This window comes from Fulvimarina pelagi HTCC2506, from assembly GCF_000153705.1.
GTDB lineage: Bacteria > Pseudomonadota > Alphaproteobacteria > Rhizobiales > Rhizobiaceae > Fulvimarina > Fulvimarina pelagi.
Map to the genome: position 1 here is coordinate 3,231,798 of NZ_DS022272.1, position 115,343 is coordinate 3,347,140.

Here is a 115,343-nt window from a genome sequence, read left to right on the forward strand (position 1 = left end):
GCTGGACTAGACGGTTCCTGTCATTTGAAGTTGATGTCGCCTGACCGCGCATCGTCCGGATCCGTTTCGAGAAGCTGGTCTTTCGCCGGTTGGTCTAGACAACCAGCCGGCATGACGCACCGCTGCAGGAGGCTTTGGTCTTTAGTTCCTTCGGGGGCTGGATCAGGGTCAATCATGCGGTGCGATCTCAAGAAGAATGATCTGATCGACCATGATCTCTCTCAACTGTTTCCTTCGAGCTCCATTCGGCCGTTCTGACGAGCGGGCGGATATTGGCGTCGATGGTGGGTGTTCCTTTGCAAAAGGGGGAACGGACACCAGAGCCCGAACGGGCGACGGCCGGTCAGGCCGCCCCCGCGGAGCCGATCGCGCAAGCGATCTGGCGTGAGCGATAAGGAACAACGGTCCAAAACCCTTTAAGGGTTTTGAACCGATGATCATGGGCGATGGGAACGATCAAGTGTCTGAAGGGCATTTGGTGGATGCCTTGGCATGCACAGGCGATGAAGGACGTGATACGCTGCGATAAGCGTCGGGGAGCTGCGAATAAGCTTTGATCCGGCGATTTCCGAATGGGGCAACCCACTTTCGACTACCGTTAAGTTCTAACCGTTGAGCCGTTGATGGCCCGAGAGGGTGATCTGCGGTCTTTGATGTTGGCGCACTTGCCGTGATGGCGAGTGTGGCAGCCACAAAGGCCGACCGGCCGTCGGGCCTTATGGCCCGCCCTCGCGGAGCCGATCGCGTAGCGATCTGGCGTGAGCGGCTAGGATTAACGGTAGTCAGTGAAAGTATCTTTGGTCTGAATCCATAGGGTCAAAGAAGCGAACCCGGGGAACTGAAACATCTCAGTACCTGGAGGAAAGGACATCAACCGAGACTCTGTTAGTAGCGGCGAGCGAACGCGGACCAGGCCAGTGGTTTTGATTGAACAAGCTGAAGACGTTGGAAAGCGTTGCGAGATTGGGTGACAGCCCCGTAGGCGTAATTTTGATCAAGATCCTTGAGTAGGGCGGGACACGTGAAATCCTGTTCGAACATGGGGGGACCACCCTCCAAGCCTAAGTACTCGTGCATGACCGATAGCGAACCAGTACCGTGAGGGAAAGGTGAAAAGCACCCCGACGAGGGGAGTGAAAGAGAACCTGAAACCGAATGCCTACAAACAGTCGAAGCCCGGTCTTCAAATTCTTCGAATTTGAAGCCGGTTTCCTTTTATTGCTTGGCCTCAAGCGCCGGCGGTCGCATCCGCGACCTTGGCTAACGCGCCATCAGGCGCGACGGCCGGTCGGCCTTTGGCTGTCCTTGCCATGTGCGACCCTTTCGGGGTCGCGGGCGCGGACGGTGGCTGACGAGGGCGTCTTCGGGCGTCTTGCGGGCAAGCTTGAGTGTGGCAGGTCCGAGCGCGTCGCCGATAGGCGACACATCGCGCGGACAGCCCCGCTTTGAACGAAGCGGCGTCCCGAACGGGACGAAAGCCGAGCGGCCGGATGGCCGCGCTGGCGACTGAAGCCAAAGCAATAACAAGGGAGCACGGTCAACAAATGCGAAGCATTTGATGACCGGGTGACGGCGTACCTTTTGTATAATGGGTCAGCGACTTAGTCTGGCGAGCAAGCTTAAGCCGATAGGTGTAGGCGCAGCGAAAGCGAGTCTGAACAGGGCGTTCAGTTCGTCGGATTAGACCCGAAACCGAGTGATCTAGCCATGCGCAGGCTGAAGGTGCGGTAACACGCACTGAAGGGCCGAACCCATATCTGTTGCAATAGATCGGGATGACGTGTGGCTAGGGGTGAAAGGCCAATCAAACTCGGAAATAGCTGGTTCTCCGCGAAATCTATTTAGGTAGAGCGTCGGATGAAGACCCTCGGGGGTAGAGCACTGGATGGGCTATGGGGACTCACCGTCTTACTGATCCTAACCAAACTCCGAATACCGAGGAGTCCTATCCGGCAGACAGACGGCGGGTGCTAACGTCCGTCGTCGAGAGGGCAACAACCCTGACCTCCAGCTAAGGTCCCCAAGTCATGGCTAAGTGGGAAAGGATGTGAAGATCCCAAAACAACCAGGATGTTGGCTTAGAAGCAGCCATCATTTAAAGAAAGCGTAACAGCTCACTGGTCTAAACAAGGGTCTTTGCGCCGAAAATGTACCGGGGCTGAAGCCATGCACCGAAGCTGAGGACTTGTCTTATGGCAAGTGGTAGCGGAGCGTTCCATAAGCCTGTGAAGCGGTATCCGTGAGGAGCCGTGGAGGTATTGGAAGTGCGAATGCTGACATGAGTAACGATAAAGGGAGTGAGAGACTCCCTCGCCGAAAATCCAAGGGTTCCTGCTTAAAGTTAATCTGAGCAGGGTTAGCCGGCCCCTAAGCCGAGGCCGAAAGGCGTAGGCGATGGGAACCACGTTTAATATTCGTGGGCCTGATGGAAAGTGACGGATCGCGTGTATCGTAATCTCTTATTGGATTGAGGTTGCGGTGAAGCGGTTCCAGGAAAGAGCTCCATCTTATAGACCGTACCCGAAACCGACACAGGTGGATTGGTAGAGAATACCCAGGCGCTTGAGAGAACTGTGCTGAAGGAACTCGGCAAATTGCACGCGTAACTTCGGAAGAAGCGTGACCTCCATTTACGCAAGTAGGTGGGGGTGGCACAGACCAGGGGGTAGCGACTGTTTATCAAAAACACAGGGCTCTGCGAAGTCGCATAAGACGACGTATAGGGTCTGACGCCTGCCCGGTGCTGGAAGGTTAAGAGGAGAGGTTCACGCCTTGAATCGAAGCCCCAGTAAACGGCGGCCGTAACTATAACGGTCCTAAGGTAGCGAAATTCCTTGTCGGGTAAGTTCCGACCTGCACGAATGGCGTAACGACTTCCCCGCTGTCTCCAGCACAGACTCAGTGAAATTGAATTCCCCGTGAAGATGCGGGGTTCCTGCGGTCAGACGGAAGACCCCGTGCACCTTTACTATAGCTTTACACTGGCATTCGTGTCGGCACGTGTAGGATAGGTGGTAGGCTTTGAAGCGTGGACGCCAGTTTGCGTGGAGCCATCCTTGAAATACCACCCTTGCCGTCATGGATGTCTAACCGCGGTCCGTCATCCGGATCCGGGACAGTGTATGGTGGGTAGTTTGACTGGGGCGGTCGCCTCCTAAAGCGTAACGGAGGCGCGCGATGGTGGGCTCAGAGCGGTCGGAAATCGCTCGTCGAGTGCAATGGCATAAGCCCGCCTGACTGCGAGACAGACAAGTCGAGCAGAGACGAAAGTCGGTCATAGTGATCCGGTGGTCCCCGAGTGGAAGGGCCATCGCTCAACGGATAAAAGGTACGCCGGGGATAACAGGCTGATGACCCCCAAGAGTCCATATCGACGGGGTTGTTTGGCACCTCGATGTCGGCTCATCGCATCCTGGGGCTGGAGCAGGTCCCAAGGGTTTGGCTGTTCGCCAATTAAAGCGGTACGTGAGCTGGGTTCAGAACGTCGTGAGACAGTTCGGTCCCTATCTGCCGTGGGTGTCGGAGCATTGACAGGATCTGTCCCTAGTACGAGAGGACCGGGATGGACGGATCTCTGGTGGACCTGTTGTGGCGCCAGCCGCATTGCAGGGTAGCTATATCCGGTCGGGATAACCGCTGAAGGCATCTAAGCGGGAAACCCACCTGAAAACGAGTGCTCCCTATCAGGGCCGTGGTAGACCACCACGTCGATAGGCCGGGTGTGGAAGCAGGGCAACCTGTGAAGCTTACCGGTACTAATCGCCCGAACGAACTTGATCGTTCCCATTCGCCCATGATCATCATGTTGATCGCCAAAGGCGATCAACATTCTTCTTGAGTTGCGTCCTCACGCGCGAAGCGCTCCGGACGGGGCGGCGCAAAAGCGCCGACGGGCAGTCGCCCGACGCCAGCCTTCGGAGAAATCCTTCGCGGAGATCTCCACGGGACTTCACCGCGATCTCGCGCGAGCCACCACCACCGCTCGAACGAGCGCCGGCCGGTCAGGCCGCGCACGCGCAGGCGGCTTGCGATAGCAAGCCTGCCGTGAGCGACAACAAACTCCCAGCTTCTCGCCCTGCTTGGTATTTGCCGACCTGGTGGTCATAGCGGTGCGCCCCCACCCGATCCCATTCCGAACTCGGCCGTGAAACGCACCAGCGCCCATGATACTTCGTCTCAAGACGCGGGAAAGTCGGTCGCCGCCAGGTCCGCAAATCCCAAGCAAAACAAAACCCTTCTTCTCAGAAAAACACACACACACAGCACACCCAAAAACCCCGCTCCAACACCGGGGCTTTCGGCGTGGGCGTGTTCGGGGAAAGGAAAAGCAGACCCCTTGCGCCACCATGGTCATTCGACCTCCGGCGGTGCTTTCTCACCACAGCACCGTTCCACTGGCGCGAAAGAAAACGGGTGGTTGGACGAGCACCGGCTCGGTTATCTCCTCTAGAAAGGAGATTCATGCCATGCTGGACGTCATGACACCGACCAGAGACATCCGTGCCCAAGCGATAGAGACTGACCTCGATCGCTTGGGGGCGGGTAACCCGGACGAGGGGTCGGTCACCACGGATCGCACTGACTACGATCTCGTCAAGCGCGCCATCGAACGGGTCTCGCTCGATTTCCGTGAGCAACCAAGTCTGTCTGAACTCGCCCGTCGCCTGGATGTCGACGAGACGCGCCTCTCCTCGACCTTTCGGCGGTGGTGCGGGCTTTCGCCGAAGGCGTTTCTCCAGGCGGTTACCCTCGATCATGCGCGACGGCTCCTCGGCGAAGGTTTGCCGCTGCTCGATGCAGCCTACGAGGTCGGCCTATCGGGGCCCTCGCGGCTCCATGACCTTTTCGTCAAGCACGAGGCTCAATCCCCGGGCGCCTACAAGGCGAAGGGCGAGGGTCTCACGCTCTTTTACGGCTACCACCCGACGCCTTTCGGCATTTCGATAGTTGTGGCGACGGAGCGCGGGCTCGCCGGAATAGGATTCTCTGACGACACGACGGCGGGTCGGGCCTATGCACTCGCTGACATGCAGCGGCGCTGGCCAAAAGCCGCTTTCGTCGAGAACCGGGATGCGACGCGGCCACTTGCAGACCGTGTGTTCGATCCTCTCAACTGGCGGTCCGACCATCCGTTGCGGATCGTTCTCATTGGGACGGACTTCGAAGTGCGTGTCTGGGAGGCGTTGACCAAAATACCGTTCGGGCAAGCGACGACTTACTCTGCCATCGCAGGTCGGATCGGCGCGCCGAAGGCGGCCCGGGCGGTGGGAGCGGCTGTGGGCAGAAACCCTATCTCCTTCGTGGTGCCGTGCCACCGGGTCGTCGGCAAGGGCGGCGCACTGACCGGCTATCACTGGGGCATCACCCGCAAGCGGGCGATGCTCGGCTGGGAAAGCGGTATGCTCGCACGCGAATAGCCGGTAGCGCTCCACCGGTTTTCTCAACGGCTTATCCGCGACCGCGATAAGGCGGAACACCCTGATCTGGAAGGAATATGCCTTCCGGTGCCGAGCCGGTCTGCCAGAAGACATCGATCGGGATGCCACCACGCGGATACCAGTAACCGCCGATCCGCAGCCAACGCGGCTGGGTGGCCTCGACGATGCGCTTCGCCACCATCATCGTACAGCTTTCGTGGAAAGACCCATGATTGCGGAAACTCGTCAGGAAGAGTTTCAGCGATTTCGATTCGACGAGGCGTTTCTCGGGCACGTAGTCGATCACGAGATGAGCGAAATCCGGCTGGCCGGTGACTGGGCAGAGAGAAGTAAATTCCGGGCATGTGAACCGTACGACGGGCGGCATTTCATCGCCAGTCTCGAACGGCACCGTCTCCAGGGTCGCTTCTTCCGGCGACTGCGGCGTATCGGTGTGACGGCCTAGTTGGGAGAGATATCTGGTGTCGGTCATGGCGTGCGGTCGTATTTCTGAGTTTCTATAGTTGTTTTGGTCGCGTTTCCAACGGTGCGGCCTGGCTTGCAAGCGACGACGGCCTCAAGCTTCGCGGACGAGAGGGATGCCGGCAGATTCGATGCCTTTTTCGCGAGACGGGACCCGTGCGCTGCACCTTGCTTTCGCCGCGTACGAGCTTTTATTGCAGCTCGACCGCCTTTGCGTACAACGACCTGGAGACGAACTGATGCGCGCTGCCATATGTCTCATCGCCGCTCTTCTACTCTCAAGCTGCGCCATGCCATCGCCCGAAGTGCGAAACGCGGACTGGGAAAATAACGCCTATCTGCTCAACGAGCCCGCCACCAATTACTGAGCATAGCCCGATACCGTTCAGTTTTGATACGCAGGCACGAAGGCGGCGATTTCTGGCCAACAGTCTTCAGTGGGCAGCATCGGCGGTCTTGCCGGTGATCGAGCGGTAGAGCGGTGCAATCACCTTTCCGACAATAGGGATCAGCGCGAGCCCCGCGCCAAGCCCGATGAGACCCGAGCCGGTGGCCGTCACGAGCCAGTGGAGAAAGCCCTCCAACGTCCCGATGCCATGGGCGATGCGCTCGGCGATACCTTCAATGAAGTGCTCGGGTCCGGCTCGGCCATACTCTGCGAGACCATGGACCAGAATACCGCCGCCGACCCAAATCATCGCGGCGGTTCCGACGATACCGAGAAGTTTCAGGAAGTACGGCATCGCGACGACGATGCCACGTCCGACCGACTGCAAGAGGGCGCCAGCTTTGGATTTTGCCATCGCAAGCCCGATATCGTCCATCTTTACGATGATCGCCACTGTCCCATACACACCGACCGTTACGGCGATCGCGACGATCGCGAGGACCGCGGCGCGGGTAAGCAGGCTGCCGTCATCGGGCAAACCCGCGAGTGTGATAGCCATGATTTCCGCCGATAGGATGAAGTCGGTCGAAATCGCGCCCTTCACCTTCTGGTCTTCGAGCGCCTGCGGATCCTCCGGTTTTGCGCCGGTCTTCTTCTCGTGGCTGTGCGCCTTGTGAGGGAAGAACCATTCGAAAACCTTCTCGGCACCTTCGTAACAGAGGTAAAATCCGCCGAGCATGAGCAATGGAGTGATTGCCCAGGGCGCGAATTCGGAGAGAAGCAAGGCGACCGGCAGCAGGAAGAGCAGCTTGTTCTTGAGCGAGCCAAGCGTAATCCGCCAGATAATCGGCAGTTCGCGCTCGGGTTTGAAGCCTGTCACATATCTCGGCGTTACTGCGGCATCGTCAATGACGACCCCGGCGGCCTTGGAGCCAGCTTTTGCCGCCTGCGCTCCGACGTCGTCGAGCGAAGAGACCGCGACTTTGGCGATGGCCGATATGTCGTCGAGAAGTGCGATGAGTCCGACACTCAAGAGGCGTCTCCGTTCGTGCTTTCAGTTGCTTGAGCCCGGAATGATTTCGGCACCAAGCGATCTCGTGGGAATGTTTATAGGAACGATGGCCCATTCGGCGAAGGATGGCAGTTCATCGAAGGAGTGTTCCGCATTCTTTCCTTGGGGAAGAGAAATCCTGAAGGTAAAGTCTTTTTAAAACAAAACAGGAACAAATTCGATGCATGGTGGATGACATGACCAGTCATCGAATTCGAGCTTGAAGTTCTTGGCTGGACGCGATTGATACGGGCGTAAGCCTGCCGAGGAGGAAGCCCCATGCGTGAGATCGTTTTCGATACCGAAACGACAGGGCTCGACAACACGATCGACAGGGTCATCGAGATCGGCGGTGTCGAACTCTGGAACCACATTCCGACAGGCAAGACCTATCATCAGTATATCCGCCCTGCCGGTCGCAAGGTCGATCCGGCAGCGTTCGACGTGCATGGCATCTCCGACGAATTTCTCCTCGACAAGCCGCTCTTCGAGGAAATCGCGGACGAGTTCGTTGCCTTCTTTTCTGATGCCAAGCTGATCGCGCATAATGCAAATTTCGATATCGGCTTTCTGAACGCCGAACTGCAACGTCTCCGCCATCCGCCGATCGAGCCGTCGCTTGTCATAGACACCCTGGCTATGGCCCGGCGCAAGTTCCCGATGGCGCCGGCAAGTCTCGATGCGCTCTGCTCCCGTTTCGCCGTGGATACGTCAAAGCGGGAGAAGCACGGGGCATTGCTGGACTCCGAACTGCTGGCAGACGTCTATATCGAGCTCATCGGCGGAAGGCAGTCATCGCTCGGGCTGATCGTAGAGGCAGACGAGACCTATGCCAGTGGCGAAGCAGGCGGCCCGGTCGCGGTTTCAGCGCGTGAAGCGCCACTGGCGCCCCGATTGAGTGAAGACGAGGCCTCGCGCCATCTCGCGTTTGTCGAGAGCCTCGGAGATGAAGCGCTCTGGTGGCGGTATCTGCCGCGACAAGTTAAGGAGAGCGTCGCGGCAGAATAGAGCTGGTCTGCACCGCCGAAGTCGCCGTTGCCGGGCCGTGAAAACCGGACACGAAAAAAGCCGGCGCGAAGCGACCGCACCGGCTTTTAATTTCAGGAGATTGTGCTTCCGCGCTCAGCTCGGCTGCGAGGTCTGCTGAACCTGTTGACGGGCGCGCTCTTCGGCGACCCGCTGCTGGAAGAGCTGTGCAAAGTCGATCGGATCTATCATGAGTGGTGGGAAGCCGCCATTTCGCGTGACATCTGAGATGATCTGACGCGCGAACGGGAAGAGAAGACGTGGGCACTCGATGAAGAGTACCGGTACCCGATGCTCCTCTTTGAAATTCTGCAGGCGAAACACGCCACCGTATTCGAGCTCGGCGTGGAACAGGGTCTGATCGCCTTCGCCTGCCTTTGCATCAAGCTTCAGGCGCACGTCGAAATCGGTCTGAGAGCCATCAACCTGATTGGCGGTGACGTTGACGCCGATGTTGATGCCCGGAGCCTGCTGGCGATTGCGCAAGGCGCCCGGTGCCTGGGGGCTCTCGAAGGAGAGGTCGCGCACATACTGCGTGAGGATGTTCAGTTGCGGTTGCGCCTCGCCGGTCTGCGCGCCGTTTCCGTTGGCGTTCGGCGCCTGGCCGGTGGTGTCGGACATGGTTTCTCCAAAGTATCATCTCGACCGCGCGAGCGCCTGAGGCCGAAGGGACCGCTTCCGGTCATGTTAATTGATCGTTTGCCTGCGGCATTTCGGATTTCGAGTGCCCGGCATTCTTGCGAGCGAGCTAACACGCACGCCCGGAACGGACAAGACTGCCGTTCGATTGATTGACCTATAGGAATATCGCATAGGCGAGCGTGCGAAAAGCGGGGTGCGGCGCTGATCGCTCAATGGATCGTTGGTTTGCCGTCGTCCTTCCCCGCATTCCACGGCGAAGTCGGATCTCGGCGGCGCTTGAACTCATCGCCCGAGAGGTCGACGACATCGGGGCGGCTAGAAGGCCGGCGCAATTCGCCATCGTCGATCGGGCCCCTCTGTTCGCGGGCGTAAGGATCGCGATCTCCAAACCGACCGGTAGCCCGAGAGCCAACGACCACGACGCGGTTCTTTAGAAAGGACCAGACACTGTCACGCAACTTTGGCACGAAGAGCAGGAAGCCGAGCGCGTCGGTGATGAAACCAGGCGTCAGGAGCAGCACGCCGGCGATCGCTATCATGACACCGGAGACCAGTTCCTTGCCTGGCACCCTTTTCGCATCGATTTCGGAGCGGATGCGATTGAGCGTCGAGATCCCCTGGCTTCGCAGCAGGATAGAGCCTATCACCGCCGTCAAGATGATGAAGCCTATTGTCGGCCACAGGCCGATCAGCTGGCCGACCGAGATGAACACCGCGATCTCGACGATCGGCACCACGAGCAGCAGAAAGGGGATCAGGGCAAAAGGCATCGGTTTCGTCACTTCTTCGAAGCTGGAACATACGTCGCGGCGGCGTATAATGCGTCGCGATCCTTCGCGCGCCAAGCTGCCGCAGAACGCGGTCGTCCTGAAGATAGGAAGCCGAAGCGGCGATTTGAATGCGGGACCCGTTCCTCTTATATGGACGCGATCCGGTAGCGACGAAAATCACGACGACCAGAAGACCAAGGGTTTGCCGAATTATGAGTTTTGGGACGATTTTCATTATCGTGTTGGCGGCGATCGTCCTCTTCCAGCTCTATAACGTTCTTGGCCGGCGAACCGGCAACGAGCGTCCGCCGTTCGACCCATATACCCGCAATCGGTCGCGAGACCGATCGGGCGAAAGCGAGGATGCGGCCGGCGACAATGTCGTGACGCTACCGAACAGGCGTGCGAACGACCGAAACGAAGACGTGCCGGCCGGCGTGCGTTATGCCGAAATCGACCGAGTTTCCGAGACCGGAACGCCGCTCAACAAGGAGCTGCGCAAGATCAAGGATGCTGATCCGAACTTCGACCCCAAAGAGTTCCTCGAAGGGGCGAAGATCGCCTACGAAATGGTTGTCGATGCTTTTGCGCAGGGCGATCGGAACACATTGCGAAACCTGCTTTCGCCGGACGTCTACGAAGGTTTCGAAGCGGCGATCGCAACGCGTGAAGAGAGCGGCGAAACCATGCGCTCCTCGTTCATCGGGATCGACGACGCTAAAATCGTCTCTGCGGAACTACGAGGACGCGAGGCGCTCGTGACGATCCGTATTGTTTCGGAAATGATCTCAGCGACACTCAATTCCAATGGCGACGTGCTCGACGGGGACATGGAGACTGTCGTCGAGGTCCGCGACATCTGGACCTTCGGCCGCGACACGAAGTCCCGTGATCCGAACTGGAAGCTCGTCGGAACCGAATCCGAAGAATAAGTTCGGCCGCCCGCCCGATGCGGCCGTTCTCCATGCTCGGCGATGGTATTCTGGCCGACGACTCTCTCGGCCATACCGAGGCTTTTTCGGCTTTCCGAAGGAGCGCAGCGGAGCTGCTCGAAGGCCGTTACAAACCGGGCTCGTTGGGCCTCGATCCCATCGCCTATCGTGCTGCGGCGATGGCTGCGCTTGCATCGCCGAACGATATTACCAACGCTGACGCCACGGCGTTCTTCCGCACCCACTTCACCGTGTTGAATTTGCGACCCGAATCGGAATCGCCTCGAAAACGCGGTTTCGTCACCGGTTATTATGAACCGGAGGTCGAGGCCGCCGCCGCTCCGACGAACGAATATCGAACGCCGCTTTACAGGAAACCGGCCGACCTGGTGAAGGTCGACTCGGTCAATCGCCCGCCGGGTATGGACGAGAGCTTCCGTTTTGCACGGCGTCTGCCTTCAGGGCTTCTGGAAGAGTATGCCGACCGCCCGGCGATCGAACGTGGAGCGCTGCGCGGACATGGTCTCGAGATTGCCTGGCTGAAGAGCCCGGTTGACGCCTTCTTCATACATGTCCAAGGGTCGGCACGACTCCGTATGACCGACGGCACCGTCAAGCGCGTCGGCTATGCGGCCAAGACCGGCCACCCTTTCACTGCGATCGGCAAAGTGCTGGTGGACAGCGGCGAACTGAGTCTTGCCGAGGCCGATATGGCTGGCATCCGCGGCTGGCTGGAGCGCCATCCAGACCGGCTGCGCTGGCTCTTCGATCACAACAGGTCCTTCATCTTCTTTGCCGAGCACTCGTTGATCGATGAAAGGCTCGGTCCGGTCGGCGCAGCCAAGGTACCTCTGACGCCGCTCGCATCGATCGCGGTCGACCGCGAGCGTGCGACCTACGGCGTGCCGTATCTCATCGATGCGCCCGATCTGGCGATCGATGGGACGCCCTATCGGCGGATTGCGGTTGCGCAAGACACGGGCTCTGCGATCATCGGCAATGCCCGTGCCGATATCTTTCTCGGCTCGGGCGATGCTGCCGGCGATATCGCGGGACGGGTGCGCCATGCTGCCGACTTTGCGGTTCTGGTGCCACGCTCGCTGGCCGCGAAACTTATTCAATGAAGCGCCCGAAGTCCCTTTCTCCGGAAGACAGGCGGCTCTGGGCGAGCGTAGCGCGCACCGCCGTCCCCCTGAAGAACAAAGCCGTTCCGGAAGTATCGTCGGAGGAGATGCCGCGACCGAAGAACGAGGCCCATCCGCCCCTCCACGAGCCCCGGCCGGCACTCGCGCCGCTACCAGCGAAACGGACACAGCCGAAGCCGTTGCAGGTACAGCCAACGATCGAGCGGCCAACCCGCCGGAAGATTTCGAAGGGCCGGATAGCGATCGAGGCGCGGATCGATCTACACGAGATGACACAAGACCGCGCCCATGCGGCGCTTTCGAACTTCCTGCGCCAGGCTCAAGCGCTCGGCTTGCGCCATGTGCTCGTCATCACCGGGCGTGGCAAGCCAGGTGGCTCGCGCGGTATCCTGCGCCGCATGGTGCCACTCTGGTTTGCCAGCACGGAGTTCCGCGCGCTGGTTTCGGCGTTCGAGAGCGCCGAGCGCCATCACGGCGGAGAAGGCGCGCTCTATGTGAGGGTGCGCAGGCGAGGATGAGGCGAATTTCATGACCCCCTTTGGCGAACATCTGCGAGCGCTTCGGCGCGAGCGTGGTATGACCCAAGGCGAGATGGCCAAGGCGATCGGCGTCTCGAACGCTTATCTGTCTGCGCTCGAACACGGCAGGCGTGGCAAGCCGACTTTCGATCTCGTCCATCGGATCATCGGTTGTCTCGGCGTGATCTGGGATGAGGCAGAAGAACTGCAGCGCCTCGCAGAAAAGTCGCACCCTCGGGTGACCATCGACACCGGCGGCCTGTCCCCGGATGCCACCCATCTCGCAAATCGCCTCGCCGAGACCATGGGTGTTCTCAATGCGGAGGATCGGCGCGACATTTTGAAGATCGTCGAAAAGGCGGAAATGCGAACCCGGGGGCCACGATCGGCCCCGAACCATCAGGCAGAACGCCGCAGCGACAGGATGTGATTGTCGAAGTGGTAGATTGTCCGGCTCGCCTTGCGCGCCTTCAGTCCGATTGCGTCGAGGACGCCTTCGCCGCTGGTCGCGATGAAGCCTTGGCTGGAAGGTGCAAGCCCGCACCCATCCGCCATCTTTCGTTCGGCAATGATTTCGGCGTTCCCAGCATCGAGGATGAGAAAGGTGCCGCCCACGGGCGATGAAAGCGCGATACGACTGCCGTCCCGGTTTGTGGCGACGGATCCGACGTAGTTGGAGAGCTGCACCAACCGGTCGAGCGGTAATTCGGCGAGTTGCATGCCGTTCTCTGCGGAGGCGAAACCTACAAGTTGGGGCGCGTCTACGCTCGCACCCTCGTACTGGCAGCCGAACCAGACGCGCGACCTGGAATCGATAGCCAGATGGCGGATCGAGAGCTGGTGGAGTTCGCGCGGCAGTCGATGCTGACTGATCAGATCGCCGGTCCGTCGGTCGATGAAAACGAGCGATGGGTCCATCGTCGGAATGTTGAGTTTCTGCCGCCCGTAATCCGGATGGGTTTCGATCCCGCCATTGGCGACGACGAGGGTCTCCCCGTCGGGCATCAGCAGCGCTTCATGGGTATCCATCCCGTGAGTCGTGAACTCGCCGATCCGGGCGAAGTCTCGCGCCACCTCGTAAACGCCGATGAGGCCACGCGCATCTGCGAAATCGTTCTCCGTCGCATAGAGCAGCTTGCCGTCCGGCGAGAAGAAGCCGTGGCCGAAGAAATGCCGCCCCTCGGGCGACAACAGCGTACGCTCAATCGTTCCAGAAAGCGGATCAAACACGACCGCGAAGGTGCGCGGCCTGCGGGCGAATGCGACGGCCCGGCGGCTGATGGGATCGAAGGCAATGTCATGGCCGCGATCGGGCAGCGGCACGTCGCAGACGATGCGCCCGTCTTCGGCGAAAACGGCGCACCCGAAACTGCCATCCTTCCGCCGCACTGCCGAGGCGTACAGCGCGTCAGCTTGCTCGAACGCTTCCGCCTGACGGGGCCGAAGGCCGGCGGCGAACATAGAGCCGGCTCCGGCAAGGAAACTGCGGCGTGAGACGAGCGGAGACGCGAAGAGGTCGGGCACGGCTGATCAGTCGCCGTCGAGAGAGGAGAAGCCGGTCGACAACCCGAGCGAAGCGGCGAGTTGGTTCTCGAATTGAGACCTCAGGCTTCCGGCAACGATCATTGCGTAATCGAGCTTGCCGCGAACGTCTTCGTCGGCAACCGTATCGGAAAGTGGTCCTTCGGCATCGTCCAGCGTCGCTCTCGCCTCCTGAAACTCGAACGAGATCGAGTTCTGAAGAAAGGCTTCGTCTTTGGGCAGGACCTCCGTGAAACTGGCTGCCTCGAACATCGTCGATAGTCCGGCAAAATCGGCCTGAAGCGCAGCAAGCGCGTTACCCGATCGATTGAACAGAAAGAGATAGGCTTTCGGCGGCGTACCCTCTTCGCCCAGCGCTGGACGGATGCGTTGGTCGCGGATGATCTTCAGTCCTTCGGTGAAGACGGATATGATCTCGCCGATCGAGTCCGAAGCGTTGCGATAGGCTGGATCGTCGGCTTTCGGTGCGGTGAGGCGCTTGTAGATGCCGTCATCCTCGGCCCAGGCTTCGGTAATCTCACCTGCTATACTCGCCACATTCTGCGCGATCGCCTCGCCATAGCTGCACCGATAGGCAGCGTCGGCTGTAGCAAGCGTGTCTGAGCCTTCGCCGAACAAAACGAATTCGAGAGCGGGCAGACCCTGCACGGCGACGGATTTCTGCGCGAGGCTTTCAGCCGTCGATGCACTCTCGTCCTCTTCCGCAAGAAGCTCTTCCACCTGCCGGCGCGTTACACCGCGCGGATCGGGAAAGAACACGAGCCGTTCGAGCCGGTTGTCTTCGCGGATTGGGCCGAAGCGGACGAATTCGATACCCGCATAGGCTGAAACCTGCTCCTCGAAGCCGTCCCGCGCTTCCAGAAGCTTATCCTCTCCAGGGGTGGCGCAAAGCGCTTCGACGCTCGCGACTTGTTTCCGTGCTGCTTCCTCGAGGGCCGCATAACCCGGACGAATCGCGCCCTCGATCGCATTTGCGACGACCGCCAGCGCCTTACTTTCGTTCAACGCACGGGCGCTCGATCCATCACCCTCGGCATCCTGAGCAAAACTGGCACCCGGCGCGATCAGAAGCCCTGCCATAACAGCGGCGGCAATACGAGACATTCGGCGCATCAGAGCGACTCCAGGAATGTGATCAGGGCCTTTCGCGTCGCTGAGTCCATGGCAGCGTAGGCGTCACGCGAGCCTTGCGCCTCGCCGCCATGCCAGAGGATCGCCTCTTCGAGCGTGCGCGCTCGGCCGTCGTGGAGGTAGAACGTATTGCCGTTGACCTCGCCCGTCAGGCCGATACCCCAAAGTGGCTGGGTGCGCCATTCGGTTCCCGAGGCATCGCCGACCGGGCGGTGATCCGCGAGACCCTCGCCCATGTCATGCAGGAGGAAGTCCGAATACGGCCAGATCAGTTGGAAGCGCTGGGCTTCGTCGGCCGCCTTGCGGGACGTCACAAATTTCGGCTGGTGGCAGGATGTACAGCCGGCTTCGTAGAAGGCCTGCTTGCCGTCGAGGACCGTTCCGTCGCCAACGTCGCGCCGGGCCGGCACTGCGAGGTTGCGCGAGTAGAAGCTGACGAGTTCGAGCACCGGGTCCGGCGCTTCCACCTCGCCGAGCCGTTCCTGCACGCCCGACGGTGCATCGCGGCACTTCATCTGGGTGATCGAGCACTCGCCGAACGCATCGGTGACGAGCGGCGTCGAGATTCCGATATCGCCCGAAAACGCCTCCGCGCTCTGCACCCGGATCGAAGGCGTCGTCGCCTTCCAACCGAAGCGTCCGAGAACGATCTCGCCGGTCTCGGGATCGCGCGCTTCTGAGATCTTGCCCGATATGCCATCTCCGTCGCGGTCATGCGGGTCGGCGAGGGCGCGGATGTCCGCCTCCTCGATCGTTTCGATGAAGCCAAGCCCGATCATCGGATTGGCGACGCGCGGCGAGATCATCACTTCGTCCGCCATCGGGCCCCAGTTGAGGTCCGTGAAGCCATAGGTCGGCTTGCGGAGCGACACCGTCGTCCCGTCTTTGAGCGTAACCGGCATCTCCTCGTAATCGATCGTCATCTGGCCTTCGGGATCGAAGCCCTGAATGGCGAAATTCTGGAGCTGGCCTCCGTAGGTCGGCTCCGGAATGCGCGTCAGTTCCCTCGTCGCGAGCTGTAGGCGCTCCGCGTCCGTTCGCGGGGGAACGGAAAGCCGCAGGAACATCGAGACGGCGGTCTCGCCTTCGGCCGGCGGGCGGCCCCGCCCATCCTTCAGATGGCAGCTCTGACAGGCGCGCGCGTTGAAGAGCGGGCCCAGTCCGTCGGAAGCTTCGGTGGAGGAGGGGGAGGAAACCCAGAACTTTCGGAAGAGGGCATTGCCGACCTTGAAGCGATCCTCACCCTCGAAGCTTTGATTGGCCGAGACGTGGCTGAAGGCGTCCTGGTTAATCGCCTTTGTCGACGTCGCCGCGCCCAGTTGCATGGCCTCGAAGTCTTCTGGCTTGGAGAAGTCGGTGGTCGGTGCCGTGACCTTGCGCACCCGTTCGAGATCCTCGGCCGTCAAATCCTGCCGCACCTGAGGACGTTCCCCCATCGCAGCCGCGAGCGGCAGTGCGAGCAAGGCAGTCAGAGACGCAGCTGAGAAGACGGCGATACGGCGCGTGGGCATCGGCTTTGTCTTTGCTTTCCTTTTGCTACGATGCGGTCTGGAGCGTGTCTGACGGTTTCGAAATGCTTCGGACGTGTGCTGCCGGATCGTTCCTTTGTCGTTCTCGAGCCGGCGCCAAAGGAGAACGATCGCGCGGGGTGGGCACCCCTTTCACTGAGCTGAGAAGCCCCTCGAATACGAGAGGCTTTCGCCAGCGAAAACCGCGACATATCCGCCGCGGCCGCTGTCCATCCTCCGCTTACTGGAACACCGCCTCGGTGTTGTCGAGGCTGTCGGAGCCTTCGATTGAAACCTCGCCGATATCGAGCGCGGCGATGACGCGTTCGATGGTTCGGGTCTGGGCGATCAAGGCGTCGACCGCTGCCTGCACGCGCTCGTTGCCTTCGCTATTGCCCTCAGCGATCTGCTGGTCGTAGGCCTCGCCGCTCTCGGCGGCATCCGAGATCGCACGCATGGCCTCGAGGGTCGCCGTGAGGTCGGCCTTCATCTCTTCTTCGAGTTCGGCGTTTTCGGCTGCGACGAGATCTGCGAGTGCCGGACCCTCGACCGTCGAGCCGTCAACCTTCTCGTAGCGACCGAGATAGACGTTCTCGATGCCGACCACGTCGTACAGGTGAGAGACATGCGTGTTGTCGGAGAAGCAGTCGTGCTCCTCCTCCGGATCGTGCAGCAGAAGGCCGAGCTTCATGCGCTCGCCGGCCATCTCGCCATAGGATAGCGAGCCCATGCCGGTCAGCATCATGTTGAGGCCTTGGTTCTCGTCTTCCATGAGCGCCGCGCGGGCCTCGCCGCCGTCTTCCCAGTTCGCGACCATCTCTTCGAGATCGGAGACGAGAAGGTCGGTCGCAGCATCGAGATATTCGCCGCGCTTGTCGCAGCTGCCATTGGTGCACTCGTCACCGGATGCAAAATCGGTCGCGGGGCGCTCGCCTGCGCCAGCCTCGGTGCCGTTGAGGTCCTGGCCCCAGAGCAGAAATTCGACGGCGTGATAGCCGGTCGCCACATTGGCCTCGACCCCGCCCGCTTCCTGCAGCTGATCCTGGATCAGGGCGGGCGTGATCGTCGAGACGTCTACCGTCTCGCCGCCGATCGTCACCTCGTCGGCAGCGATGACATTGGCAGTGTAGAGCTGGTTGGAGTCGGACCCGGTGCCGTAGCTCGAATCCACATAGTCGATCAGCCCTTCGTCGAGCGGCCAGGCGTTCACGCGTCCCTCCCAGGCGTCGACGATCGGATTGCCAAAGCGGTAGACCTCGGTCTGCTGATAGCTCGGCCGGGACTCTTTCCAGGCTTTACGGGCCGCGGTGAGTGTTTCTTCACTGGGCTTGGCGATCAGTTCATCTGTTGCGGCGTCGAGCGTCTTGGCGGTCTCAAGCGCGTCCGTGTAGGCCGCAAGGGCGATATCGGCATAGTTCTTGAGGATTGCTTCCTTGGAGACGTCCTGTGCCAGAGCGGGTGTCGAGAAAGCCAGGATCGAAGTGGAAAGCGCGAGAGCACGGGGTGCTGAAAAGGTCATGGAACGGGTCAATCTCCTGCCGGGGTCAAAGTCCGATGAAGGTCGCGGAATAGTTTGATCTGGCAAAATTAATTGCCACGCATCCTTTCGGCTATGCGGCGAGATCGACGTTGTCAAATAAAAATCCGTTCTTTAGAACGGTTATACTTTGGAGTTAGAATAATTCTATTTTTTTCGATTGTATGTTTGGCGGCAATCTGTTGTTCCTGTGAACGATCACTTCTTAGCTTCATGGCAGACGGCCAACGCGCTCTGTTAGGAACGCAAAGAATGCATCGGCGTCGCCGGAACGCATCCAGACTACATTCTTTGGTCGATCGGTAACTCCCCAATAATCGACGACTGTCATGCCGCGGCAGAGTTCGGAGCCAGTCTCGATCATGGCGTTCACCGCGCGGCCCTCGAAGATATCCGGTCTCAGGACGAAAGCTGTGACGCAGGGATCGTGCAGCGGCGCGCCTTCCCAATTGTACTTTTCCACGTCGAACCGCTCGGAGAAAGAAAGCATAGCCGCCACCGCATCACCCGAGCGGTTACCGATCGCCCGAAAGGCCTCGATCCGCTCCTTTGTCGAACGCATGCGATGGGTAACGTCGAGCGGCAGCACCGTGAGCGCTGCGCCCGAACGAAAGACCGCGCTTGCCGCTTCCGGATCGACGTAGATGTTGAATTCGGCCGTCGGCGTGATGTTGCCGACCTCGAAATAGCCGCCGCCCATCATGACGATATCTTTCAGCCGCCCGGGGATGTCCGGCGCCTTTGCGAAGGCTAACGCAACATTGGTAAGCGGCCCGAGGCAAAGAAGGCGGATCGTGCCGGGCTCGTGTGCGCGTACGGTGTCGATAAGGAAATCGACGCCATGCTGGCTTTGGGCGACGATCTTCGGCTCCGGCAGGTCCGGCCCGTCGAGCCCGGTCTTGCCATGGACATGTTCGGCGGTGACAAGCGTGCGGCCGAACGGCTTGGAACACCCAGGATGAACCGGAATTTCGTTTCGGCCGCCAAGCTCCAGCAGCTTCAGCGCATTTTTCGTCGTCAGATCGAGCGGAATGTTGCCGGCGACGGTGACGATGCCGAGCACGTCGATCTCGTCCGGTGAGGCGAGAGCCGTAAGGATTGCCACCGCATCGTCCTGGCCGGGATCGGTATCGAAGATCACCTTCTGGGCCATGCCACCTGTCCTCGGCTGCCTATCGTCGGGTGCAGGCATATCCTATCGGCGATGGAATAAAAGGTTTCGGTTTCACTCGCTCATTTACACTGGCGATGAGGCGCGTCCTTGGCGCGCTCCGTCTTGCGCGATAGGCTTGCCGATCAGTAACGAGGCCGACGGGCCTTCGAGTCTCTCACCACGCTCCGTCATGCTCGGCCAAAGTGCCGAGCATCCAGTCCCCGCGCGCCTGAGCTCGACGTAAGCTCCTAGCGTAGGATCAGCGTCTTGGCGACCCATCGGCAACGCCTGGATCCCAGGGACGGAGCTCTGGAATGACGAACCGACAGAGCGGAGCCAAAACGCGAAACGGCCGCCCCGGAGGACGGCCGCCCAAATCACCTCACTGCGCGCTTTATTCCGCCGCGACGCCCGCGCCCACCGGACAACTCACGCCCGTGCCGCCAACGCCGCAATAGCCGCGGGGGTTCTTCGCGAGATATTGCTGGTGGTAGTCCTCAGCATAATAGAACTCTTCCGCCGGCTTGATCTCCGTCGAGATCGTGCCGGTGTGCCCCGCTTCCTTGAGCGCCCCCTGATAGGCCGCCTTCGTCTCCTCGGCGAGCTCTCTCTGCTCGTCGTCGAAGGTGTAGATGCCGGAACGGTACTGGGTGCCCATGTCGTTGCCCTGGCGCATGCCCTGGGTTGGGTCGTGGCCTTCCCAAAAGGTCTTGAGAAGTTCGCGGTAGGTGATCTTCTCCGGGTCGTAGACGACGAGCACCACCTCGTTGTGTCCGGTCTGCCCGGTGCAGACCTCCTGATAGGTGGGGTTCGGCGTATAGCCGCCGAGGTAGCCGACCGCCGTCGAATAGACGCCGTCGAGCTGCCAGAACTTGCGCTCGATGCCCCAGAAGCAGCCCATGCCGAAGACGGCTTGTTTCAGACCATCCGGAAATGGGCCCTTCAGCGGCGCGCCGTTGACGAAATGTGTCTCGGGGACCGGCATTGCGGTCGAGCGGCCCTTCAGGGCCTCGGCCGGGTCGACCATCTTCGTTTTCTTGGCGAACATGTCGAGAATGTACATCGTTCTGCTCCTTTAAACAGGAATGTGCCTTCTTTCGTCGGCATTGAATGGTCCGACTGGGGCCTTCGCTGCGGTTTACTCCTACGCTTCGTGTCAGGTACGCCCGACCCTGCGAGGCTTGCGACCGAGAAGCGTCAGGACCGCGCCGATGACAGCGAAACTGATTGCGAAGGGCCAAGTCCCAATCATCGCCACTGTCGGCGTGGCGCCGTCGGTAAACACTTCCGCTCCAATGCCGGTCATGCGGGAGATATCGGCGATAGTCGCCAACCGCACCACATCGTCCGCAACATATTGCGCAATGTCGCCGATGGCGAAAACAGTGGCAATCGCCAGCGCCAGCGTTCCAAGCATTCGTAGGAAAAAGCGCATCGAAGGGAACGACTCCAGTCTCGCGGCTAGGTTGTTGTCACTCTGCCCGACCACGAAAGCAGATCGCCAGGCGCATTCATGTCTTACGAACCGCGCCGCCATTCTGGAAGCCGATTGTTGCTGTACGACCAATGCTTCGGACCGGAGCAAGACCGCAAGATGGGGATTTCCGAGGCTCCTGGCAACGCTTTGATCCGCAACCTGCCATTCAAAGAGAAACGGGCTAGCCCTCGCCCTGGAGTGGTCTGTGCGAGGAGCGCGCTCATCTTTGTTTTGCAGAAAGATTGGTCTTCCGCGGTCAAGGGCGGACAAAATGCTTGAACCCATCCGATTTCTGGCTTAGGTCCCGCGCCGTTCACCGCCTTCACAAGAGGGTCGCCGTTTAACGACGCGGCCACCGGCGCGGCGAACATCGGTGAGGTGGCCGAGCGGTCGAAGGCGCACGCCTGGAACGCGTGTATACGGGAAACCGTATCGAGGGTTCGAATCCCTCTCTCACCGCCATTAATTCTTGTAAAGTCATCGTTCTAAATGGTGGTTTTTCGCATTCGGACCTCTTCTACCCTAACGTTCACCCTAACGTCGGACTGGGATGTCGGTGGACACGAGGGTACACTGCTATTCTCTCGCATTAGTTTTTCGTACTAGCTCTGCTTGGGTGACGCCGGCAATTCATCGCCGTTGCGCAACCACAGCGGCTACACCACTCAGTTCGATACGTAATTTCAACCAAGCGTAGCGGGCAACGATTTTTTGGAGCGAAAAGGAACTGTTACATCAAAATTTTTGTCAAACGGCAGCAACGCGCCCATCACAGACGTACGAACGGCACCGTCGGCATACTCCGAAGCAGACATTGCCACCGTCTCTGATTAATCGTGAATGGCGCAGTCGGAGGCGGCATTGGCAAGGCTGCATGAAGTTATTTCGTCGCATGCCAGCCGTGGACCATAAAGGTCTAACAAAAGCGTATCGGCACGGCGAATCCAGCCTCCTTCCACAAGGCCTCGGTTTCAGATGGCGACAGAACGCAAAGCTTCTGGCGCAAGGTCTCCGGTAGCGCCTCAAGCGAATCCGACGATGCTCCCATCAGGGCCTGGATCCGTCTTCAATTTTCGAGCATCGCGGGAAAGGCCGGTGAATCGAGATCGAATGCGATCTCGGTGCTGACGAAAAAGCCGCCTTGCTTGAGGCGATCGTATGCGGCCCTGTAGAAGCCTGTCCTCTCTTCTCTTTCGATGAAGTGAGCCACTATGATACTGAGCACGGCGTAGAATTCGAAGTCGGTCGCCACGTCATAGATTTAGCCACAGACCAAGTCACAGCGGTCGGATACGCCGGCATCGTTTAAGCTGGCACCGCATATTTTGAGCATTTCAGCCGAGGGATCGACGCCGACGAAAGACCATGTCGGATAGGCACGAGCGAGCGAGAGGATTTCGGCGCCTGTTCCCGCTCCGACGCAGAGAATGCGGGCTTGAAGCGGCAGGTCCGCCAGAACGAGACGCACAAGGAAATGCAGACAGTCCGACAGCGGGGCGAGCGGACTGTTTCGCTTATCGTAACCAGCCGCGAGATCCGCATCGAAGATCTCCGCCCAATTTGGCTTATTGGCGTTCTTCACTCGTAGGTCGTTCTCCAGTTCGCCCACCTACAGTCGCCGGGTGGTCTTCCTTTTCTTCAGTTCTGCTTTCGAAGCGTGCCTGCGTCGGAAATTCAGTCGCGCCGTGGCCTCTTGGTCACCGTCCGCTTCGGTCCCGCCCGGTCCAGCGCCAAAGCCTATCCTCGTAGAAAGGGAACATCAGAAAGAACATCTCGGCGATGCCGAGGAGAACGAGGGCTGCGAGGAGTCCCGCCAAGGTCGACACCAACTGGTCCGGATGGTTGAGACTGCGGATGATCAGAACGACGAGCGTTCCGACGAGGATGTTGATGGTCACCGGAAGAGCCGGGCTGATCCGATCCCTTCGAAAGTAGCTTGCGAGATAATGAAGACGCTGCGGCAGCATGTGAATGGCCGCGCAGGGCGCGCCGAGAAACAGGTTGAGCTCTGCGAGCGAACGCAGGCCCCAGAGAACCAGAAAGGTGAACAAGACGGTCTGGTTGGCGCTCCCGGTCAAGCCGATCGCGAGGACGGCGGCCGTTAGAACGAGCCCGATCTGTCGGTTCCCGATCGTCTCGAAAGCCTCGCGGCACGTCGGCCTTCGACCGGGATCGGCAGGCCATGTCCGCGGCCCGACGACCCAGCCCGTCAGAAAGGCGATCTCATGCGCTCCCCAGAGCATGAGAGCCGCGAAGAACCCCAGCCATGCGCCAGTAGCCGTCGGCATGTTTTCGCTCATGAGCGCGGCGATCAGACCGGTCGTGCTCACGCCCGCGGCGACGAGCCTAATCACGGTTCCGTCCGGCGAGAACCGGCGGGTCGCCATCAGGATCAGGCCGGTCGAAAGCCACCAGGCAGCAATGACACCTCCGAAGCAGAGAATGATGGTCATGTCGGATGCCGCTCACCATTATCGTCCAACTCGACGAGTTCAATGACAAGCAGCAGACGGGACGGTCCGATCGTTGCTGGCGGCGAGCGGTGGAGGAGGCGCATGTGAGCAGCTCCGGCCCAGTTCGTCCCGCGGACGATGCCGACCTCGCCGCATGCCATGCGGAAGATCTCCGGCGTTTCGACCCCCGACGAAACATCATGGAACTCTGTCCCGGGACCGCGAAGGGTGCAAAGAAGACGAGCCGTGACAGCATCGCGATGCCAGCGTGGGCAGGTCTGGCCTCGATTGACGTCGAGACGAACCGCGATGCGATCGCTCTTCAGAACGTCCGAGAACCGGCTGGCAAGGCTCGCAATATCGAGGAGCAGACAGGTACGATCGAGGCCGTCCGGCGTGCCGCTCTCCTCACAGGCCTCGTCGACGGCGGCGTAGACATCCTTCGCCAACCCCGTCCATCGCAGGCGAGGCAGGCATTCGACGGGAAGCGCGCCCAGCCACTGATAATAGTCGGGAAGCGGCCTTTGCCAGACGGCGAGTTCAGTCGAGTACTGATTAAGAGTCTCCAGAACCGACGGGCATGCGTCGAGGCGGATGACCGGAGCATCCTCCACCAATGGCGCGCTCCAGTTTCGAAGCGCGCTCATGCTGCTTCTTGCCGGCTCTGCCAGGCCGGGAACGGATCCGGCAGGTCGGCGAGACCTTTCAGGTCGCCGAGGCTTTCGGCAGGTGCCAGACAAGCGTCGAGACGCGCCTTCAGCGAGGGCCAGTCGATGCCGATCCCGATGAAGACGAGTTCCTGGCGCCGGTCGCCGAAGGGCTCGGCCCATCGCTTGGCGAGATAGGCATTCGCCTGCGGATTGTCCGGCCGCCTCTCTTTCGGGACCTAGGCCCACCAGACACCAAGCGGCGTCACGCTGGAAAGGGCTCCGGCGAGCGAGAATTCGGCGACGACGCTCGGGCGGGTCGCCACCCAGAAGTGACCCTTGGCACGAACGACGCCCGGAAGCGGGCGATTGAACAGATCGTGGATTTTCTCTGGATCGAACGGACGCCGCTCCCGGTAGACGAAGGATGTGACGCCGTACTCTTCGCTCTCCGGTACGTGATTGGCGTAGCCGTAAAGTTCCTTGGCCCACATCGGATGTTCATGCGCCTTCTGAAAGTCGAAGAGGCCGGTATCGAGGATCTCGCCTGCTGCGACCTCGGAATAGCTTGCCTCGATGATCCGCGCATCAGCGTTCAGGCTGCGCACGATCTTGCGGGCGGCGTCCAACTGGTCCGGAGTCGCATCGGACACCTTGTTGAGGACGACGACATCGGCGAACTCGATCTGCTCGACGAGAAGCTGGACGATGGTCCGCTCGTCGTCTTCGCCCATGGTCTCGCCGCGATCGGCAAGGAAGTCGTGGCTCGAATAGTCGTTCAGAAGGTTTGCGGTATCGACGACCGTGACCATCGTATCGAGCCGCGCAACGTCCGAGAGGCTGCGCCCTTGCTCGTCGCGGAATTCGAAGGTCGTCGCCACGGGGAGCGGCTCGGAAATGCCGGTGGACTCGATCAGGAGGTAGTCAAATCGGCTCTCGGCAGCGAGTTTTCGGACCTCGTTCAGAAGATCCTCGCGCAGCGTGCAGCAGATGCAGCCATTCGACATCTCGACGAGAGTCTCGTCGGTCTGGGAGAGGTTCGCACCGCCCTCGCGAACGAGATCGGCGTCGATGTTCACCTCGGACATGTCGTTGACGATGACAGCGACACGCTTTCCCTCGCGATTGTTGAGAACGCGGTTGAGAAGTGTCGTCTTGCCGGCTCCGAGAAAGCCGGAGAGAACGGTGACGGGAAGGCGACCGGACTGGCTGATGATCTGGCTCATGGCGAACCTCTGTTCTCCGAAAATTAGGACGGATTGGGCCGCCCAGCTTCGATGGCTGGGCAGCAGACCGAAGAAGTTTTGGGATCAGTGGGCGATCATCTCGGCGACGATCTCGTCTCCACTGAGCGAGGCGGGATAGTAGGTCGGCCAGTTCGTGACCTCTTCGAGCAGCGCGGCTCGGTCGTCGCCCCAATAGAGGTGATAGTGGTCGGTCTTTTCGGGCGCGATCTTGTGGTCGCTGAACTGGATGAACTGCGGCGCGGCTTCGTCTCCGCCCGTCTTCTCGAAGATGAAGCGGACGCCGCGATTGCCCTTATCGTAGGTCAGGACCTCGTAGCCGTCGTAGCTGTACTGCCCCGCCATCGGCTTACCATCCTTATTGAAGGAGACCATGTCGCCCTCGATGGTGATCCGGTCGACATCCGTGCGATAGCCGGTCGTGTAATAGTCCTTGTATTCGGCGGCCGTCATGTCGCCGTCTTCGACTTGTGCTCCCAGACCGCCTCGAGCGTGCCGTCCTGTAGATACGGGTAGACCGACTGCCAGTCGCCAGCGTAGTCCGACAGGGGCCGGTCCTTGATCTGGCTGTCCTCGAAATAACCCTTGTAGATCTGCTGATCGTCTTTGCTGTGGACATGATCGGCGCTTGCGTGACTGTGGGTCTTTTGCTGGGCGATGACGGTCGCGCTACCGGATAGGGCGAATGCGAAGGCCGTGACGACTACGATTGTACGCGACATTTCAGAGTCCTTTTCTGACTAAGGGCGAGACAGATGGCCTTTTCGGCGGCTCTCGGGGAAAAGGGAGATGGCTCTAGACCTCGGGAGAAAACGCATACTAATGTTATACCATAACATTAGTATTCCAAAGGAAAGGGCGGCTGGCTGGGCCGCCCCTTTTTCGAGCTTTGGTGGGGTCAGCTCGACTGCCCCAGACAGTCCTTCATCGATGCCGCCATGTTGCGGATAAGCGCGTGATAAAGGTCCGGCCCGTTTTCGATATTCGATCCGAGTGGATCGAGAACGCCCGAGCGCGCCTCGGTGCCTTCCATGACCGTGGAGACGAGTTGTGGTTCGAATTGCGGCTCGGCGAAGACGCAGGTCGCACCCAATTGCTCGACCTTGTTCTGGATTTCGCCGACGCGCTGCGCGCCGGGTACGACCTCGGGCGAAACGGTGATGGAGCCGGCGGCCGTCACGCCGAAGCGGTTCTCGAAATACGGGTATGCGTCATGGAAGACGATGAAGGTCTGATCCCGGAGCGGCTCCAACTGTGCGCTCACCTCTAAAACCAATTCGTCGAGCCGTGCCATCTCCGCTTCTGCGTTCGCTTCGTAGGTCGCCGCATTGTCCGGATCAACGGCGACGAGAGCTTCTTCGATCTCATGAACCATGGCCTTTGCGTTCACCGGGTCGAGCCAGATATGGGTATTGAATTCGCCCTCGCCGTAATCGTGGTCATGTCCCGCTTCGGCGGTCTCGCCATGATCGTGATCGTGCCCCTTCTCGGCCGTTTCGCCCTGGTCATGATCGTGCCCGGCTTCGGCCGTCTCCCCATCATCAGGGTCATGCGAATGGCCTGCCTTGGCGGTCTCCGTGTGGCCATGGTCGTGGCCGTGTTCCTCCTGCCCCTCGGCAGCAACAGGTTCCACTTCGTTTCCACCGTGATCATGATCGTGCTCTTCGAACGTACCGCCTTCGCGAAGCGGGAGCTTGACGAGATCATGGGAGTCCATCAGCTGGATGGTTTTGGCGGTCGTGCCGATCGTCTCCAGAGGCTTTTGCAGGAAGGGTTCTATGCCGGGACCGATCCAGAAGACGAGCTGCGCATCCTCCAGCATCTGAGCCTGTGACGGCTTCATGGCGTAGGTGTGCGGCGAGCCGGCACCTTCGACGATTAATCCGGGCTCGCCGACTCCATCCATGACGGCGGCGACAAGCGAATGGACCGGCTTTATCGACGCCACCACGTTCACCTGCGCATTGGCAGCCGGGGCGGAGGCGGTGACAAATGTCGAGGCGAGAAAGAAAGCCTTGATTGGACGCATGGGAAACTCCAAGGATCGCGCAATGACGCGTGGTCGGGAACAATGCAACGTTATCACGTTACAAGATTGTGTAACGGTATAACGTGTGTCATAGCGCATGCAAGACCCGATCGAAGAAAGTTCGCGAGGAAGCCTATATTCTATGCTGCAAAGACCGGACGCGCTTGTCACGCTCGACAATGCCGGCATCCATCGCGGCGGGCGTTGGCTCGTGCGAGGGATTTCGATGTCGGTCGATGCGGGCGAGATCGTCACGCTGATCGGACCGAATGGCTCGGGAAAGTCGACGACGGCGCGGATGGCGCTCGGCCTCATCGCGCCCGATGAGGGTACGGCGTCACGCCGTCGCGCCATCCGTGTCGCCTACGTTCCGCAGAAGCTTACAGTCGACTGGACGTTGCCGCTCAAGGTGAGCCAGTTCATGCATCTGACCGGCCGTGTCGGCGCTGACGAAGCTCAGGCGGCTTTGGCCGCGACCGATGCCACCCGTCTGACTCACGCCGAGGTGCGCACACTGTCGGGCGGCGAATTCCAGCGGGTCATGCTGGCCCGGGCGATGGCGAGGCGGCCGGATCTTCTCGTTCTCGACGAACCGGTGCAGGGCGTCGATTTTACAGGCGAGATCGCCCTCTATGAGCTGATCGGACGAATACGCGACGAACTCGGCTGCGGCGTCCTGCTGATCTCGCACGATCTGCATGTCGTCATGGCCGCGACCGATCGCGTCTTCTGCCTCAACGGCCATGTCTGCTGTTCCGGAACACCGAAATCGGTTGCCTTGAGCCCGGAATACCGGGCGCTGTTCGGAAACCGTGCCGCCTCTACGCTCGCGGTCTACGAGCACGATCACGACCACACCCATCTCGCCGATGGACGCGTGCGGCATGCCGATGGCAGCATCACCGACCATTGCCATCCGGACGACGGCCATCATCACGAAGAGCCGGACAAGGAGCGATCCGATGCTTGACGATTTCTTTACCCGAGCGCTGATCGCCGGGATCGGGACGGCGCTCGTCGCCGGTCCGCTCGGCTGCTTCATCGTCTGGCGGCGGCTTGCCTATTTCGGCGACACGCTCTCCCATGCCGCACTCCTTGGCGTGGCGCTCGCGCTCCTATTCGAGGTAAATATCGAGCTTGCCGTCTTCGCGGTGTCCGGCTGCGTCGCGATCGCGCTTCTGCTCCTTCAAAAGCGCGCCGCCGTCTCCTCCGACGCCCTGCTCGGCCTCCTGTCGCACTCGGCCCTCGCGATCGGCCTGGTCGTGCTCGCCTTCATGACCTGGGTCCGCGTCGATCTGATGGGGTTTCTGTTCGGCGATATTCTCGCGGTCTCGAAGATGGATATCGCCATCATCTGGTTCGGAGGTGCGCTCGTACTCGCGATCCTGGCGATGATCTGGCGGCCGCTTTTCGCGGCGACCGTCAACCGCGAACTCGCCGCGGCCGAAGGGATGAATCCGGGACGAGCCAATGTCGTCTTCATGCTGCTGATGGCCGCCGTCATCGCGATCTCCATGAAGATCGTCGGCGTCCTGCTGATCACCGCAATGCTGATCATTCCAGCCGCAACGGCGCGACGCCTTGCGCCGGGTCCGGAACAGATGGCAATGATTGCCGCAGCTGTAGGCGCGATGGCCGTGATGGGCGGCCTGTTCGGCTCGCTCGAATGGGACACGCCCGCCGGTCCGAGCATCGTGGTTGCGGCGCTGTGCTTCTTTATTCTTTCCATTCTTCCCGTGCCGGCGCGCCTTTCTCTCGTTTCAAGGGAGGAGGGCCGCTCCTGCGATGAATTCAATGAGGGAGATACGCGCTCATGACCAAGCACACTCACAGCGATGCTGGCCTGACGAAAAACCAGTCGCTGGTGATGAATGCGCTCAACCGATCGGACGGACCGCTCAGCGCCTACACGATTCTAGACCAGTTACGTGACAAGGGTTTTCGGGCACCGCTGCAGGTCTATCGGGCTCTGGACAAGCTGGTCGACTCAGGCCTTGTGCATCGACTGGAAAGTCTCAACGCCTTCGTCGCCTGCCGTCACACCCATTGCGGGGATGACCGGACCACCACCTTCATGATCTGCGAAACGTGCGGCCAGGTTACCGAGATCAGCGATGGCGTGCTCGCCGACCAGCTTCAGGAACTGGCGCTCGACGCCGGCTTTGCCCTCCGGAAGTCGATCGTCGAACTGCGTGGCACCTGCCGGGAATGCTCGGCGGCTTGATGGGATCGGCTCCAAACAGCGATATCCTTTGAGCCTCTTTCACTGGGTCTTGTAGTTCGCCCGCAAGGTGTTGGTCCGCTGTATTCCAGCCCGGACAGATGCGAGCGCGGTTCTCTGAAGTGGGAACCGCGCTCGCATGGATTGGTTCAATCGGTGATCGACGAGATGAATTATACGCGCCGGACTTAGGACGCCGCTTCCTGTAAGATCTTCACCGGGCCGTGATCATCGCAAAGATCTTCATGCGGATGGTGAAGCCGGCCATCGACGATGTAGTCGACGTGATCGCCATGCCGGAAGCCGCTTCTCGTTCTTCCTTAAAACTTCCCGCTTACATCGCCGGCATGATCGTGATGTCGCGAACGTCTCCGTCGACGCCTTCAATCGTGCCTGCCTCTTCGGCGCTACCACTTTCGAGATCGACCTGGTAGAGCGTCGTGCCGTTCACGAGCCATGCCATGTTGTTCATTTCAGCATCGGTCGCGATGTCGAAGGCATAGTTCGAGGCGGGCTCTTCGATCCCGAGCTTGCCGACGGCAGCGAGCGTACCGTCGTTGGGCGATGTCTGCTGGATCACGGCGACGATGGTGGAATCGATGTCGTACATCGCCGTCGATTCCGGCTGGCCGTAGCTGTTGATATAGGCGGCCGCGACGATCGCCGGGTCTTCGCCCGCATGCATGTCGGCCTCTTCGAACGAAAGGCTGCCGTCGACGGTCACTTCGCCGGTGTCGACGTTCACTCGGTGGTTGGTCGTGCCGGTCATGTAGCGCAGGCGATCAGCCATCGGATTGAAGTCGACGACCACCGGCATGTCGCCCATCTCGAGCGGCGTATCCATCGTCGAAAGTTCCGTAGCTTCACCCGTTGCCGGGTCGATGGTGACGAACGAGAGAAGCCTAGATCAGCGAAATTCCGGGAATTCTTCCGCGTATTTGAGCGTGTAGTGGACGGTCAGTGTCTTCTCGTCGTCACCGCTCGCGTCCTTCAGGATCGTCGGGTCGATCAGGATCGAGTCGGAAACGAAGCTGGTCTCCCAGGGCCCGAGCGTCTGTCCCGTGGTGCAGATGCCCTGCAGCTGGTTGTAGAAAACGGACTCTTCTGCTGGCTCGACGCGATAGCTCAGCCGAAGTGGCACCACTTTGCTGGTCCGGTTGCTGAGAAAGAAGTAGAGCCGTGTGACGCTGCCGGGTTCGACGGAGACGACATCTTGTTTCGGTTCGAGCGTGGCATTGACGCCCTCGACGCTGCGGCTTTGAAAACGCAACTGCACAGTTTTCGGGCTGGTTTCGTCTTTCGCGGGATTGCGTGTCTCGGCTGTCGTTCCCGTGCTCGCGCCGCTCGAAGGCTTTGCGGTCTCGGCGGATGCTGAGCCGAGGAGGAGCGGACCGGACAGCAGAGTAGCGCAAAGCAGCGCGAGAACCTGAGATACGACGGCTGCTCGGCGATTTCTCTGAGCCGCAATCCGCATCGACCGAGCTCTCCAATTGTCCTCGAAACAATGAAGTCCGCTCGGCATTCTCTCATGGATAGCCTGGCAAGGAATGGGTCGTTCGTTCGGCAACTCGACTTGTGATCCGGTCATGACTGGTCGACGAGCCTAAGCAGTTTACGAAAGGCCATTTCACTGTCCTCGCCAAAGCCGATCGTTCCGGTGAACTCGCCGCCGCGATTGAGCAGAAAGACGGTCGCCGTGTGGTCCATCGTGTAGTCCCCGTCCTTGAGGGGAACCTTCTTGTAATAGACGCCCCAGTTCTCAGCCATGGCATCCAGCTGCTCATGCGAGCCGGTCAGCGCGACGATGCGCTCGTCGAATGCGCCGACATAGTCGGCCAGGACGTCCGGCGTATCGCGTTCCGGATCTACGGTGACGAAGACGACGTTGAGATCGTCAGCCTTCGGGCCAAGCTCGTTCAACACGAGCGAAAGCTCGGCGAGCGTCGTCGGGCACACTTCCGGGCAATGGGTAAATCCGAAGAAGAGTGCGGTGGGTTTTCCCTCGAACAGGGATTGCGTGACCGGTTCGCCGTTCTGATCCGTCATGGCAAGGGGATCGGTCGACGCTGCTCTAGAGCGTCCATCGTCGAACGCTACGATGAAGACCGCCGACACCAGAAACGCCAACACCATCACGGCCGCCAGACCGATATGTGCTCGTTTGATCATGGGTTCGCTCTCGATGCGAAACGTCTGATTCAGTCTACGATAAACCGTTGAAGAGATCACCCCGGGCATAACGCCTCTGGACGCCCCCGCGACACAGAGCCTACTTCAGTTAAGCCCAGTATCTTCAAAGCCTATATTCGAGCTTGTGAGAGTAAAGAATATATTCGATAATTGCGTGTATTCGGTTCACGTCAGATAGGAAAGAGAAGCTGCGTCCTACCGTAGCGAATTGTTTTATCTAGTATGATTGTTTAAAGGCTTGGCGATACCGTATTTATCTTCGTAGAGTCCCTCGCGTCTTTCAATCGATATCCAACGCCGGGCTCATTCAAAATCAGTGTCGGACCTGATGGGTCGTCTTCGATTTTCTTTCGAAGCGACCTCACAATAACACGAAGATATTCGACATCTTTGATATGTGCTGGCCCCCAAATTTCTCGCAGCAGATGCGTGTGGGTGAGCACTTTTCCAGCGTGACCCGCTAGTTCAACTAGCAGCGCGAACTCTTTGGGTGTGAGCTTTACCTCAACATCCGATTTGCGCACGCTGTGAGAACCAATGTCAATCTCCAGGGAGGCTATTTGTATCTGGCGAGCGATACCCTGGCTGCTGTCAGCTCTGCGAAGGCAGGAGCGGATACGAGCCATTAACTCTTCGCTGTCGAAAGGCTTGGTGACGTAATCATCTGCACCGAGATCCAGAGCCGCTACTTTCTCATTTGACCCCTCGCGCGCTGTCAAGACGATAATCGGCACGCCCCTTGTCCGGAAAGCGCCAATCAGTTCCATGCCATCACGATCTGGAAGGCCGAGGTCGAGTAGCACTAGTCTGGGCTTCGAACGATGCAGTGCCTGCAGCGCGGCTGCCGCAGTGCCAACTTCTTCGGTGCTGAAACCGCTTCGTTCCGTCGCGACCCGGATCAGACGGCGTATCGGCATCTCATCGTCGACAATCAGGATATGGCTGCTCATGCGATATCCTCCATCGAAACGTGAACGATCGCTTCCGCCGGCATGCGTATCGTAAAACGTGACCCACCGCGCTGCCGTCGTGCCGCCTCCACGGTGAAACCCATAGCGTTAGCGAAACCCTTGACTATGGCGAGCCCAAGACCCGAGCCTCCGGTTCGATCTGAGGTTTCGCCGCGTGCGAATCGATCGAAGATGCGATGCTCGCTGCCTTGCGGGATCCCTGAGCCGCGGTCGAGAACGTCGATCACCGGGCCGCGCTTTCCCATCCGGGCTACAACGATGATTGATTCTCCTCTCGCCGAATACTTCAACGCATTGTCGATGAGATTCAGGATTATATGGTGAAGTAGCACAGCGTCCGCGCGAACAAGCGGAAGGTTTGGATTGATCGATGTTTGTAAGTTCCGATCCCCGATTGCACTCGAGAGATCCGCGACCGCGGAGGTTATAGCATCGGTAAGATCGATAGGCTGCAGATCCGGTGTGACTGCGCCTTCCTCGATCCGCGTCAGATCGAGGAGATCAGACAAGAATCGATTCAGTCGACGAGCTTCGCTCCGAACGGTCTCGACGAGTTCAGTTTCCGGCCCGTTCGTCGAGAGCGCTTCGGCGGCGGCGGTGACCGCCGTAAGCGGCGTCCTCAGATCGTGGCTCAACGAAGCAAGGAGGGCGGCACGCAGACTGTCCCGCTGCCGCACGACTTCCATCTCCCGCATCTCGGTTTCGAGCTTTAGTCTTTCATGAGCGAGTGCGGCCTGATCGATGAGGCTCTCTGCCAATGCCGTCCGCTCGGTCGGCACCGCGCTGCGTCCTGCGGGACCACGAAGGCCTAGAATTGCAAGCGTACCAAGCGATGTCTTGAGAGGACGGAACTGCCACTCGCTCGCGGTCAGTGTGTTCGTTCCCCGTCCAGCGGGTTCACCATGTTCGAAGGCCCATTCCGCAGCAGCGCGATCGACAGGGCTGAGTTCCGGCTTCTTCTGGCCGGAGGCAGTGATCTTGATACCCTCTCTGGTCCCTCGAAGAACCATCGTCTGTACTGCCAAAATGGCCCTGATCTCATCGCAGACGATCTGGGCGGTCTCCGACGTTTCTTTGGCGGCTCCAAGCCGGGTCGCGAACCGAGCGAGAGCTGCGTTCTCTCTCGCGCTTCTCATCGCCAGCGCGGCAGCTGCGCGGGCACTTGCGGCAAGTTGGCCCGTGATGATCGCAACAACGACGAGTAGAATCGCTGTGATAACGTTTGCAGGGCTATAGATGATGAAAGTATAGACTGGCGCGAGAAAAAAGAAATTATAGGCGACTCCCGCTGAAATGGCCGCAATGAGGCCAGCTCGAAAGCCGTAGAAACTCGCACTGGCAATCACGGGGACAAGATATAAGAGGTCGATCGGTCCACGACCTATCCAGTCTTGAGCAAGATATGCTGCAAGCGTCATCACTACGACCGAGACGAGCGCAACGACGTCACCTGCGACGACTGCGGTCGGCATGTAGAGATGGCGCCAAGAATGGGCATTGCTTCCGTCGGTCGTTGACACAACGTGAACCGTCACACCGCTCGCCTTGTCGATGAGGTCCTTCACGATCGACCGTCTTGATAGTGGCAGTCTTGCCCGATCACGCGAACTGCCGATGACCAACTGCGTAGCCCGCATCTCGCGGCACTGCGTGAGGATCGCCTCCTGCACCGAGGTCGCGGGTATCGACTGCAATGTCGCTCCCAGAGAGGATGCGAGCGCAAGATTGCGGGCGACCTGTTGTTTCTCTAAGGGTCCGAAACTCGCTGCCGCCGGTGTCTCAACGTAGAGCGCCGTCATCGGTGCCTTCAGCGCGTCCGCCAACCTTTTCGCAGTGCGGATTACCTGCTCGCTGCCAGCTAGATGCGAAACGGCGACAAGGACCCGTTGTCCGCCGCCAAAGCCATCCCGGCCGCTGATACCTTGGTGCTCTTTGATCCGCGCATCGACATATTGGGCTGCGTGCCGAAGTGCGAGTTCCCGCAGCGCAAGAAGATTTCCCTTTGAGAAAAAATGATCGAGAGCGCTTTTGGCCTGTTCGGGAACATACACTTTCCCGGCCTCGAGCCGAGCGATCAGATCCTCTGGGGGAAGGTCGATCAGTTCGATCTCAGCGTTTTCAAAAACCTTGTCCGGCACCGTTTCGCGCACACGAACGTGGGTGAATGAACCCACGACGTCGTTCAGGCTCTCGACGTGTTGGATGTTTACAGTTGTCATCACGTCGATGCCCGCGGCGAGCAGTTCTTCTATGTCCTGCCAGCGCTTGGGGTGTCGACTACCCGGAGTGTTCGTATGCGCGAGTTCGTCCACGAGAACGATCTGGGGCCGCCGCTCTAAAACGGCGTCGATGTCCATCTCCGTGAGTGTCTGGCCCTTATATGTCAGCTCCTTACGAGGAACGAACGGCAGGGGTACAGTCAGTGCTTCAGTCTCCTTCCGTCCGTGCGTCTCGACGATGCCGATCACCACATCCGCGCCAGCTTCGTGTTTCTCGGCAGCTTCCAGCAGCATCTCATAGGTTTTCCCGACGCCGGGGGCCGCGCCGAGAAAGATCTTCAATGAACCGAGCCCCTCTCGTTCCGCCTCGCGGAGCAATGCATCTGGAGAAGGACGGAGCTCGTCTGTCATTCGCAGACCCTAATTGCTGGCTTCTGACGCAGCCAGTTCGGCATCAAGCGCCAGATTGAGTTCCAATACGTTGACGATGCGACCTTCGGTAAAGAAAGCGCCTGGTGCATAGGCAAGGCGCCGGATGAAGGCAGCGATGGCTGAAATCTCGACACCACGCGCTGCTGCTATCCTGGGAGCCTGGAACAGAGCACCTTCGAGCGAGATATGCGGGTCAAGCCCTGCACCAGAAGCCGTGACGAGGTCGGCGGGTATTGGCCGCTCCTCGGTCGCACCGGTATGAGCGGCGATCAGCTTCACGGCCCTTTCGGTCAGCGCTGGGTTGGCAGGAGAAAGGTTCGAACCGCCAGCGCCGGACGCATCGAAGTCCACGGCTGAGGGCCTTGGCCAAAAATATTCCGGTGACGTGAACGCTTGGGCGATCAGTTGGCTGCCGACGATCTCACCCCTCTCATTCGCTATGAGCGACCCGTTGGCCGTAGCAGGCGTGATAGCCTGCGCGAAGCCAAGAACCAGGGCTGTATAGCCGACCACGCAGATGATCATCGTCGCCGCAGCGACACGAAGGCCGGAGATTAAGTCCAACATTGCGGAGTTCCTATCTTGCGTGCTTACGGGATCGAGAAGTGCTCGGCGATCGGCCCAAGCGCGGCGGCCGGCAGGAAGGTAAGCGCGCCGAAGATGAGAACGGTCAGCCCCAGCATCGTGCCGAAGGTCGCGTCCTCAACACCAAGCGTGCCGGCGGTCTCGGCTGCTCGCCGTTTGGCAACGAGGCTCCCCACAATGGCGAACGGCAGAATGATCGGCAGGTAGCGGCCTAGCAGCATCGCGATTCCCGTGGCGATGTTCCAAGGTCCGGATCCGTCGCCGAGCCCTTCGAAGCCTGAGCCATTGTTGGCAGCGGCCGAAGAGAATTCGTACAGGATCTCCGAGAACCCGTGGGCGCCAAAGTCTTGCACCGTCGCTTGCCCCAAAGGAGTCGCCGCGAAGAGCGCCGTGCCACCAAGGATCAGGACGGCGTGAGCGAAGAGGGCAAGGATGGCGAACCGCACCTCTTTCGCCTCGATCTTGTGACCGAGATACTCCGGGGTGCGCCCCACCATCATGCCTGCGACGAAGACCGCGAGCACGATGTATATGAACATGTTGATCATGCCGACGCCAACGCCGCCGAAAGTAGCGTTGAGCCACATGCCCGCCAACGGCATCAGCCCGGTGAGCGGGTTGAGGCTGTCGTGCATCGCGCCAACTGAGCCGTTTGAAGTGGCGGTTGTCAGCACCGCCCAAAGTGGGCCGGTCGTGGCGCCGAGCCGGAGCTCCTTGCCCTCGAGGTTGCCGGTTTCATCGGAAACCGGCAGCTCAACGAAGGCGGGAGTCGGCGCGCTTTCGAAGAAGACCGAGCCGGTGATCTTCGCCAGGATGAACACCGTCATCACGGCGAAAATTAAAGCTGCATGCCGTATGCGGCGGACAATGCGACCGAACATCCAGACACATGCCATGGGAATGAGCAGAATCGCGATCATGGCGAGCGCGTTCGTCCAGAAGCTTGGGTTTTCCAGCGGGTGCGTCGCGTTTGGGCCGAAGAAGCCACCGCCATTGGTGCCGAGTTGCTTGATTGCCAAAAAGGCGGCGACCGGCCCCCGCGCGATGGTCTGCGTCGCTCCTTCAAGCGTCGTTGCCATCGCCGAGCCCTGCAGCGTCATCGGCATCCCAGCGAGGACCATCAATAGCGACACGATCGCTGCAACCGGCAACAGCACGAGGAAGCTCGCCCGCTGTACGTCGACCATGAAATTGGCGAGCCCTGACCGACCCGCGATGCCGCGGGCCAGAGCCGTCAAAGCTGCTATGCCGGTGGCGGCGGAAACGAACTGCAGCCACATCAGCCCGGCAAGCTGGCTAAGGTAGCTCATCGAGACCTCGCCAGAGTAATGCTGAAGGTTCGTGTTCGTCGTAAAAGAAGCTGCCGTGTTGAAGACCAGCGTCGGGTCGAGTGCCGGTCTGGCGTCGGGATTGAGTGGCAACCATTGCTGGAGAGCCAGGATCGCGAAGGTCAACGTGAACATGATTATGTTGAAGACCAGCAGCGTGACCAGGTAACGCTTCCAATCCTGATCTTCGGAAGCTCCGGAGATCGTCTGAAACAGTCTGGTCCATCGGTCCGCCTGATTGGGAGCTGGATCCATCGCCCACTTCATATACGAGCCAAGCGGCACTGACAGCAGTGCCGTGCCCCCGACGATGAACAGTATGACGAACAGGTGGTCCATCGGATCAGTCCTTGAAAAGGTGGGTCACGGCACCGATCAATCCGGCGAACACGAGAAGTCCGAGTGCGTAGGTAAGAAAAATCATCCTGTTTCTCCTTTTCAGGCGAGGCCAAGTCCCGATACGGCAAAGTCGATCAACTTGATGCCGACGAAGGGTGCGATGAGGCCTCCTAGACCGTAGATCGAAAGGTTCCGGATGAGCTGCCTGGCAGCCGTTTGCGGTCGGTAGGTTACACCTCTCAAAGCCAGCGGGACCAAAAGCGGGATGATGATCGCGTTGAAGATCAGCGCCGAAAGGATCGCGCTCTCGGGGGTTGAAAGTCCCATAACATTGAGTGCGTCGAGGCCGGGATAGAGTGCGACGAAGATTGCGGGAAGGATCGCGAAGTACTTCGCCACGTCGTTCGAGATCGAGAACGTGGTAAGCGCGCCGCGCGTCATGAGAAGCTGCTTACCGATCCCAACCACCTCGATGAGTTTTGTTGGATTGTTGTCGAGGTCGACCATGTTGCCGGCCTCGCGTGCGGCCTGCGTTCCGGTGTTCATCGCGACGCCGACATCGGACTGCGCTAAAGCCGGCGCATCATTGGTGCCGTCGCCACACATCGCGACCAGCTTGCCGGCAGCTTGTTCTTTGCGGATCAATCGGAGTTTGTCTTCCGGCGTCGCCTCGGCCAGGAAATCGTCGACCCCGGCTTCGGCAGCGATAGCGGCCGCTGTCAGTGGATTGTCGCCGGTGATCATCACCGTGCGGATACCCATCTGCCGGAGCTCGGCGAACCGCTCTTTGATCCCGGATTTGACGATATCCTTCAGATAGATCGCACCAAGCAGACGCGTCCCATCAGTCACAGCGAGCGGAGTCCCGCCGACGCGGGCAATCCGGTCGGTAATAGCCTTCATTTCCCGGACCGCTGCGGGATCGAACTCGCGCAAGTTTAAGACGGCGTCGACCGCGCCTTTACGCACCTTGCGCTCGCCGATATTCAGACCGCTCACACGCGTCTGCGCGGTAAAGCCGACGACCTCGGTATTCTCCGGGGCGTCTTCATTTCGTCCGGCTAGCGCGACGATAGAGCGACCTTCCGGCGTCTCGTCGCCGAGGGAAGAGAGCCACGCTGCTTCGACGAGTTCGCCCTCTTGGATGCCGGAGAGCGTAAGAAACTGGCTCGCCTGCCGGTCCCCAAGCGTGATTGTCCCGGTCTTGTCGAGAAGTAAAGTGTCGATATCGCCGGCGGCTTCGACCGCGCGACCGGATTTCGCCAACACATTGAACCGGATCAGACGATCCATACCGGCAATACCGATGGCCGATAAGAGGGCCGAAATCGTCGTCGGGATGAGCGCCACGAAAAGCGCGACCAAGACGGGAACCGCGATCGATCCACCTGTATAGGCAACAAAGGCGGGCAGGGTCCCGACCGCCACGAGGAAGATCAGCGTGAGCCCTGTCAGCAATACGGTGAGAGCGATCTCGTTCGGCGTTTTGGCGCGGTTTGCGCCTTCGACAAGTGCGATCATCCGGTCGAGAAAGCCCGCTCCGGGCTCGACAGTCACTCTTACCTTGGCCCAGTCTGAGATGACCCGGGTGCCGGCGGTCACCGCCGATCGATCGCCCCCAGCCTCGCGTATCACCGGTGCGCTTTCACCGGTGATCGCCGCCTCGTTCACCGAAGCTACGCCCTCGATAACCTCGCCGTCAGCCGGAATCAGGTCACCCATTTCAACAAGCACGACATCGCCCTTGCGAAGTTCACTTGCGGCAACATCCTGGTGACCCGAACCCTTAAGCCGCTTGCCCCTTAGCTCAGCCTTGGTTGAGCGCAGCGCTTCCGCCTGCGCTTTGCCGCGACCCTCTGCCAATGCCTCGGCGAAATTTCCGAAAAGAACAGTAAGCCAGAGCCAGAAAGCGATCTGTATCTCGAAGAGAACGTCTCCCTGGCGGGCAATCGTTGCGAGAAGGAGGACCGATGCAAGGAGCGCGACCACTGCGGTCGTGAACATGACCGGATTACGAATGAGCAGGCCCGGATAGAGTTTCGTAAAGCTTTGACGGAGTGCCGGCCTAACAAGATCTGCAGTAAAAATGGACCGTGTCGGTTTCTGTGTCATGAACCGGCCCCTCAGTAACGCTCTGGCCGCATGAGCACGGCAATGAGATAAAAGATCAGCGCGACTGCGACAATGCCACCGAGGACGAAGTCAAAACCCATGTTGGAATTCTCCGCGAACACAACTCGTCCGCGGTATCTGGTCTGAACCGTCGTAATACTTCCATGTGAAACCCGCCCCATACCCGTAAAGAACTTATAAAATGCGTGAAGCGGCAACGACTGCTGTTTGGCACTCACGAAGCTTCAAAAGCAAAGCAAACAATGTTGCCATCTCTGGCTTAGAAGTCTGGGCGATAGGCTTCACCATGGTCGCTGACGCGGCGCGGCACGGCATCTGCCGCGCCAATTCTTTCGGCTTCACGGATAAGGTCGTGTTCCGAGTGACCCATGGCTGATAGGACAAACCTATCGTTTCTTCCATGCATTGCTTCTTCAAACTATGAGATAGGCATCCCCAATTTCCTGCCGGGCGGCGACAAAAGCGCGCCGACACGTTTCGAAGGAGATTGTTATGTTTGGAAGCAAAGCCACACCCTTGGTGGTCGCAGGTGCATTGTTCATGGTCACCGCGCCGGCGCATGCGTTGGTAAAAGTGACTAATGAGACCGACGCTACCCATTCCGTGACGTTCGACCATGGCGTGGAAGAAAATCGCCATGAACTGGCGCCCGGCGATATGGTGGAAGAAGCCTGTCCAACTGGATGCGGCGTCCGCTTTGCCGGACATGACTTCACTGCCGTCGATGGCAACGAGTTGGCGATCGAAGAAGGCGCCACCCGCCCGACCCTGAAGAACTGAGGCTTACCCTCGCGCGATGCCGCCGGAACGGTTGCGTAACCGGCGGCATGTTCATTCGAGCGTCAGTCCTGTGAAATCGCGCGTTGCCACCTCACGCATCGTGGATGTGATCGTCTCGAAGATCTGAGTCTGGCTCGATCGTTCGCGCCAGACGAGGCCGATCGATCTCGTGATGGGAGCCCCGCTCAGCGGTATCGCGACCACATCTGAGCGTCCGACGACCTCCGACTGAACATAAAGGGCGGGCAGAAAGGTTACGCCCATCCCCATACCGACCATCTGTCTCAATGCATCGAGGCTCGTTCCTTCGTATTCCCGTAGGAGACGCGCTCCATGCTCTTCGCAGAGATTTCTGATCCTGTCATGGAGGTGGAAGCCGCTTCGCATTCCAAGCACCGCACGACCGCGCAGGATACACAATTCAAGCGCATAAATGTTCATGTTTTCGCTCATCGCAGCCCCTTCTTCTCAGGAGCAGGGGCCTCCGACAAGCTAGAAGCGGTTCACTGAGTGATTTCGGCCATTCTCGAATTAGTAGGTCTATTGCGAATTCCCAGAGCGTGGCGCCGGAATGCGAGAGTGTGTTGGGTTCAATAAGACGGCGTTTTCGCCACGATTGCTGAGCTAGCAAATGGAGTGAAAGGTTTTCGTGATCTCATCGCCCCTGATTTAAAAGAGAAGCCCCAGCACCCCGCGCAACACACACGGGGCGCTGACTTTCGAGAGAACGGGTCCGGAGGTCGACGCGTTCTATCGAGATTGCGTTACATGGCTTCGGGCATCAGCACCGCGTCGATCACGTGAACGACGCCGTTCGAGGCCTCTACGTCCGCCTGTGTCACGGTCGCTTTGTTGCCGGCTGCGTCCGTGACCACAACGTTCTCGCCCTCCATGGAGAGCGTCAGTTCCGCGCCATTCACCGTCGTGACCGGATGCTCACCTCCGTCATCCTCGATCATCTTCACGACCGCCTCGGCTTTTGCCTCGGTCGGAACCACGTGATACGTCAGGATGCCTTCAAGTTGCGCTTTGTTTTCAGCCTCAAGCAGCGTGTCGAGCGTACCGTCGGGCAGGGCTTCGAACGCCTCGTTGGTCGGTGCAAATACCGTGAACGGTCCTTCGCCGCTCAAGGTCTCGGCTAGACCGGCGGCTTCAACGGCAGAGACAAGGGTTGAAAGGCTATCGGTCGAAGTGGCGACCTCTACGATTGTGCCAGAGGCGTTATCCTGCGCTATTGCGGAACCGGCAGTCCCGGTGACGAGCAGCGTTGCAATGGCGGCATTTCGAAGGAATGGCTTGAACATCATAAGTCTCCCACGTTCGGTTTCCGCTCCGGCTTGGAGCATGGCTCCGATATGTGGTTCCCACTGCGTCGTTTCGTAAGCGAGACTCACGGTATCGTCAGCGGAAGCAAAGACCAGTTTGCCAACTCGATCGACGGTTGCTGCTTGCCCGAAATGGCTGGAATGTGTGGCATTTGATGATGGCAAGGAAGAGTTCTGCGGGCTCACTAGCCAGCGGTTGCCGCGTCGTTTTGTAGCTTCGCAAGAACCTGTGTGTCGAACTCGTCGCGGGTCGCGTCGATCAGCGGTCGCGCCGATCGTGCAGCCGCGAGCTAATGGATGGCGGGTTGATCGCGAACTTCGGCGTCCTGAAGGGCGGCGGCATCGTCCGGACGCTGCAGATCTTCGCCGAGACGCTTCCCGACCCCTCGAAGTCTGCGAGCGACATCGTGGTCAAGGCGATGCTCGACCCTGACCTCTCGGTCCGACTCCTCGGCCGGAACATCGATCCGCCTCCGCCAGTGTCTGATGCCTTTGCGCGACGGTGGCGCGTTAACGACGAGTCTTTCAAGGTGACGCAGTGTGACCTTGAGGAGACTCAATTTTCTAACACGCTGTGTCTTTATTCTTCTGAGCAAGAGTTACGGAAATAACAATTGTGAAGCATATGCGAAAAACAGAGGGGAACGAGGTCGTGAAACATCAGTCAAAGACGATATCATTCAATGGTCGTAAGACTGACTGCAACAGATCGACCTCGGTCGCACGCGATCTGCAGCGAGCGCTTCTGTCGAACTGCTTTGGTATTTCCTACGGAAAACACACTTACGGGCTTCCAGCCGGTCTCGCCCTCGCTTTAATGAGCGGGTTCGGAGTATCGCCTACCGAGGCCGCGTGCTCAAATAATAATCCGGCTGACGGAGCGAACGTTGTATGCGACGCGAATGCGCCAAACCCTGACACACAAGGCGTTCGAGGCGTCTCCGACAATGTGACGGTTAATGTCCTGACAGGCGCGGCAATCAATACCACAGGCAACGTGCTTAATAGCGCCGTCGAGCTCGATGATAACGCTAATGTAAAAAACGACGGTACAATAACAGCAGCCATAGGTATCAATGTCTTAAATAACGCGTTTATCGTCAATAACGGATCGATAATTACAACGATACGTGGCATAAACTCATTCACGAATACTCAGTTAGTAAACAACGGTGTCATTTCTTCAAGCTCAAGGTCCGCAGTCCTCGCAAGCACGGGAAGCGTTGTCAATTCTGGCTTAATTGAAGGCGTAGATTCTGCAATTATTTTCGATGGTTTCTTCGCATCTGGTGATTCTCTTGTGGGTTCGTCGATAGTTAATTCTGGAACAATTCGCGAAACGTCAGGAGCAGGCGATGCTATTCTTTTTGATTACGGTGAAGACGATAGGCTCGAACTACAGCCCGGCTCTATAATTGAGGGCTTCGTTCGCGCAGGCGCTGGTACAGACACCCTGGCATTCGGTGGCAACAGCGGGACCTTCAACTTCGATATCTCATCGGTCGACGGAAACAACAGGGACGATGGCGAGCAGTACCTCGACTTTGAGAACTTCGAGAAGGTTGGCGCCGCAACAACGAACCTGACCGGCACCAACACCGAGATCACCGATTTTGCAGTCAATGGTGGCCTACTGAATGTGAATGGCTCGATGCCGAACACTGCTTTCGCGGTGAACGGCGGTGTCCTTGGCGGCGACGGCACGGTCGGTTCGTTCGTCGCCAATTCGGGCGGCACGATTGCGCCCGGCAATTCGATCGGCACCTTGAATGTTGCGGGCAACGCGACCTTCCAGTCCGGCTCGGTCTACGAGGTCGAGATCGCGGCTGATGGAACTGGCGACCAGGTCAGAGCCGATACTGCCACGATCAACGGCGGGACGGTCGATGTCGTGACGCTCGATCCCTATACGGCCTACACGGATGGTCAGCGATACACGATCGTTTCGACCGCCAACGGACGGACCGGGACTTTCGACAGCCTTCAGGACGACTCGGCCTTCCTCGACTACAACCTGCTCTACACGTCGAACGACGTCATCCTCGAACTCATTCGGGCTCTGCAGTTCCCGGACGTGGCGAGAACCTTCAATCAGCGGCAGACGGCGAACGCTCTGATGCAGCTCGACCAGACGCCCGGCTCGGCCAGCAACGGGCTCTACAACGCTCTTCTATTGCTCGATGCACCGACCGCTCGCGATGCCTTCGACCAGCTTTCGGGCGAGCCGCATGCGTCGATGAAGACGGCGCTGATCCAGGACTCGCGCTTCGTGCGCGATGCAGCGCAGATCGGATCAACGGAGCCTTCGGCATGAATGGGGGCGGCGACATGGTCCAGCCGCTCGGCTTCGGCCCAGGCGTTCCGGTGATCGCCGGCAGTGGCGGGGCCGATGTCGAAGCGTGGACGCGGTTCTATGGCGCCTGGTCCGACGTAGACGGCGACGGCAATGCCGCGGCGGCCGACACCGACACCTCCGGCTTCTTCGTCGGCGTCGACGGCATGGTCTCCGACACGGTCAAGCTCGGCGTGCTCGGCGGCTATTCCTCGACCGATCTCGATGTCGATGCGCGCAACGCCATGGCAGCACCGACTCCTGGCATCTCGGCCTCTATGCCGGGACGGAGCTCTACGGCCTGATCGTGAAGGGCGGGGCGGCCTATGCCTGGCACGAGATCGACATGGTCCGCTCAGTGTCTTTCCCTGGCTTCTCCGACACGCTGGTCAGCGAATACGACGCCGGGACCGGCCAGGTCTTCGGCGAGGTCTCCTACGACCTCGCGCTGTCGACGGCGACGATCTCTCCGTTCGCCGGGCTGGCCTATGTTCATCATCGCACGGATCGGTTCACGGAGACCGGCGGGGCTGCGGCCCTGACTGCCAGTGGCATCGATCTCGACACATGGTTCTCGGAGATCGGCGTAAGAGGCTCGATGCTGATCGGCACCGATCTTTCACTGCGGGGCGAGGCCGGCTGGCGCCATGCCTTCGAGGATACGACGACGCTGGAAGCCTTCCGCTTCGCCACGAGCCCGGCCTATCTGGTGAAGGGCGTTGCGATCGACGAAGACGTGGGCTTCATCGAGGTCGGAGCGGACTACCGCCTCAACGAATGGGCGACGGTCGGGACAGCTTACGAAGGCCAGTACGGCAGCGACACGACGTCAAACAGTGCGCGGGCGGACCTGACCTTCCGGTTCTGAGGGCCGCCCAAATCTCAAGTCATGAATGGGCCCGGTGTCGAAGACACCGGGCCTCCTACTTTTAAAGGGAAGGTCGTCGCAAAATAGCCTCTTCTTTCAATTTCCTAGGGGAACTGCGACCGAGTCTTTAGTTCATGTTGTATTGCAATCTGCTCCGAATGAGTTCGGACGGAATGAAGCAAGAGGGTTTCGCGTATGAGCAGATCATCAGCGTTCTGAAGAATCATGAAACCGGTGCTGGAAGCACCTTCACGCGCCGCTAGCCTGAACGGCAGATCAGCTCACGACCAAGCACAGGGTTCCAGGCAGCAACATGGTGCAGACTCCCGACCGACCTCGGACTTTCAGCGTGATTGGCGGCAATCAGGGGCGTTATACGGGCGGGATCTAAATGTCAGTTGAACGTATGTAGTTTGAGCTTCAAGCTTCCATCGTTCTGTCTTTCGAATACGTGGGTCGCGATTCCGCCAATATCTGAACCATCTCCGCCCTTTGCGCTCCATCGGGAAGCTGCCACGATCTCGTCGCCGCCTTCCATGACGTTGATGACTTCCAGCTGGTGGTCCGTCACGCCATTCTGAAACAAGCCGTCGAAGAAGGATTGGACGCCCTCGGGCCCTTCTACGACGTCATGGGTCGGAGGAAGAAAGATTGCATCATCCATATACGAAGCTGCCACCGCGGCTGCATTCCAGCCGTTCGCCCATGCGCCTCGCGCCTTACAATGTGGCTGAGGTCGGTCGTTCCAGAGTATGTCCAATACGCAGAACTTGGCCGCCATTGTTGGCTTGCGCATCCCGATCACCGATTACTCGACCTGGCGACCGATCAATTTGGTTGACCACCGATCATTGCAGGGGAAGCGTCTGCGGAGACCTTTCATTGCTATACTGAGCGAGACGAGGGCGCGTCGGTGAATCATTTTATGTGGACGATCTTGAACTTGGAAAGAGATCCTGACGGAACTTGGAGCGCGGGGGATTTTGAACGCCAGCGTTCGGCATATCGATCGTTGAGGTCGGCAGTCGTCACGACGCTGAGCAGACCCAGCTGAATATTTACGACGCGTTCACAGGTCGGACGGCAGGATTGTCCTGCATAGCTGCCACTTATCGGTGGAATGGCGAGTGACCGATCTCCACCCCTCCCAGACAGTCCACAATGGCCTCTACGCATTTCAGGGACCTGTTGCATTTGCATCTTGAATGTCCGCTACCGAGCGACTGGTTCACGGAGCCTGAACAGCCGCATTGGGAGCATTGCTGTCCGGCGGATTTCGGAAGGACTGGACCGAAAGGAAACTGTCCGCTTCCGATCTTTCACTTCTAGAGTTTGCCGCTCCCGCATCACTCTTCGCAGATCGTATTCGCTCCGCGCTGCTCCTGGAAAGCATTGATCATAGTTTCGAAGCGCGCCAGTTCGCAATATAACCGTCATGGTTCAACTCAAGCATGGTGACTTGCAAGGCATTCTCACTGCATTCCGCCACCCAATCGGCGTTCATGGTGTAGTAAACATCGTTTTCGACCCGAAAACGAAGAGCATCGGTCCATCGAGATAAGAGAGCGCCTCGCAGCTGATCAGGTCGCGAGTGGGCATGGCCATGTATTTCGGGATAGTGCGACCATTCTCGCGCCAATATTTTTTCAGAACGCAGGCTCTTCGGCGCCGCAGCAGGTAGGCATGCAGAATACGGCCTCGATTAACCGCAACGCCGCATTCTCGTGCTGGCCCTCGTACAATACCGAGTTTGCAGGAGCGAAACTTGACCGGTGGAGGCCATACGTAACGGTCGCGCCCGGCATCGTCGTCTAAAGCAGTGACGTTCGGCTCACGATGTAAGAGAGCCCAGAGTAGCCCTAGACTTGCTAGTGCAGCGCAATTCGCGATTTCCTTGCTATTGGGCTAGGGCACCAGATGGACGGCACCCGCATTCAAGCGTTCGATCAAGACATTAAGGCGACGGCATTCGAGCAGGTCCTCTAAACTCTCTTTAGGTCTTCGAGGGCGAGCATCGGTTCTGCAACATCGCCGAGGCATCTACGGCGGTCATTTTCGTTCATCATCTAGAGAACCGCGCCGGTCAAATCGTTTTGGCTACCGTTGACGAAGGGTGATCGAATAGTCATTCTGGCGCCTTTCTAGTCGATTGACGCAACGGCAAGACCGAACATCGGTAAATTTCCCTCGCAGATTTTTTGAGCTTCATGCCCACTTAACGGTCGCTTAGTTGTGCTGACAAACATCCACGACGTCTCTTGGTATCCTACTTGCGCAACCGCTCACTCCTCGGGCGCGTCCACGCGTCTGATACCCCTTGAGAGGTGACTGGTGGCAGTAGCCGGACAAGATCATATCGGAAACGGTTCCTAATTGGTATGTTTCTTGCATTGTTTGAATTTGTTTCTTCTTGATGCGCCTTTTCTAGAAGAAGCTGCACTGGCGAAAACACACCGCTCGACCCAAGGAAAACCGCATGGAACAACAGCTGATGGAACTCGGGCAAAAGGTGGCTGCGCTCGAAGCCGGAACCGGAATGTCCAATACTGTCAACATGGAGATCTTCTACTGGTGGTGCACCGCACTGATGATCACCATTCACGCAGGATTCCTCGCCTATGAAATGGGCGCATCGCGTGCCAAGAACGTTCTGGCTTCCGGCACCAAGAACCTGCTCGCCTTCGCCTTTGTTGTCCCGACCTTCTTCTTCTTTGGCTGGTGGATTTATAATGCTTTCCCGGCCGGCCTGACGATCGCGGAAGGCTCCTCTGCGGCTGCGCCCTGGTCGGCCTCTATGGGGCCGAACCTTTCCGACAACGCGACCGGCGTCTTCTGGGCCGCCTTCGCTCTCTTCGCCGCGACCACCGCGTCCATCATGTCGGGCGCTGTCATCGAACGCATTCGCCTGACCGCCTTTCTTATCCTCGCGATCATCCTCGGCTCAGTGGTCTGGATACTCGGCGGCGCTTGGGGCTGGCATCCGTCCGGCTGGCTGACGACCGAACTGGGTTATCACGACGTGGGCGCTGCTGGCGTCGTCCATCTCATCGCTGGCGCCTTCACCCTCGGCGTTCTCCTCAATCTCGGCCCGCGCATCGGCAAATATGACGAGAACGGCCAGCCCAAGCCGATCAAGGCTCACTCGGTTCCGCTGACCGTTATCGGTCTGATGCTGATCATCGTCGGCTTCTTCGGCTTCCTCGGCGGCTGCATCATCTACATGGGCGGCGCGCAGTGGACCAATATTTACGGCCAGCCCGCGACGCTGTCGGCCTTTGCCTTCAACACACTGATGAGCTTCTCCGGCGGTATCATCGGCGGCTGGATCAAGACCCGCGACCCGTTCTGGATGATGTCCTGCGGTCTAGTCGGCATCATATCGGCCGCGTCCGGCCTCGATGTCTACTATCCGCCGTTGGCCTTCACAATCGGCTTCGTCGGCGGCTATACTGCTCCCCTTGTCGCCAGAATGCTGGAACGCGCCAAAATCGACGACGCGGTCGGCGCAGTCGCGGTGCATGGCTTCGGCGGTGCTTGGGGCGTCCTCGCCATGGGCCTCTTCGCCGCCGGCTACCCCAATATGGGCGAGATGCCGCCGGTCACGCTTTATGGCCAGATCATCAGCCTCGTCGTCCTCGGCGTCCTCGGCTTCGCGCCGGGCTACCTGATCTCGCTGGCGATGAAATCCGCCGGCTATCTCAGGGTGCCGCACGAGGTGGAGGTCATGGGTCTCGACCTGGTGGAGGTGCCGATCGAGGCCTATCCCGAGGGCATGACACAGCCAGCGCGCAAGGAGACCTCCAGTACCGGCGGCATTCCCGGCGCTGTCCCGGCCGAGTGAACGAAAAGAAAGGACGAGTGACTATGAACACGTCACCAATCACCAAATGGGAAGTCGCGGAAGCATACTTTACCTTCGCGAACAGCAGTTTCGGGATTTCCGTCTGCTTTGCAGCGTCGGTCGCAATCGTCGCCTTTTCGATCTGGTATGGCACCTGGCACGAAACCAAGGACTTTGCCAAGCACGTCGATATGACGTGAGACGATGGTCCCCTCTCGTACGAGCGAAGGTGCCCGGCGGTTGCTCGCCGGGCACCCCTTTAGGATATAGCATTGCGTAAGTCTGATGCTACAGCTCGGTTAATCGCAAAAGATTCAGCGAGCGATGCCAACAATGTCTGCGGAATGAAGTGAAGCAATCTCGTAGTGGTTTTAGTCAAACGGTATGAGCTTCGAATAGCAAAATACAGGCTCCAGCAAGACGGCGTGGGTCGCCGCTCATCAACATTCCTGATTGTTGCCAACGTTCGAGTGCTCGCTGATCTAATTCGATCTTCAGTGGAAGGCGAGCATGAATTACGCGTTCTCGCGCTTCCTCTGCAACTTTGACCAAGGGATCTCGGCGCAGCGATCGCAGACGATCGCCATGCTTCTGCTCTAGCCGCAGATGAAAAGCCGAACTTTTTTGCGGCGGCAGTCGCATGCCGTCCAACCAATTATAAACCAATTCCCATGCAACGTGCGCTTCTGCGAGAAGTCCTTCTGGGCAGTCTCGAGCTGAACCCCGGAACAAACCGTTTCTTCGGTCGGCGTCCAATTTAGCTGCATGATTGGCGAGAGCCGTACCCAGCCTCGGATCGTCCAATGAGAAGCTGGTTCGCGCCAGGGCTAGTGCTTCAGCACTTCTTTCGCGATCGCCTGTCATCGCGAAAGACAGCGTTGCATCTTCCCAGAGCTGATCTGCCTTGCTCCAACCGACAATCGAGATTCCGCTCACCATGAACGCCGTCCTTCTTGGCGCGTAGCTTGGTAGTCTGACCATACGGCGAAGTCGATATGAAGATCCCAGACTTTGGCGCTTGCGAAAAGCACAAAGTGCAGTGCAACAAATCCCATTGTTCAGCGATAATGCTGCCAGAAGATGCACACTGCCTCAACGATAAGTATTGCCACAAGCGACCAATTCTGCAAATCTGGTCGCGAACTGGTTGAAATTGGTTTTGCGTTTACTGCAGCATCAAGGCCCATGCTCGCTTCGAGGCGACACGCTTCGACTGAGTGCAAGTTGGTGTTTCCAAGCTACCGAGCGGCGGGCAGAAAATATGGTTGGATCTCTGGGGAGTTTCGACAAGTCACAGGTCCATAGGCGCTCTTCTGCCCACGGAAGCGCGGTGTAGAACCGAGCTTCTCCCACGGGTAAGGGCGCGTTGTTATGACTGAAACCAAGGAGAATTCCCAGCATGACGAAACGTGTCGCAATTCTCGGTGCCGGACCCTCAGGAATGGCACAGATGCGGGCTTTCCAATCCGCACGCGAAAAAGGTGCAGAGATTCCCGAAGTCGTCTGCTTTGAGAAGCAATCGGATTGGGGTGGGCTCTGGAACTATTCCTGGCGGACCGGGCTCGACGAGTATGGCGACCCCGTCCATGGCAGCATGTACCGCTATCTCTGGTCGAACGGCCCGAAAGAGTGCCTGGAATTCGCCGATTATACGTTCGAGCAGCATTTCGGACGTCCGATCGCCTCCTATCCGCCACGCGCCGTTCTTTTTGATTACATCAAGGGACGTGTCGAAAAGGCTGGTGTGAAGGATTGGGTCCGTTTCGGAACTGCGGTGCGGATGGTGCGGTATCAGAAAGACCGCAAGATGTTCGAGGTGACGGTCCACGACCGCCCGAACGACCGGATGTATACCGAGGAGTTCGACCACGTCGTCGTCGCAACGGGTCACTTCTCGACGCCGAACGTCCCCGAGTTCAAAGGTTTCGCAACGTTCAATGGACGGATTCTGCACGCGCACGACTTCCGCGATGCTCGCGAATTTACGAACAAGGATGTTCTGATCATAGGACGCAGCTATTCGGCCGAGGACATCGGATCGCAGTGCTGGAAATACGGTGCGAAATCCATCACTTCAAGCTATCGCTCGAAGCCAATGGGGTTCCACTTCCCGGACAACTGGGAGGAGAAACCGCTTCTGACTGAAGTCGACGGTAATACCGCAAAGTTCAAGGACGGAACGACCAAGCATATCGATGCGATCATTCTCTGTACCGGTTACCTCCATCACTACCCGTTCCTGGAAGATGATCTGCGCTTACGGTCGGAGAACCGCTTGTGGCCGCTCAATTTGTGGAAGGGTGTCGTCTGGGAAACAAATCCACAGCTCTTTTACATCGGCGCGCAGGATCAGTTCTATACATTCAACATGTTCGATGCACAGGCCTGGTTCGCGCGGGACGTGATGATGGGTCGTGTCAGCCTTCCTTCTGCAGATGCAATGCGGGAAGACAGTCTTTCATGGCGTAAACGAGAAGAATCCCTCGAAACCGACGAAGACATGATCGTCTTCCAAGGTGAAAACGTGAAGGAACTGATCAACACCACCGATTACCCGCCCTTCGACGTGGACGGCGTCAATCGAACGTTCTTGGAATGGGAGCACCATAAACACGAAAACATCATGGGCTACCGCAATCTGGGCTTCAAATCTCTTATGACCGGAACGCTTGCACCCGCTCACCATACGCCTTGGGCTGAAGCGCTGGACGACTCCCTTGAGTCCTATCTGCAGACGGTGCGCGAAGCGGCTGAATAACGCTACCGCCTAGCTAGTCCGATAAGTCTTGCGCTTCGGTTGGAGCGCGAGACTTCGTGTTGTATGGCCGAAGTTCAATCGAGCAGGCGAACGATGGCCGCGAGGAGCGTATGGCATTGGGCATTAGGGAAAGGATTGATCTCGGAGAGCGGAAAGCATCGCTTCCACAAATGCGCAGTCACACCGTTCGCAGTATCGCGCAGAAGCTAAGGGAGCGTATCGAGAATATCGAATATCCACCGGATCACCGCCTGCCGGCGGAACGCCAGTTGGCGCATCAGTTCTCCACGAGCCGCTGGGCGATCCGCGAGGCTCTCGACGTCCTCGTCGATGAAGGTCTTGTGGTGCGCCGCGCCGGCAGCGGTAGCTTCGTGCGCGAGCATAAACCGGCAAAGAGACCCCGTTTCGCCGAAAATATCGGCCAGACTGACTGGCTCGGCGTCGTGGAATCCACGGGGCCTCTCGAACTCCAGATCGTTCGAGGTCTGATCGAGCCGGACATGGTGCGGCTTGCTGTCCTCAACATGTCCATGGGTGAGATTGCGAACCTCGGCACGATCCTCCTGGAAATGGAAGCGATCGTCACAGATGCCGAGGCATTCATCCGCGCAGAGGAACGTTTTCTGCAGCAGATCGCGCGCAGCACGGACAATGCGCTTCTCATTTCCGTCTATGATCTAGTCGCCTCGGTCCGCCGACAGAGCACATGGAATGCATCGCGACTTGCAACGCTCTCGCCGATCCGAATTCGCGAACAGCAGAAGCGCTATCGCTCTATGTTCGACGCGATCAAACGGCGCGATGTGGAAACTGCCGCCGAGTTCGCGAAGCTGCAGCTCATCGACGAGCAGCGTTTCAGCATGCGTAGCGACTGATTAGTGTTCCTGTTCAGTTCGGCGCCCTGTTGACCCGACGGTCTCCGAAGCCGCCAGGTCGGTTCTGACGAACCGCTGGTCCCACATCTGGCCGAGCGCTCGCATGTGTTTTTCCAGGAGCCCGGAATGCCGCATCAACCATGCGGTCACCGACCGGAACTCCTCGATCCGCGCCTTCCCGTTCCGGATCTGGACAACGGGCCAGCGGCCGACCAGCGCGTTGTCGATGCCGAAGAGATCGCGGCCCCACCATTCGGCCTCGCCAAAAGCATGGCGACCGCTCCCTCCCCAGCGCATTGCTGCAAGAACTGAAACGGGCTCGACGGTTCCCGCCTGCTCGACAGCGTCTCGCCAGAGATCGAGAATCGAGGCGTATTCCCAGGAAACTGCGCTCCACTCGCCGGGATGGCGTGCATTATAAAGATCGAAAAATGCGTTCGGATGGGTCAGATTGACGTCGGGTTCGTTGAGCGCCGGATCATCGAAATCCGGAAACTGGAAAACGAAGCCTTCCATGAAATCCGAACCGACATGGTGCATCAGATGGCCGTAGTTGTCGCAGGTGCACGAGAGGATTTGCCCTTCAAAGCCTTGTGCTTTCGCCTCTTTCGTTAGGAAATGCACGAAGGGTTCGTAGGCCGTGTCCCAACACAGGATGTCCGGACACTCCTTTAAAAGTGCTGAGACGATGCCGGAAAAATCGGTCTCGTCGACCGGGAAGAAGATCTCCTTGACGAGATCGATCTTCGCAGCCTCGAAGGCGGCGCGGTAGGTCGCAACGGAAGGCAGGCCAAGTGCGTCCTTCTGTGCACAGAGGGCGGCCCGTTTCAAATGTGGGCGGTTCTCGCTCAGCCATTCAACCCCGGTCACATTATAGATTGGATGCACCTCACAAGGCGCGACTAAGTACGGCGTATCGGGGGACAGATCACTTGGCAGGAGCGTCGTAGTCAGGACTTTGTTGCGGGTGAGGAAATTCTGGATTGGAGCAAGCATGTCGCCGCCCAGCGTCATGAGAAGCTTGACGTCCTGGTCGTTGATCAGTGCTTTTGCGCTTTCGACGATAGACGGACGATCGCATGCGCAATCGGCCGCGACAATCTCCACGTCGTAGCGATGACGACCGATCTGCAGGCCATTTGCGGCGTTGAGACGTTCCGCCCAAATGCGGGCACCGTAGAGACCCGGCAAACCCCAGGCTGCGACGTCTCCCCTGAGCGGTGCAAGAAAGCCGACGCGAACCGCCTCGTCCGTCCGCACCGGCTGGTCGGACCTAGTCCCGTTCATGGCCAGGCGGAGGACGAAACTCTTCGACATCTTCGAAATTATTTCCCTTGGAAAAAGGGGGGCGATGCCCGAATGTCTTGCCTTAGCACGGCAGGGCTGTCGGTCGAAGCGATATGAAGGCCTGGATAAGCCGGCCTTCTACAACGCCATGCGCAGCCAATCGGAAATTCTCTCGGCCGCGGGTGAGAGATCTCGCCCCCGCGGATGGAGGAGGTAATAACCTGAATTCGTTTCGACGGTCAGGGGCAACGGTCTTACCAACCGTCCTTCCAAGATGTGACGATCGATGAGATGGTGCCATCCGAGTGCAACGCCGAGGCCCTGACAGGCCGCGTCGATCGCGAGCGCGTAGGTATTGAAGAGGATCCGCTCGGCCTCAATTGGTTCGTCCACACCGGCCGCCGAAAGCCAACCTTTCCAGTCCAGCCATTCGGTATGGTGGCTTGCCACATCGATCAGCGTGCAGTTGAGAAAGTCGCGCGGCTCGCGGACTGAGCGTTTCGCGATGTAATCGGGATCTGCTACCGGACAGATGCTCTCGTTGAGGAGCATCGCGCCCTCAAAGCCTGGCCAACGCCCCTCGCCACGTAAGATAATGAGATCGCTGCCGCTTTCGAGGCACTCGCGATCATCGTCGGAGGACGTGAGCTCGATTTCTATGCCGGGCAGCCCCGAGCGCAGACGATTGAGGCGGGGCAGCAACCAGAGCGTCGAGACGGATTGGGTCGCGGCAATCGCGACGCGTGGGCGGAGATCGCCTTGCCGGACCTCCGCTGACGCCTTGGCGATCGATTCCAGCGCATGAACGACAGTACGATGATACCGGCGGCCGGCGTCGGTGAGGTGAACGGCGCGATGCGTTCGAAAGAAGAGCGGTTTTCCGAGGTTTTCTTCAAGGAGCCGAATCTTTCGGCTGATAGCGCCCTGGGTGAGGTTCAGCTCTTCGGCCGCAAGGGTAAAGCCGCCGAGACGCGCCGCAGCGTCGAAGGCAACGAGATAGTCGAGCGGCGGCAGTCGGCGGCGATCGGTTGCCATGAAAAATGCTGGCCCTGAGGCTGAGAGATCTTTGCTTCACACCCACGGAGCAAGCACGCAAACTAACGTCAAGTCAAAATGAAGGATTGTTCTCATGACGATCGTTCCCGATTTTGGAACACCGGTCAGCCGAGGTGGTGTGCTGACGCCGGCGATGCCAATCCTTCCCCGCGGCACCGAGCGCCACCCCGTTCCGGGCGGCGGATCGCGAGCCCTACCGATCGGCGCTGGCGATCGGATCACGATCATCGATCGCGAAGGACTCCAACCCTGTGAGTTGGTGTTCTTCGGTCCGGATGGGATCGCCGACCCGTCACGCCTCGGCGCGAGATCCGCAGGTGCGCCGGACGGTCTCCTGCAAAGCTTCGCATCGTCAGACAGCAGCGCCCGCAGGGTGCGAGCGGCACTTGAGACGAGCGGCTTCACGCTCGACGGTGCGCTCTGCGCGCGAATTTTCTCAGACGGCTCTCGAGCGGGTGACAAACAGGCGTTTGAGGCAGAGACCGACGGTCTCCTCCTCGTCTCGGCACCGGGCGGTCCGATGGCGGTCTTCGATCAGACGCCGCCTACCGACATCATCGTCTATGTTCAACGAGCGAGTGGCGGGTTCATAAAATCTGGCCCTCAGATGCACGATCCGCTAGCAGATCCGCTCGTCGACATAAATATCCAGCCCGGCCATGCGAAGACGTACGAAGTGCGGAAGGGCCAGTATATCCAAGTGCTTGATGTCGAGGGCCGCGAGTGCTCGGACTTTCAGGCGCTAGACATCCGCGGTGTCGAGAAGGGTCGTATCTCTGATATTGATCCGACGACGACCCGCAGCCTGATGGGTCACCTATATCCGACGCCCGGCGTTCATTCGAAATTCTTCGCCATGGACGGAACGCCCTTGGTCGAGATCGTCCAGGACACATGTGGACGACACGACACCTTCGGGCTTGCCTGTACTGCGCGCTACTACGAAGAGATGGGCTATCCGGGGCATATCAACTGCTCGGACAACATAAATCGCGAGATGGACCGCTACGGGTTACCGTCACGCGGCGGCTGGCCGGCGATCAACTTCTTCTTCAACACGATACTCGACGACAGCCATGCGATCTCGCTGGACGATCCCTGGTCTCGACCGGGCGACTACGTTCTTCTGCGCGCGCTCACCGATCTCGTGTGCGTCTCGACGGCCTGTCCGTCGGATATCGACGCGACAAACGGCTGGAATCCGACCGAGATCCAGGTGCGTGTTTACGATGAGAAAGAAACCTTCGAACCCACCAAAGGATACAGGATGAGCGCTGGTGCCGATCTTCAGTTGACGAGGAAGACGGGTTTCCATGACCGTTTCGCCGAGCATACTCGAAATTTCATCGAGTATAACGGCTTCTGGCTGGCGGCGAACTTCTCCAACCATGGCGCCATTGAGGAATATTGGGCTTGCCGCGAGCGTGCCGCCGTCATGGACTTGAGCGCTCTACGGAAGTTCGAGGTCACTGGTCCGGATTCTGAACGTTTGCTTCAGCATTGCCTGACGCGCGACATGAAGAGACTGTCGATCGGACAGGTGGCTTATAGCGCCATGTGCTACCCACACGGAGGGATGGTCGACGACGGTACGGTGTTCCGACTGGGCGAAAACAATTTTCGTTGGATCTGCGGAAGCGATGCATCTGGCATCTGGCTTCGTGAGCAGGCCGAGGCATTGAAGCTCGACGTTTGGGTCCGTTCTTCCACGGATCAGATGCACAATATCGCCGTGCAAGGCCCGAGAAGCCGCGATATTCTCGAAAAATTCGTATGGACGAGCCCGACACAACCGACCCTTCAGGAACTCGGCGTCTTCCGGTTCACGATCGGGCGGCTGGAGACCTTCGACGGGCGGCCGATCGTTGTCAGCCGTACTGGTTACACTGGCGAACTCGGCTACGAGATCTTCTGTCACCCGACGGACGCAGAAGCGGTCTTCGATGCTGTGTGGGAGGCAGGCAAGCCTTTCGAGCTGACGCCTTTCGGTCTGGAAGCGCTCGACATGGTGCGGATCGAGGCGGGCCTCGTCTTCGCCGGATACGAATTTTGCGACCAGACGAACCCGCTTGAAGCCGGCATTGGCTTCACGGTCCCGTTGAAAAGCAAACCGGACGACTTTGTCGGGCGCTCCGTTCTCGAAGAACGTAAGGCGCATCCCAATCGCCAGCTCGTTGGCCTCGATCTCGATGGCAGTCTCGTGCCTTCCCATGGCGCGTGCGTTCGCATCGGTCAGGCTCAGGTCGGCGAAATTACCTCGGCCGTGCGCTCGCCGATCCTCGGCAAAGTCATCGCGCTTTGCCGTATCGATGCGACCCATGCCGAGGTCGGCACCGAGGTCGAAGTCGGTCAGCTCGACGGCTTTCAGAAGCGCATCCCGGCCCGCGTAGTCCCGGCTCCGCATTTCGATCCAAAGAAGGAACGGGTGAAGGGCAACTACGCCTGACCGCGGCCGCTCAGAGGCATGTCGAAATCGGACAGGCCGCAAAACCGAACAGTCAAACAGCGAAGGACCTTTCATGAGCGACATCATTTTCCGGACGGGCGAGGCGACGGTCCTTGCAGCGGAGGGCCAGACAACGGACGCCATGCCCGAGGTTCTGATCGGATCGATCAGCGGACCGGTCGGCCAGGCCTTCGCCTCCATGCTAGGCCAGACCGTCGGGCACACCCGGATGTTCGTCGTGCGCGATCTCAACCAGTTGGTCCGTCCCGCCGCCATCATGACGACCAAGGCCACGATCCAGACGGAAGCCTACGTCAACCTACTCGGCGGTATTGTCCAGGGTGCGACCGGAGACGCAATCGTCGACTGCGTCATTGAAGGAACGATCCCGAAGGACGTCGTCGACGAAATCTGCATCATCGTCACCATCTGGCTCGATCCCAGGTGCGCAGAAGACGCCAATCTCGACAAAGCCGATCTCTACCGAACGAACTATGAAGCGACGAAGCTTGCCATTTCGCGAGCGATGAAAGGCGAGCCGTCGATCGACGAACTCATCAAGAACCGCAAGACTATCAAGCACTACGCCCTCGACGGCGTTGTTAACTACTAACGAAAAGGTCCTGGCTTACAACCGGGACTTTTTACTTTCAGCACCGGACAGTGCCTGATGATCTAAACTGCGCAATGCGTCTTCATTACTGTCGACCGAGCTTAGAGAAGGCCCTTACTTCGGCTTTCAAATCTCGAGCGCTCGGCAGGATAAGACGGAAAAGCTGAAAAGCCGCAGCGCGGTTTCGCATTTGGGAGAGACGCGATCGGATTGAGCAGAATATGAAATCAACAGCGCAGAGACAGCAACCTATGGGATGTTAGGGAGGAATTGACAATGCCCACTGAAGCAACGTCGATGTTCGCTGAGCAGGTAACGCTCAGCTCACTCGTTCAGAATCTTATATATGCATCGGGAACGGTCGGGGCAATCATGGTGGTCATCGGGTTACTCCTGATCGACGCCGGCACTGTTCGAACCAACAATCTTTTCAATACGACGATTGAGAAGGTCATCGGGTTTTTCATTGGTTTCGCCACCTACTTCTTCTGCGGTTTCGCCTTCTGGGCTTCGCAATACTACATCATGGCAGGAGGCACGCTGGCCGGCACCTTCTCTGATTGGTGGCTTGGCGGTACACTCGCGAATGCTCTGGCGCAGAACGTCGATCCGGCTACGTTCCCCGGCATCAACAACTTCCAGATCTTCGTCTTCTTCCTCGCCTGCTTCGCCGGCATCGTGAACGTGCTGTTCCACTTTGCGGTTGCCGAACGGATCAAGCCGGGTGCCTACTATGTGATGGCTTTCGTCGCAGCGATCATGTCGTCGATCCTCAGCTGGCTGACGTGGGGCTCGGTCGGACCTCTGACGAACATCGGATATCACGATTTCTTCGGCGTTGGTTTCGTCTACCTGTTCCCAGCCGGAATGGCGCTGGCGCTCTCCTGGAAGCTCGGAGCGCGACCCGGCATTTTTAAGCCCCATCGGAAGGTGCCAACGTACGACTACCCGAGCGTTGGGCTCGCTGCGAGCGGTCTCATGACAATCTTCGCCGGATTGCCGATGGTCATCCTGTCGTGCTTGTTCTTCTTCGATCCGCAGGCGCTCGCGGTTAGCGTGACAATGGCGGACACCAGCGTCGGCATTGCCTTCAATAATTACGGCATTGCCTGGGCCGCGGGCGCTTTGTCGGGAGCACTGCTCGCCTATAAGACGAAGAAGTTCAGCTATCTTCTTCTTGGCCCCCTCGCGGGCTACGTATCGGGCGCTCCAGCCTTCGACGTCTATGTTCCCTGGCAGATGTTCCTTGTTGCGCTAGGCGCACCGTTCATCGCTTACGCCGTCTATGAATTCATGCAAAAACGGGAGATCGACGAGCACAAGCTGCTTCCGCTCTTCCTTGGCGCCGGCACCTATGGCCTGATCATGGTGGGCATTCTTGAAGCTGGTACGGCGCGTGGCGGCTATCTTGGCATCGAAGAGGGTGCATATGCTTACCAGCACGGCGAGATCGGCATCGTCATGCAGCTAGCAGGTATCGTAACCTGTGTCGCTTTCGGTGTCGTCACTGCGCTTGTGCTTGCGCTGATCCTCGAGCCGACGATCGGGTTAAGGGTATCGGACGACGATCAGGCAACTGGCCTCGACCATCTTTATTGGGAACTTGGAGAAGCGGCTCGCGATACCGGTGTAACTGGGGTCGAAGCGACCAATTCTGTTGATCATCGCCCGGGTATCGCCAGTCCTGCGGAATAACGGATCGCAAGCTTAGGATCTGTAGACAAAATGGGCGTCGCTTGCGACGCCCTTCTCCATAATTCAAGGGCTATGATCGCAAGAATGTCGAATTCGTCAGTACCGCGTAGAGAGGATCATCACGCTCACAAAGACCATCGCGATACCAAGCCACTGAATTGGTGCGACATGCTCTTTCAAGAAGATTCGTGCGAGCACGATCGTAATAACGCCGAAAGACGAAGCGACGACGACGGCAAGCTCAGGGGCTTCCATTGTGCCGGCGGCAACGACGCTGGTCACTGCTATCACATCGAGTGAAGCAACCAAAAGAACTAGGGGGACGATTCTGCCGGGATTTTTGAACGGATCGCTTGGTTTCGAACGCACGAAGACAAACGGCAGAACTGCCGCTACCGCGAACGCGCGGGCAATGGCAGTGATCGCGATCTCATTCTGGTCCGCTGCAGCGGCCTGCCCCGCGGCGAACGCGACAGCAAACCCGACTGCGGAATAAAGGCTGGCGATAATCGTGTCGCGCCTACTTTCCGCTTTCACCGTAGAGCATTTGCGGGTCTCTTCTTCCTTCGCAAAGCGCGAGACAACAACGACGCCGCCGATGATGGCTGCGGTTGCCAGCCAATCCAGAAGAGCCGGCCGTGTCCCGGTCGTTACCGCCCAGGCGACCGACAGCACCGGATAGGCGGCGATGATGGGCGCAGCAAGCGCGAAGGGGCCGATTGCCATGGCTCGGTAGAGGCCGTGACAGGCACCAAAGTAGGCAAGGCCGCTCACGATGGGGAGAAGCAAGCGGTTCGTGCTTACGTCCACCTCGATTCCAATCGTAAGGATGACGACGGCCATCAGCACGGTCCCCAGACCGAGAACAGCAAAGAGCGCAGCGATCGTTCCGAGCGACCGTGTTACGAAGCGGATCAGAAGGTCGTGGACACCCCAAGCCATCGCCGCGATGGCTCCGAACACGATCGAACTCAATGGCTGCCCCTTCCTTCGATCGCCGGCCGCGCCGTCACTTTGAGATGCGACCCGCTTATTCAGCCGCCCGCCGCTACAGCAAGCCCGTATACGGCGGCGCTCACCGAAAGCCAGTGCCAGAAGCTCTCTGCATAGGACCGGAACATCGCAATCTCGAAGGCCGCATCGCCGCCTGCCAAGTCGTCGAGACGCCAAAGCGACACGCCCACATGGCCGCATTGAGTTACGGCGGCATGTCCCGGCAAAAAGACATTGGCATCGAGATCGAGATGGATACCTTTGGCGAGCACGTTTCGCACGCGCGGCCCGGTCAGCCTGAGTACCGCGAAGGCATCACTTTGGTCAGTCACCGAAGCAACGCCCTGCATCGTTTCGGCCAGATTTTCGGCAAACCCGTACCCGCCAGCTTCGCGACAGGCGAGCCAAGCGCCGGGACCGGTCGAGACAACGCTGATATCGCGGCCTTCGGTTCGCCTCGCAGGCGCAGGCAAATGGCACCCGAATTCGTTTGCCACCAGTGCGGCGAGGTCGCCTGCTCGCCGCTTGCGCGCCAACACCGCCGCCAGCGCCAGCTCCGTGCGTTCGCTCACGACGACCCCGGCGGGTCTCGTTTCGCCCACGGGCGTGATGAGCCCGTCGAAAGCATGGACTGCTTTGACCGATATCTCAGACATGGAGCCGTGTTCCTTCCGGGTCGACCTGATGGGGCGAACAGATCTCGACCTCGATGTCGCCACCGCGCACAGGATCGTACGCGCGAACGATCTCGCCATGGCGCTCGGGGCCGCGCCGAATCAGGCCGAGCCCGATCCAGCGACTAAGGGTTGGCGAATAGGCGGCTGAGGTGAGATAGCCCTCGTCGTTCTCAATTGTCGGTTCGGCACCCTTCATTAGGAAGTGCGCCCCGGCCCGCAACCGCTGGGCGGGATCAACGCACTTCAATCCGACGACCGCCGGCCGGTCGGGATCGGTCATGCCGGGCCGGCCGGAGAGGACGCGGCCAATGAAATCCTTCTTCGTCGACATCATACGTCCCATGCCGAGATCGGCCGCCGTCGTCTGTCCATTGAGCTCCGGTCCAGCGACATGGCCCTTCTCGATGCGCATGACGCCAAGCGCCTCGGTTCCATAGGGCACGATCTTCCAATCCCTGCCGGCCTCCATGATGGCTTCGGCCAACGCCTCGCCGTAGCGAGTCGGGACGGCAATCTCGTAGGCGAGTTCGCCGGAGAACGAGATACGGAAGACGCGGGCGGGCAGCTCTTTCCAGCGGAAGGCACGGACGCCCATGAATGGCAGCGCCTCGTTTGACACGTCCCATGCATTGCCGAACAGCCTCTCCAGAACGGCCCGAGCATTTGGCCCTGCAACGGCATACTGTGCCCATTGCTCCGTCACCGAGACGATCTGGACGTCGAGTTCCGGCCAGAGCACCTGCCGACAATATTCGAGATGTTGCATCGCCGGCCCGGCGTTCGCCGTGGTGGTGGACATTACGAAATGATCCTCGGCAAAGCGCGCGGTCGTGCCGTCGTCGAAGGCGAACCCGTCCTCCCGCAACATCATGCCGTAGCGTGCCTTCCCGACGGCGAGCTTACCGAAACCGTTGATGTAGACCCGGTTCAGGAATTCGCCCGCATCCGAGCCCTTAATGTCGATCTTGCCCAGCGTAGACACATCGCAGAAACCGACGCTTTCGCGTACCGCCGTTACTTCCCTACTGACGGTCTCAAGCCAGTTCTTCTCCTGCGGGCGTGCGAACATATCGGCACGCAACCAGAGGCCCGCCTCGACGAAGCTCGCCCCAGCGTTTTCGGCCCACTTGTGGGAGGCCGCTCGCCGGGTTGGCTGAAAATGCTTTCCGCGGTAGGGACCGGCGAAGGCCGCGAGAGTTACGGGCGTATGCGGCGGGCGGGAGACAGTCGTACCGACTTCTTCCATGGGCTTACCGGTGAGGGCCGCCATGATCGCATGGCCGTTGACGGCGGAAATCTTGCCTTGGTCCGTCGCCATGCCCAGCGTAGTGTAGCGTTTGAGGAGTTCCACCGAACGGAAACCCTCCTGCTTGGCGAGCCCGACGTCGAACACCGTGACATCGTGCTGGAAGTCGACGAAAGCCTTCTGCCGGGAGCGCTCCACATGCCAGAGCGGCGAAAGGTTCACCGCATCGTCGCTGGTTTTGGGGAGTTCGAAGGCGCTCGTGTTGAAGCCGAGGTCGCTTGCCGCCTTCCCGCCGGCAGCAGCACCGCTCCGGAAGGCGTCGGCAAGCGAGAATTCGCCATTGGCGGCCCCCGCCACTTCGATATGCGACGGTCTGGTCCCCGGCAAGAAGGCATGGATCACGTCGGACCATTTTGGCCGGCCGCCGAGATGGGTCGTCACATAGAGATTCGGATTGAACCCGCCTGAGACTGCAAGACAGTCCGCTGCGATCTCATGGTTTATGCCGGTCTTGTCGATTACCGTTATGGCGCTCAGGCTCTGTCGGCCCTTAGTCGCGACGACCTCGCTCCCGATGTAGCGTCGGATTGCCTCGCGCGAGGCAAAATCGGCAAGTGCGGGCGAGACCTTGGGCCGCGCGTCAATTACCGCTGCGACTTCTACCCCGGCCGCGAGAAGATCGCGGGCGGTCTGCCAGCCATCGTCGCTGGAGGTGAAGACCGAAACGCGCCGGCCCGGAGATACGCCGTAACGGTTGAGATAGGTGCGCACGGCGCTCGCCATCATGACGCCGGGCCGGTCGTTTCCGCCGAAGGGGATCGGACGTTCGTATGAACCGCTCGCAAGGATCGCTTTCTTGGTGACGACGCGCCATAGGCGCTGACGCGGCTGATGCATCAGCGGGACCGGCATGTGATCCGCGACTCGTTCAATCAGCCCAAACTCGCGTCCATCATAGGCACCGAACACGGTCGTACGCGGCATCACGATGACATTCGGAAGAGAACGCAACTCCTCTACAGTTCCTGCTGCCCATTTATGGCCCGCAATTCCGTCAACCTCGTAGCGCTCGGCGTTCAATCGTCCGCCGAGGGCGAAATCTTCATCAGCAAGGATGACTCGCGCGCCCGACCTCCCTGCGCAAAGAGCAGCCGAAAGTCCTGCAGGACCTGAGCCGATAACCAGAACGTCGCAGAAAGCATAAGCCTTCTCATATCTGTCAGGATCCGGTTCGTCGGACGCATGGCCGAGACCAGCCGCCCGGCGAATTGCTGGCTCGTAGAGCTTTTCCCAGAAGCTCGCCGGCCACATGAAGGTCTTGTAGTAAAAGCCCGCGACGAAGAAAGGGGCGAGAAGCGAGGTGACCGCGCCTACGTCATGCTTCAGCGACGGCCATCGGTTTTGGCTCGACGCTTCCAAGCCGTCGTACAGTTCCGCGACCGTCGCCTTCGTGTTGGGCTCACGTCGGGCGCCCTTGCGCATCTCCACGAGGGCGTTCGGCTCCTCTGGACCCGCCGTCACCACGCCGCGTGGACGATGATACTTGAAGGATCGACCGAAAAGCGTCTCGCCTGAAGCCAGAAGTGCCGATGCGAGCGTATCGCCCGCAAAGCCAGAATATTCACGACCGTCAAAAGTGAAACTCATGCGGTGGGCACGATTGATGAGCCCGCCTCCGGTGCGAAAGCCACTCATCTGTCGATCTCCTCGTTTGCGAACCCGACACTCTCGATTTCATGGGTAAGCGTATCGCGCACGACGGTCACCCAGGACCGGCAGCCGCCAGAATGGTACCAGTGCTCGCTATGAAATCCGGCGGGATTGGTGCGCAGGTGAACGGCGTCGACAAAGTGCTTCAGTGCGTCCTCACCGTCGGGATCGGGCCGCGAGACGCTCGCATCACCGCGATAGACGAATTCCTGGATGTCGCGGCTTCCGCAATGGGGGCAATCGATACGCATGGACAATCAGGCCTTTTCGGGACTTTCGCGAACAGAACGTCGTGTTTGGGCGAGCCGCACCGATCAGTGGAGGTTAGGTTGAGCGCCGCGGCCGTTCTCGTTGAGGATGTGACCTGTGGCGAAGCGGTCGAGGCGCATGGCAGCGGCCGACGGGTGCGGCTCATTGCGTGCGATCAGATGTGCGAAGCACCATCCTGCTGCAGGGGTCGCCTTGAAGCCGCCATAGCACCATCCGCCATTGAGATAGAGGCCCTCGACCGGCGTCCGGTCGATAATTGGCGAGCCATCCATTGTCATGTCCATGATGCCGCCCCACGAGCGCAGCATTCGCACACGACCGATCGATGGCATCATCGACATACCGGCCTCGAGGACGTGTTCGACGGTCGGAAGATTGCCGCGCTGAGCATAGGAATTGTAGCCGTCGAGATCGCCCCCGAAGACGAGACCGCCCTTGTCGGACTGGGAGATATAGAAATGCCCCGCACCATAGGTGACGACGCAGGGTATCTTCGGCTTGATTCCTTCGGAGACGAAGGCCTGAAGAACCTGGCTCTCGATCGGAAGGCGCAGATCGGCCATCGCCGCCACGCGGGATGAGGAACCGGCAACCGACATACCCACTTTGCGGGCTCGGATCTTGCCACGGCTCGTTTCAACGCCGACGACGCGCCCGCCTTCGCGGAGGAACCCGGTTACTTGGCAGTTCTGAACGATGTCGACCCCCCGCATATCGGCTGCATGGGCATAGCCCCAGGCGACCGCGTCGTGACGAGCCGTTCCTCCGCGTGCCTGCCAGAGCCCGCCCTTGATCGGAAAGCGTGCTTCTTCGAATCCGAGTATCGGCACCATCCGGCGCACTTCATCGGCATCGAGCAGTGCCGAATGAACGCCGTGCAGACGCATCGAATTGGCCCGTCGCGCATAGGTGTCACGCTGACCGTCCGAGTGGAAGAGGTTCAGAACGCCGCGCTGACTGACCATGGCATTGTAATTGAGCTCCTGTTCAAGCCCTTCCCACAACTTCATGGACAACTCGTAGAATGCTTGGTTGCCTGGAAGGAGATAATTCGAGCGAATGATCGTAGTGTTACGCCCGATGTTGCCGGAGCCCAGCCAACCCTTCTCGAGAACGGCAATGTTGGTGAGGCCGTGTTCCTTCGCGAGATAATAAGCGGTCGCAAGGCCATGACCGCCTCCGCCAATGATGATGACATCATAAGTCGATTTCGGCGTCGCGTCGCGCCACGTGGGCTTCCAACCACGGTGCTTGTTCAGCGTCTCGCGAAACAGGGAGAAGGCGGAATAGCGCATGATCTCGCAAAGTCGTCCTTTACACAGGCGAAATTCAAGATTCCGCGTCTGAAGCACCATGCGCTCACTGCAATGTAAAACTTGACCAGTGACGACCCTTACATGACTTATGGCGACACTAATGGCATATTAAACGGCGTGGCATCGTAAGGCTCGATAAGCGTGAGAGAGGCATGCCGTAGGGAGTGAAGATGGTGTCGGCACAAGACGACCTAAGACCAGAGCGGCTCGGCTTCCTCCTAGTGCCGTACTTCGCGACGATGTCCTACGCCTCCGCGATCGAACCGTTCCGGGCCGCCAATATCCTCTCCGGCCGAACGCTCTATTCCTGGCGCCACGTCGCGGTGGAGGACCTGCGCGTCGAAGCCTCGACAGGTCTTTCCTTCGAGGCGGATCACGCGATCGGCGAGGCGGAGGACTACGACGGCCTCGTCGTCTGCGCTGCCGGCAATCCTTCGACCTTCGATCATGAGCCGACTTTCGCATGGCTTAGAAGGCTCGCGCGGCGCGGCACGTGGCTTGCGGGTGTTTCGGGCGGGCCATTCGTCCTTGCCTCAGCCGGTCTTCTCGACGGCTATCGTTGCACTATCCATTGGGAGCATGCGCCCGCCTTCGCAGAGGCTTTCGCACAACCACGGCTCACATCCTCGATCTACGAAATCGATCGGGGTCGTCTCACCTGCGCCGGCGGGATTTCCGCTCTCGACATGATGCATGCAGTGATAGCGAAGACCCACGGTGGAGAGCTAGCGGCTGCTGTCAGCGAATGGTTCCTTCAGAGCCATGTGCGCACAGGCGCCACTGCGCAACTGATGACGCGTTTCGAACGCTTCGGCCTCCCTAGTGTCGCCCTGTCGAACGTCATCCAGGCGATCGAGGAAAACGTGGAGCATCCCCTGCCGCGCGAGCGCCTTGCTGAACTCGCCGGCGTTTCGATCCGTCAACTCGAACGCTTGTTCGAAAAACAAATGAAGACGACGGTCGATCGCTACTACCTGACAATTCGGCTTCATCACGCCCAACGCCTTCTGCGCCAGACACGGCTTTCCGTTGCCGAAATCGGGATTGCGTCGGGCTTCGCGAGCGCCAGCTACTTTTCGCGAGCCTACAAATCCCGCTACGGTCACGGCCCTCGGGACGAGAGGTCACTCAACTTTCTTCAGGGGAAACCTGTCGATCGGACAGAGTCCTTGTGATACCTGCTGCCCGATAGGCCAAAACCGTTCGAAACACCGCAAAGCTGAACGCGACGAACTCCTTCGGAGACAAAATGCCCGCAAAAAGAAAATTAGAAGACTTGGGTGCTGAAGCCAAAGCAGTAGATGACGCATCGCACACTGAGGCCAGTGGAACGCAGACGAAGCTGCGGCAGGATCCGCATGCCGTTAAGCCAGTCACCGAAAAGCGGCTCGAGAGCGCAATAGGGCGCGAGGTGCGCCATCATCGGCGCCAGCATGGACTGACCATTGGTGATCTTGCTTCTGCCACCGGAATGTCCCTCGGAATGCTTTCAAAGATCGAGCGCGGTAACATTTCACCCTCGCTTGCAACTTTACAGTCGTTGTCCCAGGCGCTCGGTGTGCCGATCACCGGATTTTTCAAAGGGTTTGAACAGCAGCGCAGCGCGGTGTTCGTGAAGGCTGGCGAGGGAGTCGAGCTCGAACGGCGAGGGACGCGGGCAGGGCACCAATACAACTTGCTCGGCCATATCGGAAACAATCTGAGCGGCGTCACAGTCGAGCCCTATCTTATTACGCTGTCGAAGGAATCAGACGTGTTCCCGACCTTCCAGCACGACGGGCTCGAATTCCTTTATATGCTGGAAGGCGAGTTCGTTTATCGACACGCTGATACGCGAGTCCATATGCAGCCCGGCGATAGTTTCTTCTTCGATGCAGATGCGCCGCATGGGCCGGAAGACTTCATTAGGCTCCCCTGCATCTACCTTTCGATCATCTGCTATCCGCAGGACCGCAACGAACGATAAAGCGCCGCGATTCCGCGCAACGCTCTCTGAGTTGCTGTCGAGACGCGTCTTAAGTCGCGCGGGGCGTCAGTAGGCTGCAATCGCCCGGCGCGTCGCTTCACCGGTCGTATCAGCCCCGATCTCGTACCGGACCTCCCTGCTCTCGGCGCGGATCTGCGCAACGTGCCACCAGATCCAGAAAACCAGACCAGCAATATAGAGTATGAATTCGGTTCCCTGGAACGGATAAACTGCACCGACATCGGCAAGATCAACCGCCCAACTCGTCATTCCGTTCGAAGACATAGCTCGTATTCCTTTCGTGTTTGGTCCTGGACGGACGAGATTTGAGAAAAGCAGTTCAAGTCTCGTCCGCCGCACTTTAGGTGATTAGGTTTTCGATGAGACCAATGATGTTTCAGCTCCCTGAACATCGCGGATCGCCGCCTCGTAGGCTTGCGAAGCCTGAAAATCGAGGCCTTCAAGTTCGACCTTTGCCGGTATGCGCAGCATGCCGAAGCCGTGAAGGATTTTCGCTACCACGAAACCGGGCAGGAACCCCAAAAGCCCGAACATGATGATCGCACCGATGAAGTTGCCCAGCGGATTAATCGCAGCATAGCCTGCATATGGCGAAGAGGGCTGGCCCCAGAGCATGAAGCCGGCGATCACCACGCCGATGAAGCCGGCATAGCCATGCACTGCAACTGCACCGACGGCGTCGTCGATCTTGAAACGGCGCTCAACGAAGTAGTGCAGTCGATAGGCCGCGAAGGCTCCGATCGCACCGATGAACATCGCTTGGATCGGATGGTATAGATCGTTGCCGGCCGAGGCCGCGATAATTCCAGCAAGGCCGGCCGAGTACGTCCAGAAAGCGTCTCCCTTGGAGACTACGTAACCCATCAAAAGACCGCCTGATAGCGACATCAGGAAGTTGAATGTAATCGCAGAAAGTGTGGTTGGCGCGAGGTAGATGTTGGTTGCTGTCCATGTGGCGCCGGTGATCTCACCGCCGATACCTTCCGGTGAAATGATTGGGATGTTGCAGGCGGCGTAAAAACCCCAGAAGCCAGTGTAGATAAGGAAGAGGCCGAGCGTTGCGAGCCAAGTGTTGTGGGGCGGAATGTCCCGCGGCGTGCCGTCGGCGGCGAACTTACCCAGACGGGGTCCAAGCACGATGAGGATGCCGAGAGCGAACCCGCCTGCGATAGCGTGAATGACGCCCGACGCGTAGGCGTCATGATAGCCGAGCAGCTTGACCATCCAGCCGGCCGAGTGCCAGCCCCACGCCGCGTCGATAATCCACGCAAGCGAACCGATTGTGACGGCGAGAATCCAGAACGCACCAGAACGGATCCGCTCGATAACCGATCCAGATACGATGGATGCAGCTGTCCACGAAAATAGGAGGAAGGCGGCCCAAAAGACGCCGTTAATGTGATCTTGCAGGTTTGTGCCCATTGCTGGATCGAAGGCGCGCGCGCCGGTCGCAGCTTCGAAATCGATGCCGCCGGTAATGAAGGGGCCGTTTGGAAAAGCGAAATAGATCCACCATCCAAAGAAAAAGAACGTGATGGTGACGAGCGGAATGCACATGGTATTCTTCATAAGGGTATGCAGGTGATTGCGTCGCCTGCTTGCCGCCACTTCGTAGAGGCAAAAACCCACATGGATCAGAAACATAAAGACGACGGTCACCCAGTAATAGAACTCAGTAAATAACGTCGTCAGCGCTTCGATATTCGATCCCATGGGTCCTCCCGTAGATACTAGCTTTCGAGTCTAATTCGTTTCGACCTCGTCCTTCGCGGGCACTCTTCCTGTCCGCTCGGCACTTGCGTGACGATGTCGTAACTACAGAGCCGGAAAATTTCTTCCGAAGAACAAATTTTTCCCAGACACATTCAGAACCAGACCGAACCAATTTGCAAGTAGAAATTTCGTAGCCGCTCGGACGAGTGTATAGAAGACTTGCAGATTAACTCACGCGACGAAGACACTGTGGGATCGGCGAACGTCATTTTCTATTTAAAAACAGTATCGACGCACGTCTTTCGATAAAGGTAACGATATCGGGACGTGTTCGTTTGCAATGGCGCAGGCGTTCGCCGTCATTTACCGGCATCCCAGCATCGAGCATGCGGGCGACACAATGAATGTGTGACGTGGGACGTCCAGCTCGTTGAGCGGCTGGACGCGCATGAAGAATCTCCGGAAGGGAAGCTGATGGTTCCTACTTACCGATTTGCAGCATGAGGGCAGGGTCGCAGACAGGTTAGGCGGGCCTCAGGAAGTCCGCCATTCCCGCTGTAGCGCGCCGTAATGCGAAGTCACGCCCGTTCTTCGAGCGGATGCGTGCGAACCCTCATCGGATCATAGAATGGCGTGCGCACGATATGTGCGTCGAAAGAGCCCTTCTCACTTCGCACCGTCAGGGCCGTGCCGAAGTCCGAGAGGTCTGGCTCTACATGGCCGAGTGCCAGTGATTTCTCCAGGTAGCGGCTGTAGGTCGTACTATTGACCGAACCCACCTCCCGATCCCCCTTGAAGAGCTTGGCGCCTGGCTCGATGGCCTGATGAGCATCGATTTCGAGTCCGACCTGAGAGACGCGTATCTCGTTCTTCCGCCGCACCAACGCTTCCTTGCCGTGAAAGTCGGACTTGTCGAGATCGACGGTCCAGTCTGCCCCGACCTCCCATGGAGTCGTATCCCCCTGCGGCATGTCATAAGGGAAGAAAAGAAGCGCGCCTTCTACGCGGACGATGTCGAGGCAGGCCCAGGAAACGGGGATGGCTCCGAAAGGTTGTCCGGCCTTCAGGATTTCGTCCCAAAGATAGACGGCATCTTCCGCCTTGCAGAAGACCTCATAACCGAGCTCCGCTGAATAACCGCCCCGGCCGATGGAAACAGACCGGCCGAACAGGTCGGTCTTGCGATGTTCGAAATAGTGAATCGACTTCAAGTCTATCGCGGTATGTGGATCGAGAATCTCTCTCGATTTGGGCCCCTGTAGGGACAGGATATGGACATCGTCGTCCTTCTCCCATTTAGCTTCCTTGCCGGAAAAAAAGCCATCGATCACGTCTTCGAGGCTGCCACCTCCGTGTGAAAGACGGAACACGTCCTCGCCGTCACGATAAACGAGAACATCGTCGATGAGTGAGCCGTTTTCGTCGACGATGTTGGAGATCGCAGACTGACCGGGCTTCATCTTGGCGATATCAGACGTCAACATGGCGTTGAGAACGGCCTCGCTGTCCTTGCCGGACACGTTGATCATACGCAGGGCCGAGACGTCGAAGAGGCCCGCGCTAGATCGGACCGCAACCACCTCGTCGTCGGGATCGGTGTTATATGTGTCCGGCAATGGCATGCCGTTCCAGGATTCGGAAAGCTTCGAGCCGAGCGCCTTGTGACGCTCGTTGAGGGCGGAATTGCGGGCGTCTGTCATGGTTTCCTCCACGTTTGAATTGTCTCTAACTTTACCCCCAGCCGATCGCGGGCTCGGCATGTCTCGCAGGGCGCTGCGATTGCGGTCGCCGGAAAGGTTTTCGCTCGCAGGTCGTCTCAGTCCGGGTAGAAACCGGGCGAGGTTGGAGCACCATCGTCATACTGCGATAGCCATTCGAGTGTTGCCGCCCGATAGTTGGTCAGGCCCTTGTATTCTGCGAGTTCGGGGGGAAGGTCACGCAGCACCCGGTGGATACGACGCGCCCATTTGGGCTGTGTTACGAGCTCGCCCATCTTGATCAGGTAGCAACGGATCGAGAACACGATCGCGTTGGAGCGAGGCAGCCGCCAAAGCGCTTGAAGCTCGACGCGCAGATGTACCTTGTCGCCGACGTTTTCGGGCGTCACGGTGGTGCGATCGATACCCCAGCGGTGATAGTTCTCCGGGCTCGTGTCGAGCCGGGGATTGACGGTCATCGTCCAATTCAGGCGGCGGACGGGTCGGCCTTGCTGGAGGTTCATCAGAAACTTCAGGGCGCGGTCGAAGATATTCATGTTATGCGCGAGCGGGACCGGTCCATGCCACTCGATGAAGTTCATGCCGAGGTCGAAGTCGAGCGACCAGTCGGCCTGGCTGGTGACGATGCCAGCATCGAGCCAAAGATTGTTGTCGCGCTGGTCGAGAAGGCAGAAGTCGCCCTGGCACTGCCGTGTCACGTATTCCATCGGACCCTGCGGCAGGGTCGTCGGATCGCCGAATACGAAGCGCTGTTCGATACCGAGCGGGCGATTGATCCAGTGCCACTTGCGTCCATCGCGCTCAAGCGAGAACCATCTCGGATAGTCGCGCGCCATGGAGGTCATTAGAAGGTCGAGGAGATCCCATTCAGCCATTAGCATATGCGGCAGGGACTGACAGCGCAGTGGATCCTCCTTCAGGACCCGAGCGCGATCTGCCATTTCGGCGACGTAGTGCTCATCGATGTCGATGGGAAATTCGGTCGCCGATTTCGGCGGTCCCGGCATATGCTGCTCAATATTGACAGCATACATATACTCGTCACGATCGAATGGGAATGGAAAGCGGGCGATCGCTTCGGGACTGTTGGAGAATGTGTAGTCGTCGCGGAACGTCTCGCTATTGAACTCATGACGAACGTCGTCAACTTCGATCGTTGAAAGGCTCATAAAGATGGCTCCTTGTCGTCTGTGCGTTGGGCCAGAAGGCACTGTGCGGCCTCCATGAAATGAGATGCGAGACCAGTAGGAGGTGGCGCGCGGCTACTTCGGGAGACCGCACTGTTCCCATCAGAGATCGAGCTCGAGACGCTGGCCCTTCAGCCGCGAGACACAGGTCATGATCGCGTCCCCGGCCTCTCGCTCTTCTTGAGTGAGATAGTGATCACGGTGCTGGATGATTCCGTCTTTTTCGACGACGGAGCAGCGGCATTGGCCGCAAGCGCCTCCACGACAAAGATGCGGCGCGTCGACACCCACCCTTTCGATAGCCTCGAGAAGACTTTCATGCTCGCCGACGGTCACTTCGATGTCTGAGCGGCGCAGAACGACATCGAAGGGGTCGCCACCTCCCGGAGAAAGGAAACGCTCGGCATGAAGGTTTTCTTGCAACCAACCCAAGGCCGACGCATCGTTGAGGACCGCCCCGATCATGCCCTCGGGGCCGCAGACATAGAGATGCGTATCTATTCTTTGCTGGGGTAAAGCCTTCGCGACGCCGAACCGTTCGCCGATGTCGCTATGGTATAGATGCACGCGCTCCCCATAACGTGCCTGTAGGTCTTTCAGGAATGCCCCGTTCGGTTCATTGCGGATGCAGTAATGGAGTTCGAAGGATCGATTGTCCCGGAACAGCTCTTCCGCCATAGCCGCAATCGGCGTGATACCGATCCCGCCTGCAACCAGCACATGGTGACGCGCTCGCCGGTTGATCGGGAAAAGGTTGACGGGGGTGGAGATCGTGAGTTCCGAGCCTTCGGAAAGCGCATCATGGACGAAGGTCGAGCCGCCGCGCGAATCCTCGGTGCGCAGGACAGCTACCTCGTACGTTCCACCGTCGAGGCTAGAGGGCAGCAGCGAATAGGCGTTTTTCAGTAGGCGGTTCGGCGTCTTAAGCGTCAGAATGATATGGGATCCCGCTGAGGCCGGCGGAAGCGTCTTACCATCGATCGCCTGCATGCGAAGGCGCTTGACAGAGGTGGTTACCGGATCGGCGTGGGTCACGCGGACGAGAAAGGATTCTCCGGCCATAGTCTAGAAACTCTCTCTGGCAGGAAGATCGCCGGGCGCCTCGGCATCGACGCACACTCCCATGAACGCGCCGAGACGGCGTGAATAGTGATCGCGCACCATGAGGTTCACCCCGCAATGCTCACATGCGATCGGCGTGTAGGCGACGTTCTCGATCAGACCCTTGCAGTGGACGCACTGGACGCGACGGGCGTTTGCGCCGCAAAGTTCGGTTTGGACAGCCTCCTTAAGGACGCCGTGGCTTTCCGCGATCGCCGTCGCTTCGTTCAGAAACGCTTCCGGCCCGCAGAGATAAATCTGCGCGCCCATATGCAGGCGCTTTAGATGTGCCTTGAAGGATATAAGAAGTGTCTGCCGGGTCGGATAATGCAGGCTGGCCTCGGCGCCGAGAGCATCGAGCGTATGGCCAGCCTCTTCATTCCGATCAGTGTTGCCGTAAAGGATAGTCACCTGCTTCAAAGCCTCCGCATTGGGCGAAAACGTCTCCGCGACATGTCGCGCCGCACTTGATCCCTCACAGCACACAAAGTGGCGGGCGGCATGTGCGACGGGTCGGATGCGGCCCCAGATCGGACGGCTCTTGATGTCGGACAACGAACCCGGCTCCCATATTCACAAGAATAATAGTTGCTCTTGAGTATCAAAAAGCATTTCGCTTTTGTCAAACGACTTCTTCGGAAAACCATCTCTCTGAAAAGACGATGTCACCCTGAAAGGTTCTGCCGACTTTATGGCGGAAGGCCGTGATGGCAGCGCTACGTTGGGCGCTTCGACTGTTGCATAGCGTTGCTTTACAGGTGTTCCGCACCACCAAGCGCACCGCTGGGTCGCGCAAAAGTTGAGACCTTATCTGCCAAGCGCTTCCGATAACGGAGGATGGCCGGGGCGCCACGAACCTTTGGACGCCCCGGTCCGATCCTGCCCCCTTCTATAAGATCACCGGTGTTGGAAGCACCGACCTTTCGAAGGGGGCAGGTCAACGGGGGCCTGGCCGACCACATCCTTCAGTTCGCTCGATGGTTCGGTGTTTCCAAGCGAGAGCCGAAGGGTTCCGCGAGCTCACAATTCAGTGGCAGAAGTTTTGGCCTCCTTCACCCGCTCCGCCTAGATGTCGAGCGTGTTGTCATGTTCCCACTGCGTGATTGCGCTCGCATAGCTCGTCCATTCTTCGCGCTTCTTCTTGAGGTAAGAAGATACGAATTCGCCTCCGAGCGCCTCGCAAAACGGCTCATCGCGTTCGAGCGCTCTCAATGCATCGAGAAGGTTCAGCGGAAGGCGCGGCGTGTTCTTCGCGCGATGGCCTTCCTCATACATATTGAGGTCGCTATGCGGTCCGGGATCGGCGTTCGCCTTCATGCCGCTCAGGCCAGCAGCGATGATTACAGCTTGAAGGAGATAGGGGTTGGCCGCGCCGTCCGGCAGGCGCAATTCGAAACGACCCGGTCCGGGAACGCGGACCATATGGGTGCGATTGTTGCCGGTCCAGGTAATAGCGTTTGGCGCCCAGGTCGCCCCGGACGTGGTGCGCGGCGCGTTGATACGCTTGTAAGAGTTGACGGTCGGATTGGTGATGGCGGCGAGCGCGGGACCGTGTCTCATAATGCCGCCGAGGAACGTCTTGCCTTTTGCCGACAAGCCGAACGGTGCATCCTTATCGGCGAAGGCATTGACCGAGCTGTCTTTGTTCCAAACCGAGATGTGGCAATGACAGCCGTTGCCGGTGAGGTCGGTGAACGGCTTCGGCATGAAGGTCGCACGCAGTCCGTGTTTCTCGGCGACCGAGCGGACCATGAACTTGAAGAAAGAGTGCTTGTCGGCGGTCGCGAGCGCGTCGTCATACTCCCAGTTCATCTCGAACTGGCCGTTCGCATCCTCATGATCGTTCTGGTAGGGCTTCCACCCGAGCGAAAGCATATGGTCGCAGATTTCGGCGATGACGTCGTAGCGTCGCATGACCGCCTGCTGATCGTAGCATGGTTTGACGGCGGTATCGAATTCGTCCGATATCCTCTCGCCGTTCGGAGTGATCAGAAAGAATTCTGCCTCGACTCCCGTCTTGACCCGGAGCCCCTCATCGGCGGCCTGATCGACGAGCCGTTTCAAAACCACGCGCGGTGCCTGTGCGACAGGTTTGTCCTCCATCACACAGTCCGCCGGTACCCAAGCAACCTCCGGCTTCCAGGGAAGCTGAATTGCGGCATCTCCGTCAGGCATCGCGAACAGGTCGGGATGGGCGGGCGTGAGATCCAACCACGTTGCGAACCCCGCGAAACCCGCTCCGTCCTTCTGCATGTCGTCGATCGCTTCTGCCGGAACCAGCTTGGCGCGCTGGGCGCCGAAAAGGTCCGTGAAGCTGATCATGAAGTATTTGACACCCCGTTCTTGGGCAAATGCAGACAGACTGAGGGTCATGGGTTCTCCTGGTTTCGAAGCGTTGAGGTTTCAGCCGTTCGGGCCGAACCATCCGGCCCAATCCGGAGGAGGGATCTTAAAAGCGGTTCTTGCCAGGAATCCAATCGGTTCCAGCAAGCGGGACCTGAGCCATCGCTGCTGCCTCGATGGTGAGGGCACACAGATCCTCAGGCTCGAGATTGTGGAGGTCGTTGTGGCCGCAGGCCCGGGCGATCGTCTGCGCCTCTAGGGTCATGACTTTGAGATAATTGGCGAGCCGCCGCCCTGCTGCAACAGGATCGAGACGTGAGGCCAACTCCGGGTCCTGCGTTGTAATGCCGGCTGGATCTTTCCCCTCATGCCAGTCGTCGTAGGCACCGGCGGTGGTGCCAAGTCGGTTGTATTCTTCCTCGTACTGAGGATCGTTGTCGCCTAAGGCCACCATGGCGGCGCTGCCAATCGATACGGCATCCGCGCCGAGGGCCATCGCTTTTGCGACGTCTGCGCCTGAACGGATGCCGCCAGACACGATAAGTTGGACCTTGCGGTGCATGCCGAGGTCCTGAAGCGCTTGTACAGCAGGGCGAATGCAAGCGAGCGTCGGCTGGCCTACGTTCTCGATAAATACGTCTTGCGTCGCGGCGGTACCGCCCTGCATGCCGTCAAGCACAACGACGTCAGCACCCGCTTTCACCGCGAGCGCCGTGTCGTAATAGGGTCGTGCCCCGCCGACCTTGATGTAGATCGGCTTTTCCCAATCAGTTATCTCGCGGATCTCGAGTATCTTGATCTCCAAATCGTCGGGTCCGGTCCAATCGGGATGCCGGCAGGCCGAGCGCTGGTCGATTCCCTTTGGCAGGGTGCGCATCTGCGCAACGCGATCGGAGATCTTCTGGCCAAGCAGCATGCCACCGCCGCCAGGCTTCGCACCCTGGCCGACCACGATTTCGATCGCATCCGCACGGCGCAGATCGGTCGGGTTCATGCCGTAGCGCGATGGCAGGTACTGATAGACCAGGGTCTCGGAATGGCCTCGCTCCTCGTCTGTCATGCCTCCGTCGCCGGTGGTGGTAGAGGTGCCTGCCGCGCTCGCGCCGCGTCCGAGCGCTTCTTTCGCATTGCCGGACAAAGCGCCGAAGCTCATACCGGCTATGGTGATGGGGATCTTCAGGCGGATGGGCTTCTTGGCATAGCGGGTGCCGAGGTCGACCGAGGTGTCGCAACGCTCACGATACCCTTCGAGAGGATAGCGCGACATGGAAGCACCGAGGAAAAGCAAATCGTCGAAATGGGGAAGCTTGCGTTTGGCGCCCGCGCCGCGGATGTCGTAGATGCCTGTAGCGGCAGCGCGCCTGATTTCCGCGAGGGTCTGGTCGTCGAACGTCCACGACTTGCGAGGCGGCGTGCGAGGATTGTGATAGGTCATGTTGGAGTCCTCAATACGCGTCGGCGTTGTCGATATCGAAATTATAAAGAGTGCGGGCCGAGCCGTAGCGTTTGAACTCACTGGTCTCGACGCCGGTAACGCCTGCCTTTTGAAGAAGGCTCGCGAGAAGTTCGTGATGCTCTGGCCGCATCTCCTTCTCGATACAGTCGGCCCCGAGGCTCTTTACCGTGCCACGCACGAAAATCTTGGCCTCGTACAGGGAGTCTCCAAGGGCTTCCCCAGCATCACCGAGGACAACCAGATTACCCGACTGGCCCATGAAGGCGGACATGTGTCCGATATTGCCTTCAACAACGATATCGATGCCCTTCATGGAGATGCCGCAGCGCGACGCGGCATTTCCGCGGATGACCAGCATTCCGCCTCGCCCCGTCGCTCCCGCATATTGAGAGGCATCGCCCTCGATCACAACCATACCGGACATCATGTTCTCGGCAACGCCCGGGCCTGCCGAGCCTTTGACGCTGATGGTCGCCTCGGAGTTCATGCCGCCGCAATAATAGCCGACAGGCCCCATGACGCTGATGTTGAGCGGATGACTGCATCCAACCGCGACAGCGTGGCTACCGCGCGGATTTAGTATTTCGTATTCCAGATCGTTGGCGCCCGCCGGGATGGAATGAAGCGCGGAATTGAGGTCCCGCAGCTCGCTCGTCGCGAGATCGAAAGTCGGCATAGGTCGGCTCCGGAGCTTTGTAGGGGATCAGGCAGCGAGGGTCTGAGCGGCGTTGGTCTCGCGGTCCCAGAAATAGACCGACGATGGCTCGGGTTCCCAAACCCGCGCGTTGTCGATGTTCGGCAAGCCAACAAGGGCGCGGAACTCCGAGCCGAAGGCGACATACTGATCGGTCTCGGCCATGACAGCCGGCTTGCAGGCAATCGGATCGCGTAGGACGCCGAAACCGGTTTTGGTTCCGACAACGAAGGTGAAGAACCCATCAAGGTCGTCGAGCGCGCTGGTGAGCGCCTCGCCGAGATCCATACCTTCCCTGATGCGCGCGGTCAGGTAAGCTGCGGCGACCTCAGAATCGTTCTGGGTCTCGAACCGCATACCGAGTTGCTTGAGCTCGCGCCGCAGATTGTTGTGGTTCGATAGCGATCCGTTGTGAACGAGGCACTGGTCTGCCCCGGTGGAGAACGGATGGGCGCCCAGTGTCGTGACAGCCGACTCCGTTGCCATCCTAGTATGGCCGATCCCGTGGGTTCCCGACATTGCGGGGATACCGAAGCGCGAAACGACGTCTTTCGGCAGGCCGACCTCCTTGTAGATTTCCATGGTCTCGCCGACACTCATCACGCGCACTGCGCCCTGAAGATTGTCGATCATCGCGCGAACGTCCGCCACACGATCGCTTGGAACGTCCGCAACGGCATGACTGTCCTTAAGACGTAGCGCCGAACTCTTACCGAGAAGGTCACCGAGGCGTCGCTCGAAATCACCGAACGTGATGTCCGGCGTGTCGGATTGGATGGTAACTTTTGTGAAGCCTGCCTTTTCCTGACCGTAGATCGCAATGCCGGCCGAATCCGGCCCTCGATCGGTCATGGTCACCAGCATGTCAGAGAGAAAGCATCCGAGCTCTTTCTCGAGCGATCGGTCCTTCAAAAACAATCCGACGATCCCACACATCACAGCCTCCTAACCTTACTGTCTCTAACGAACAATTCCACATGCGGCATGTGAAATCAACTGAGAAGAAAGAATTATTCTCCGTGAGGCGATTTTTCTGAATCTCGGTTTGGTGATGTCAATTACGAGATTGTGCAGCAAACGAGATCTCGACAAGGGACGGGTAGAACGTTCGTCGCTGCGGGCCGCGATAGAGAGCTTCGGGTTGTTCGAGAACCGGTTCGACCTTCATGGTGCATGATTGACATGCGATGAAACAACTTAACGCAGCTTTTCCAACGCCGCCGCGAGAGGGTCATTGATCCTAGTTCGCGGCAGCGTCCGCTCCCGGTGGATTTTTGGAAGTTCTGGGCCGAAAGAAGACAGGCGGCTTCGGAGCAAATTCCCAGCACTAAGCGGTCGTTCAGCGCCCGGCTTATTACAGTCATCACCCTTCCCGCTACTTATTGGTGGAAGCAGTCATGTTCGCGGTGAGCGCACCGAGAGAAGGTGTATGAACCGTCCTGCTAAACGAGCTTTGACCCGCTTGCCTGATGTTCGGATGGCTGGAGCCAATGGGACAGGCTGAGACGCCTTGACGTAGCCTCATGGCATGGCGAAAACCGCATAGCGATGCCGACACTCCAAGGCTGTTGGTGTTCTCCATACATACTCTTCGGTACAAGGCGGTCGGCTATGGGAATTGTCGCGAAGGCAACTGAAGTCGTCGGTGGCGCTGTCGCGTTCGTCAGGCGCTTTGGTTCTCCCTCGCATCAAGCCGTCGGGCTGGCACCCCAAATTCCAAAGGCGCGAAAACAGGGAATCATGACCCTGAAACTTCCCGCCGCAGAGGGCTGGAAGGAGGGGCGCCTGCCCACCTGCGCGCCGGGGCTTCAGGTCAATGCCTTTGCGTCGAACCTCGATCATCCCCGCTGGATCGAGGTCCTGCCGAACGGCGACGTCCTCGTGGCGGAGTCGAAGGAACAGCCGGAGACGCCGCGCACCCTCATGGACCATGCTCAGCAGGCCACGATGCGCCGGGTGAATGCAATCGGCGAGAGTGCCAATCGCGTCACCCTCTGGCGCGACGCAAACGGGGACGGCGTCGCCGAAGTCCGGCACATATTCGTCGAGAACCAGAACCAGCCCTTCGGCATGGCGCTGGTCGGTAACCGGTTCTATCTCGGGAACACGGACGGCATCCGATGTTTCGACTACCGGCAAGGCGATACAAGCCTCACGGGCATTGGTGAAAAGCTCGTCGACTTCAAGCCGCACGGGCACTGGACCCGCAGCCTGATCGTTTCGCCGGACGGGGCGAGGATCTACGCTGGCGTCGGATCGCTATCCAATATCGGCGACAAGGGGATGGCGGCGGAAGAAGGTCGCGCGGCGATCTGGGAACTGGACGTTGCCACCGGAAAGGCGCGGGTCTTCGCCTCCGGGCTTCGGAATCCGGTCGGCATGGCCTTCGAGCCGGTCACGGGAAAGCTTTGGACCGTCGTCAACGAGCGCGATGGGCTCGGGGACGAAACGCCGCCTGACTACCTGACGTCCGTCGAAGAAGGTGGGTTTTACGGCTGGCCCTATTGCTACTGGGGCAGGACCGTGGACGATCGTGTCACGCAGGCTCCGGACCTCGTCGCCCAGGCCATCCAGCCGGATTATGCTCTCGGCGGGCATACGGCTTCGCTCGGCCTCTGCTGGATGCCGGGCGGCACCTTGCCGGGGTACGGCGAGGGCATGGTGATCGGCCAGCACGGATCTTGGAACCGCTCGACGCTCAGTGGCTACAAGCTGATCTTCGTGCCCTTCGCTAATGGCGCGCCTAACGGACCGGCTCGCGATATTTTGTCCGGCTTCCTTTCCGAGGACGAGAAACTCGCCTATGGGCGCCCCGTCGGCGTTGCGATCGGCCCGGACGGCAAATCGCTGCTGATGGCTGACGATGTCGGAGACGTCATCTGGCGCGTGACCGCCGAGTGACGTAGTCGGTCGTACTGGAGCGGTAATCGCGGAGGTTACAATTAGCCGTGAGCCTGGAATGGGCTCCTGAAGGCGTTCTCGATCATGCGGGAATCTCGACCGTGAGCTGCCAAACCAATGGTCGAACGATCGCGTCTACTGTCACTCCACATCCGTTTCATCGGTCAGAGGATGTGCTTCAGGAACGGGACACGGGTTTAGCCGGACAGGTCGACGGCCGAGTTTCGGTCATCTCCATGCGTCAAAAGCGAGTTGCTCGACTTGAGCTGACGACCGACAGGTAGACCCATACGGTCGATCCAGTCGTTCGGCGTTATTGCGGAGTGGTGAGAGATACAGGGCTGGACGACAGGCCTCGTTCGTGATTACTTCGTGTCTGAATTATTCGGATACGAACAATGTCCAGTGGCGATCACCTGAGACTCGACGACCAACTCTGCTTCGCGCTCTATGCGGCGGCAAACGCGATTACCCGCAGCTATGCTCCGCTTCTCGGCCAGATCGATCTGACATATCCGCAGTATCTGGTGATGCTGGTGCTTTGGCAGGACGGCACATCCACCGTGAGCGCTATCGCAAAACGTCTCGAACTCACGCCGAACAGTGTCACGCCGCTGCTCGACCGTCTCGAAAAGTCCGGCTTCGTCGAACGGATGCGGAATAGCGAGGACCGGCGCGTCATCCATGTTCGCCTTTCCGAACGCGGCATGGCTCTCGAAGCGGTCGCCGCCGATGCACAGGCTCTCGTCCAGTGCCGCACCGGTCTTTCGGATACCCCGCTCGCCGAGCTTCGAGAGCAGCTCCGCTCGCTCTCGGCACAGCTTTTCAAGAACGAAAGCCGCACGATCGAAGAGATCCGCCGCGAGGAGGCGGCGGTGCTCGACGGACCGCAAAAACCGTAGTCCGTCGCAAACCAGGGAGGAAAACCATGTCCAACATGAACGAAGCCAAATCGCTCTACGACCGTCTCGGCGGCATCTACGGCATAGCCGGGGCCGTCGACGACCTTGTCGATCGTCTCTACACCAATGAGAATGCCAATAAGAATCCGGCTGTCCGGCATTTTCACGAACAGGGCGGCGAGGCCGGCTTCAAGTTCCTGGTCACCGCCTGGTCCGTTCAGGAGACCGGCGGGCCGAAGATCTATCCAGGCCGCGACATGCGTGAGAGCCACGCGCATTTGAAGGTAGATCATGACGAATTCGACAACGTCTATACGGCGATCAAGCAGACGCTCTTCCAGGTCGGCGTTCCCAAGCAGGAGCGAGACGAGTTCATGGCGATCATCGAAAGCTATCGCTCGATGGTCGTCGCGCCCGAAAACCAGGCCGCCTGACTTTATCTTGCAGGTCTGTAGCGTCCGGTAGTTTGAGAAGAAGGTCGCCGGCTCGAAAGTGCCGGTGGCCGACTAGACGAATTCTCGTTCGATCTCTGCGCGATAACGTCTTCGTTTTTAGTTCGTGATCGGTTAGGCACTTTGACGGATACACTTCGAAGAAGGCAGGTCGGTGCAGAACTACGATCGTGTCGAGTCCAAACGGTCCAACTCGGAAGAGGCGTCGGCTCAATCCGAACCTGAAGAGAGTGTCTCCACTCGCCTTCTCGATCCGATCCGCCTTGCCGCTCTGGATCGGTACGACATCCTCGACACGCCGCCGGAAAAGGGCTTCGACGACATCGTACATCTTGCTCGCCGCCTTTTCGACGTGCCGGTCGCACTCGTCAGTCTCGTTGATCGGCATCGGCAGTGGTTCAAGGCGCGCTCAGGCTTCGAGTTGTCCGAAACGCCGATCGCTCAATCCGTCTGCGCTCACGCTTTGTCGAGCCGCGACGTTCTCGTTATTCCCGATCTGACGAAGGACCTTCGCACCGCGTCGAACACCCTGGTGACCGGTGAACCGAAGATCCGCTTCTACGCCGGCGCCCCGCTTGTGACGCCAGACGGTCATGTCCTCGGCACGCTCTGCATCATCGACGTGGTCTCGCGGCCTCAGGGTTTTTCTGTAAATCAGGCGGAGGACCTGAAGAAACTCGCCGATCAGGTTGTCGCCCTTCTGGAAATGCGTCTCGCGGTCGGGCAGCGCGACAATCTCCTTCGGCAGGCGGCCGAAGCCCGAACGAGGGCAGAAGAAGATCGCCGCCGGATGGTGGAGATGTTCGAGCAGGCTCCGAGTTTCATGGCGATGCTGCGCGGTCCCGATCATCGCTACGAATACGTTAATCAGGCCTACCGACGGATGGTCGGAAACAGAGAGGTCCTTGGACGTACTGTCACCGAGGCGCTCCCGGACGCTGCCGAACAGGGCGTGATCGCTATTCTCGATCAAGTCTTCCGGACCGGAGAGACCTTTGTCGCCGAGGCTGCGCCCTTTCGCTCTCAGCCAAACTCCGACAATCCCTCCACCGATATTTACGTGGATTTCGTCTGTCAGCCAGTACGAGACCTGAACGGCGAGGTCACAGGCATCTTCATCGACGGGTCGGACGTCACGGAACGGGAACGTCAGATACGTCGTCAGACAGCGCTTGCCGAACTCGGCGGGAGGTTGCGTGACGTCCGCGATGTCGACGAGATCGTTCGCAGGGCGACGGCGAGTCTTGCCGGCGGTCTCGCTCACGATCGCATCGGGTTCGGTTCGGTCGATGTCGACAGCGAGACCATTCTCATCCGACCTGAGACGCGCAAGCCAGGCGTCGCTTCCATCGCAGGAACGCACGCGTTTCGAAACTTCGGTTCCTTCATCGAGAACCTGAAGCGCGGCGAGACGGTCGTTATACCCGATGTACGAGCCGATGTCCGGACGGCCGACGCTGCCGAAGAATTCGCAAAGATCGATATCGGCGCACTCTTGAACATGCCGGTAGTTCAAGGCGGACGCCTCGTACTGGTCGTCTTCGTGCAGCACATAAAGCCGCACGAATGGAGCGACGACGAACTCTGGTTCATTCGGCAGATCGCCGACAGAACCCAGGCCGCCATTGCGCAGATCGAGGCCGAGGCGCAGCAGGAGGTCCTCAACCAGGAACTGAGCCACCGCCTCAAGAACACGCTTGCCATGGTGCAGGCGATTGCCTCCCAGACGCTTCGCGGGGTCTCGGAAAGGGACGCGGTCGAGGCGTTTTCGAACCGCATCCAATCGCTCTCCGTCGCGCATGACGTTCTTCTTCAGAAGAGCTGGACGTCTGCGCGGGTCCGGGAAATCGTGAAAGCGGTTCTTGCGCCCTTTGAACGATCGGAAAGTATCGACTTCAAAGGGTCCGATCTCCGCCTCGGAGCCAAGGCAGCACTCACCTTCTCCCTCATCATCCACGAACTGGGTACGAATGCCCTCAAGTACGGTGCGCTCTCGGTACCGGAGGGCAAGGTCGAGATTTTATGGTCGATCGAGGGACCCCGTGACGAAGCAGAGTTCGTCTTCCGTTGGAGCGAAAGCGGCGGGCCACCCGCTCGCGAACCGAGGGGCCGACGCGGGTTTGGCTCCCGCCTGATCCGCATCGGCCTGACGGGAACCGGCGGGGTTGAAACGAGTTACGCGGACACAGGACTTGCGGTCGTCATGAAAGCGCCCCTCGCCCTGTTACAGCAATCCTGAGTATTTGCCGGTTGATATGCGGGATCACAAAAAATCAGTGAAGCCAATAGTGCTCGTCGTCGAGGACGAACCGGTCTTGCGCATGGATGCCGTAGAGAACCTGTTGGCCCAAAAAAATGGAACCTGCCCAAGCCAAGCCAAGCCAAGCCAAACCACGAACCTTAAAGTCTTTCATTGTAATGCATTCCAGACTGCGATCCTTGCAAGGAAACATAGGAGCGCTGCACGACAAGCGTCCGGTTAGGGCTAATTCCAGCGACGCCATACAATTCGAAGAGGCCCCTGTTACCGAATTTCGCCCACACTGGGGACAGGCTCTCTCCTTTGCGTCCATTCCGGTCGTTACAGTCCTTCAGACATTTTGACCGCCCGCGGATATTCGGGACGCAGCATTCCTAGGTAGACTGATAAGAGCACTTCTTCTTGAGACCGTTACTGCTTTGAGCAACATATCTATGTTCGCGAGATATCGTTCGCGAGATCTAGAATGACGAGCGTCCCGTGGCGCGGTTGTTGACATGCTCTCGGTTTCGACCTCGCTTCATGTCCGTTCCAAAGCGCCGATCTTCGAATGGGGCGACCTGACGTGTTCTGCCTTCAAGATTGCCAAGAAAAATTTATTTAGCGTTTTTTTAACGCCTGGCGCGTCTCAGCGTTCACGCCTCCCATCGATAACGGCATCACCGCCACGAAAAACGGCGGAGCCGAAGACGGGATAGTCCGCTTTTCCGGCTTCCATTCATCGAAGGAGAAATCGAATGCAACGCTTCATTCTCGCCGCCGCCGCCGCACTGGTCGCTGTTTCCGGCTCGGTCACGCTTGCCGAAGCCAATCCGAAGATCCCCGGTTCGGAAGCAACCGTGCGCGCGCTCGAAGAGCAGGCGCGCTCCGCCATCGCCCGGAGTAACGGCTTGGCAGAAAGCCGAGATACGACGCTCTCAGACGAGCTGACATTCGGCTATCCGGCTCGGGCGCCGGCAAAGTACAAGGTCCTTGTCCCGGGATCGGATTATTTCCGCGATCAGGCCGAGGAAGAGGAGCGCGAGGCGATCGCGCGCGGACGCTAGGGCTGCGTGGTCGGGAAAGGTGAACCGCAGCACTCGCGGAGACTGCTGCTCTTCGAACCCGGTTTGATTTGCAGGCCAAGGAAAAACGCTCGGCGGAAGAAGCGACGATCGTCGTCTTATCCGCCGGGCGTTTTCGCGTTCGTTCCACAGCGAACTTGTTCATCGAACCCCGTAGGGGGTCTTGCTTATCAGGTGCGATGGTGATCCGAGACCAATCGCCGATGTCCCCGCGGTCCTCACGTCGAAGGCATATCGCTCTCGTACGACGTTCTGGAGCGCCGATGCAGCCCTTGGCATGCCATCCGAGATGGTTCGTGGTGGTCAAGGATCGGTCCGATTACTGCACCGCTTGATCGGGTTCGGCACGACACGTTCTCGAACGAGATAACAAAGACCTTTTCGGCTTGTCGGGCAGCATCGGATCCGACAGCATTTGAACCCCGGTGCGTTCCTCTTTCAAAGCCAACAAGACTCATTTTGAGCGCCGCTATGTCGACTATTTGGCAGGATTCGAGCCAGATATGGACGAGCGCGCGCCTCCTTTGATCCGGGCGGTAGCCCAGCGACGCGTCGCGACCGCGGTTAGCATGAGTTCCGGCGGATCACCGAAGGTCATGATCGCGCGGGAGTTTGCAGAACCTTCGAGTGTCTTGGATGCGCACGTCCTGAAACAGCAGAATGGCCACCGGCGTTGCCAGCGACCTCCTTTCAAATCTCTTCTGGCGATCAGCGACTGCGACCGTATCGAACGGCTGCGTCACTTTGGGACTGTGACAGGCCGATATCGCTTAGCGCCTCGTCGGCCAGGGAATGAACGCGCTGGGTGTCGCAGGCGGTTAGGCGCTCTTTTCCGATCCAAGCAATCGCGTGGGGTCAGAAACACAGCGCCTCGTTGCCCATAATGGGCGCGCTGCAAGGATTCGAGGCGTGTGGTCGTCAGGATCCCATCCTTTCGCCTTGTGAGTGCACCGATGTTGCCCGAGCCGGCAGGCCCTGCGACCATCGCAATGCCGGCACTGATGATGGGAATCGAAAGACCGAACGCGTCGGTCACGGGGGTGCGTATCTTGGTCGGCGATCCTTTGGAGCTCGCCGCCGGGTAGCTCTGGTAAATAGGGGCAATGGTGCCGGCAACGCGGCAGGGGGAGATCGCGTCGCCAGTTTGCCGGGGGCCGCTCGGGTCAAGCTCAAGGCATGCGGTTTCGATCCATGGTGAGCCGGGGCTTGACGGAAAGGGGCGCATCTGACCGCCGCGGCTCCTTCACCTGTTCCCGTCCGCCTCAGACGGGCACTCCCTGGGGGTTGTGATGACGGCAGGCCGAAGCGATCGCTGCAACGTGTCGATGATCGGTCCCGCAGCATCCGCCGAGAACACGCAAGTTCGGGAGCATGTCGAGAAGCTCGTCATAGGCGCCGGCGAGTTCGGCCGGATTGCCGTCGTCAAGTTCTTCCGCCGCATCGAGCTCCGCATGGCTAAGCCGTGAGGCGTTGGCGCGAATACCGCCAATGCGTTCGAGCCATTTCGCTCCCGCCGCAACCGCATGTCGGAAATGGTCCGGATGGGCGCAGTTGATCATCAGATATTCCGCAGCACCATCGGTCTCCGCATCCGTGCGTTTGATGGCTTCGCCGAGCGGGGTCCCGTCTGGCAAGCGGCCGTCGGTCTCGACCGTGAAAGAGACCACGGTTCGCAGGGACTTCTTCTTCGCAGCCCTGATGATCCCGACGGCCTCGGCCACGGTCGTGATGGTAAAGGCGCTGACGATGTCGGCATCCGTCTCGGCGAACCAGCCAATTTGTTCGGCGTGGTAGGCCTCAGCCTCCTCGGCGGTGAGAGTCTCGTCGGGCCGGTAACCATCACCACGCGGACCAATATTGCCGGAGACGATGCAGGGCTTACCCTGAGGTGCCTCGGCCCGAAGGTCCGACAGAAGCGCGATCGCGTCAAGGTTGAAGCGGCGGAGTTCGACCGCATCGTGGCCGAGCTGTTCGCCCCAACGACGGCTCGCCCGCCAGGTGGGCGATTCCAGTACAAAGCCCATTCCGCAGTCTGCGGCGATAATCATGTGCCGACGATAATAGGTCCGCAGCCGCTTGCGACCTTCGGCCGTACCGAGCAACGGGTAGGAGGCGAAGAGCGGCAGCTCGAAGCCTTCGTGGAAGATGAGATAGGTCTCCATACCGGAGTCGGTGAGAAGCAGCGGTTTGCGATGTTGGGCGTGCGAAGGATGAGTGCTCGACATGATTGTTACCTTTGGTCATGATGGTGAAGATCGGCGGCTAGGGGGCGATAGTAATGCCCACGCTCTGGCAGGCCGACATCGCGGCGAATGTGATCGGAAAGCCCGGCAAGCTTGACCCGCCTGCAGCGAACCACAGCGAAGTGAAATGGCAATTCCCGGCGGATACGACGCATGAGAGTTGCAAAGGTGATCGCCATGGGGGCTGCCTTTCTCGATGAGAGGTTTCCCATGGCGTGATTGATGCGGGGGGCTCGTGAAAGGCGGCGCAGGTGAGCCGTGAAAAATGCGTGAAACGATATGACCTGGTCGCTTGATCTCCTCGGTGGCTTCGCGCTTCGGAGCGAAGCGGGCGACTGCTCGCTGAACCCCCGCAAGGGGCGCGCGCTGCTTGCGATGCTCGCGCTTGCACGCAACGGCGTCCTGACCCGTTCGCAGGTTGCGAGCGTCTTGTGGGAGGTCAGCGATATCGAGCAGGCTCGCTCCAGTTTGCGGCAGACCCTCGCCCAGATCCGCCGGGCTGTCGGGCCCGGTCTCGTGGAGGGCGATACCGAGACGGTTCGTCTGGGCCAGGGGGTGACGAGCGACATCGCGCTCTTCCGGCAGGCAGCGGCGGACGGGGAGATGGCCGAAGCGGCTCGCCATTATCGCGGCGAGCTTCTCGAAGGCCATGTGTTCCGCGAGCGCGCGATCGAGGATTATCTCGCTCTGGAGCGGACGCGCCTGCGCGATATCGCGCTTTCGGCTTTCCTTGCCGAACTCCATCGGATCGGCGAACGCCCCGAGGCCGCGCCGATTGCGCACCGGCTTCTCGCCATCGATCCGCTTCAGGAGGCAGCGCACAGGCGCTTGATGGCGCTCGATGCGGCGAAAGGCGACGGGGCGGCCGCCCTTTCGCGCTTCCGAATGCTGAAAGAACGCCTCCACCGCGATCTCGACGTCGCCCCGGAAGCGGAGACGACACAACTCTTCGATGCCATCCGCAATCGGCGAAGCCATGGCGCCTCGAGTCAGGGCGGAGAGGCCCTTCCGGCCGGCTCGGATCAGCCATCTGCCCATCTGCGACAGGTTATTGTCCTGGCCGGATTCGATGCCGGCGAGGATACGAACGGCGGCTCGGACTGGGCGCGCCGGATGGCGGAATGCGCGGAGAGTGACGGTGCGCGGCTCTTCGCCGAAAACCCCGGCGAGATGCTCGTGATTTTCGGCCTCGACCGCACCTCGGATCGACATGCGGAGCAGGCGGCGACAATCGCGCTTGATCTTGCCGCCGCTCATGGCGAGCAGGCTTCCTTCGGGCTCGCCGAGGAAACGATGGTGATCGGCGAGAAGGCCGGGACAAGTCGGGTCGGCATGCGCGCGCTGCGTCTCGCCGCCGCCACCGAGCCCGGCAGCGTCGCCCTCGACCGGCGCCTTGCCTCCCGTCTCGGCATCGACCCGGCAGCGAGCCTGGCGGTCGGCCAGAACGGCGTTCTCCTGGAGCACCGAGTGACCTCGACGCGGCCAAAGCCGCCTTTCGTCGGCAGGCAGCAGGAAATTGCCCAAATCGTCGGCGCGATCAGAAGCTCTGCCGAAGAAGAATCGGGCCTGACGATTCACGTGACCGGTGAAGCCGGCATCGGCAAGACGCGGCTGATCGAAGAGGCAATTACGCAGATTTCCGCGGAGAACATTCGCTGCGTCTCGATGAGTTTTTCGGCCTTCGGATCGGCAACCACCTCCGTGCCGCACCGCATCGCCGAGGCGCTCACAGGCGATGGGGAAGTCGACCCACCTTGCGATCCGCACGATCAGGCGATCTTTGCGGACCTGCGTGGCGCGCCGCTCACGCCGTCCGAAACTCTCCGCCTCAGTGCCATGGTGCCCGCTGAACGCCGCCGACGCGAACTTAACATGCTCGGGCTTATGCTGCGCCGAAGCGGCGGGCGGAGCGGGGCGCTTCTCGTGGTGGAGGACTGCCACTGGGCGGGCCTCGGCGCCCTCGACTTTCTGCTCGATCTCACGGACATGACATCATGGTTTCCCCTCTGTATCGTTCTGACTGAACGCTCGGGTGAAGCCTCGCTCGCGCCACGTATCGCAGCGCGCGGACAGGCCTCGCTCATCCGGATCGCCCTCGCGCCCCTGCCGCCCAAAGCAGCCGATCTTCTAGCCGGCTCGATCGCGAGCACTTCCGAGGAACATCGCCGCCAGGCCGTCGAAAAGGCGGCTGGTCACCCCCTCTTCCTGCTGCGGCTTCTGGAGGACGGCTGGCGGGAGGGCAGCTTGCCAGCGACCGTGACGAGCCTCGTGCAGGAGCAGATCGAGCGACTGCCCGAGGAGATCCGCACAGCCCTTCGTCAAGCCTCCGTACTCGGCCGTATCGTCGATCCGGCGGCCTATCGCGCGATCTTTCCTGCAAGTCCCTTACCTACCCCGACCGGCGATCTGATGATCCGATCCGGCGACGAGCTGGCCTTCGGTCACGACCTCGTCCAGCAAGCGATCTATCACAGCGTTCCGCCAGATATCCGGAAGGTCTTCCACGGCCGCGCCGCCGCCTATTATCGGGGTGTGAGCCCGCTGCCATGGGCCGATCACGCGCTTCTGTCCGACGATGCGGCGGACGGCAGTCGCGCGGCGGCGGCCGCGGCGAGCGCGATGATCGCATCGCGCCGTTTCGCCGCCGCGACGACCTATATTGAGGCGGGACTCGCCCTTGATGCCGACCCGGAGGTGATCGCCGAAATCTACTCATGCCGTGCCGGCACGCGCCGCATCCGGGGCGATCTCAACGGTGCATTGCAGGATTATCGATCGGCCTTCGGCAAGGCGACTCGCGACGAGACGCGCATCGCCATGCTCGTGCGTATGGCTCTGGTCTTTCACCGGCTGGACCGAGGAGCAGAAGCCGATCGCGCGCTTTCCGATGCCGAGGAGATCGCCGACACGATCGGTCTTGGTGGCATCGGGCGGGCCGAAATTCACGAACAGCGGGGCAACCGCGCCTTCGTGCGCGCGGATTATTTAACATGCTTCTATCACCACCAAACCGCGCTGAAACTCGTCGAGCCTGTGGGGGACGTCCGGGCGCTGGCGCGTGCCTATGGCGGCATGGGAGACGCAACTTACGTGGTCGGCCGCATCCGCTCGGCCTATGGCTTCTTCGACAAGGCTGTGACGATCGCCGAGGAAAACGGGCTCGGCATGGTTCTAGAGGAATTCGGCTTCATGCGGGCCTATGCGCTGCATCTCGCCGATCCGGGACCGAAAGCGTTTATTCTGAGCGATCTCGCACTGAACAACTCCTGCTCCTCAGGGGCCGCTCGGGCGGAGATGCTGGCCCGGCAAACCCGCGCCGAGATGCGGCTCAACGCTCTCGACGTCGAAGGAGCCGCAGAGGATCTCGCAAGGCTGGACCAGCTACTCGAAAGTGATCCGGAGCGACGTTTCGCGACCACGCTCGATGTCCTGCATATCCTCTTTTGCCACCGGACAGGCGATATCGAAGAAGCCAGGCGTCGACTGCATCCTCATCTCGTCGGGGCGAAGGACGACACCTTCAATGGCGGTTTCCTGCTAGGGCTTTCTGCCCTGGTGCTGCCAGACGAGGCCGAGCGCCGAACCATGATTGAAGCCGGGCGCCGGCTTGTCGCTTGGCATTCGGCCTCTCACAGCGTCCTCTGGTTTCACCGCCTCGTTCTGGAGCACGCGGTCAATTCCGCGGACGACAAGCTCGCACGCGAAGCGATTGAAGCGCTCCAGGACTATACGAAGGACGAGCCCCTCGGCTGGACCGATCTCGCGATCGCGACGGCCGAGGCGGCAATGGATGGCAGGACGGGAGGCGATCTCACCGCGCGACGCGAGGCGACAATGCTGCACGACCTTGTCCACATGCAGCGAAAATAGGTACAGCGCAAAGCGCTAATGCATCGCCGCCGGGATCGCGATGCCGGCATCCTCGTATAAGTGGCGAGCACCCGAATGAAGCGGCATGTTGGTGGCCGCACCCAGATCGTCCAGCGTAACCTTGATCTTGGGGCGCGCTGTCTTGCACGCCTTCTCAATATTCTCCCAGAACGCTTCCAGAACCTCGTAGATGCTCTCCTCGGGAAGGTCCCGTCAGACGGCGACCCCGAGCGTCGCCACGAGGTTTTTGGGTGCGGACATCTTGGCACTCCTGAGAACGGCGAGCGGCAGAGATGAGCAGGATATCGCTGCCGGAGAGCCCTAGCCTCGCGGCATTACGGATGTCAGTGCCGGGCGTGTCGTCTCCGGTTCGTTTGGGTCAGCTGCGCCCGAAGCTGTCGTGCTGCGGGCGAAATCAGGGATCTGGAACCGTCTGCGGTAGGCCCCCGGTGCCATGCCGGTCGTGCGCTTGAAGAGACGTCGGAAGAAGGCCGGCTCTTCGTAGCCGACGCGCCAGCTTATGTCTTCGACCGAGGAATCTGTCCTTTCGAGACGCCGCTTGGCGTCCTCGATCCGAAGGCGCTGGACATAGGCGATGGGCGCGAGTCCCGTCGCACTCGCAAAGCGTCGCTTAAAGGTCCGCTCGGCCAACCGGGAGCGCCGGATCATTTCCTCGACGGGACTTCCGACTGAAAAGTTGTCTTTCAGCCATTCCTGCGCTCCCGCGATCTCTGCATCGCCATGATTGCTCTGCCCCTCGAAGACCATGTACGGGGTCAGGCCGTCCTGATGCCATTGCAGAGCGAATAGGCGCGCCACCTCCAGCGCGACGGTGGCACCCACATGATGTGCGATCAGGTAGAGCACGAGATCGTGCCAGGTGTTCGAGGCACCTGAACTGACCAATTCCTCGCGGCAGCCCGATATGACGAGCACGCGCTCAGGGTGGACGGCAACTTCGGGGTACAGCTCGGAAAAAGCATCGGCGTAACTGAAATGAACTGTCGCGTCGCGACCGTCGAAAAGCCCGGTCTCGGCAAGGAGGAACAGGCCGGAGCAGGCCGAGCAGATACGGGCGCCGCGGCCGTGCATTCGTACAGCCCAGGTGACCAGTTTGGGATAGCGGTCACGCCGCCAGCCCCCGGCCGCCAGCAAAATTGATGGCACAATCACGATGTCGCATTCCGACACGTCGTCCACGCTGGTCTGGACTTCGACCGGAACGCCGCTCGCCAGCCGCAGCGGACCGGATTTCTCGCCGACAATCCGGACCTCGATCGGCGTTTGGCCGGGCGTGACGATGCCCATCATTGCCGCGCCATTCAGCACATCGAACACCCCGGCGAGCGTCGAGATGACCGCGTCCGGCAGTGCCACGATGGCGACCTGGATTGGTTCCGGGCCTGGGTTCCTCATTGAAACAATTCGAGCTGGTGGCTGCCAGGCGCGACGGCCGGATTGGCAGAAATGAACCGATCTCGGGCACGCCCGGCTCTGTCGGAGAAACTACCGCGAACGTAAAGTCCGCGCCATCACCAACTTCATCGAGGATAAAAACAATGCTCGATAGACATGCCATCGATCAAACCAAGCTAGACGCCTTCGTCGGCAAAGCCGTAAGCGACCTTGCCGCAGGCTACAGCGGAGTAATGATCAGTCTGGGCGCTAAACTTGGTATCTATCGCGCCATGGCGGGCAGCGGGCCGCTGTCGTCGAAGGAGGTTGCAGAACGCTCGGGCTGCGCCGAACGCTATGTGCGCGAATGGCTGAGCGCTGAGGCGGCGGGGGGCTATCTCGCCTATCACGCCGCGAGCGACACCTATGAGCTCCTGCCCGAACAGGCCGCCGTACTCGCCGACGAGGATAGCCCGTTCTATATCCCTGCTGCCTGGAACGTCCCGGGTTCGATGTGGGCAGACGAGGAGAAGTCGCTGACAGCGATCCGTAACGGATCGGGCGTTTCCTGGGGCGAACATGATCGTCGCATGGCCTGCGGTAGCGCAGGCTTCTATCGCAACGGCTACAAGGCGAACCTCGTCGCCAATTGGCTTCCGACGCTCGACGGTGTCGTCGACCGCCTCAACGAGGGGATCGACGTCGCCGATATCGGCTGCGGCCACGGCCACTCGACGCTTCTAATGGCCGAGGCTTTCCCGAACTCGCGCTTCCACGGCTTCGACACGCACTCTGCCTCGATCGAAGAGGCACGCGGCCATGCCGAGGCCGCGGGCTTGTCAGGGCGCACGGATTTCGCGCTGGCCAGGGCGACGACCTATCCGGACAGGCAGTACGGACTGATCTGCTTCTTCGACGTGCTGCACGATCTGGGCGACCCGGTTGCCGCCGCAACCAACGCAGCCGACGTGCTGGCACCCGGCGGCACGGTGATGCTGGTCGAGCCCTTCGCGCACGATCACGTCGCCGACAACCTGACGCTGTCGGGGCAGCTCTATTATGCAGCATCGACGGTGATTTGTTGTGCCCATGCGATTTCCGAGGGAGGGCACATGGTCCTCGGCGCGCAGGCCGGCGAGGCGCGTCTGGCCGAAGTATTTCGCAAGGCGGGTTTCAGCCACTTCCGCCGAGCGACTGAAACGCCGTTCAACCTTGTCTTCGAGGCACGGCGCTGAACCTTCGAACCGGGCCGGGCATACCCGGCCCGCTCACCCGGATTCACCTGTGAGTTCCTCCATCTCGTTCTCTCCCCTGAATACGGCGCTCTCTCGTCTGGTCGCTCTTCTTACATTGTCGAGCTCGCTGCAATGACCGCGATAAGCGGCGCCGTACCCCATTTCAAGCTCTCTACCATGGCTCTCGGCATCGCCGGAGTCATGGGCTTTGTCGTCATCGTCTCCCGTTGGATAGGCACGGATTCCCCGTCAGCTGCCATTGCTTGAGCGCTAGGAAATCGGGCAACTCTTCGGCTACCATGGACTCTTCGTCGCTGCCCTTCGGGTCGTGCCGCCGCGCGAGGCTAGCCTTGCCGCCTATTCATGTTTGCTGCTCATCGTCCTTTTGTCTGCAATGCTGCCGGGCGAGAAGGACGGAAACGACAAGACCTTCGCGATCGCTGAGTGGGCGCCCTAACTGGCGACGCCGCCAATCCAGGACCATCCTTCGACGCATTCCGTGCTGGGGCGGCTGCGGTGACGGTGCTTGCCGGAGTTTTTGGAGACGACGGATTCGCGATGACCTCAACGACTGCGCTCGACAAGGCACCGTGAAGGAGCTTCAAAAGCTTCACGTCGGCCGCATCCGAGAATGTCGATCGCGCATTCAGACCGGGATCCACTTCCGCTCTGCGACGACGGTGGGGCTAGGACCAGGTCGGGACATCGGCGAACACGTACCCAGGACATTTCAGGTGGAGACGAACTGAGATTGCAGTGCTGTCGGGGATACGCCGACGCCAGTCTTCTAAGCGAGCGAAAGTTCGACTTAATAGCCTTAAAGCGGAAATGAGAGCATAATAACACACCACACATCTGCCTTTCCCTACCGCAGCAACCTATTAGGCGGGTTGCGTAACGAAGGGCATCGCCAAGAGACGAAGAACAGCGAGCAGATTGCCTTTCTCCAAAAGTATTCTGACCAACTCCTGCTCAATATGGTGTTGATCCGCGACGGCGTGCGCCACGCCTTGCAGTAAGGCCGCCGTAGCTTGATACAGCCGTTCCAGGCCCCTGTTCGCGGCCTGTTACAAAGATCTGGCTGGCGAAATTCGCTGTCGAGGCAGCTGAAAATTGCAGGCTGTACGATTCGTCTCGCTGAATACCAACTATGTTACTCGAAGCTGAAACGGCAGCCTAATGCAATGTCCGCTCTTAAATTGTTCATAGTTGGCTGCGTGCCAGAACGCCGATCTGCGATGCTCAAAGCCCTCGCAGATGGGTTCGAAGGTCGGCCAGCCAGCCTGTCAGAAGGCTAAATTGGACGCCGGACGGAATGGCTCGTGCCGCTGGACCGGCAGCCGAACTGCGCATACTGGGAGGCCAAATGACGGCTGGAGACGACACACAGCTGGTCGGCCTGCAACGACGGGAGCGCCTGGATCAGAGCCGCGGCGCCATCTCGGTCGCGACGGGTACGCGCCATTACGACCGAATCGAGCCGTCGCGATGGCGGCGAACCTACGCAGCCCCGATGAGGTCGTCCCCACAGGTAGCGACAACGAAGTTCGACCAGCTAAGCCCGGCCGCGTTCAGCACCTCGGCACGCACGAGCGCGCGGATCTGCGCATCGTCAGTATCGGTTCCCGGGCGAAATTTCCGCTGACCCGCAGCCGCCGGCGTCATAGCGGCACAAAGGGGGCAAGGTAGTGCTCGGCCCCACGCTGAAGGATGTCGCGGCCGAAACCGGTCTTCGGCGCGACTTCCCGGATCGTCTTGGCGTCTACCTGGAGCAGTGGACTATGTGAAGATCAGCTCGCAGTAAGAGAAGCGCAGGCCGACCTCGCTGAGATAGCGGCCCGTCACCGTCTTCTCGGCGGTCCGAGCCCGGGCGGCGGCATCGGTGCCGATACGGGAATCGAAGCTCTCGACGTTTAGCTGAGCGTCGGGTGCCAGCAGCGCTCGTATGGTGGGAGGGAAGCGCCGCAGGTCGCGGAGCGCGCCGACCCTGTCGAGGCCGTTTCGGATCGAGAGCACGCTGTTGAGGGGGCCGCCTACGAGGTATAAGCCTCGACAATCTGCCGCAACGAGGCACGCGCATTTCGAGGGGCGGTGTCGCGGATTTCATGCTGATTGAAATCGCGAACGACAAATACGTCCGCTACTCTCCGTCGATCGCCCGTTAGATCCAGTTTCCAGCGCCGGCGGGGCATTCGCGGGGCTTAGAGAAGGTTAGACCGGGATCCCCCCTCCCTCTCTTTCCCGCCCCTGCAAAGCGTTCTTTTGATCTGGCTGCGGCTAGATATTTACATCGGTTTCGAGACTGAGCACTGGCCTTTGTGTCAGATGGCCAGCAAGCCGTCGCTCACGGCCGGTATTCTCCTGATCTTATGACTACGCGGATTTGGTGCAGAGTTTTTTGCCGGCTGAAAGGGTCTGCGCTTCTCACCGAGTTCAAGAACCTCTGCGTCTGGAACAAGAGCAATGCCGGCATGGAATCGTTCTATCGCTCGAAGCACGAGCTGGTATTTGTCTTCAAGAAGGGCCACGGTCCCCATAAACAATCTCGGTCTGAGAGACACCGGACCCTATCGCTCGAACGTCTGGGACTATGCGGGAGCCAACAGCTTTGGGTGACGCGGGATGCAGACCTGGCCATGTATCCGACCTTCAAGCCTGTGGCGATGATCGCCGATGCCCCGCGAGCCTGTTCGAACCGAGGCGCCATCGTTTTGGACGTGTTCGGCGGGTCGGGCTCGACGCTGATTGCTGCCGAGAAATACGGGCGTCGGGCCCGGCTCGTCGAATTCGATGCCGCCTACTGCAATATGATTGTCAGGCGATGCAGACCGTCACTGGGCAGACAGCATACTTCCTGGCATCCGGCGGGACTCTTACCGAAGTCGAGACCGCGCGGTCTCAGAGCGACACGCTCGCGGGAGATGCCGCATGACGAAGCGCACTTCTGGATCGTCTCAAAACACCTTCGAAAGCGACCACCACTGCCTTCGCATTCACGTGTCTGCTACCGAACGGGCGATCCTCGATCACGTCGACCTGAAAGTGACCGTAAGCCAGAATGGGATCGCCTAGAACTCACTACGCGAGAAGCAATTCTCGAAAAATGCAAACTCGTCGCGATGAAGGGTTGGCCCCACGCGCTCAACCAGATCACCAAGATGCTGTTCAAATTGGAGCTTATTCTCGCAAAGCAGATCCTCGAGGACAGAGCGTTCGGGAGGAAAGTCCTGAAGGGCCAGACCAAGGTTCTCCAGCAATCAATCCGCCAGGCCCCGCAAAGTGGCATGAGCGAGGCTGCGATACTCGCCAGGGCCGATGACGTCACTCCACATCCTGACGACATCATCGTCGATGACCGCGGTTATCGCATTCGCGGTCCTGTCATCGATATCGACCTTGCGCATGTCCACAGATTCATCGCGATACGCGATGCTTTCATTCTCAAGGTCATCGGGACCGGCGCTCGCCGCCTGAAGAGAGCGGCGGGTCGTAGGCGGCGAAGATTCGTGAGGAGATTGAGGCGCTCCTGTCTTTTCCCGTTTCCGACGAGATCTACGCGCGCCGATTGGCAAACCTCTTCGCGCTCTGGCGCGATCAATGTCTGCCGCGATGCTTTCGCATTTGCGAGCCCCAGTATGTCTTACAGGATATGCGCACCATCCGGCTGACGGCGCGCGAACTGCTCAAGCTATGCCACCAGAGTTGGAGATCAGTCGGGATGGAAACCCCCAGAGGATGGCTGAGGCCACCGTTCAGTAAGGAGGTTCTGGGGGTTCGCTTCCTCGAACAGCTGATTTTCAATCTGAATGAGCTGACGAAGACCAACAATGACCTGTCACTTCGTGACTTCCAGAACATACTGATCAAGGCCGATCGAGATGCACGCCGGCCGCTGAACAAAGCATAGTTCCGGAGAGCCGCATAGATCGCCACGACAAGCGAACTCCCGCGGTGGATCATCGGCAAAGTCGCTTGATGACCATCGTACCGACGGTCTGCTGTCTCACTCTGTCGCGGACACCTGAACCCTGGCAATCGGCTTTGCGCCACGTTCGCCGACCGTCTTTGACCGTGACGGCGACGGTCGCCGCGCGACTGCGTCATGTCCGTAGCAAGTGCGTCCGAGCGCGACGAGCCAACTCTCGGACGTCAAGACGGCTTTATCCCATCGATTGACGCACCGCTGGCAGTTCCGACGTGCGAATGCGGGTCTCCGTCCCTGCAAGCTGCAGATCGTCCGAATGCGCCAGCATCTTCTCTGCTCTCTATACTCCCAAAATCCCGCCATCGCTCGACTTGGCTGTGGCTCTACGCGCTAACCCTCTCCGCTTAAAGCGACCATCTCTGGGAGGCTGCCCGGCCACGCGAGGGACATGGGCGCCGCTTACTCACCATCCAATACTCGACTTAGATCGTCTTTGCGACGCGCGGCTCGCAGCAGCCGCCGAGGGAAAGTCGGAGACAAGCGCCTCCGAACAATGCGAGAAGTTTCACGCACGAGCCTTCTCCTCTAGCGCTAAAAATGTGCGTAAACCGGAACTCCCATCTCGCGTAGGCGCAATCCAATTCCGCGAAACGAGAGTCCGATCACATCAAACGACAACTCCGTTCCACACAACAGCAATTCGTATGGGGCGCGCGGCAAGGCTTTTCTAGGCAATGGCGGCGCCAGGGCCGGGTAGATCCGATTTTGGCTAGCAGGAACATTCGGCGCTAGTACGCTGGCTCATCTAACTATTTTCGTTTCGATTGACCGCGACAGTACTGCCGGGCGACCAGAAACCAGTTCGCAAAAAGAATCCGCAGCCTATGTCTCCTCTAGACTCTGCTTTTCGAATCGTTTCGAACGATCGATCGTTCGATGGATTTCCGACAGGTCCACCGAGCTGGTCCACTCCGGTTAGAGCGCGTTCCATGGCGCACACTGCAAACCTGCGTGTCAAAGGCGGTCGGTACTATTTCCGCACAAAGGTCGCATACAATCTGCGTATGCGACTCGGCCGGTCCGAAATCGCACGCTCGTTGCAAACGGGCGAACGATGAGCAGCCATTGCAAGTGCTGCGATTTTCGGAACGCCCCGCCCCGAGTAGCGACTATCAAAATCAGCAGCTGCCGAGCAGCAAGGTGCCGTAGATCTTTTTGAGAATATCGGACCAGCCGGCGCGCCAAGCGAACATGCATATGTCCTTTGTTTCGCCGGGTTCACCGCCACCGGTGATAGCACCGTCTGAGACCGCGGCAATGGAGGTGACGCGGCCTATAAGCAGTCGCGCGACATAGTGAATGGCTGTGCCGCACGCCAGCGTCCTAAGAGGTTACGACCATCGTCAGTCGAGCAGCGCCAGCGTACCTAGGAAGGGGACTCCGTAAAGCCTAGTGTAGAAGTGCCAGCGACCGCGCGATGAGATAGAACTCGCGAGCGGACCGCCCCGTCGACGCCTCGGCTTGGGGCGCTTCATAAGATACTTTGGTAGCCTCGATTGGGCGAGTCGATTTTTCAGATTAAGGTCAGGTAAGGTCGAGTCCCAGGGCCGGGTAACAGACGGACGGCAGTCTTATTTGACAGTTGCTGGAGAGCTTTCGAGGACTGGTTTTGTGTGAGTTGCCGCCGACAGTTCGTCGCCGATCCTGACCACCTCGCGGGCTAGAAGATCGATATCCGCAGAGGTCGTCCGGTGATTGCAGATGGCAGCCCTCAGCGTGTGTGAACCCAAAAGCGCGGTATCGGAAAGAACGGCGATGCCTTTGTCCTGTAGCCGCAGCATGATCTCGACGTTTAGCGCCTTGCACGCAACCTCGTCCAAATTGCCGGGATCGTAGCGGAAGCAGACGATATTGATGACCTGCGGCGCGACGAGCGTCAGACGGGGATGTGCCTCGACCAGCGAGGCGAGGTGGCGGGCCTGATCGACGTTCTGGTCGATCAACCTGCCGAACTTCGCGGTGCCGTGCTCCTTCAGCAGCATCCAAACCTTCAGCGCTCGGAAATTTCGCGTCGTCTCCGGTCCGGACTGGTGCAGCCATGGCCCGGCAGCGATGCCGCGCGGTGCGGTTTCGAGGTATTCCGGCATGGTTGCATAGGCTTGCCGCAATAGCGCACCGTCGCGGATCAGGGCACAGCCCACCGAAAAGGGCGCATGCAACCATTTGTGCGGATCGAGCGCCAGCGAGTCGGCCCGCGCCAATCCCTCGACCAGATGAGCGCTTCGCGGCGCTATGGAGAGCAGCGCGCCAATGCAGCCGTCGACATGTAGCCACATGCCTTCGGCGGCGCAGAGATCCGCCAGGGCTCCGAGATCGTCGATCGACCCCGTGTTGACGGTTCCGGCAGTCGCGATCACGCAGACGGGACGGAAGCCCTCCGCACGGTCCTCTGCGATCGCCTTTCGCAGACGGTCAAGGTCGATGCGGTATGCCTTGTCGCTTGCGATGCGGCGCAACGCCCGGTTGCCGAGGCCGAGCGCTTCGACAGCCTTGCGGTGACAGCAGTGCACCTGGTCCGATCCGTAAAAGCGTAGGGGCGCCTCTACTGCGGCCACCCCCTCTGCTCGGACATCTATTCCGGCCATGGCGTTCCTCGCCACGGTCAATCCGATGAGGTTGGCCGCCGATCCGCCGTCGACCAATGTGCCGGCTGTCGTCTTGCTCATACCGACCATCTGGCGGCACCAATCGACGACCTGCCGGTCGAGATGAACGGCGGCGTGATCGCCGCCGCCAAGGTTCGATCCCTGTACGCCGGCGAGGAAGTCCGCCAACGCGCCGGTGAAGCTGCCCGAGCCCATGAACCAGGCCCAGAAACGCGGATGGATGTTGCCCATCGGGTAGGGCATCACCGTATCCTGCAGCTCGCGCATCACCTCGACGAGCGGGGTGGGCCGGTCGGGAACACAGGCTCGGAAGCCTGCCCTCACCTCTGCCGGGATCGGCTGCCAGACTGGTCGTTCCCGCACCTTGCGTAGGTAGCGCACGGCGTCGGAGACGGCGCCGACAGCAATCCGTTCGACCTCGGACCAGTCGACCGGGTCGAGCGTCTCCTCGCGCGGAAATGGCGAACCCTCGCGCATGGCGGTCAGGCCGCGAACCGGGCGCTGGCGGTCGAGTGCGACAGCGCCATTTCTTCAACGTCCATATCCGCCTCGATGCCCTCGAACAGCGGCGTCGACAGGTAGCGCTCGCCGGTGTCGGGCAGCATGCAGAGGATGACCGATCCTGCGGGCGCCGTTTCGGCAATCTGCCGGGCGACCGCGAAGGTGGCGCCAGAGGAGATGCCGCAGAAGATGCCCTCCCGACGCGCAAGTTCTCGGGTCCATTTGATCGCTTCGGGCCCGGCGATCTTGACTACTTCGTCGTAAAAATGGCCCGAAACCGCTTCCTGGAGCACGTACGGGATGAAATCAGGGGTCCAGCCCTGAATCGGATGTGGCTCGAAAGCAGGATGGCCAGAGGTTGGCGCGCCATCGGAGCCACGGTTCTGCGCAACGCCGCTCGACAGGAGTGCCGCATTCGCGGGCTCCACCAAGACGATCCGGGTCTCCGGCCGCTCCTTGCGCAACACGCGACCGACACCCGAAACCGTGCCGCCGGTGCCATAGCCGGTGACGAACCAGTCGAGACGTTGACCGGCGAAGTCGCCAAGGATCTCTCGCGCTGTGGTTGCCGCATGGATGTCGGCATTCGCTTTTGTCTCGAACTGTCGGGCAAGGAACCATCCGTTGGCCTCGGCCAACTCGACCGCTTTGCGGTACATGCCGTAGCCCTTCTCGGCGCGCGGCGTGAGCACGACCTTGGCCCCGAGCATACGCATCAGCTTGCGGCGCTCGACTGAGAAGCTGTCGGCCATCGTCACGACGAGCGGGTAACCCTTCTGCGCGCAGACGATGGCGAGCCCGATACCCGTATTGCCGCTCGTCGCCTCGATGACGGTCTGGCCCGGTTTGAGCAGACCGCGCCGTTCGGCGTCCTCGATAATGTTCAGCGCCAGCCGGTCCTTTACGGAACCGGCCGGGTTGAAGAACTCCGCCTTGACGTACAGCGTGGTGTCGCCGACACGGAGGTTGTTGACGCGGATCACGGGCGTGTCGCCGATGGTATCGAGGACGCTGTCGAACAGACGGCCGCGTCCTCCAGTGGTCCGGAGGGTTGAAGTTTGCATCTCTTTTTCCTCTAGCTTTTTCTGGTCGGTCCGGCTCAACCGACACGGCGGCCGGACCGGTGTGACTGAGGCTCAGTTCGTACCGCGCGGATCGTCGGCCGGGTCGACATAGGTGATGCCGAAGGGGCCGATCGCGTTGATCTGCACGAGGGTTTCATCTTCGATGCGGACGAAGTGGGCCATGCCCGTCGAGATCTGCACGAAGCTGCCAGGCTTCAGGATAGGCGCCTTGGCGGCGTCGAACTGCTCGCCCGTTCCTATACCGAAACCGCCCGAGAGGACCGTGACATGCTCCTCCTCGGGATGGGTGTGCGGGGGAATGGCGTAGCCTGCCGGGAACTTGAGCCGCATGACGAATGGCCCTTCCTCGGAAGGACTGCCGTGCAATACCGCAAACTGGACGCCGGGCGGCAAGGTCGCGGGGCCCGGTTTGAACGTGATATCCTCGACTGCGACCACCTTGTGATGAGCCGTGCCGGGATGGTCGGCATACGCCGGGGCCGCAAGCGTGATCGCCGCGGCCAACCCTAACGCGTTCGCAAGGGTGGCTCGTATGCAGGAGTTTGGTCTCATCTCTTGCTCCTCTTGAGCGAGTTGCCTGCTTCCAGACCGCGTGTGCGATCCGAGGATTCAGGAACCGGATCGCTCCGGATGCTGTCCGTGATAGAATGGGCGCAAAGGAGCAGGCGTGGAAACGAGCGTGGAAACTCGCGTGGAATCGCAAAGGCCGGGGCATGACGAAGCCCGACTTGCGCTGGCGATCCGGACGATGGGTCGACTACGGGTGCTGTTTGACGGCCAGACGATCGAGTTTCCGGCGTCGCGCAAGCTCCGGGCGCTGCTTGCCTATCTTGCGCTCGCGGAGAACCCCGTGGGCCGCAGCCGTCTATGCGATCTGTTGGGGGATCTACCAAGCGATCCCAGGGGCGAGCTGCGCTGGTATCTCAGCCGACTTCGGGCGGTTCTGAAGCGCGCCGGCGGCCGCCGCGTCGTCGTCGAAGAGGACATGGTGTCTCTCGATCTGACAGACACTGCAGTGGATGCGCTCGAGATCCGGAGGATAATGCGCGTCGGGGTGGAGAATGCGGGAATAGACGAGTTGCGCCGCGTGCTGACGCTCTTCACCGGCGAATTCCTCGAGGGTCTCGATCTGAAGCGCAGCCCCCAGCTCGATCACTGGCTGGAAGCTCGTCGCAGTTACTTCCGTTCCTGTCATGCTGCTGTTCTGGCACAGATCATCACGCGCCTGCCGGCCGATGACACGGACACGCGGGAGTTGTGCGAACGATGGACGAGCCTGGCTCCGTTCGAGATGCGTGCGCACCTCTCGCTAATGGCATCTCTGCCGAACGTCGAGGCGGAACGCCATTTGGCAGCCGCCGTCCGGCTCTTCGAAGCTGAAGACATGGATGCCGCCCCCCTCGTGCTCGCGTGGCGCAGACTTCGGGCTACCCCCGCCGCGGTCGCCGAACCGGCTGCCGTTCCCGCCGCGAAGGTCGCTCCTGTCGCTGACCGCGCGTCTCTGGCTGTGATGCCCTTTCTTGAGCCCGACGCCGTGGCGCCCCGTACCGGTCTCGGGGCTGGCTTGACCCGCGACATCATCGTCCGTCTCGCCAAGCTGCGCTCAATCTTCGTGATTGCCCAAGGCTCCGTCTTCGCGCTGGCCGAGCGCGGCATCGGCGCCGAGGACGCTGGTCAGCGGTTGAACGTCGACTATGTCGCCAGCGGCATGGTCCGGCGACGTGCTGGGCGCCTCTCGGTGACAGTCGAACTGGTCGAGGCGCAGAGCGCTCGCATCATTTGGTCGGACGAATACGAGGGTGCCGAGGACGAGGCCTTTGATGTCCTCGATCAGATCGGAAATATGATCGTATGGTCGATCGCCAGCGAGATCGAGACCGCAGAGAAGAACCGCGCGATCTTGAGGCCACCGAACTCACTCAACGCCTGGGAGGCCTATCACCGCGGCCTCTGGCACATGTACCGCTTTACCCGGGAAGACAATCAACTCGCACACGGCTTCTTCCAGCAGTCAGTCGCCACCGATCCGACCTTCTCGCGTGCCCATGCAGGTTTGTCCTTCACGCACTGGCAGAACGCGTTCCAGAAGTGGCAGGACCGGCAGAGCGAGACCGAGCTTGCCTATGCAGCAGCACAACGGAGCCTGCTTGTCGATGATCACGATCCGGCCGCCCATTGGGCCATGGGCAGGGCACTATGGCTCAGAAGGGACGAGGGACAGGCGATCGCCGAACTCGAGCGGGCCGTCGATCTCAGCCCGAACTTCGCGCTCGGCCACTACGCGCTTTCCTTCGTTCATTCGCAGTCGGGCGACCCGATGAAGGCGATCTCGTCGGCCGATCATTCGCAGCGGCTCAGCCCGTTCGATCCACTGCTCTTCGGAATGTACGGCGCGAAAGCAATGGCCAATGTCCGGCTCGGCCGGTTCGACGAGGCTGCGGACTGCGCCTTGAGGGCAATGGCACGCCCGAACGCGCACATCATCATCCGACAGATTGCAGCCCTCTGCCTGGCACTTGCCGGACGCGAGGACGAGGCGCGCGTGGTCGCTGCCAACATACGCGCATCGCTGCCCGGTTACCGGATCGACGAGTTCTTCCGGACCTTCAAGTTTCCACCCGAAACGGAAACGCTTTTCCGCAAGGGAGCAACGCAGATCGGATTGAATTGAGAAGGGGTGTCGCCGCCATCGCTCATTCGTATCCGATTTCGAAGAACCCGGAACGCCTGCTGCTTGAAGTCAAATCGCTGTCGGTTGGTCCGGCCAACATCTCGACCCAGCAAAATACGTGGCCGCGACGCTATCGTACACCAAAGCTTCCGTCTCTCCCTAACTAGCAATTCGAAGCACCGACCCCCGACTGCCGGTTCGAGCTCTCGAAGAAGCCATCGAGGCGTGAGACTTATGCGCCATCATCGCTCAATAATCCTGCAATGAAGCCGATAGCGTTCTTCGTTCACCATCAGGGCCGCGGCCACGCCAACAGGACTATGGCGATGGTGGAGGCTTTCTCGCGGACCCGGCCGGTCTCCGTGCTGACTGCCGGTCCGCATCTGTTCGAAGGGTTCGCCAGGGACATCGAACTCGTCGCGCTTCCGAATATGATCGGCGCAGCGGTCCCGACACCACGCCTATACGCAGAGCCGACGCCTTCGATCCTTCATTGCGTGCCGCTCGGCCTGAAAGAAATGCGCAGAACGATGCGTACTATTCTAGACCATCTCGACGACCGCGGCGTCGGGCTTTTCGTCGTCGACGTTTCATCCGAGATCGCGCTCATGGCGCGTATCGCTTCAGTTCCGGCGGTTCAGATCCGCATGCACGGTGATCGCTCCGATGCTGGGCATCTTGGTAGTTATGAGTCCAGCGTCGGCATGCTCGCTCCCTATGACGAGCGTCTGGAGCAGACCGATTTTCCGCGCCACCTCAGGGCGAAGACCTTTTATTCGGGAGGGCTTTGCACCACACGCGATCCGGTTCTTAGCAAAGAGGACGCACGCAGGAAGCTCGGCCTCGACCAAGCCCGCGAGGTCGTGGTCATTCTCACCGGCGGCGGCGGGGCGGGAACGCCCTACGCTCCGCTGACCGTGGGGGCTCGCGCACTTCCGGATGCCGACTGGCTGGTGCTTGGACCAACACTGAAAGAGGGGCACGAGACCGATTTCTCGAATCTTAGGGAGCTGGGTTGGGTGTCGAACGTGACCGACTATCTGGCGGCCGCGGATATCGTCATCGCCTCTGCCGGTGATAACACCGTCACGGAAATCGCGCGCGTTGCCCGACCTTTCATTGTCATGCCGGAATGGCGCTATTTTGGGGAACAGGCCCGCAAGGCTGAAGCCCTTGCGGCACTCAATGCCGCTGTTTTCGCTCCGCGCTGGCCGGGCGACATCCCAAACTGGCGGGCGCTGATGGATGAGGCGAGATCCCTTGATACTGCAAGGATAGCCGCGCTCTACGATCCCGAAGCAGCTGACAAGGCAGCAGGCTGGCTTGAACATCTCACCGACGAACTGTGGAACGAGAAACAGCCAAGGCTTTACGGATCGGTCACCCGGCCGGATGGTGTTGCTGCAGAAGCAAGTTGAAGAGATCGAAGCGAACAGAGACGACGGACGGAGCGTTGCAGCGCTTCGAACCTGGAAGTCTACTAGGCGCCGGCGCTCAACTATTCAGCTGAAGCGAACATAGCCGGGTTGGCGCGCAGCTGCGATCATCTCGGCATCCGGTTCGCGAAGCACCTCGATACTGGCACCAGCTTCCGACCATGCGATCAGTCTTTCTTGAGCGAACTGCCCGAGCCAGTAGGTCATGCACCAGTATCCGTGCTTTTGAAAGAACAGCCGCGCATTGCGGATGATCGAGTCGAAATGGTTGAGCGGTGGAACATGAACGGGATGGTGTTGGTGGTAGGCACGGGCATTTGCCGTCCACCAGACCGGGATACGGGCTTTGTCGAGACGTGCCGCGAGGTCGGTTTCTTCTCCGCCATAGCCGATGAATCGCTCGTCCATACCTCCGAGGCCATCCCAGAGCGACTTGCGAAGAGCGAATGACAGGCCCCAGAATTCTCCGGAGTTGGTTTCCCTACGCCAGCTTGTCTGTGGCATTTCGGGTTTCGATGGATGGGGAATACCCACAACGTCGAGCGTCGCAAAGTCGAGCGGTTCGACCAACGCGCCTTCCGGCAAATAAAGAACTTCGCCGAGAAATAGACCGCGCTCCGAGGTGGCCGCCGCCTCGAAGCTTTCGACGAGGGTCGGGCTTGCGATGCAATCGACGTCGAGAAATATCATCGTATCGCCATGCGAGGCGCTCGCCGCCGCGTTGCGTGCTCTTGCCAGCGGAAGAACATCGCCCGGCACGGTGAGGAAGCGGACCGGGATGCCAATCTCCGGCAGATCCGGTTCGACCTCTTCTTGCATGAAGGCGATAACCAGTTCGTCTGGCGGACGTGTCTGTTCGGCAAGGCTGAGCATCAGGTTGACGAGTTGAACGCGCCTTCCGCGAACTAGCGTCAGGACGCTGACGCTCAATGGGTTCGAGCCCGTGTCGCGAGGCTACGGAAATGCTTGACGCCCTCGATGATGCCGAGCGCGTGCGTTTTCCGTGCGACATAGGAATGTGCGAGATCGGGCCGCGCCGCGAGGCTGTCCGAATAATTGGCGACAATGATCGATTGCGGCACCGAACGCAGCATCTCGATGTCGTTGCCACTGTCGCCGGCGGCAAAGACGTTCTCTACTGCAAGTTTGAGCCGGCGGTTGAGATGGACGATCGCGGCTCCCTTGGAAGCTGCGGGTGGCAGGACGTCGAGATAGCGTCCGTGGCTGTGAATGATCGAGGCGGAAAGGCCCCTCGCTCGAAGATGAGCATGGAGGCGAGTGATGATCGAACCGTCGCCCTCCGCCAGATAGCTGAGTTTAAATTCCCGCTGCTCGAGCGCGCCTTGTGGAATGATCCCTTCGAAGGTGTCGAGCGCATCTCGAAGCGCACTTCGTTTCCATCCTTTTGCAATGAAGCGGCTCCAGGCTTCATCGCGGCGATAGGTAACGCCGTTCGGTTCCAGCCAGTAGATTTCCGAGCCAACCGAAGAGATGATGATCTCGGGGTTCGGCGCGTCCTGCTTCTCGAGAATGGACAAGGCGCTGTGAAAAGAGCGGCCGGTTGCTACGGCGAAGGTGAGGCTTCGCTCTCCTTCATGCCAGCGGCGAAACGCCCGGATACAGGGCGGCGAGCCGGTCAGCGTATTGTCGATGTCGCAGACGAGAAGTTGCCTCATCGCTCGGCGTCGACGAGAGCGGGGCGTCAATGTCAGCCGGGCAACGAGCTTGCGGCATCGTTCGGCATGGCTCTGCCAATCATAAGCCGAAACGGCGGCCGAGCCGGCCTCAGCATATCGCTTGCGCAGACCCTCGTCACGGAGGATGTCCCGGCAGGCTTCGGCGATCTGGTCGGGTTCTTGAGGGTTGATGAGCCGCCCATTGCCACATCGTTCCACAATATCGTTCGGTCCACCGCTGTCGGTCGCGACGACTGGCAGCCCGCTCGCTGTGGCTTCCAGGAGGGTGAGGCCGAAGGGCTCGTTCAGCGCGGGGTTGGCGAAGATGCCGCCGCGCGCCCGGGCAAAGGCATAGATCGCCGGGACATCCGACGGGCGATGCGATTTCGGAACCGCGACCTTTCCGTATAGATCGTAGCGATCGATCAGGTCGAGGATCTTGTGCATCTCCTCAGCAAGTTCCGGATCGAGGCCGTTGATATCTTCGCGCGTACCCGCGATGATCAAAAGATTGGCGTTCTCTCGCAGCCAAGGATCGCGACCGAAGGATTCGACCAGCAACGGCAAATTCTTCTTCGCGACCGGACGCGCGATCGCAAGGATGACGGGCTTGTCCGGATATCGCAGGAAGGGTGCGATCATCTCGTCTACGCGCTGCGTCGGTTCGGCGGAGCGGTAGACCGCGAGATCGATGCCGGGCTCGATGATCCGTATCTTGCCTGGGTCGTAATTTCGATAGGCGGCATACTGTACCTCCGCCTCGTCGCGTGAGGAGGCGATGATGAGATCGGCTTCGTCGAAGGCCTTCTCTTCGATCTCGATGCGCCGTTCCAGCGAGGCCCGCGCCTGGCTCGGCAAGTCGGCTAAGCGGACTACGGCCTTCTTGATCCTGCCGAGCGAATGGGCGGTGAAGACGAAAGGCGTTCCATAGCGGCTGCGCACGGTGGCGGCCACCGTCGCGGCGTCCGCGTAATGGGCGTGTAGCAGATCCGGGAACGCCTCTTGCGTTTCGAGCCAATCCCCGAGGCCGGCAGCGAAGCTTTCCGTTTCGCTCCAGATGTCTTCCTTCGCGAGATAGCCCGATCGGGCGGTTGCGATCCGGACGATCTCGACCTTCGGACCGATGCGTTCTATGCCGGCGCGATATTCGTCCCCATAGACGCTGTCGAAGGCGCGGGTTGCAATCACGATCCGCGCAATCGCGGGGTTCTTCGCCTGCGCCGCGACGAGTTCCAGTAGATACTTTATATGGCCACCGGTGTCGGATGTGATTCCATAATCGACATCCTTGGATTTCAGGCAACCCTGGAGAGCGACGTGTACGATAAACATGACGCGCTTTCTTTTATTTGGCGGTAGTACCAATTCGACTTGCAAGCCCATATGGCTGCCGATGGAAACGCTTCGAGTTGCTCAGGTCGCCCCTAACATCTTTCCGACTCCACCGGGGTTGTCCGGCGGTACCGAAAGAGTCGTTCACGATCTTTGTAAAGCGCTGGAATCGCTGGGTATTGAGGTCTGCCTCTTTGCTCCATCCGACTCCGTATGCGACACTCCGCGCATCGGTAGCCTGCCAAGCTTGCGGACCTTGGAGGAAAGGCACGGGACAATCCCGCCTTCCGTCCCTCAGGTGCTCGAAGCGGCGCAGATGGAAGAACTGCGTAAGCGCCTAGACACCTTCGATATCGTTCACTGCCACGGCGAATTCTTTCACGCTGCTCTTCTCGGCGATAAGCGGCGGCATTCCCTCACCACAATCCACTGGCGGGTCGACGAGCTCGATCGGCAGATCTTCTTCGAAACCTTTCCTGATTTGCCAGTCGCTGGCATTTCGGACAGCCAGCTCAAGCAGATCCCGGTGGCCAATCGTGCCGGCACCGTCCATCACGGGCTCGACGCGAACCGCTATCGACCCGCAAACGGAAGCGGCGGATATGCGGCCTTCATCGGGCGGATGACGGATCAGAAGCAACCGGATGTGGCGATACGGATCGCACGAGCCGGCGGAATACGGATACGTCTTGCCGGCTCGGTCGACGTCGGTAATCCCACCTATTTTCGCGAGCGCGTTGAACCCATGCTCGGCGAAGACGCGATATTTCTCGGGGCGGTCGACGATGCCGGTAAGCAAGACTTTCTCGGATTGGCCTCGGTCCTTCTGTTTCCGATCGACTGGCCAGAACCCTTCGGCCTCGTGATGATCGAGGCGATGGCCTGCGGTACGCCCGTCATCGCCTTTGACCGCGGTTCGGTGCCCGAGATCGTCGAAGACGGGGTCACCGGTTTCGTCGTCCGCGATGAAGACGAGGCCGCCAAGGCATTGTTGCGGGTCCGCGAGCTCGACCGCGCCGTGATCCGCAAGCGCTTCGAGGCCCGCTTTACAGCACGCCGCATGGCCGAAGATTATCTTGCCATCTACCGAGAGCTGCTCGACGCATGAGCATACAGCGAACCGCGTTGATCGCGTGGGACTATCCGCCGAGCGCTTCCGGGCTCGCGGTCGCTGCGCGCGAGATCGCCGAAAGCCTCACAGAAACCGGTATCGACGTTACGGTCTATACCCTCGACCGGACCGGGCGCGCTGAGGAGAACGGTGTGACGATCGTCGGGGCCCTGCCAGCGAAACCTGGCCTCTCCGGATGGATGCGAAGACGCATGGCGTTCGGCCATCTCGTCGCGCCGAAATGGTTCGACCGTGCCGTCGCCGCTGATCATGCAACTCATCGCTTCGATTGTCTGGAAGCCACCAATTGGTATGCGCCCGGCGCTCTGGTGCTGCGTCAACCAAACACCACCTTTGTGACCCGCCATTCGACACCCGCCGCATCGACAGGCGCCCTCAACGGGCCTTTGCGCGACCGGATCGACGGTCGCTTCGCGTGCAGGCTGGAGGCCAGAAGCGCCCGGCAGTCTCACGGACATATCTTTAACACGGCGGCGCATGGTGAGAAGATTCGCGCTCTGTACGATCTCGACCCAAGGACTCCTACGCGGGTGATCGGCCTCTCACTGCCGCCGGAGCGGCTGGCGCGCGCCGCAGGCACCGCCTATCCACACCCGGCGAGCACAAAAGGCAGGCCGGTCGAGATCCTCTTCGTCGGGCGGGCCGAAGAGCGGAAGGGGTTCGACTGCCTTCTCGACGCGATCAAAATTCTCTCACGCGAAGCTTCGACCGGCAGCTTGCCGGACTTCCGGCTGCGTCTTGTCGGGGTCGACGCCGAACAACTCGCTGAACTCGCGCTCGATGTCCGACGCCATCTGAAGGCGCTCGGCCGCCTTTCCGACATTGAGCTCGATGAGGCTTATCGTCGGGCGGACCTCGTCGCAGCGCCCTCCCGTTACGAATCCTTCGGCCTTGTCTACCAAGAAGCGCTCGCCTTCGGTCGCCCCGTCATCGGCCTTGCCGTCGACCCGTCCGCACGGCAGGTGATCGGCGAGAGCCATGCGGGCCTCCTGGCAAGCGAGGCGAGCGGCACGGCACTCGCCGACGTCCTGCGTTCCGCAATATCAAGTCCCGCACTCCGTCTCGAATGCCACCACCGAGCTCTCGCCGCAGCAGGTTGCTTCAGCCGCAGGAGCCTTTCGGAAAAGACACTGAGACTCTACGCCGCTGCTCGAGAATACCGGCTGCTTCAAGGTCGGTAAGGCCTCAAGAGATCGTCGCGCTCGAACGTTCGGCCTCGTCCCGGCGCGAGCGCTTCGTACCGGATCGACCGGACCTCGACATGGTGACGCTCCATCCGGTGCTCGATGATGAGGTTCGGCGCGATGAAGCTGTCCCGCCAGCCGCGCGGAAGAGTGGGACGTTCATGGACGCGGCCTGTAAAGCGGACGTTCTTTCGGTTCAGCCGATACTGAATGTCCGGAAAGAGATCGGAGAGGCTGCCATCGACCCGGTTCTCGCGCGGAAGGCCGATAGACACTGACCCCGTCTCGTCGGCGATGGCGGCGACCCGGCCGAGCGATGCAAGAGCCCCAGGCGTAAGCGCCTCGTCGCTGTCGAGCTGCAGGACCCAGTTGTGTCTTGCCAGTTCCTGGCCGGCATTTCGCTGCGCTGCAAAGTCGCCGGCTAGCGAGCGGAAGATGATGCGAACACGGTCGGAGAAGAGCGCCTCCCGGGTCGGGGCTTCGCCGTCGACGACCAGGACGATATCGTCGAAAGACTCCGACAAGGCTGACAGAGGCCTTCTCAGACCGGCTAGATCGACAAGCCGGCAGAGGATCACCAGTGATACCGGTCTGGGCGCGACCTGATCGAGCGGCGCGAGGAACGCGTCTGCGGCAAGAGGCTGGTAGGGGTTCACCAACGCTTCACGCTGGTTCTCGTCAGCGGGAATTGCGCGCAGGTCATAGGACAGAGCGAGCGTCCTGAGCGAGTAGCTTTCCAAGAAGACCGGATCCTGCGCTTGTTGCGTATACCGCCGTTCTCTCATCGATCGTGTCAAGAACGCTAAGACCTCGCCCGTCTCCAGTGCCAATCGACTGGCAAGAAGCCCACAGTGACTGCATTCGAGGAACTGCGGGCGTCCCAGGGAGGCGCACCGCTCGCTCGGACGAAAATCACGAGCCTGGCAGGAAGGGCAACGCGTCATTCAGCAGCCTCACGGAACATTCCGCGGGCTGAGATAGGCCTTCTTTTCCAATTCGATAGGCAGGCAACACGAAGACTTTTGACAGGCGGTGTCATCAGTCCACCTTCTAAGCCAGTTGGCCGCCATTCGGCAGGCTTCGACTTCGGGGCATTCATCTGCGGGACTTCACTCATCTCCACGTCGTCTGGTGGCTCGCTGCCTTCGATGGCCGGCATTTGAATGGCTTTGCCAGTGAGTTGCCCATCGGCCTGCAACCCCGTGCGTCAGGTTCTGGCCGATGAGCACGGAGATCCTGAACCATGTCGCAAGCCACTATCGTGCCTTCGACATCGCCTTTTCGTCGGCCCGCGAAAACAGGCTGTTTCGTGAAGTTGGCCTTCTTTATTCGCACACTGGAACGCTCGGTCCAGACTGGAAGCGTCTGATGGACGGGCTCTGCAATGCGGGCAAAACGAACCTCAATCTCGGAAGGCTGCTCGAAGGGCATGCGAACGCGGTCCAACTCTTGCGGCTTTATGGCGATGCAGAGCAGCACGCCTGGCTCGACGACGCGCTGGAAGCGGACACCCTTCTCGGTGTGTGGGGCGCGGATGACACAGATCCGGTGCGCGTCGAAACGATTGCAGGTAAACAGACGCTGAAGGGTAGCAAACGCTATGCCTCAGGGCTCGGCATGGTGGCCCATGCGATCGTCCCGATTGCCGGAGAGGACGGCAATCTACAGCTTTATCTCCTGGCTGTTGGTGATGAGGGTCGGCAGGATCCGTCCGCATGGAATGTCGGCGGCATGCAAGCCTCCGCCTCCGGCCGCTATTCGTTCGAGGATCTGTCGATCGAGCCCGAAATGGTTCTCGGCGAGATTGGCGTCTACAAGCGCGAGCCCTTCTTCGAGGGCGGCATCTGGCGCTGCGCCGCAGTCCATCTCGGTGGCATCGAGGCCATAGTCGCGATGACGGCAAAGCATCTCGCGGATAGTGGCCGGATCGACCATCCGTTGCAGACCGAGCGCCTCGGCCACGCGATCCTCGAAGCGCGCACGGCGCGTCTATGGGTCGAGGATGCGGGGAGGCGGATCGAGGCGCCCTCCAGGGATGAGGGGATCGCCTTTGCCGTAGCGGCCGCCTCCTATACGCGGCTTCAGGTGGAGGCGAGTGCTCTTGCCGTCATGGAGATCGCCCGGCGCTCGGTCGGCCTCACCTCCTTCGAGCGCGACCATCCGCTCAACAGCGCGATCGCCGATCTCTCGGTCTATCTGAGGCAAGCCAATCCCGACGCGCTCCTGCTTCACAAATGCCGAACCATGCTGAAGGGCCTTGGCCTATGAGCGAAACTTACGGGGACTGGTGTCGACGCTGCGCGGGGGCGCCGGTGGCCGCCGCCAATCGCCTGCTCGGCTCCGGTGGTCTCGTTGTCCTAGCCCCTCATCCAGACGACGAAACCTTCGGGACCGCGGCCCTTCTCGGCGAGGTCGCACAGAGCGGTCGTCCGCTCGGCATCGTCGCGCTCACTGATGGAAACGCCTCGCATCCGCATTCGAAGGCCGTTCCGCCCGCCGCCCTTGCCAAGAACAGGCGACTAGAACAGGAGGCCGCAATCGCCGCTTTCGGGATCATGGCCCCACGCTGGCTGCGGCTCGGCCTGCCCGATGGCGGGGCCGGGCGCGATCGGCGCTTTGGCAACGCCCCCGAACAGATCGCACGGCTCTGCGAAGAGATCGGAGCGGAAACCCTGGCTGCTCCGCATCCGGACGACCCGCATCCCGATCATCATGCGGCCGCTGCTCTCGCCGAAGCGGTTCGTGCCTTGCGACCGCAACTCCGGCTTTTGTTCTATCCCATCTGGTCATTGCGGCTCTCCGGCGACGACAGCTATCGCGGGGCCGATCTTCTGCCCTTTCGCATCGTGGTCGATCGAAACATCAAGGCGCGCGCGATCGATTGCCATGCGTCGCAGCTTGGTAAGATCATCGAGGATGACCCAGACGGCTTCACGCTGCCGGACTGGTTCCTCGAAGCGCAAGCCGCGCCATACGAGATCTACGCGCTCGCCCCCATGCCCGGGAATGTGCCGCCGCCGTCTCATTTTTCTCAACTCTACGCCGATGACGGCGATCCATGGCATGCGCGCGCCTCGCGCTACGAAATCGACAAACGCGCGGATAACTGCGACCAACTGAAGGGCCTGATCTTTGACAGCGGCCTCGACATCGGCTGCGGGGAGGGTCATCTCGCCCGCGCTCTGGTAGAGAATGGAATCGCACACGCAATACACGGCGTCGATCGCAACGAGGCGATCGTCGCGAGGGCAAGGCGCGCCCATGCCGATATCCCGGCCTTGTGCTTCGAGACGCGCGCTTTGCCCGCCGATCTTCCGGAAGGCCGCTTCGATCTCGTCGTCGTCTCCGAGCTTCTTTATTTTCTCGACGAGCGTGGCCTGGCAACGCTGGCACGTCTGCTGGCGGAACGCATGACGCTCGGCGCCGGTCTGTTCCTCGTCAATTATCGGGGTGAAACGGGAACGCCGCTGTCCGGGCGCGCGGCGCATGATCTGTTCGTGGCGTTGTTCGGCGCCTCGCTTCGATCGATCAGCCTGCGTCAAACGGAGGGCTACCGGGCGGAGCTTTTGCAATTTTGTCCCGAAGGCGCAGAAGCTCGGGCAAATGCCGCTCCAT

General features: G+C 59.9%; 94 protein-coding genes, 1 tRNA gene, 2 rRNA genes and 6 pseudogenes (2 of these 103 cut by a window edge). 44 read left to right on the forward strand and 59 right to left on the reverse strand.

The features are described from left to right. Positions 1–454: 454 nt before the first annotated feature. The 3 genes from FP2506_RS15005 (at position 455) to FP2506_RS15015 (ending at position 5,417) form a co-directional block, all read left to right on the forward strand. Positions 455–3,781 (forward strand): 23S ribosomal RNA (locus FP2506_RS15005). Between the two features lie 312 nt (positions 3,782–4,093). Next, a 5S ribosomal RNA gene (gene rrf / locus FP2506_RS15010) occupies positions 4,094–4,208 on the forward strand. A 258-nt stretch (positions 4,209–4,466) separates the two neighbouring features. After that, a complete protein-coding gene (locus FP2506_RS15015) occupies positions 4,467–5,417 on the forward strand; it encodes a bifunctional helix-turn-helix domain-containing protein/methylated-DNA--[protein]-cysteine S-methyltransferase (protein WP_007068397.1) in 951 nt (316 codons plus the stop codon). A gap of 31 nt (positions 5,418–5,448) precedes the next feature. Here FP2506_RS15015 and queF read toward each other — a convergent pair whose 3' ends face one another. Beyond that, positions 5,449–5,910, reverse strand: coding sequence for a preQ(1) synthase (queF, locus tag FP2506_RS15020; protein ID WP_007068398.1), 462 nt, complete (start codon positions 5,908–5,910; stop codon positions 5,449–5,451). A 229-nt stretch (positions 5,911–6,139) separates the two neighbouring features. Here queF and FP2506_RS19385 point away from each other — a divergent pair, with 229 nt between their 5' ends. Continuing rightward, entirely contained in the window at positions 6,140–6,268 is a 129-nt protein-coding gene (locus FP2506_RS19385; RefSeq protein ID WP_274533417.1) for a hypothetical protein, read from the forward strand. Between the two features lie 66 nt (positions 6,269–6,334). Here the strand turns inward: FP2506_RS19385 and FP2506_RS15030 are convergent, their stop codons facing one another. After that, on the reverse strand, positions 6,335–7,321 hold the full coding sequence (locus FP2506_RS15030; RefSeq protein ID WP_007068400.1) for a DUF808 domain-containing protein: 987 nt from the start codon (positions 7,319–7,321) through the stop codon (positions 6,335–6,337). A gap of 297 nt (positions 7,322–7,618) precedes the next feature. On the opposite strand from FP2506_RS15030, the gene dnaQ reads away from it, so the two are divergent. Continuing rightward, a complete protein-coding gene (gene dnaQ / locus FP2506_RS15035; RefSeq protein WP_007068401.1) occupies positions 7,619–8,347 on the forward strand; it encodes a DNA polymerase III subunit epsilon in 729 nt (242 codons plus the stop codon). 114 nt (positions 8,348–8,461) lie between these two features. On the opposite strand, the gene secB is transcribed toward dnaQ, so the two are convergent. Together secB and FP2506_RS15045 are read right to left on the reverse strand one after the other, a co-directional pair. Next, positions 8,462–8,986, reverse strand: a complete 525-nt coding sequence (gene secB, locus FP2506_RS15040) for a protein-export chaperone SecB (RefSeq protein WP_007068402.1) — start codon at positions 8,984–8,986, stop codon at positions 8,462–8,464. Between the two features lie 230 nt (positions 8,987–9,216). Then, complete coding sequence (locus FP2506_RS15045; RefSeq protein WP_007068403.1) at positions 9,217–9,777, reverse strand: FxsA family protein; 561 nt, start codon at positions 9,775–9,777, stop codon at positions 9,217–9,219. Positions 9,778–9,989: 212 nt separating this feature from the next. Here FP2506_RS15045 and FP2506_RS15050 point away from each other — a divergent pair, with 212 nt between their 5' ends. From FP2506_RS15050 to FP2506_RS15065, 4 genes are read left to right on the forward strand one after another with little or no spacing between them, the layout of a single operon-like run. Further along, positions 9,990–10,709, forward strand: coding sequence for a Tim44/TimA family putative adaptor protein (locus tag FP2506_RS15050; protein WP_040489175.1), 720 nt, complete (start codon positions 9,990–9,992; stop codon positions 10,707–10,709). 17 nt (positions 10,710–10,726) lie between these two features. Then, positions 10,727–11,833 carry a murein transglycosylase A gene (gene mltA, locus FP2506_RS15055; RefSeq protein WP_007068406.1) on the forward strand — a complete coding sequence of 369 codons (1,107 nt, stop codon included), beginning with the start codon at positions 10,727–10,729 and terminating at the stop codon, positions 11,831–11,833. Continuing rightward, the gene (locus tag FP2506_RS15060) at positions 11,830–12,372 is read left to right on the forward strand and encodes a Smr/MutS family protein (protein WP_007068407.1); all 543 of its coding nucleotides are present in this window, start codon (positions 11,830–11,832) and stop codon (positions 12,370–12,372) included. Before mltA ends, FP2506_RS15060 begins: the two co-directional genes overlap by 4 nt. Positions 12,373–12,382: 10 nt before the next feature. Beyond that, positions 12,383–12,802, forward strand: a complete 420-nt coding sequence (locus FP2506_RS15065; RefSeq protein WP_050765086.1) for a helix-turn-helix domain-containing protein — start codon at positions 12,383–12,385, stop codon at positions 12,800–12,802. Here FP2506_RS15065 and FP2506_RS15070 read toward each other — a convergent pair. The 7 genes from FP2506_RS15070 to FP2506_RS18820 all read right to left on the reverse strand — a co-directional run bounded on the left by FP2506_RS15070 (position 12,772) and on the right by FP2506_RS18820 (position 20,678). Beyond that, entirely contained in the window at positions 12,772–13,896 is a 1,125-nt protein-coding gene (locus FP2506_RS15070) for a DUF1513 domain-containing protein (protein ID WP_040489176.1), read from the reverse strand. The genes FP2506_RS15065 and FP2506_RS15070 overlap by 31 nt on opposite strands. A 6-nt stretch (positions 13,897–13,902) precedes the next feature. After that, positions 13,903–15,027 carry an imelysin family protein gene (locus tag FP2506_RS15075; protein WP_050765088.1) on the reverse strand — a complete coding sequence of 375 codons (1,125 nt, stop codon included), beginning with the start codon at positions 15,025–15,027 and terminating at the stop codon, positions 13,903–13,905. Then, entirely contained in the window at positions 15,027–16,556 is a 1,530-nt protein-coding gene (locus tag FP2506_RS15080) for a di-heme oxidoreductase family protein (protein WP_007068412.1), read from the reverse strand. The genes FP2506_RS15075 and FP2506_RS15080 overlap by 1 nt, the downstream gene beginning before the upstream one ends. Before the next feature lie 238 nt (positions 16,557–16,794). Continuing rightward, entirely contained in the window at positions 16,795–18,084 is a 1,290-nt protein-coding gene (locus tag FP2506_RS15085; protein ID WP_202814215.1) for an imelysin family protein, read from the reverse strand. Between the two features lie 217 nt (positions 18,085–18,301). After that, positions 18,302–19,243, reverse strand: a complete 942-nt coding sequence (locus tag FP2506_RS15090) for a nucleoside hydrolase (protein ID WP_007068414.1) — start codon at positions 19,241–19,243, stop codon at positions 18,302–18,304. A gap of 394 nt (positions 19,244–19,637) precedes the next feature. After that, a complete protein-coding gene (msrA, locus tag FP2506_RS15095) occupies positions 19,638–20,306 on the reverse strand; it encodes a peptide-methionine (S)-S-oxide reductase MsrA (protein WP_007068415.1) in 669 nt (222 codons plus the stop codon). Between the two features lie 93 nt (positions 20,307–20,399). Then, entirely contained in the window at positions 20,400–20,678 is a 279-nt protein-coding gene (locus FP2506_RS18820) for a hypothetical protein (protein WP_148227593.1), read from the reverse strand. A 414-nt stretch (positions 20,679–21,092) separates the two neighbouring features. Between FP2506_RS18820 and FP2506_RS15105 the strand changes: the two genes are divergently transcribed. Further along, a tRNA-Ser gene (locus tag FP2506_RS15105) sits at positions 21,093–21,182 on the forward strand. A 799-nt stretch (positions 21,183–21,981) separates the two neighbouring features. Here FP2506_RS15105 and FP2506_RS19085 read toward each other — a convergent pair. From FP2506_RS19085 to FP2506_RS15135, 6 genes and pseudogenes are all read right to left on the reverse strand, one after another. Next, positions 21,982–22,302, reverse strand: coding sequence for a class I SAM-dependent methyltransferase (locus FP2506_RS19085; protein ID WP_202814214.1), 321 nt, complete (start codon positions 22,300–22,302; stop codon positions 21,982–21,984). A gap of 115 nt (positions 22,303–22,417) precedes the next feature. After that, entirely contained in the window at positions 22,418–23,173 is a 756-nt protein-coding gene (locus tag FP2506_RS15115) for a DUF3623 family protein (protein WP_007068419.1), read from the reverse strand. Further along, positions 23,170–23,820, reverse strand: coding sequence for a DUF1826 domain-containing protein (locus FP2506_RS15120; protein WP_081448355.1), 651 nt, complete (start codon positions 23,818–23,820; stop codon positions 23,170–23,172). The genes FP2506_RS15115 and FP2506_RS15120 overlap by 4 nt, the downstream gene beginning before the upstream one ends. After that, positions 23,817–25,046, reverse strand: a pseudogene (locus FP2506_RS15125) (GTP-binding protein). Before FP2506_RS15125 ends, FP2506_RS15120 begins: the two are co-directional and overlap by 4 nt. 84 nt (positions 25,047–25,130) lie before the next feature. Beyond that, positions 25,131–25,786, reverse strand: a pseudogene (locus FP2506_RS15130) (ZinT family metal-binding protein). 176 nt (positions 25,787–25,962) lie between these two features. Beyond that, entirely contained in the window at positions 25,963–27,093 is a 1,131-nt protein-coding gene (locus FP2506_RS15135; protein WP_007068424.1) for a zinc ABC transporter substrate-binding protein, read from the reverse strand. A gap of 142 nt (positions 27,094–27,235) precedes the next feature. Here FP2506_RS15135 and FP2506_RS15140 point away from each other — a divergent pair, with 142 nt between their 5' ends. Genes FP2506_RS15140 through FP2506_RS15150 form a run of 3 tightly spaced genes read left to right on the forward strand, consistent with a single transcriptional unit; the run spans position 27,236 to position 29,317 of the window. Further along, on the forward strand, positions 27,236–28,063 hold the full coding sequence (locus FP2506_RS15140; protein WP_007068425.1) for an ATP-binding cassette domain-containing protein: 828 nt from the start codon (positions 27,236–27,238) through the stop codon (positions 28,061–28,063). Beyond that, positions 28,056–28,910 carry a metal ABC transporter permease gene (locus FP2506_RS15145; protein ID WP_007068426.1) on the forward strand — a complete coding sequence of 285 codons (855 nt, stop codon included), beginning with the start codon at positions 28,056–28,058 and terminating at the stop codon, positions 28,908–28,910. Before FP2506_RS15140 ends, FP2506_RS15145 begins: the two co-directional genes overlap by 8 nt. Then, positions 28,907–29,317 (forward strand): Fur family transcriptional regulator, encoded by a 411-nt coding sequence (locus FP2506_RS15150; RefSeq protein ID WP_007068427.1) that lies wholly within the window; start codon positions 28,907–28,909, stop codon positions 29,315–29,317. Before FP2506_RS15145 ends, FP2506_RS15150 begins: the two co-directional genes overlap by 4 nt. 331 nt (positions 29,318–29,648) lie before the next feature. On the opposite strand, the pseudogene FP2506_RS15155 reads toward FP2506_RS15150, so the two are convergent. From FP2506_RS15155 to kdpF, 9 genes and pseudogenes are all read right to left on the reverse strand, one after another. Next, positions 29,649–30,203: pseudogene (locus tag FP2506_RS15155) on the reverse strand (DUF4394 domain-containing protein); the annotation flags it as partial. Between the two features lie 18 nt (positions 30,204–30,221). Continuing rightward, entirely contained in the window at positions 30,222–30,788 is a 567-nt protein-coding gene (locus tag FP2506_RS15160) for a cytochrome c oxidase assembly protein (protein ID WP_007068430.1), read from the reverse strand. A 110-nt stretch (positions 30,789–30,898) separates the two neighbouring features. After that, positions 30,899–31,483 carry an SCO family protein gene (locus tag FP2506_RS15165; RefSeq protein ID WP_007068431.1) on the reverse strand — a complete coding sequence of 195 codons (585 nt, stop codon included), beginning with the start codon at positions 31,481–31,483 and terminating at the stop codon, positions 30,899–30,901. A 251-nt stretch (positions 31,484–31,734) separates the two neighbouring features. Beyond that, on the reverse strand, positions 31,735–32,454 hold the full coding sequence (locus FP2506_RS15170) for a response regulator transcription factor (protein ID WP_007068432.1): 720 nt from the start codon (positions 32,452–32,454) through the stop codon (positions 31,735–31,737). After that, on the reverse strand, positions 32,451–35,036 hold the full coding sequence (locus tag FP2506_RS15175) for a sensor histidine kinase (protein ID WP_202814213.1): 2,586 nt from the start codon (positions 35,034–35,036) through the stop codon (positions 32,451–32,453). Before FP2506_RS15175 ends, FP2506_RS15170 begins: the two co-directional genes overlap by 4 nt. Before the next feature lie 78 nt (positions 35,037–35,114). Then, positions 35,115–35,693, reverse strand: coding sequence for a potassium-transporting ATPase subunit C (locus FP2506_RS15180; protein WP_007068434.1), 579 nt, complete (start codon positions 35,691–35,693; stop codon positions 35,115–35,117). A gap of 23 nt (positions 35,694–35,716) precedes the next feature. Continuing rightward, positions 35,717–37,378, reverse strand: a complete 1,662-nt coding sequence (kdpA, locus tag FP2506_RS15185; RefSeq protein ID WP_007068435.1) for a potassium-transporting ATPase subunit KdpA — start codon at positions 37,376–37,378, stop codon at positions 35,717–35,719. Between the two features lie 99 nt (positions 37,379–37,477). Then, on the reverse strand, positions 37,478–39,490 hold the full coding sequence (gene kdpB / locus FP2506_RS15195) for a potassium-transporting ATPase subunit KdpB (RefSeq protein ID WP_040489178.1): 2,013 nt from the start codon (positions 39,488–39,490) through the stop codon (positions 37,478–37,480). 11 nt (positions 39,491–39,501) lie between these two features. Continuing rightward, complete coding sequence (kdpF, locus tag FP2506_RS18510) at positions 39,502–39,591, reverse strand: K(+)-transporting ATPase subunit F (protein ID WP_148227594.1); 90 nt, start codon at positions 39,589–39,591, stop codon at positions 39,502–39,504. A 101-nt stretch (positions 39,592–39,692) separates the two neighbouring features. Between kdpF and FP2506_RS19090 the strand changes: the two genes are divergently transcribed. Both FP2506_RS19090 and FP2506_RS15205 read left to right on the forward strand, forming a co-directional pair. Then, positions 39,693–39,887, forward strand: a complete 195-nt coding sequence (locus FP2506_RS19090) for a hypothetical protein (RefSeq protein ID WP_040489179.1) — start codon at positions 39,693–39,695, stop codon at positions 39,885–39,887. A gap of 116 nt (positions 39,888–40,003) precedes the next feature. After that, on the forward strand, positions 40,004–40,291 hold the full coding sequence (locus FP2506_RS15205; protein ID WP_007065564.1) for a hypothetical protein: 288 nt from the start codon (positions 40,004–40,006) through the stop codon (positions 40,289–40,291). A gap of 51 nt (positions 40,292–40,342) precedes the next feature. Here FP2506_RS15205 and FP2506_RS15210 read toward each other — a convergent pair whose 3' ends face one another. Next, a complete protein-coding gene (locus tag FP2506_RS15210) occupies positions 40,343–40,744 on the reverse strand; it encodes a LysR substrate-binding domain-containing protein (RefSeq protein ID WP_007068440.1) in 402 nt (133 codons plus the stop codon). 311 nt (positions 40,745–41,055) lie between these two features. Beyond that, positions 41,056–41,595 (reverse strand): fasciclin domain-containing protein, encoded by a 540-nt coding sequence (locus tag FP2506_RS15215; protein WP_040490073.1) that lies wholly within the window; start codon positions 41,593–41,595, stop codon positions 41,056–41,058. A 326-nt stretch (positions 41,596–41,921) separates the two neighbouring features. Between FP2506_RS15215 and FP2506_RS15220 the strand changes: the two genes are divergently transcribed. The 4 genes and pseudogenes from FP2506_RS15220 (at position 41,922) to FP2506_RS19450 (ending at position 44,816) form a co-directional block, all read left to right on the forward strand. Continuing rightward, complete coding sequence (locus FP2506_RS15220; protein ID WP_148227595.1) at positions 41,922–42,227, forward strand: hypothetical protein; 306 nt, start codon at positions 41,922–41,924, stop codon at positions 42,225–42,227. Between the two features lie 206 nt (positions 42,228–42,433). After that, positions 42,434–43,930 (forward strand): hypothetical protein, encoded by a 1,497-nt coding sequence (locus FP2506_RS19265; RefSeq protein ID WP_244404337.1) that lies wholly within the window; start codon positions 42,434–42,436, stop codon positions 43,928–43,930. Further along, a pseudogene (locus tag FP2506_RS19560) lies at positions 43,927–44,130 on the forward strand (autotransporter domain-containing protein); the annotation flags it as partial. The gene FP2506_RS19265 and the pseudogene FP2506_RS19560, both read left to right, overlap by 4 nt. Further along, positions 44,037–44,816, forward strand: coding sequence for an autotransporter outer membrane beta-barrel domain-containing protein (locus tag FP2506_RS19450; protein ID WP_425277092.1), 780 nt, complete (start codon positions 44,037–44,039; stop codon positions 44,814–44,816). The pseudogene FP2506_RS19560 and the gene FP2506_RS19450, both read left to right, overlap by 94 nt. A gap of 394 nt (positions 44,817–45,210) precedes the next feature. On the opposite strand, the gene FP2506_RS15230 is transcribed toward FP2506_RS19450, so the two are convergent. Then, on the reverse strand, positions 45,211–45,597 hold the full coding sequence (locus FP2506_RS15230; RefSeq protein WP_040489180.1) for a YybH family protein: 387 nt from the start codon (positions 45,595–45,597) through the stop codon (positions 45,211–45,213). Positions 45,598–47,292: 1,695 nt separating this feature from the next. Here FP2506_RS15230 and FP2506_RS15235 point away from each other — a divergent pair. Both FP2506_RS15235 and FP2506_RS19005 read left to right on the forward strand, forming a co-directional pair. Continuing rightward, positions 47,293–48,657, forward strand: coding sequence for an ammonium transporter (locus FP2506_RS15235; RefSeq protein WP_007068449.1), 1,365 nt, complete (start codon positions 47,293–47,295; stop codon positions 48,655–48,657). A 23-nt stretch (positions 48,658–48,680) separates the two neighbouring features. Beyond that, a complete protein-coding gene (locus FP2506_RS19005) occupies positions 48,681–48,857 on the forward strand; it encodes a hypothetical protein (protein WP_007068450.1) in 177 nt (58 codons plus the stop codon). Between the two features lie 175 nt (positions 48,858–49,032). Here the strand turns inward: FP2506_RS19005 and FP2506_RS18825 are convergent, their stop codons facing one another. Next, complete coding sequence (locus FP2506_RS18825) at positions 49,033–49,596, reverse strand: hypothetical protein (RefSeq protein ID WP_148227596.1); 564 nt, start codon at positions 49,594–49,596, stop codon at positions 49,033–49,035. A gap of 460 nt (positions 49,597–50,056) precedes the next feature. Here FP2506_RS18825 and FP2506_RS15240 point away from each other — a divergent pair, with 460 nt between their 5' ends. Further along, a complete protein-coding gene (locus tag FP2506_RS15240; RefSeq protein ID WP_040489181.1) occupies positions 50,057–51,415 on the forward strand; it encodes an NAD(P)-binding domain-containing protein in 1,359 nt (452 codons plus the stop codon). 170 nt (positions 51,416–51,585) lie between these two features. Continuing rightward, on the forward strand, positions 51,586–52,290 hold the full coding sequence (locus FP2506_RS15245) for a FadR/GntR family transcriptional regulator (protein WP_007068453.1): 705 nt from the start codon (positions 51,586–51,588) through the stop codon (positions 52,288–52,290). On the opposite strand, the gene FP2506_RS15250 is transcribed toward FP2506_RS15245, so the two are convergent. Both FP2506_RS15250 and FP2506_RS15255 read right to left on the reverse strand, forming a co-directional pair. Continuing rightward, complete coding sequence (locus tag FP2506_RS15250) at positions 52,291–53,607, reverse strand: ABC transporter substrate-binding protein (protein ID WP_007068454.1); 1,317 nt, start codon at positions 53,605–53,607, stop codon at positions 52,291–52,293. It lies immediately after the preceding gene. 108 nt (positions 53,608–53,715) lie between these two features. After that, entirely contained in the window at positions 53,716–54,612 is an 897-nt protein-coding gene (locus FP2506_RS15255; protein WP_007068455.1) for a LysR substrate-binding domain-containing protein, read from the reverse strand. Positions 54,613–54,706: 94 nt separating this feature from the next. On the opposite strand from FP2506_RS15255, the gene FP2506_RS15260 reads away from it, so the two are divergent. The 3 genes from FP2506_RS15260 (at position 54,707) to FP2506_RS15270 (ending at position 59,387) form a co-directional block, all read left to right on the forward strand. Beyond that, a complete protein-coding gene (locus FP2506_RS15260; protein ID WP_007068456.1) occupies positions 54,707–57,079 on the forward strand; it encodes a trimethylamine N-oxide demethylase in 2,373 nt (790 codons plus the stop codon). 73 nt (positions 57,080–57,152) lie between these two features. Beyond that, positions 57,153–57,692 (forward strand): formaldehyde-activating enzyme, encoded by a 540-nt coding sequence (gene fae / locus FP2506_RS15265; protein WP_007068457.1) that lies wholly within the window; start codon positions 57,153–57,155, stop codon positions 57,690–57,692. Between the two features lie 276 nt (positions 57,693–57,968). After that, positions 57,969–59,387 carry an ammonium transporter family protein gene (locus FP2506_RS15270; RefSeq protein WP_050765090.1) on the forward strand — a complete coding sequence of 473 codons (1,419 nt, stop codon included), beginning with the start codon at positions 57,969–57,971 and terminating at the stop codon, positions 59,385–59,387. A gap of 96 nt (positions 59,388–59,483) precedes the next feature. Here the strand turns inward: FP2506_RS15270 and FP2506_RS15275 are convergent, their stop codons facing one another. From FP2506_RS15275 to FP2506_RS15295, 5 genes are all read right to left on the reverse strand, one after another. Continuing rightward, entirely contained in the window at positions 59,484–60,362 is an 879-nt protein-coding gene (locus FP2506_RS15275; protein WP_007068459.1) for a DMT family transporter, read from the reverse strand. A gap of 59 nt (positions 60,363–60,421) precedes the next feature. Further along, positions 60,422–61,036 carry a sarcosine oxidase subunit gamma gene (locus FP2506_RS15280; RefSeq protein ID WP_007068460.1) on the reverse strand — a complete coding sequence of 205 codons (615 nt, stop codon included), beginning with the start codon at positions 61,034–61,036 and terminating at the stop codon, positions 60,422–60,424. After that, positions 61,029–63,998 (reverse strand): sarcosine oxidase subunit alpha family protein, encoded by a 2,970-nt coding sequence (locus tag FP2506_RS15285; protein ID WP_007068461.1) that lies wholly within the window; start codon positions 63,996–63,998, stop codon positions 61,029–61,031. Before FP2506_RS15285 ends, FP2506_RS15280 begins: the two co-directional genes overlap by 8 nt. Further along, positions 63,995–64,264, reverse strand: a complete 270-nt coding sequence (locus FP2506_RS15290) for a sarcosine oxidase subunit delta (protein WP_007068462.1) — start codon at positions 64,262–64,264, stop codon at positions 63,995–63,997. Before FP2506_RS15290 ends, FP2506_RS15285 begins: the two co-directional genes overlap by 4 nt. A 63-nt stretch (positions 64,265–64,327) precedes the next feature. After that, the gene (locus tag FP2506_RS15295) at positions 64,328–65,578 is read right to left on the reverse strand and encodes a sarcosine oxidase subunit beta family protein (protein ID WP_007068463.1); all 1,251 of its coding nucleotides are present in this window, start codon (positions 65,576–65,578) and stop codon (positions 64,328–64,330) included. A 191-nt stretch (positions 65,579–65,769) separates the two neighbouring features. Here FP2506_RS15295 and FP2506_RS15300 point away from each other — a divergent pair, with 191 nt between their 5' ends. Both FP2506_RS15300 and FP2506_RS15305 read left to right on the forward strand, forming a co-directional pair. After that, complete coding sequence (locus tag FP2506_RS15300; RefSeq protein ID WP_050765091.1) at positions 65,770–66,774, forward strand: GlxA family transcriptional regulator; 1,005 nt, start codon at positions 65,770–65,772, stop codon at positions 66,772–66,774. Positions 66,775–66,848: 74 nt separating this feature from the next. Next, positions 66,849–67,565, forward strand: a complete 717-nt coding sequence (locus tag FP2506_RS15305; protein ID WP_081448359.1) for a helix-turn-helix domain-containing protein — start codon at positions 66,849–66,851, stop codon at positions 67,563–67,565. Between the two features lie 66 nt (positions 67,566–67,631). On the opposite strand, the gene FP2506_RS15310 is transcribed toward FP2506_RS15305, so the two are convergent. The 10 genes from FP2506_RS15310 to FP2506_RS15355 all read right to left on the reverse strand — a co-directional run bounded on the left by FP2506_RS15310 (position 67,632) and on the right by FP2506_RS15355 (position 78,734). Beyond that, entirely contained in the window at positions 67,632–67,850 is a 219-nt protein-coding gene (locus tag FP2506_RS15310; RefSeq protein WP_040489183.1) for a hypothetical protein, read from the reverse strand. Positions 67,851–67,934: 84 nt separating this feature from the next. Then, positions 67,935–69,299 (reverse strand): ammonium transporter, encoded by a 1,365-nt coding sequence (locus FP2506_RS15315; RefSeq protein ID WP_007068468.1) that lies wholly within the window; start codon positions 69,297–69,299, stop codon positions 67,935–67,937. Positions 69,300–69,877: 578 nt separating this feature from the next. Next, positions 69,878–70,999, reverse strand: coding sequence for an aminomethyl transferase family protein (locus FP2506_RS15320; RefSeq protein WP_007068470.1), 1,122 nt, complete (start codon positions 70,997–70,999; stop codon positions 69,878–69,880). A 116-nt stretch (positions 71,000–71,115) separates the two neighbouring features. After that, positions 71,116–72,186 carry a heme-dependent oxidative N-demethylase family protein gene (locus FP2506_RS15325; protein ID WP_050765092.1) on the reverse strand — a complete coding sequence of 357 codons (1,071 nt, stop codon included), beginning with the start codon at positions 72,184–72,186 and terminating at the stop codon, positions 71,116–71,118. 120 nt (positions 72,187–72,306) lie between these two features. Continuing rightward, positions 72,307–73,266, reverse strand: a complete 960-nt coding sequence (locus tag FP2506_RS15330; protein ID WP_007068473.1) for a PDR/VanB family oxidoreductase — start codon at positions 73,264–73,266, stop codon at positions 72,307–72,309. Positions 73,267–73,269: 3 nt separating this feature from the next. After that, positions 73,270–73,860: a dimethylamine monooxygenase subunit DmmA family protein gene (locus FP2506_RS15335; RefSeq protein WP_007068474.1), complete on the reverse strand. Its 591-nt coding sequence runs from the start codon at positions 73,858–73,860 to the stop codon at positions 73,270–73,272. A 510-nt stretch (positions 73,861–74,370) separates the two neighbouring features. Then, complete coding sequence (gene glnT, locus FP2506_RS15340) at positions 74,371–75,678, reverse strand: type III glutamate--ammonia ligase (protein ID WP_007068475.1); 1,308 nt, start codon at positions 75,676–75,678, stop codon at positions 74,371–74,373. A 76-nt stretch (positions 75,679–75,754) separates the two neighbouring features. Beyond that, positions 75,755–77,083 (reverse strand): FMN-binding glutamate synthase family protein, encoded by a 1,329-nt coding sequence (locus tag FP2506_RS15345; protein WP_007068476.1) that lies wholly within the window; start codon positions 77,081–77,083, stop codon positions 75,755–75,757. A gap of 10 nt (positions 77,084–77,093) precedes the next feature. Beyond that, positions 77,094–77,780 (reverse strand): GltB/FmdC/FwdC-like GXGXG domain-containing protein, encoded by a 687-nt coding sequence (locus FP2506_RS15350; protein ID WP_007068477.1) that lies wholly within the window; start codon positions 77,778–77,780, stop codon positions 77,094–77,096. Positions 77,781–77,807: 27 nt separating this feature from the next. Beyond that, positions 77,808–78,734, reverse strand: coding sequence for a class II glutamine amidotransferase (locus tag FP2506_RS15355; RefSeq protein ID WP_007068478.1), 927 nt, complete (start codon positions 78,732–78,734; stop codon positions 77,808–77,810). 675 nt (positions 78,735–79,409) lie between these two features. Between FP2506_RS15355 and FP2506_RS15360 the strand changes: the two genes are divergently transcribed. The 5 genes from FP2506_RS15360 (at position 79,410) to FP2506_RS15385 (ending at position 85,359) form a co-directional block, all read left to right on the forward strand. Further along, positions 79,410–80,699 (forward strand): PQQ-dependent sugar dehydrogenase, encoded by a 1,290-nt coding sequence (locus FP2506_RS15360; RefSeq protein ID WP_007068480.1) that lies wholly within the window; start codon positions 79,410–79,412, stop codon positions 80,697–80,699. 398 nt (positions 80,700–81,097) lie between these two features. After that, complete coding sequence (locus tag FP2506_RS15365) at positions 81,098–81,601, forward strand: MarR family winged helix-turn-helix transcriptional regulator (protein WP_007068481.1); 504 nt, start codon at positions 81,098–81,100, stop codon at positions 81,599–81,601. Between the two features lie 26 nt (positions 81,602–81,627). Beyond that, positions 81,628–82,035 carry a group I truncated hemoglobin gene (locus tag FP2506_RS15370; RefSeq protein WP_007068482.1) on the forward strand — a complete coding sequence of 136 codons (408 nt, stop codon included), beginning with the start codon at positions 81,628–81,630 and terminating at the stop codon, positions 82,033–82,035. Between the two features lie 172 nt (positions 82,036–82,207). Continuing rightward, complete coding sequence (locus FP2506_RS15375; RefSeq protein ID WP_007068483.1) at positions 82,208–84,292, forward strand: GAF domain-containing protein; 2,085 nt, start codon at positions 82,208–82,210, stop codon at positions 84,290–84,292. A gap of 758 nt (positions 84,293–85,050) precedes the next feature. Next, positions 85,051–85,359, forward strand: coding sequence for a hypothetical protein (locus FP2506_RS15385; RefSeq protein ID WP_007068486.1), 309 nt, complete (start codon positions 85,051–85,053; stop codon positions 85,357–85,359). Between the two features lie 1,280 nt (positions 85,360–86,639). Here the strand turns inward: FP2506_RS15385 and FP2506_RS15390 are convergent. Both FP2506_RS15390 and FP2506_RS18830 read right to left on the reverse strand, forming a co-directional pair. Continuing rightward, positions 86,640–87,602, reverse strand: coding sequence for a homocysteine S-methyltransferase family protein (locus FP2506_RS15390; RefSeq protein WP_040489184.1), 963 nt, complete (start codon positions 87,600–87,602; stop codon positions 86,640–86,642). Between the two features lie 5 nt (positions 87,603–87,607). Then, positions 87,608–87,799, reverse strand: coding sequence for a hypothetical protein (locus tag FP2506_RS18830; RefSeq protein ID WP_148227598.1), 192 nt, complete (start codon positions 87,797–87,799; stop codon positions 87,608–87,610). A gap of 100 nt (positions 87,800–87,899) precedes the next feature. Between FP2506_RS18830 and FP2506_RS15395 the strand changes: the two genes are divergently transcribed. Continuing rightward, on the forward strand, positions 87,900–91,490 hold the full coding sequence (locus FP2506_RS15395; RefSeq protein ID WP_007068489.1) for an ATP-binding protein: 3,591 nt from the start codon (positions 87,900–87,902) through the stop codon (positions 91,488–91,490). A gap of 15 nt (positions 91,491–91,505) precedes the next feature. Here FP2506_RS15395 and FP2506_RS19565 read toward each other — a convergent pair. Next, positions 91,506–91,688 (reverse strand): annotated as a pseudogene (locus FP2506_RS19565) (hypothetical protein); the annotation flags it as partial. A 123-nt stretch (positions 91,689–91,811) separates the two neighbouring features. Further along, positions 91,812–92,906, reverse strand: a complete 1,095-nt coding sequence (locus FP2506_RS15405) for a GlxA family transcriptional regulator (protein ID WP_007068490.1) — start codon at positions 92,904–92,906, stop codon at positions 91,812–91,814. A 143-nt stretch (positions 92,907–93,049) separates the two neighbouring features. Between FP2506_RS15405 and FP2506_RS15410 the strand changes: the two genes are divergently transcribed. Beyond that, positions 93,050–94,120 carry a class I SAM-dependent methyltransferase gene (locus FP2506_RS15410; RefSeq protein WP_007068491.1) on the forward strand — a complete coding sequence of 357 codons (1,071 nt, stop codon included), beginning with the start codon at positions 93,050–93,052 and terminating at the stop codon, positions 94,118–94,120. Positions 94,121–95,899: 1,779 nt separating this feature from the next. On the opposite strand, the gene FP2506_RS15415 is transcribed toward FP2506_RS15410, so the two are convergent. Next, the gene (locus tag FP2506_RS15415) at positions 95,900–96,136 is read right to left on the reverse strand and encodes a hypothetical protein (protein ID WP_007068495.1); all 237 of its coding nucleotides are present in this window, start codon (positions 96,134–96,136) and stop codon (positions 95,900–95,902) included. A gap of 455 nt (positions 96,137–96,591) precedes the next feature. Here FP2506_RS15415 and FP2506_RS19570 point away from each other — a divergent pair. The 3 genes and pseudogenes from FP2506_RS19570 to FP2506_RS19575 all read left to right on the forward strand — a co-directional run. Further along, positions 96,592–96,876: pseudogene (locus tag FP2506_RS19570) on the forward strand (DNA methyltransferase); the annotation flags it as partial. Between the two features lie 172 nt (positions 96,877–97,048). After that, the gene (locus tag FP2506_RS19280) at positions 97,049–97,192 is read left to right on the forward strand and encodes a hypothetical protein (RefSeq protein WP_007068498.1); all 144 of its coding nucleotides are present in this window, start codon (positions 97,049–97,051) and stop codon (positions 97,190–97,192) included. 1,842 nt (positions 97,193–99,034) lie between these two features. After that, the gene (locus FP2506_RS19575; protein ID WP_425277086.1) at positions 99,035–99,163 is read left to right on the forward strand and encodes a DUF6538 domain-containing protein; all 129 of its coding nucleotides are present in this window, start codon (positions 99,035–99,037) and stop codon (positions 99,161–99,163) included. Positions 99,164–99,676: 513 nt separating this feature from the next. On the opposite strand, the gene FP2506_RS15435 is transcribed toward FP2506_RS19575, so the two are convergent. The 3 genes from FP2506_RS15435 to FP2506_RS15445 all read right to left on the reverse strand — a co-directional run bounded on the left by FP2506_RS15435 (position 99,677) and on the right by FP2506_RS15445 (position 102,801). After that, on the reverse strand, positions 99,677–101,188 hold the full coding sequence (locus FP2506_RS15435) for a pyridoxal phosphate-dependent decarboxylase family protein (protein WP_007068502.1): 1,512 nt from the start codon (positions 101,186–101,188) through the stop codon (positions 99,677–99,679). Positions 101,189–101,193: 5 nt separating this feature from the next. Beyond that, positions 101,194–102,276, reverse strand: a complete 1,083-nt coding sequence (cysK, locus tag FP2506_RS15440; protein ID WP_040489187.1) for a cysteine synthase A — start codon at positions 102,274–102,276, stop codon at positions 101,194–101,196. Positions 102,277–102,348: 72 nt separating this feature from the next. Then, positions 102,349–102,801, reverse strand: a complete 453-nt coding sequence (locus tag FP2506_RS15445) for a cupin domain-containing protein (RefSeq protein ID WP_007068504.1) — start codon at positions 102,799–102,801, stop codon at positions 102,349–102,351. A gap of 163 nt (positions 102,802–102,964) precedes the next feature. On the opposite strand from FP2506_RS15445, the gene FP2506_RS15450 reads away from it, so the two are divergent. Together FP2506_RS15450 and FP2506_RS15455 are read left to right on the forward strand one after the other, a co-directional pair. Next, positions 102,965–104,968 (forward strand): hypothetical protein, encoded by a 2,004-nt coding sequence (locus FP2506_RS15450; protein WP_007068505.1) that lies wholly within the window; start codon positions 102,965–102,967, stop codon positions 104,966–104,968. Between the two features lie 263 nt (positions 104,969–105,231). Further along, entirely contained in the window at positions 105,232–106,386 is a 1,155-nt protein-coding gene (locus tag FP2506_RS15455) for a glycosyltransferase (protein WP_007068506.1), read from the forward strand. Positions 106,387–106,470: 84 nt separating this feature from the next. On the opposite strand, the gene FP2506_RS15460 is transcribed toward FP2506_RS15455, so the two are convergent. Both FP2506_RS15460 and FP2506_RS15465 read right to left on the reverse strand, forming a co-directional pair. Further along, on the reverse strand, positions 106,471–107,334 hold the full coding sequence (locus tag FP2506_RS15460) for a glycosyltransferase family 2 protein (protein WP_007068507.1): 864 nt from the start codon (positions 107,332–107,334) through the stop codon (positions 106,471–106,473). Then, a complete protein-coding gene (locus FP2506_RS15465; protein WP_007068508.1) occupies positions 107,331–109,412 on the reverse strand; it encodes an HAD-IIB family hydrolase in 2,082 nt (693 codons plus the stop codon). The genes FP2506_RS15460 and FP2506_RS15465 overlap by 4 nt, the downstream gene beginning before the upstream one ends. 61 nt (positions 109,413–109,473) lie before the next feature. Here FP2506_RS15465 and FP2506_RS15470 point away from each other — a divergent pair, with 61 nt between their 5' ends. Together FP2506_RS15470 and FP2506_RS15475 are read left to right on the forward strand one after the other, a co-directional pair. Continuing rightward, positions 109,474–110,520: a glycosyltransferase family 4 protein gene (locus FP2506_RS15470; RefSeq protein WP_040490090.1), complete on the forward strand. Its 1,047-nt coding sequence runs from the start codon at positions 109,474–109,476 to the stop codon at positions 110,518–110,520. Beyond that, positions 110,517–111,725, forward strand: coding sequence for a glycosyltransferase family 4 protein (locus tag FP2506_RS15475; RefSeq protein ID WP_007068510.1), 1,209 nt, complete (start codon positions 110,517–110,519; stop codon positions 111,723–111,725). Before FP2506_RS15470 ends, FP2506_RS15475 begins: the two co-directional genes overlap by 4 nt. Here the strand turns inward: FP2506_RS15475 and FP2506_RS15480 are convergent. Then, positions 111,713–112,468 (reverse strand): glycosyltransferase, encoded by a 756-nt coding sequence (locus tag FP2506_RS15480; RefSeq protein ID WP_187289060.1) that lies wholly within the window; start codon positions 112,466–112,468, stop codon positions 111,713–111,715. The genes FP2506_RS15475 and FP2506_RS15480 overlap by 13 nt on opposite strands. A gap of 481 nt (positions 112,469–112,949) precedes the next feature. Between FP2506_RS15480 and FP2506_RS15485 the strand changes: the two genes are divergently transcribed. Beyond that, positions 112,950–113,996, forward strand: coding sequence for an acyl-CoA dehydrogenase family protein (locus tag FP2506_RS15485; RefSeq protein ID WP_007068512.1), 1,047 nt, complete (start codon positions 112,950–112,952; stop codon positions 113,994–113,996). Next, positions 113,993–115,343 carry the 5' portion of a bifunctional PIG-L family deacetylase/class I SAM-dependent methyltransferase gene (locus FP2506_RS15490; protein ID WP_187289061.1) on the forward strand. It continues 2 nt past the right edge of the window, so only the first 1,351 of its 1,353 coding nucleotides appear in the window; its start codon is at positions 113,993–113,995; its stop codon straddles the right edge of the window (only 1 of its three bases is visible, at position 115,343). The genes FP2506_RS15485 and FP2506_RS15490 overlap by 4 nt, the downstream gene beginning before the upstream one ends. Then, positions 115,257–115,343, reverse strand: the 3' portion of a protein-coding gene (locus FP2506_RS18530; protein ID WP_081448363.1) for a glycosyltransferase family 2 protein. The gene runs 1,056 nt beyond the window's last position; only the last 87 of its 1,143 coding nucleotides appear in the window; its start codon lies off the right edge, out of view — the gene reads right to left on this strand; it ends in the stop codon at positions 115,257–115,259. The genes FP2506_RS15490 and FP2506_RS18530 overlap by 89 nt on opposite strands.

Bases quoted from the DNA above. Each gene is read 5' to 3' on its own strand.
- FP2506_RS15240 (WP_040489181.1), top strand. From the start codon at position 50,057: ATGACGAAACGTGTCGCAATTCTCGGTGCCGGACCCTCAGGAATGGCA.
- FP2506_RS15160 (WP_007068430.1), bottom strand. From the start codon at position 30,788: ATGCGGATTGCGGCTCAGAGAAATCGCCGAGCAGCCGTCGTATCTCAG.
- mltA (WP_007068406.1), top strand. From the start codon at position 10,727: ATGCGGCCGTTCTCCATGCTCGGCGATGGTATTCTGGCCGACGACTCT.
- kdpB (WP_040489178.1), bottom strand. From the start codon at position 39,490: ATGACACAGAAACCGACACGGTCCATTTTTACTGCAGATCTTGTTAGG.
- FP2506_RS15280 (WP_007068460.1), bottom strand. From the start codon at position 61,036: ATGTCTGAGATATCGGTCAAAGCAGTCCATGCTTTCGACGGGCTCATC.
- fae (WP_007068457.1), top strand. From the start codon at position 57,153: ATGAGCGACATCATTTTCCGGACGGGCGAGGCGACGGTCCTTGCAGCG.
- FP2506_RS19090 (WP_040489179.1), top strand. From the start codon at position 39,693: ATGCGTGAAGCGGCAACGACTGCTGTTTGGCACTCACGAAGCTTCAAA.
- FP2506_RS15305 (WP_081448359.1), top strand. From the start codon at position 66,849: ATGCCCGCAAAAAGAAAATTAGAAGACTTGGGTGCTGAAGCCAAAGCA.
- FP2506_RS15435 (WP_007068502.1), bottom strand. From the start codon at position 101,188: ATGCGCGAGGGTTCGCCATTTCCGCGCGAGGAGACGCTCGACCCGGTC.
- FP2506_RS15075 (WP_050765088.1), bottom strand. From the start codon at position 15,027: ATGCGCCGAATGTCTCGTATTGCCGCCGCTGTTATGGCAGGGCTTCTG.
- FP2506_RS15140 (WP_007068425.1), top strand. From the start codon at position 27,236: ATGCTGCAAAGACCGGACGCGCTTGTCACGCTCGACAATGCCGGCATC.
- FP2506_RS15230 (WP_040489180.1), bottom strand. From the start codon at position 45,597: ATGGCGGCCAAGTTCTGCGTATTGGACATACTCTGGAACGACCGACCT.
- FP2506_RS15330 (WP_007068473.1), bottom strand. From the start codon at position 73,266: ATGGCCGGAGAATCCTTTCTCGTCCGCGTGACCCACGCCGATCCGGTA.
- queF (WP_007068398.1), bottom strand. From the start codon at position 5,910: ATGACCGACACCAGATATCTCTCCCAACTAGGCCGTCACACCGATACG.
- FP2506_RS15315 (WP_007068468.1), bottom strand. From the start codon at position 69,299: ATGGGATCGAATATCGAAGCGCTGACGACGTTATTTACTGAGTTCTAT.
- FP2506_RS15270 (WP_050765090.1), top strand. From the start codon at position 57,969: ATGCCCACTGAAGCAACGTCGATGTTCGCTGAGCAGGTAACGCTCAGC.
- glnT (WP_007068475.1), bottom strand. From the start codon at position 75,678: ATGACCCTCAGTCTGTCTGCATTTGCCCAAGAACGGGGTGTCAAATAC.
- FP2506_RS15405 (WP_007068490.1), bottom strand. From the start codon at position 92,906: ATGAGGAACCCAGGCCCGGAACCAATCCAGGTCGCCATCGTGGCACTG.
- secB (WP_007068402.1), bottom strand. From the start codon at position 8,986: ATGTCCGACACCACCGGCCAGGCGCCGAACGCCAACGGAAACGGCGCG.
- FP2506_RS15115 (WP_007068419.1), bottom strand. From the start codon at position 23,173: ATGACCATCATTCTCTGCTTCGGAGGTGTCATTGCTGCCTGGTGGCTT.
- FP2506_RS15255 (WP_007068455.1), bottom strand. From the start codon at position 54,612: ATGGCAACCGATCGCCGCCGACTGCCGCCGCTCGACTATCTCGTTGCC.
- FP2506_RS15310 (WP_040489183.1), bottom strand. From the start codon at position 67,850: ATGTCTTCGAACGGAATGACGAGTTGGGCGGTTGATCTTGCCGATGTC.
- cysK (WP_040489187.1), bottom strand. From the start codon at position 102,276: ATGCAAACTTCAACCCTCCGGACCACTGGAGGACGCGGCCGTCTGTTC.
- FP2506_RS15045 (WP_007068403.1), bottom strand. From the start codon at position 9,777: ATGCCTTTTGCCCTGATCCCCTTTCTGCTGCTCGTGGTGCCGATCGTC.
- FP2506_RS15370 (WP_007068482.1), top strand. From the start codon at position 81,628: ATGTCCAACATGAACGAAGCCAAATCGCTCTACGACCGTCTCGGCGGC.
- FP2506_RS15245 (WP_007068453.1), top strand. From the start codon at position 51,586: ATGCGCAGTCACACCGTTCGCAGTATCGCGCAGAAGCTAAGGGAGCGT.
- FP2506_RS15325 (WP_050765092.1), bottom strand. From the start codon at position 72,186: ATGAGCCTTTCAACGATCGAAGTTGACGACGTTCGTCATGAGTTCAAT.
- FP2506_RS15145 (WP_007068426.1), top strand. From the start codon at position 28,056: ATGCTTGACGATTTCTTTACCCGAGCGCTGATCGCCGGGATCGGGACG.
- FP2506_RS15365 (WP_007068481.1), top strand. From the start codon at position 81,098: ATGTCCAGTGGCGATCACCTGAGACTCGACGACCAACTCTGCTTCGCG.
- FP2506_RS15015 (WP_007068397.1), top strand. From the start codon at position 4,467: ATGCTGGACGTCATGACACCGACCAGAGACATCCGTGCCCAAGCGATA.
- FP2506_RS15410 (WP_007068491.1), top strand. From the start codon at position 93,050: ATGCTCGATAGACATGCCATCGATCAAACCAAGCTAGACGCCTTCGTC.
- FP2506_RS15210 (WP_007068440.1), bottom strand. From the start codon at position 40,744: ATGAGCGAAAACATGAACATTTATGCGCTTGAATTGTGTATCCTGCGC.
- FP2506_RS15360 (WP_007068480.1), top strand. From the start codon at position 79,410: ATGGGAATTGTCGCGAAGGCAACTGAAGTCGTCGGTGGCGCTGTCGCG.
- kdpF (WP_148227594.1), bottom strand. From the start codon at position 39,591: ATGGGTTTTGACTTCGTCCTCGGTGGCATTGTCGCAGTCGCGCTGATC.
- FP2506_RS19005 (WP_007068450.1), top strand. From the start codon at position 48,681: ATGAACACGTCACCAATCACCAAATGGGAAGTCGCGGAAGCATACTTT.
- FP2506_RS19280 (WP_007068498.1), top strand. From the start codon at position 97,049: ATGACGAAGCGCACTTCTGGATCGTCTCAAAACACCTTCGAAAGCGAC.
- FP2506_RS15465 (WP_007068508.1), bottom strand. From the start codon at position 109,412: ATGTTTATCGTACACGTCGCTCTCCAGGGTTGCCTGAAATCCAAGGAT.
- FP2506_RS18820 (WP_148227593.1), bottom strand. From the start codon at position 20,678: ATGCGCTTTTTCCTACGAATGCTTGGAACGCTGGCGCTGGCGATTGCC.
- FP2506_RS15065 (WP_050765086.1), top strand. From the start codon at position 12,383: ATGACCCCCTTTGGCGAACATCTGCGAGCGCTTCGGCGCGAGCGTGGT.
- FP2506_RS15050 (WP_040489175.1), top strand. From the start codon at position 9,990: ATGAGTTTTGGGACGATTTTCATTATCGTGTTGGCGGCGATCGTCCTC.
- FP2506_RS15060 (WP_007068407.1), top strand. From the start codon at position 11,830: ATGAAGCGCCCGAAGTCCCTTTCTCCGGAAGACAGGCGGCTCTGGGCG.
- FP2506_RS15320 (WP_007068470.1), bottom strand. From the start codon at position 70,999: ATGACAGACGCCCGCAATTCCGCCCTCAACGAGCGTCACAAGGCGCTC.
- FP2506_RS15355 (WP_007068478.1), bottom strand. From the start codon at position 78,734: ATGTGTGGGATCGTCGGATTGTTTTTGAAGGACCGATCGCTCGAGAAA.
- FP2506_RS15385 (WP_007068486.1), top strand. From the start codon at position 85,051: ATGCAACGCTTCATTCTCGCCGCCGCCGCCGCACTGGTCGCTGTTTCC.
- FP2506_RS15475 (WP_007068510.1), top strand. From the start codon at position 110,517: ATGAGCATACAGCGAACCGCGTTGATCGCGTGGGACTATCCGCCGAGC.
- FP2506_RS18830 (WP_148227598.1), bottom strand. From the start codon at position 87,799: ATGGCGATCACCTTTGCAACTCTCATGCGTCGTATCCGCCGGGAATTG.
- FP2506_RS15135 (WP_007068424.1), bottom strand. From the start codon at position 27,093: ATGCGTCCAATCAAGGCTTTCTTTCTCGCCTCGACATTTGTCACCGCC.
- FP2506_RS18825 (WP_148227596.1), bottom strand. From the start codon at position 49,596: ATGGTGAGCGGAATCTCGATTGTCGGTTGGAGCAAGGCAGATCAGCTC.
- FP2506_RS15205 (WP_007065564.1), top strand. From the start codon at position 40,004: ATGTTTGGAAGCAAAGCCACACCCTTGGTGGTCGCAGGTGCATTGTTC.
- FP2506_RS15180 (WP_007068434.1), bottom strand. From the start codon at position 35,693: ATGTTGGACTTAATCTCCGGCCTTCGTGTCGCTGCGGCGACGATGATC.
- dnaQ (WP_007068401.1), top strand. From the start codon at position 7,619: ATGCGTGAGATCGTTTTCGATACCGAAACGACAGGGCTCGACAACACG.
- FP2506_RS15395 (WP_007068489.1), top strand. From the start codon at position 87,900: ATGACCTGGTCGCTTGATCTCCTCGGTGGCTTCGCGCTTCGGAGCGAA.
- FP2506_RS15345 (WP_007068476.1), bottom strand. From the start codon at position 77,083: ATGACCTATCACAATCCTCGCACGCCGCCTCGCAAGTCGTGGACGTTC.
- FP2506_RS15150 (WP_007068427.1), top strand. From the start codon at position 28,907: ATGACCAAGCACACTCACAGCGATGCTGGCCTGACGAAAAACCAGTCG.
- FP2506_RS15235 (WP_007068449.1), top strand. From the start codon at position 47,293: ATGGAACAACAGCTGATGGAACTCGGGCAAAAGGTGGCTGCGCTCGAA.
- FP2506_RS15080 (WP_007068412.1), bottom strand. From the start codon at position 16,556: ATGCCCACGCGCCGTATCGCCGTCTTCTCAGCTGCGTCTCTGACTGCC.
- FP2506_RS15090 (WP_007068414.1), bottom strand. From the start codon at position 19,243: ATGGCCCAGAAGGTGATCTTCGATACCGATCCCGGCCAGGACGATGCG.
- FP2506_RS19265 (WP_244404337.1), top strand. From the start codon at position 42,434: ATGAGCGGGTTCGGAGTATCGCCTACCGAGGCCGCGTGCTCAAATAAT.
- FP2506_RS15260 (WP_007068456.1), top strand. From the start codon at position 54,707: ATGACGATCGTTCCCGATTTTGGAACACCGGTCAGCCGAGGTGGTGTG.
- FP2506_RS15295 (WP_007068463.1), bottom strand. From the start codon at position 65,578: ATGCGCTATTCCGCCTTCTCCCTGTTTCGCGAGACGCTGAACAAGCAC.
- FP2506_RS15120 (WP_081448355.1), bottom strand. From the start codon at position 23,820: ATGAGCGCGCTTCGAAACTGGAGCGCGCCATTGGTGGAGGATGCTCCG.
- FP2506_RS15170 (WP_007068432.1), bottom strand. From the start codon at position 32,454: ATGAGCAGCCATATCCTGATTGTCGACGATGAGATGCCGATACGCCGT.
- FP2506_RS15390 (WP_040489184.1), bottom strand. From the start codon at position 87,602: ATGTCGAGCACTCATCCTTCGCACGCCCAACATCGCAAACCGCTGCTT.
- FP2506_RS15455 (WP_007068506.1), top strand. From the start codon at position 105,232: ATGAAGCCGATAGCGTTCTTCGTTCACCATCAGGGCCGCGGCCACGCC.
- FP2506_RS19385 (WP_274533417.1), top strand. From the start codon at position 6,140: ATGCGCGCTGCCATATGTCTCATCGCCGCTCTTCTACTCTCAAGCTGC.
- FP2506_RS15290 (WP_007068462.1), bottom strand. From the start codon at position 64,264: ATGCGTATCGATTGCCCCCATTGCGGAAGCCGCGACATCCAGGAATTC.
- FP2506_RS19575 (WP_425277086.1), top strand. From the start codon at position 99,035: ATGGCGCACACTGCAAACCTGCGTGTCAAAGGCGGTCGGTACTATTTC.
- FP2506_RS15215 (WP_040490073.1), bottom strand. From the start codon at position 41,595: ATGTTCAAGCCATTCCTTCGAAATGCCGCCATTGCAACGCTGCTCGTC.
- FP2506_RS15485 (WP_007068512.1), top strand. From the start codon at position 112,950: ATGAGCACGGAGATCCTGAACCATGTCGCAAGCCACTATCGTGCCTTC.
- msrA (WP_007068415.1), bottom strand. From the start codon at position 20,306: ATGTACATTCTCGACATGTTCGCCAAGAAAACGAAGATGGTCGACCCG.
- FP2506_RS15350 (WP_007068477.1), bottom strand. From the start codon at position 77,780: ATGCCGACTTTCGATCTCGCGACGAGCGAGCTGCGGGACCTCAATTCC.
- FP2506_RS15300 (WP_050765091.1), top strand. From the start codon at position 65,770: ATGGTGTCGGCACAAGACGACCTAAGACCAGAGCGGCTCGGCTTCCTC.
- FP2506_RS15285 (WP_007068461.1), bottom strand. From the start codon at position 63,998: ATGAGTGGCTTTCGCACCGGAGGCGGGCTCATCAATCGTGCCCACCGC.
- FP2506_RS15470 (WP_040490090.1), top strand. From the start codon at position 109,474: ATGGAAACGCTTCGAGTTGCTCAGGTCGCCCCTAACATCTTTCCGACT.
- FP2506_RS15165 (WP_007068431.1), bottom strand. From the start codon at position 31,483: ATGATCAAACGAGCACATATCGGTCTGGCGGCCGTGATGGTGTTGGCG.
- kdpA (WP_007068435.1), bottom strand. From the start codon at position 37,378: ATGGACCACCTGTTCGTCATACTGTTCATCGTCGGGGGCACGGCACTG.
- FP2506_RS15250 (WP_007068454.1), bottom strand. From the start codon at position 53,607: ATGTCGAAGAGTTTCGTCCTCCGCCTGGCCATGAACGGGACTAGGTCC.